Source organism: Propioniciclava flava (assembly GCF_004126535.1).
Lineage (GTDB): Bacteria > Actinomycetota > Actinomycetes > Propionibacteriales > Propionibacteriaceae > Propioniciclava > Propioniciclava flava.
The window spans coordinates 1-114,171 of the sequence record NZ_PPCV01000008.1; the positions used below are offsets into that span (position 1 = coordinate 1).

Consider the following 114,171-nt stretch of genomic DNA (forward strand, 5'->3'; position numbering starts at 1 on the left):
CATCAACGGGCTTATCGAGCTCCACCGCCGCATCGCCCGCGGCTTCCGGAACCGAGAGAACTACCGGCTACGCATGCTCCTCATCGGCGGCGGACTCACCGTGCCCCCACCGCAGGTATGAAGAGCCCCTTTACTCAGGAGGGACCGGCGGTCCGTCGAGCCGACTCCTGAAGGGGTGATGCCGGGGAGGAAACCGCTCGGGTCATCGGACTTTGGCTCTGTCACCAACTCGCGTGAAGGAGTTGACGAAGAGTCAGCTACTCAGCGAGCGCTCCTCGACTCCGCCTCCGCCTCCGCCGGGTCTGACAGGAAGACAATCCGTTTAGCGTCTTGCAAGCTGACGTAGGGGCTGCCCGCAGAGGTTTCCCCGAACTTACCTTCGACGAGAAAGTACCAGCCAATGAGATCGTCAATGTCCTGGACGCCCGCAGACTCAAGTGCATCTGGCGCCGCGTCCTTCCACACACGCACTGACGGCAGCTTTTCGTGTCGGAAGCCCGCGTTGATCCAGTCCGCCTTCGTGGTCTTGATCTTGCCCCACACGATGCAGGTTTCTCCAGATAACTCAAAGTCATTTACATGATGACAACCGTCAGCGACGGTCGTACGAGTACCGTCGCTGAGCACTAACGGCATGCGATCCTCTCGAAACGTTGGCGAGTTGATGAGCTTCCGTAAGAGCGGACGTAGCCCGGTCGATCCCGCCCGTGTCGAGCGGTCATTTCCGTTGTGCTGATGTGTCCTTCCTGGGCTGCCTCCTGATCCCGGTTCATCTTTCGTCTTCGGCCGTTGCCTGCTGGGCGTGTCGAGGCGGATCTTCATCTCCTCGCAGGTGTTGATGACCGCATCGACTTCCTCCAACTCCCGTTCAGCGACTTGTTCTTCAGACTCGGTCTTGAACTTGCAGCCGTCGAGATGATTGCCATAGAAGGTCGGGGCCTTACCGTCCTTGGAACGCTTCCGCCAATTCAACCCCACACCGCAAGCGGGATCAGGACACGAGACGCGCCCGCGATAGGTCTGCCGGTCAGGCTCCCGAATCACCCAAGCATCAATATCTGCCACACCGTCAAGCTTCGCCCACCGCATAAGAGCCCCCTGTTCAGCCTTCAGTTACGCCCTGCGGGTGCCTAGCAAACGTGGGAGCGTCCGCCAACGCTGACTGAATCTCGCGGATCGTCACCGCCAGTACTCCCGAAGCCAAAAGACCGGTCCCCAGCGGCCCGGATGAGTTCTCCCCAAGCAGGGGCAGGCTCGACAGTGCCGCACGAACGTCGGGCATCATGTGGTCGATCTGCCAACGAACCTCCTCACGACGCGCGGCCTCCTGGTCGTCCGCCGCAAGCGAGGCGGCCTTCGCTGCGTACGCAGCAGCACCGAGAGCATGAGCTCCCATATGGGCCACGCCCGAAGCCTGTCCGGCAGCTCGAGCGGCGGCTACCGATACGGGTGATTTCGCCGATTGAGCAGCACGACCAGCGTCGAATCGCCGTTTGATCTCGCCGGCGGCATCAAGCTCACCGTGACCGTAAGCACGGGTACGTTCGATCCCACCCCTCGCGCGATCATCTTCTGGAGCCTCGGCCTCGAACAACGGCAGAACGCGCTCCGCGCAGTCCGCTGCCCACAACGCGACGAGTCGCCGATTGGCGTCGTCGAGTGTCTGCGGGGAGGCCATGGTTCGATTATCTCAGCACGCGCGGAATCCTCCATTGCAAGACGCGTGGCAGCTCAAAAGCGTTTGATCGTAGTAGGAGCGGAAGCCCGTCGTGGCTGTGGTCTTCGCCTCGTCAGCGTTGATCGAGATCCTCGCGTGGCAGTCGACGACGAGTTGTTCGACGACCGCAACCGGGATTGCGCGGCGCGTGCACTTGGTCATGCGGGTGCGCCGGCCGCTGCACGAAGCCCAGTACGTCGGCCTCGCCAAGAAAGTCGAGCAAGCATTCGACGAGCGCTTCGCGGCTCGCTCCGACGAACTGGCAGAACTCGCTGCCAACCGCCGGCGGCTCGAAGATGAGTCCGACAAGCTCCTCGCCACACACTTCGCTGACGCCATCGACCTCACCACCCTGAAACGTCACCAGGACCGCATCCGCGCAGGCCTGGCCGATATCGACCGCCGCATCGAGAATGAACACGACCAAGATCAAGGCCCCCGCCGCCAGATCGCGAAGGCACTGCGGCTCTTGATCGACTGCCAACGCCTCTACAAGAGCGCCGACGCCCACGGGAAACGCCTCGCGAACCAGACCTTCACCACCAGCATCGACATCAACGAAGACGAGGAGGCAACGATCCGCCTCGTGGAGCCGTTCGCCGTCACAACAGGCGAAAGCACCCATGTCAGGTGTTTGAGTATGTCTGAAACTGTGGACCCAAGGGGACTCGAACCCCTAACCCCCTGCTTGCAAAGCAGGTGCGCTACCAATTGCGCCATGGGCCCCGGCGAGGGACGACTATACGCGATTGTGCCGGGCCCGGGCCACACGGGCGGCGCCTATGCTCAGCGGACGACTACAGGCGATCGGTGGCGGCGGACCAGGCTGCCGCCTCTGAGGCGCGGCGGGTCCGGTGAACGCGCCACGCGACTGCGAGGCCAGCCAGGGTCAGGACGCCGATCCATCGCACGATGCGCATGCCGCGAGTTTAGGCGACCCCGCGGTCAGGACTGGGGTCGCTCGTGGGGGTGTTCCGCTACGACTCTCGTCTTCGCGGCGCCCGGGAAGGGGTGTGAGGGGGCTACGAGCTTCTAGGCTGGGAGCGATGAGCACGAACGAGGTTTTGTTTCCCCCGGGAGCGACCCAGCGCGACTGGGTGGCCGACGGGATCCTCGCCGTGACGGTCACCCTGCTCAGCATCGTCCCGTACTACGTGCAGGTCGGCTATGTGGAACTGTTCTCGCCGCTCACCATGTTCTCGGCGGCGATCACGCTACCGCTGGTGTTGCGCCGCCACTCCCCCCTGCTGACGCTCGCCTTGGTGTCCCTGGGCGGGACGATGCAGTTGTTCTTCTTGCCGATCCCCACCATTTCGCTGGTCTCGATCCCGATCGTGTCCTACAGCGTCGCCCGCTGGATCCCCGGACGCATGTCGCGCTCGGTCATTGTCGTCGGCGCGATCGCGTCCGTACTGGGCCCCCTGGCTTGGTTTGGCGCGTATGCGAGCAACCCGAACGCCGACATCCTGTTTTGGGGCGCCTGCCTGGGCGCCGTCCTGACCCCGTACGCGATCGGGCGCCGCTCCCGCGAAGTCGCAGAATCCCGGACGCGTCAGGTGCACGCCGCCGAAGAGCGCTACCGGCTGCTGCTGGCCGAACGAGAACAGCAAACCCGCCTGGCCGAGGCGTCCACCCGCGCCATGATCGCGCGCGAGTTGCATGACATCGTCGCCCACTCGCTGTCGGTGATGATCGTCCAAGCCGAAGGGGGACGCGCCGTCGCCACCCGCAAGCCCGACGTCGCCGTCGAAGCCCTCGACACTATCGCCGAAACCGGACGCGAAGCCCTCCACGAGATGCGGCGCATCGTCGGCGTCCTGCGCGCCGGCCCCACCGACGAACCACCCTCCTACGCGCCCGCCCCGACCCTGGAAGAGATCCCCGACATGGTGGCCCGCACCAGCGACCGGATCACCCTCGTCGTCGACGGCAACCCCCAACCCGTCTCCCAAGCCCTCGCGCTCACCGCCTACCGGGTCACGCAAGAGGCCCTCACCAACTTCCTTAAGCACGCCGGGTCCGAAGCGACCGCCGTCGCGACCCTCACCTACTCGGCGCGCTCCATCACCGTCGACGTGGTGGACAATGGGGACGGCGTGGACGACCCCACCGACGGCGGCGGGAACGGCCTGCGCGGCATGTACGAACGCGTCTCCTCCATGGGCGGTTCGCTGTCCGCCGGGCCGCGCGACGACGGGCCGGGCTTCCGCGTCCATGCGGTGATCCCCATTGGGGACGCCGCCCGCACTGCCGCCAGAGAGGGAATGCAACGATGAGCTCCGACACAATCCGGGTGTTCCTGGCCGACGATCAGGCGCTCGTGCGCAGCGGCTTTCGCATGCTGATCGACTCCGAGGATGACCTTGCCGTCACTGGCGAAGCGCAGAACGGCGCCGACGCCGTCACGGCCCTCCTCGCCTCCCCCGCCGACGTCGTCCTCATGGACATCCGGATGCCCGTCATGGACGGCGTCGAAGCGACCCGCCGCATCGTCGAGGCCGGGATCGAAACCCGAGTGCTGGTGCTGACCACCTTCGACCTGGACGAGTACGCCTTCGCCGCGCTCAAAGCGGGGGCGTCCGGCTTCATGCTCAAGGACGCCCGCCCTGCCGACCTGCTCAACGCCATTCGCAATGTGGCCGCCGGGGACGCCGTCGTCGCGCCCTCCACGACCCGGCGGCTGCTGGATCACGTCGTCCCGACGCTGACGCCTACGCCAGGTGAGCATGATCCGCGCCTCGCGCTCCTCACCGAACGCGAGCGTGAAGTGTTGCTGGAGGTAGCGGGCGGGTCAACGAACGCTGAGATCGCCAAGACGCTGTACATGGCCGAAGGAACCGTCAAGACCCATATCGGGCGCCTGCTCACCAAGCTGCAGGCCCGCGACCGGGTCGGCCTGGTCCTCTTCGCCTACGAGAACGGCCTGGCGGGGCGCTAACGCATCGGCGAGGCTGTCGCGGGACACCCGACACGGCCCTCACCCCGCCAGTTCGTCGAGCAGTTCGGGGGCGATCGCGCGCAACGCCCGCACCCCCTGGGAGCAGCGCTGCCGTACCGCTGCGGCGGATGCCCCCAAGTGCACCCCGGCAGCCGTGCTGCTGCGACCTTCCACGTACACGCTGTGCAGGGCTGCCCGGGTGCGCGGGGTGATTGCCCCCAGGGCGACGCCGACACTCAGCACGCGCTCCGCGTCACCCCACGGTTCGACCTGCCCCTGACGCCACGGGGTGAAGTCAGCCTCCCACCCGGGCAACTCTGCGCCCTGTTGCCGCCCCAGGGATTTCACCGTTTTGAGAGTGTCGAGAACGAGGTTGGCGGCCACCCGTTGACGCCTGCGCGCCACGGGGTAGGAAACCACACGTTCCCACATCGCCCCGAGGTAGTCCGGCAGCGAGGCGACAGAATCGGCCGCAGCCATGCGGACCAGTTTCCCCAGGAACGCCTGGATCACCACCCGGCCAGCCAGGGACTCACCCGCGCGCTGCAAGCTCAGGAGGCCGACCAGCACGGCGTCGGGATCGGCGGTGATCGCATCGAGGACGCCTGCAAGGCCGTCCGTGACGGCGTGCCGGCCGCACGCGAGGCGCCAGCGTGCGGGGAGGGCGGAGTGCTCAGCGCACAGAGCGACCCACTCGCGGTTCAGTGCGGTGAGGGTGGGGGTGAGATGGTGACGGGTCATGACCCGACCCTGTCAACGAGGTGTTGTCCGACGTGTTGACCGCCCACGCTGCGGTGTTGTCCGCTGCTGTCCTGGGCCTGGAAATTCACCACGTGGGGGGCGCAGGACACCGACCAAGGTTGCGAAATGAACACGACCAACCCCACATGATTGCAGCTAACGAGACGCTGACATAATCTCGCTTCTAGCCCGGGGGGCTGCTGGTTGGGGTGCCGCAGTCCCTCGGCGCCGTACTGTTCGGGCCACATCGCTGAGAGCCCACCGCGTCCCCACCAACACCACCGGCGAGGCGCCCTGAATGACGCCGACTAGGTGCCCGCGCCGCGCTCCAGCATCCGTTGCAGGAAATCGGTGAGATCGCCCGATTCGCCATCGCGACCACCACGCCCCACCACGAGCTCAGGCAGCGACGGCTGCAGCTTGACCCCACGCAACCACCCCCACGTGGAGGACGGCACCGTGAGGACGTACCACTGGCCCGCCTCCCCGATCGCCACCGACTTCTTGGCGTTCACGTACCAGCCCACCTTGTCGGTGCGGACGCGGCGCCCATCGAGTTGGGTCGCCATCAGCGGCTCCGGCGCGAGCCCGCGCTCCCGCGCGGACGCGACGAACCCGTCGATCAGCACCTGGGCCGCCTGCGCCTCGCCGCGCTTGCCCGCCTCGGCCATGGCGGCCATGCGCAAGGCGTCCGCACGGCGCTGCTCGGGTGTCGATGAGGTCACAGGCGCAGCCTACGCGAGCTCACGACGCGACCTGGGCTTACAAGGACCCCGGATCCAGCAAGGACGCGAAATCGGGCACGTCGGCGAACTCGTCGGCGTAGTCCGTGGCCGGACGCGCCTGCACCAACTCCGCGAACGCGCGCCCCGCGGCGGCGATCCGTCGGGCCAGGCCCGATTCGCCCGAACCCCAGTCGTCGGTCGCGGCGAAGACGGGAAGCGGCGCCACCGTCGCCTTCAGGTAGAAGAACAGCGGCAGCATCGCGTTGTCGATCGCCAGGCTGTGCCGCGCCGAGCCCCCCGTCGCAGCCAGCAGCACCGGACGCCCGGCCATCACGCCCTCATCCAGCAGGTCGAAGAACAGCTTGAACAGCCCGTTGACGCCCGCATTGAGCACCGGCGACACCGCAATGACGCCGGACGCCTTCCCGACCAGATCGAACGCGTCCTGCAACGCCCGGCTGGGCACATGCGAGGTGTAGAAGTGCGCCAAATCCACCGCCACGTCCCGCAACTCGAGGACCTTGATCTCGCTACGGACGCTTTGCGCCTCGACCGTCGCTGCGGCGAGCCGATCGCCCAGCATCCGCGAGGAGGACGGCGTCCCCATGCCTGCGCTGATCACCAGCAGGTAACTCATCACGCCTCCTGCACCAGGCTCGACGCCTCGGCTTGCTCGTAGGGCGATTGCCCGGTCACGTCGTCGGCGCCGACCGGCACATGGGCCTCAGCCAGCGTCCCGGCCGCGCGGGCCGCCGCCACCCTCGACGCGTGGGTGGGCGCCTCGGGAATGTGCGCCGGACGGCCCTCGTCGAAGCCCTTGCGCAGGTCGGGCAGGATCTCGCCGAGCAGGTCGAGTTGCTCCAAGACGGTCTTCAGCGGAAGCCCGGCATGGTCGATGAGGAACAACTGACGCTGGTAATGGCCGACCGCATCCCGGAAGGACAGCGTCCGCTCCAGAACCTGCTGCGGGGAGCCGACGGTCAGCGGTGTTTGGGCCGTGAAGTCTTCCAGGGATGGGCCGTAGCCGTAGACCGGAGCGACATCGAAGTAGGGCCGGAACTCGTTGACAGCGTCTTGGCTGTTGCGACGCATGAAGAACTGGCCGCCCAGCCCGACGATCGCAGTATCGGCGGCGCCGTGCCCGTAGTGCTCGTAGCGGCGGCGGTACAACTCGACCATCCGCTTGGTGTGATCCATCGTCCAGAAGATGTTGTTGTGGAAGAAACCATCCCCGTAGTAGGCGGCCTGTTCGGCGATCTCGGGGGTGCGAATCGAGCCGTGCCACACGAACGGCGGGATCGCATCGAGGGGGCGCGGCGTGGAAGTGAACCCCTGCAAGGGCGTGCGGAACTTGCCCTGCCAGTCGACGACGTCCTCGGTCCACAGGCGGCGCAGCAGCGCGTAGTTCTCCACGGCCAGCGCGACGCCCTGGCGGATGTCCTTGCCGAACCAGGGGTACACGGGGCCGGTGTTCCCGCGTCCCATCATCAGGTCGACGCGTCCGTCGGAGAGATGCTGCAGCATCGCGTAGTCCTCGGCGATCTTGACCGGGTCGTTGGTCGTGATCAGCGTGGTGGCCGTCGACAGCAGCAAACGGCTGGTCTGGGCGGCGATGTAGCCCAGGGTTGTCGTCGGGGAGGACGAGAAGAAGGGCTCGTTGTGGTGCTCGCCGAGGGCGTAGACGTCCAGGCCGACATCCTCGGCCTTCTTGGCGATCGCGACGGCGGCCTTGATCCGCTCATGCTCCGACGGGGTCCGCCCCGTGGTCGGGTCGGTCGTGACGTCACTGACCGAGAAGATGCCGATCTGCATAACCCACTCCTGTAGTTGAAAGCTCAACTACCCTACGACGCGTTGCCCGGATCCATTCCCGCCGGGCCCGCACGCAGCGAGCCCGACACATCACCTCAACAGGTAAACGGACCGTCGGCCGTGGCCGGACCATCGATCCGGCACAACTCCAGGCCGCGCGCCTCCAGACCCTTCTTCATCTCGGCGATCGCCTGAACGTTGAACGCGTGCCACTGCATGTGCATCAAGACGGTCTCCCCCGCCTGCGCGTACTGGACGACCTCCTGCACGACCTGATCCTGCGGCTTACCGCGCCAATCCTCCGTGTCGAAATCCCACAGCCAGATCTGCATCCCCATCAACTCGATGACCTGCTGGACGTGCTTGTTGGTCGCGCCATACGGCGGCCGCACCCACGCACCCTGCACCGACGGCGGGCTCAACTGCTTGCGGATCGCGGCGTCCGAGATCTTCGTGAACTGCGGGTGATTGACGCTGTGCGAATAGACGAACATGCCGTGTTGGCGGGCGAAATCGACATTGATCTTTCCCTGCTGCACGCAGTTACCCAGCGCAAAGAGAACAACCCTGACCCCGAGCGCCTCAACCCCGGTCACCGTCTCCTTGAACTCATCCAACGAGCGAGGGCAGTCATCGAAGGTCAAAACGATGCGGTCGGTCGTGTTCGGGCTGTGCGTACGCCCCTCCTCGGGGCCGGGGAGGCGTTGCTCGATCGGCTTTCCGGTGACGTAGTCCGACGGCCATGGTGTCGGCAACCCCGTGACCAGCGGTACCGACGATGGCGTTGGGACCGGCTCAGGGGAAGGCGACTGGTCCGGTGAGGCCGAGGGCTCCGGCTCGGTCGCTGATGGGGAGGTGAGAGGAGCAGTCGGACTCGACGGCTGCACCTGCGCGCACGCGGTCAGCGCGAGCAGCAACGAGGCAACAAGGGCGGTCGCGCGGGACGTGGCCTGGGGAAGAAGCATGAAATATCCTCGGATCGACTCAGCCCTTCCATCTTCGCCCGCCTGGCAGCAGAACCCAAGTCCGTGCACCCCTTAAGCGACTTTCGACCATGAGAGAGGGCCTCGGATCCCGCTTTTCGGCCACGCCGTGTCGCGGTCGGCGCACGCCTGGGGCGGCTCAAGGGCGAAATACCCGCCCCTCGCGAGGCAGGATGGAGCCATGGCTGATTCCCTGGACCTTGCTCGCACCCTGGTGGCCGATTCCTCCCGCATCCTGGCACTGACAGGCGCCGGGCTGTCGACCGCCTCCGGCATCCCCGACTTCCGAGGGCCACAGGGACGCTGGACCCACGACCCTGAGGCCGAGAAGATTTCCACACTCTCGTACTACCTTCACGACGACACTGTGCGGCGCGCAGCATGGCAAACCCGGCTGACCTCCCCCGCGCGCACGGCACAGCCCAATCCCGGCCATCGGGCGCTCGTGGACCTGGAACGCTCCGGACGCTTGGCGGGCATCGTGACCCAGAACACCGACGGCCTCCACCTGGCCGCCGGGTCGGATCCCTCGCTCGTGTTCGAGGTGCACGGAAACGCTCGTCGCTGGCGCTGTGAGGAATGCGGCGCCGGAGGGCCGATGGACGAGATGCTGGCGCGCGTCGAGGCAGGCGATCCCGATCCGCGATGCCCCGCGTGCGGCGGCATCACGCGCGCCACCGTCATCTTGTTCGAGGAGCAACTCCCCGGCGATGTGCTGGACGCCGCCATCGACCTCGCCGAACGGTGCGACCTCGTCCTTGCCCTGGGGACATCACTCACGGTCCACCCCGTCGCCGGGCTCGTCCCGTACGCCGTGGGTCACGGCGCACCCCTCATCATCGTGAACGCCGAAGAGACGCCCTACGACCACCTCGCCACCGCGATCGTGCGCGATCCGCTGGAAGAGGTGCTGCCGGCCCTGGTCTCGGGCCTGACACCGGCAGCCGACGCCTAAGGCACCAGGTTCAGCGGTTCCACCCCGACAGCCACACCCGCGAGGAGTGGTCCAGCCCGAGGTTGTCGCGTAGCTCGCCCTCGCCGATGCCGGGGATAGCGACGCTCAACGTGTCACCCTGCCCACCACCCTGCCACGACAAGACCGCCTGGGCGGAGGATCGCCCCGGCAGAAGCAACGGGGTGAGGTGCGTGTCGGCGGGGTCCAGACTCAGGAAGTCCGTCATGCCTTTGCGGCCACCGAGCCACAGCGTCGGCTCGCCCACCTCCACGGGGGAATCCGAGCAGTTGAAGACCGTGAGCAGCACGCGAGTGTTGTTCGAGCCACGGTCGATCGGCGAGAAGTCGATCAGGGGTTGCCCCGATTGCTGGCAGGTAGGCGACCACTCACCCTTACGTTGGGTCAGGACGGGAGGCCCGTTCTCCGCGGGCGGCACGTACGCGTGCGGCTCCGGTGGGGGCGGTGGCGATTCAGGATGGGGCCCCAGGATAAAGACCGCGCCCGCGGCAGCCACGAGCGTCGCAGTCGCCACCGTGATCCGGGTGAGAACGTGCATGGTTCATTCGACCATGTGAGCCGACCCCGGCGCGTCACCCTACGGTGCCGACAACGCTCGCCTCACTGCGACCCAGGTGAGCGACGGGCGCCTCAGGCGTCCAACCAGGCGCCCCGCCACAAGACGCGCTGCACCGACCAGGACGCGTCCAGCACGACCGCGTCCGCGCGGCTGCCGGGCGCGAAGCTCCCCACCGACGACAAGCCCACATACTGGGCCGGGCGACTGGTCGCCGCGCTCAGGGCGACCTCGGGGGCCACTCCCGCGGCGATGACGTTGGCCACCGCACGATCCAGCGTGAGCGTCGAACCGGCGATGGTGTCGGTTCCGGCGATGTGGGCGACGCCGCCGCTGACATCCACCGGCAGGTCACCCAGCACGTAGGCGCCGTCGGCGCAGCCGGTGGCCGCCATCGCGTCGGTGATCAGCACGACCCGGTCGTTGATGTGCATGACCCAGGCGACCAGTTCGGGGCGCACATGGACGCCGTCCGCGATGAGTTCTGGCCACACCCGCGCGTCCTCCAGCAGCGCCAAGACGGGCCCGGGCGCGCGATGTTTGAGCCCCGGCATCGCATTGAAGAGGTGCGTGGCGCCGGTCGCTCCGGCGTCGATGGCGGCGAGTGTTTGCTCATAGGTGGCCGCCGTGTGCCCGATGGCAGCGACCGCCCCCCGCTGAACGATCGCGGCGATTGCCGCCAGGGCACCCTCGCGCTCGGGAGCGATCGTGACCATGCGGACCGTCCCCCGGCCCGCATCCAGCAGACGCTCGACGTCGGCTTTGAGCGGATCGCGCAGCTTGTCGACCGGGTGAGCCCCCTTGTAGTCGGGGCTCAGCCACGGCCCTTCCAGGTGGATGCCCGCCAGGTCACCCGCCTCCACGAGGGGGGCCAGGCGGCGGATCTGCCCGTCGAGTTCGTCCAGCGATTGGGTCACCAAAGAGGCCACGACGGACGTCGTCCCATGCGAGCGATGCAAGGCCGCCGCTGTCGCCGGGTCCTGTGCGAACGCGGCGCCTCCCCCACCGTGGTTGTGGACGTCGACGTAGCCGGGCGCCAGCGTCACGTCACCCAACTCGATGACCTCGCCGGGGCTCTCCTCGGGGGCGCCGACCGCGACGACCGCCTCGCCCTCCACCACAAGCTCGCCCGGGGTGAGCATCTGGGTTCCGGTGAACACTCGGGCGGCGCGCACTCGCAACATGGGACGGTTCCTTACTCCTGGCCGACGGGCTGCGGGAGGCGCAGGCCGTCCCACCCTTGTCAGCCTAGTCCGCAGGCACCTCCCCTGCCCGGCCACCCCAGCCGAGACCGGGGGTCGATGGGGGTCGGCTGGGCCCCGACCTACGCTGGAGGCATGAGCGCCCAGGTCGTCTTCGTTCACGGAATCCGGACCTCGAGGACGATGTGGCGTCGCCAAGTCGCCCACCTGGAGGAGGCGGGCATCGGCGCCCGCAGCCTGGACCTGCCCGGGCACGGCACCCGCCTCGACGAGGCCTTCACGCTGGACGCAGCCCTCGACACCATCGACTCCGCCGTCCGCGAGGCCGCCCAGGACGGCCCTGTCCTGCTGGTGGGCCACTCGATGGGCGGGATCTTGTCGACCGCCTACGCAGGCATGACGCCATCAGCGCCGCTGGGCGCCCTCATGGCCGTGTCGTGCACGTCGGTGCCGCGCGGCGTCGGGCTGGCCGCCTACCGCGGGGTGCTCCGCGCGGTCGACCGGCTGCCCTCACGCGGGTTGGGCCTGACCCGGCTGATCCTGGCCGCGACCCTGCCCGCCGATACGCGCGGCGACTTCGCCGCAGGCGGCTACGCCCTCGACGCCCAAGACGCCGCCCTCGCCAGCCTCGCCCACCTCGATCTGCGCTCCGCCGTGCGCCAACTCACCGTGCCCGCCTGGTTCGTGAACGGGCAGTTCGACCAGTTGCGCGCCCACGAATGGGCGTTCCGACGCTGGGCGCCGCAAGCGAGGTTCACCATCGTGCCGCGCGCCTCGCACCTGGTGACGGCGATGCGCCCCGACACGTTCAACGCCTTGCTGGACGAGGCCCTGGCGGCGCTGACGCCCGCCGAGGTCTCCCCGGCGTCCTAGTAGCCCAGGTCGGCGGCCACCGTCCGCATCTGCAAGGCGGACGCCTCGAACGAGGCCCATTCCTCCTCGTCGAAGCGGGTTTGCTTGATCGGGACGGCACCCGAGGCGTCCACGATGGAGGGCACCGACAAAGCGACCCCGGAGACCCCACGGAAGTCGTCGAGCACGCAACTGACCGGCAGTACCGCCCGCTGATCGCCGACGATGGCCTCCACGACGCGCGTGGTCGACAGGCCGACTGCGTAGTTCGTTGCCCCCTTGCCCTTGATGACCCGGTAGGCGGCGTTGCGCACGTTGAAGGCGATCTGATCGAGCTCGTCGCGGGTCAGCGCGGGGCGCTCGGGGTCGCGCCAGTCCAGCAACGGCACGTTCCCGATCGTCGCACTCGACCACAGCGGGAACTCGCTGTCCCCGTGCTCGCCCACGATGGAGGCGTGCACCGACGACGTCGAGACCCCGACGCGCTGCCCCAACGCCCAGCGCAGGCGAGAGGTGTCCAGCATCGTCCCGGACGCGAACACGCGCTCCAGCGGCAGGCCGCTGACCTCTTGCGCGATGACGGTCAGCACGTCACACGGGTTCGTGACGATCACGAAGATCGCGTCCGGCGCCGCCTGCACCAGCTTGGGCATCAGGTCGCTGATGATGCGCGCGTTCGTGGCAGCCAGGTCGAGTCGCGACTGGCCCGGACGCTGCTTGGCGCCCGCCGTGATGACGACAACCTGCGACCCCTCCGCCACACTCAGATCGCTGCCACCCGACAGGTCCGTGTCGCCCACGAACTGGGTTCCGTGGGCGAGGTCGAGCACCTCAGCCTCCACCTTCTCGGCGGCAATGTCGTACAGCGCGATGCGCCGTGCGGCACCGCGAATCAGACTCGCATAGGCGATGGACGTGCCGACGCTGCCGGCGCCGACGACGGTCAGCTTGGAGTTCTCGATCGCGGTCATGGGGCACCTTTCCGGGGCGGTCGAAGGACCAGAGTGGACGTCAGAGGCGTCACCCCCCACACGATCCGGCGTGAGGTGGCACCGCTTCCATCCTCCCGCGTCCCTCGGGTACCAGGTGGGCCGTCCCGAAAGCGGGCGCGTGCCGCGTCGGCCACAATGGGGACATGACGCCCCTCATCACCGCGACCTGGCCCGAGACGGCTATCGAGATCGGCGTCGTGCTGCTGGTCGCGATCGTGGGGCGCTTCATCCTGCGTCGCGCGATCCGCACGGGAGTGCGCGCCTCCATCAAGGCGGGCGACCATCCAGAACCCACCTCGTCGGCGGCAACCAACCGGTTCCTCGGGAAGCTGTCGGGCGCCCTCAACGGACGCCACGAGGCCCGCGTCAAGACGGTCGGGTCGGTCCTCAGCAACGCGGTCGACGTCGTGCTCGTGGTTCTGGTGATCTTGACGGTCCTGCGCATCCTCGGCGTCCCCCTGGAGCCGGTGCTCGCGGCGTCCGGGATCGGCGGCGTCGCGCTCGCCTTCGGCGCGCAATCCTTAGTCAAGGACTACATCTCCGGTATCTTGATGATCTTCGAGGACCAGTTCGGCGTCGGTGACCTGATCGACACCGGCGAGGTCGTCGGCACCGTGCAAGAGGTCGGTCTGCGGATCACCAAACTGGTGGACTCCTCCGGGGAGGTGTGGTTCGTCCGCAACGGTGAGATCACGCGCGTCGGGAACCGCAGCCAAGGCTGGTCCACGGCCACGATCGACATCCCCATCGCGCCCAACCAGAACACCACCAAGGCCATCGAGGTGCTCGGCACGGTGGTGGACAAGGTGTTCTCCGACGAGCAGTACGCCGACGTGCTGTTGGAGAAGCCGTCGGTGCTGGGCGTCAACAAGGTGACCCCGGGGGTCATCACGTTGACGATCCTGGCTAAAACGGCCCCCGATCAGCAGTGGGCCGTCCGCCGTGACCTGCTCGCGACGTCGTTGTCGGAGTTGCAGCGGGCCGGGATCCGTGCCGCCCCGCCGGAGATGATCGCCGCCTCCCAGCCGACGCCGCCCGCGTCCTAAGCCACCGAACCGGGCCCGTGTCCGTGCGGGGTGGGCAATCTAGGAAACCCCAAGCCAACACGCCTTCGCTGGACTAGCGTGCCGTCGTCGGTCGCATCACCCACGATGCAAGGGAACCCGGTGAGAATCCGGGCCTGACACGCAGCGGTATGGGCGAGGACGGCAGCACGACGCCACTGGAGACATCTGGGAAGGCGCTGCCGCACCACTGACCCCGAGGCCGAAGACCTGCCGACGACGATCATGGCCTTTGCCACGTGTGACCTGGCTGCCGGTTCCCTCGTGGCCGGTCCGCGCGCGGCGAGGCCCGAACACGAAGGGCACCACCATGCCGACAGACCGGACGCGACTCTCCGGGCTCAGAGGCCGCATTACGACCTTCCTCCTCGCCGCCGTCCTCCTGGGCACGACGGCCTGCAGCCAGGCCCCCGGCGCGACCCCGGGACCCGCCGATGCGCCCGCCAGCTTGCGGATCGCGACAGGGTTCGCCATCGACAACGTCGACCCGATCGACAATGGCTTTTGGGGCAACGAGTTCGGCTTCAGCGAACTCCTCATGCACGCCACCTCCAACGGTGATCCCGAGCCGTGGCTGCTGAAGTCCCTCGACAACGTGGACGCACTCACCTGGAAGCTGACCCTCAAGGATGGCATCCGCTTCCAGAACGGACGCACGCTGGACGCCGGCGCCCTGGCCGACGTCATGAACTACCAACTGCAGAACACGGCGTCGTTGGCTCCGCTCAAGGCATCGACGCTGACCGTCACGGGGCCGCTAGAGGTGACGTTCACCACGCCCACCCCCGCCCCGAACCTGCCGTTCACCCTCGCGGAGAAGTCCAAGTTCGTCATCTTCGACCGGGCCGCCTACGAACCCGCCAAGGGCAACCCGTCCGCGATCATCGCCGCCCAGATGTACACCGGCCCCTACCGCGTCGAATCCCTGGACGCCCAGCACCTCGTCCTGCCCGCCAACCCCGACTATTGGGGCGGCAAACCTCCCCTGGAGAAGGTGACGGTCTCCTTCATCACCGATGAGCAGTCCCGCATCCTCGCCGTCCAAAACGGTGAAGCCGACCTCGCTCTCTACCCGCCCACCCAGGCCGCGAAGAACCTGACGGGACGCAACGACTCGTTCTGGCGGAGCGGCACCCCCAAGGGACCGACCTTCCAACTCCAACTCAACGAGAAGCGCGCAAAGATGGCCGACCGCAACCTGCGTCAGGCAGTGCTGTCAGGCATCGACTACACCGCCCTGGCCGACGACGTGATGGGGGGCCTCTATGAGCCCTCGACGGGCATGTACGCCCCCGAGGCGTCCTACGCCCTCGAGACGCAGCACACCGATCTCACCGCAGCCAAGGGTGCGCTCGCCGCGTCCGGCTACCAGGCTGACGCGTCCGGCCTGGCGACCAAGGACGGACAGCCGCTCGAACTGACCGTGCTCACCTACCCCACCCAGCCCGACTCGAACACGCTGGCCCTGGCGATCCAGGCGCAACTGAAGACGATCGGGATCACGGTGAAGATCAGCCAGGTCCCGGAGATGATCACCGCGACCCGCGACCCCAACACCGAGTGGGACATGGCGATCGCCGGGAACGGGACCACGTCGCTGGCTGGGGATCCGATCGCCCCGCTGCAGAGTTACTTCATCACCAAGGGCTCCCGCAACGTGTACGGCCTGGCCGATCCGGAACTTGATGCGCTGGTCGCCAAGGTCGCGGTCGCGATGAACACGACCGAGCGCGACGACCTGCTGCGCCAGATTCAGCGCAAGGTCGCCGACGGCGCCTACATGGGCTTCCTCGGCATGCGCTCCCCCAGCGTCGTCGCCGCCCCGGCGTGGCGTGACTACCAGGTTTCCAACACCAACCAGTGGGTCGACGCGCACACTGCCCCCACGCGCTGATCCATGGCAGGACGTGTCCTTCGGCGGTTCGGTGCCGCACTGGCGACCCTCCTGGCCGCCAGCATTCTGGTGTGGGTCATGCTGATGGCCGCACCGACCGACCCCGTCGAAGGCATCCTGCGCGCCCGCGGAATCCTCGAACCGGATCCCTATCAGGTCGCCGCCATGCGCACCGAACTCGGGCTGGACGACCCGCCCGTCCTGCGCTATCTGCGCTGGTTGGCGGCCTGGTTCCACGGCGACTTCGGTGTGTCGTGGAAGTCGGGGCGCCCGGTGGCCGAGGAGATCGCTCAACGTCTCCCGGCTACCGCGCTCCTCACCGGCGTCAGCATGCTGATGGCCGTGGTGGCGTCCGTTCTGCTGGGCGTCACCGCGGCCTCGTGCCATCGCCGCGCATGGGACACGGTGGTGCGTGTCATCACGCTGGCCCTGGTCATTGTCCCCAGCTTCTTGTTTGGGCTGCTCGTCCTCAACACCGTCGTGCTGCGCCTCAAGTGGGGACGCGTCGTCGCCGACGGGACGTGGCTGACCGTCTGGTGGCCCGCGCTCACCCTCGCCTGTGGCGCCATCGGCTACTGGTCGCGGGTGCTGCGGGCCTCCGTCTTGGAGGCCCTGTCGGCCCCGTACCTTCTCGTGAGCCGGGCGCGGGGGGCGTCCCTCACGCGCCAGGTGTTCGTCCACGCCCTCCCCAACGCGCTTCCCCCGTGGCTCACGATCGTCGCGCTCGGCGCGGCAGGTCTGCTGGGTGGGGCCCCCATCGTGGAGGCCGTGTTCACCTGGCCGGGGGTGGGCGCCTACACGGTGCAGGCGATCAGCGCGGGCGACGCCCCGGTCGTGCTGTTCTACACGATGGTCGCCATCACGACCTTCATCGTGGTGAGCCTCCTCACCGACGTGCTGGTGACCGTGCTGGATCCCCGCCTCCGCACCCCGACGGCGGTGGCGTCATGAGCGCCATGACGACGGACGCCGCCCCCGCAGAACGCGGCAGCCACGCCGGGCTGGTTCACCGGTTGCTGCACCACCGCGGGTTCGTCACCGGACTGGTCGGCGTCCTCATCCTCCTGACCGTGGCCCTCGTCGGACCGCTCCTGGTCGGCGACCCCGACCTCACCCGGTTCACCCAACAACTCACCCCTCCCTCGGCGGCGTTCCCGCTCGGCACCGACTCGGCCGGGCGCGACGTCATGGCGCGGACCGTCTACGGCGCCCGCGTCTCCCTACTGGCAGCGCTCGTCGTGTTCGCCATCACCACCACCCTCGGGATCGGGGTGGGCGTCACCGCAGCCCTGGCGGGCGGACGCATCGACGCCTTCCTGTGCCGCTGCTGCGACGTCATGCTCGGCCTACCGTCGCTGGTGATGGCGCTGGCCATCGTCGGGGCGTTGGGGCCGGGGCTCATCAATCTCGTCGTGGCCATGTCGATCACCGGGTGGGCGGGCCTCGCCAAACTGTGCCGCACCCTCGCCCTGGACTGCCGCCACCGTGGCGACGTCATCGCCGCCCGCATGGCGGGGGTGAGCCCGGCCCGGATCGCGGTCGGCCACATCCTCCCCTCCGTGCTCATCTACGGGCTCATCTCGGCCACCTTGGGGCTCGGTGAGACGGTCCTGGGCCTGGCGGGGATGTCATTTCTCGGGTTGGGCGTCCAACCCCCCACCGCCGAATGGGGAAGCATGCTCAACGCCAGCCGCATCGACCTCGCCGTGGCGCCGTGGCTGCTGATCGGTCCAGGGCTGGGGCTGGTCCTCGTCGTCACCAGCGTCACGTTGATCAGCGACGCCTTGCGCGACTGCGCCGACCTGAAGGAACTGTCGTGACACCCCCCGCCGTGCAGGTCGAGGATCTCTGCGTCACCTACCCGAACGGGCACCGGGGCGCGATCGGCGTCACGTTCGCCGTCGACGAGGGCGAAAGCGTGGCTCTCGTCGGCGAATCGGGGTGCGGGAAGACCACGACCCTGCGCAGCATCCAGGGCCTGCTGGGCGCGCGGACGCGGATCACCGGCACCATCCGGATCGCCGACGTCGACGTCGACGTGCTCACGCTCCGACCACGGGAACGGCACCTGCTGACCGCCCGCCGCCTCGGCTACGTCTCCCAAGACCCCTACGGCGCTTATGATCCGCTGCGGACCGTCGGCCATCACGTCCGCGAACCGCTCCTCATTCAGGGACGCCGCCCCGACGCCGCCGACCTGACCGCCCAGTTGACGGCCGTCGGGATCCCGGAGGCGGCCACGCGCCTAGGCCAGCACCCCCACCAATGGTCCGGCGGGATGCTGCAACGCGCCACCATCGTGGCGGGCACCCAACTCTCCCCGCTGGTGACCCTCGCCGACGAGCCCACCAGCGCGTTGGACGCCGACCTGGCCGACAACGTCCTCAGCACGCTGCGTGCGCGCAGCCGGGCCGTGCTGTTCGTCACCCACGACCTCGCCTTGGCCGCCGCGCATGCCGACCGGATCCTCGTCATGCATGAGGGCCGCATCGTCGAGGAGGGCACCGCCGCGACGGTGCTGCGGCAGCCACGCCACGACCAAACCCGCCTGCTCCTGGCTGCCAGCATCCGGGCACCGCGGCTCGTCCGGACGCCTCCCCGGACGCCGACCGTCGCGTCCGCGTCGGGGGTCACGAAGCGCTACCGCAGCGGGACGGGCACCCTCACGGCGGTCCAGCCCGCCGACCTCAGCATTCACGCAGGTGAGATCGTGGGCGTCGTCGGGCCGTCCGGCTCAGGCAAATCGACCCTCCTGCGGATGGTCTCCGGCATGGAGCCCCCCGACAGCGGGACGCTCACCTGGAACGGTCAGGCGTCCGCCGGGCCCACGCCCGGCTCGGTGATGCCGATCTCGCAGGATCCGCTCAGTTCCTTGGATCCGCGCTGGCCGCTGTGGCGCAGCATCACCGAACCGCTCACCGTCACGCGGCGTCTGGGCAAAGCTGAACGGATCCGTCTGGCCCGCGAGGCACTCACCCAGGTCGGGATCGGGCACCTCGACCCCCTCGCCCGCCCTCGGCAACTGTCGGTCGGGCAGGCGCAGCGCGTCGCGATCGCGCGGGCGCTCATCGCGCGTCCGGCCCTCATCGTGGCCGACGAGCCGACCGCCAGCCTGGACGTGCGCACCGCCCAAGCCATGATGGCGCTGCTGCGCGACCTCGCCGATCGCCACGGCGTCGCCCAGTTCATCGTCAGCCACGACGTCGCCTTGCTGGGCACCATCGCCGACCGCCTGCTCACCATGACCGACGGCCACCTCGACGCCGCGGCCGACCCGCGCGCACACGCCGACGCACCACGACAGGAGCCCTCATGATGCCCGCAGCATCCCCGGCGGCAGCGACGACGCTGCACACGATCCTGGATCGCCTCTCGGACGCCGAACGCCCGTTCTTCCTCCTCGGTGAGGACGCCTCGCCGGTGAACGCTGAGGCCATCATGGACGGCGACGGCGTCGAGGAACTCGGGGCCACCCTGGACGCGGTGATCGGCGTGTTGGCGTCCCGGCTGGGACGCGGTGAGCGTCGCCTGTGGGCGCTGGCCGTCGACTCCCTCACCAATCGGCTGCTGTGGCTAGGTGCCGCGACCGGCCAACTGGGGCGGGCTCAGGCCATGGCGGTCGACCTGGTGGCGGCGCTGGATCGCCCGGGCGTCCCCGCGCCCCGGTTCACCACGTTGCGCGACCTGCCCGAAGGGGTCCGTGATGTCTGGGTCCGGCGCGGTTCCTGCTGCCTGGTCTCGCGCGTGCCCGGTCACGGAAGCTGCGCCGACTGCCCGCGCCAGACGCCCGCCGAACGTGAGGCTCGCCTGCGGGAAAGGGCCCTGACAGGCGGGGATCACTGACCGTGCCTGGCGTCACGGGGCAGGATGGAGCCATGACCGTAACGCCCTTCCACGACCTTGACGCCTTCATCGCCCTGCCACGCCAAGGGGGTCTCGCGCTGAGCCCCGACGGGACGCGCCTGGCGGCGGTCGTCGCCACGCTCGACCCGACGGCGACGCGCTACGTCAACGCCGTGTGGGAACTCGATCCGGCAGGCGAACGCCCCGCACACCGGGTGACGCGCAGCGCCAAGGGCGAATCCGGCATCGTGTACGCACCCAACAACGACCTGTACTTCCTCAGCGCCCGCCCCGACCCGGAAGCAACCGAGTCCGACGACGCCGCCGCCCTGTGGGTGGTGCCCGGGGTCGGTGGCGAAGCGCGCCGCGTCCTGGCGCGTCCGGGCGGCGTGGACGCCGTCGCGGTCGCCTCAGCGTCGGGGGCGGTGGTCGTGACGGCTGGCGTCCTGCCGGGTGCCGATCAGGCGTCCGACGCCGAAGCGCGCGACGCCGAACTGCGCAGCCTGCGCAAGGACAAGAAGGTCGCCGCGATCCTGCACACCTCCAGCCCGGTGCGATTCTGGGATCACGATCTGGGCCCCGCCACCCCGCACCTGTTCGCCCTCACCCTCGGCGAAGGCGCCGACACCAGCGCCAGCCTGCGCGACCTGACACCGGGCATCGGCGCCGACCTGGTCACCGCCAGCACGTTCGTCGCCCCCGACGGCTCCTTCGTCCTGACCACCCGGACGCTGAGCGGAGCCCGCGGCTCACACCGGGAAGCGCTCACTCGCGTGGACGCCGACGGCACGCGCCGCGACCTGCTCGTCCCCGACGAGACGACCTCCTACAGCGCGGGCCCGGTCAGCCCTGACGGGCGCCGCGCCGTCGTCCAGGTCGAACGCGTCGGGACGCCGCAGCGTCCGCCGTCGTGGACGGTGCACACCCTCGACCTCAGCACCGGGGAACTGGCGCCGCTGGCGTCCGGCTGGGATCACTGGTGCACCCCGCTGGCCTGGCTTCCCGACGGCAGCGGCGTCCTGGTGCACGCGGACGCCGAGGGGCGCTCCCCGCTGTTCATCCTGGAGGCCTCCGGTGCGGCCCCGCGCCAGCTCACCACCGATGACGCGGCCTACTCCGACGCCGCGATCAGCCCCGACGGCGCCACCGTGTACGCGGTCCGTTCCAGCTACGCGTTCCCCGCCGAAGTCGTGCGCATCGACGTCGCCACGGGCGCGACGACCCGCCTGCCCAACCCCGTCGGGCGTCCGGAACTACCTGGGCGCCTCACCGAGATCGCCACCACCGCCGACGACGGCCAACGCATCCGCGCCTGGCTGGCTCTCCCGTCCGACGCGGACGCGGCGCATCCGGCACCGCTGGCGTTGTGGATCCACGGCGGTCCGCTCAGCTCATGGAACTCGTGGAGCTGGCGCTGGAACCCCTGGAATCTGGTCGCCCGCGGCTACGCCGTCCTGCTGCCCGACCCGGCCCTGAGCACCGGATACGGCGAGGAGTTCATTCAGCGCGGCTGGGGTGCCTGGGGTCAGGCCCCGTTCACCGACCTGATGGCGATCACGGACGCCGCCGAGGGGCGCGGCGACATTGCCGGCGACAAGACCGTCGCCATGGGTGGCTCGTTCGGTGGCTACATGGCCAACTGGATCGCCGGACACACCGACCGGTTCGCGGCCATCGTCACCCACGCGTCCTTGTGGGCGCTGGACCAATTCGGCCCCACCACGGACGCGCCGTTCTTCTGGGAGCAAGAGATGACCCCGGAGATGATGGCCGCCAACTCTCCGCATCGCAGCGTGGGCGCCATCACGACGCCGATGCTCGTCATCCACGGCGACCGCGACTATCGCGTCCCCATCGGGGAGGGGTTGCGGTTGTGGTGGGAGCTTCTCAGCGCGTCCGGGCTGCCCGCCGGCGAGGACGGCACGAGCCCGCACCGGTTCTTGTACTTCCCCAACGAGAACCATTGGGTCTTGTCGCCGCAGCATGCGAAGGTCTGGTACGAGGTGGTGCTCGGGTTCCTCGACGAGCACGTTCGCGGCATCCCGGCGACCCCACCCGAGACGCTCGGCTAGCCCCAGCCCCGGCGTCGGTCTGTCTGCGGATGACGGGCAGACCGGCGCGCGGCAGGGTCGTGGGCGGGCATGGTAGCGGCCCGGCCTGTGCTCGCGCGGAGATGGGCAGTGCGTCGGATCTCAGGACGCGCTACTAGGCTGACGGGCATGCCTGATTCTGTGCAGAACGCCTCCGCGCTCACGGCCGACGAGTCCCCGACGACCGACCATCGTGTCTTCGGGCCGTCGCAGACCCCGACCCACCCCCTCGCTACCGCGCCGGTGGGGACGCCGCCCTTTTCCGTCGACGGCTTCGTCCGCGAGTTCCTTCACGAGCTGAACACCAATCAGGGCGTGGCATTGTCGCGTTCCAGCATCAACGACCAGTACTTGGCGCTCGCCTCCACCGTGCGCAACTACCTGATGGCACGGTGGCTGGAGACCGGCGGCAAGCCGCAGGAGAACCAGCCGAAGGTCGTCGGCTACCTGTCCGCGGAGTACCTGCTGGGCCGCCAGCTCGGCAACGCGCTGCTGGCCACCGACCTGGCCGACATCGCCGAGAAGGGGCTCGCGCTGTGCGGGATCGACCTGGCGACGCTGCGCAACCAGGAGGTCGAGCCGGGTCTCGGTAACGGCGGCCTGGGTCGCCTGGCCGCATGCTTCATCGACTCACTGGCCACCATGAACGTTCTCTGTATCGGCTACGGCATCCGCTACGAGTACGGCATCTTCCGCCAGACGTTCGTCGATGGCCGCCAGGTCGAGCAGCCCGATACGTGGCTTCAGTTGGGTTCCCCGTGGGAGTTCCCGCACCCCGAGGCGTCGGTGAAGGTCAACTTCGGCGGCCACACCGAAACGTTCACCGATGCGGACGGCGTCGAGAAGTCCCGCTGGGTTCCGGGCTGGAACGTGCTCGCGATGCCGTACAACTACATGGTCCCCGGCTACCTCAACGGCCGCGTCAACACGCTGCGGCTGTGGAGCGCGCAAGCCACCAACGCGTTCGACCTGCAGATCTTCAACTCCGGCGACTACGCCCAGGCCGTCCGCGCGCAAACGTTCGCCGAGAACATCTCCAAGGTGCTCTACCCCGAGGATTCGACGCCGCAAGGTAAGGAACTGCGGCTGCAGCAGCAGTACTTCTTCGTCGCCGCCTCGCTGCACGACTTCATCAACAAGGAACTCGAAGAGGGCTTCGACCTGCACCGGCTGTCCGAGCGGATCGCCTTCCAGCTCAACGACACCCACCCGGTGATCGCCGTCCCCGAACTCATGCGCATCCTCGTCGACGAGAAGGGCTACGACTGGGACGAGGCGTGGGACATCACCAGCCGCTGCTTCGGCTACACCTGCCACACCCTGCTGCCCGAAGCCCTCGAAGTGTGGCCGACCGAACTGCTGGGACGCCTCCTGCCCCGCCATCTGGAGATCATTTACCGGATCAACGAGGAGTTCCTCGCCCAGGTCCGCAAGCAGTTCCCCGACGATGAACTGCGGGCCCGCCGCATGTCGATCATCGCCGAACTGCCCGAGCGCGGCGTCCGGATGGCCTACCTGGCCACGGTCGCGGCGACGAAGGTCAACGGCGTGGCCGAACTGCACAGCCAACTGCTGCGCGACAAGGTGCTGCCGGACTTCTCCGAGATGTACCCCGACAAGTTCACCAACGTCACCAACGGCGTGACGCCGCGCCGGTTCGTCCGGCTGGCCAACCCGAAGCTGTCGACGCTGATCACCGACACCATCGGGTCCGGCTGGGTGACGCAGTTGGAGCGCCTCAAGGAACTGGAGCCCTACGCCGACGACGCTGACTTCCGTGCAGCGTTCCGCGAGGCCAAGCAGTGGAACAAGACGCGTTTGACGACGCTGCTGAAGGCCCGCGACGGCATCGAACTGCCTGAGGGGCACCTGCTCGACGTCATGGTGAAGCGCCTGCACGAGTACAAGCGCCAGTCGTTGAAGCTGCTGCACATCGTCTCCCTGTACGAGCAGGTCATCTCCGGCAAGATCGCCGCGTCCGACGTCACACCGCGCACGGTGGTGTTCGGCGCGAAGGCCGCCCCGGGCTACAAGTTGGCCAAGGAGACCATCCACCTGATCAACAAGGTGGCCGAAAAGGTCAACGCCGACGAGCGCCTGGAGGGACGCCTCAAGGTGGCCTTCCCCGCCAACTACAACGTCACGTTGGCCGAGAAGCTGATCCCGGCCGCCGACCTGTCCGAGCAGATCTCGCTGGCGGGCATGGAGGCGTCCGGCACCGGCAACATGAAGTTCGCCCTCAACGGCGCGCTGACCATCGGCACCGATGACGGCGCGAACGTCGAAATCCGCAAACTGGTCGGTGACAAGCACTTCTTCCTGTTCGGCATGAACGAGCCGCAGGTCGCCGAACTGGGCGCGCAGGGCTATATCCCCGGCGACTACTACGAGAAGAACCCCAACCTGAAGGCCGCCATCGACCTGATCTTGTCGGGCTACTTCTCTCCCAGTGATCAGCACATGTTCGACCAGGTCATCTACTCCCTGTTGAACACGGACCGTTTCATGGCTCTGGCCGACTTCGACTCCTACATCGCGGCCCAGGCCAAGGTGGAGCAGCACTACGCCGACCAGGACGCCTGGACGCGTTCGGCGATCCTGAACGTCGCCCGCAGCGGCTACTTCAGCTCGGACCGCTCGATGCGCGATTACATCCAGCGGATCTGGCACACCTCGCCGGTGCTGTGAACTGACGCTACCCACCGGCGTCCGGGCTCACGCGCCCAGCATGCCGACACTCTGAGGCCAGGGGCCGCCCGGATCATTCTCCGGGCGGCCCCTGGCCTCAGTTCAGACGCATCTCACGGCTGTCTCTTCGCTATCTCAGCGGCGTCTCAATTGGGTTGACCCCTCACGCGTCGTCGTCGGCTCCGGCCTCCGGGTCGGCCACTGGTTGCCGCCGCGCGCTGCGCACCACTCCGATGGAGGCCGCCACCACGCATCCCATGGCCACCAGCTCGACCGGGCGGAGAGTCTCCCCCAGCAGGATCAGCGCTGCCAGCGCTGCCACGGCGGGTTCTAGGCTCATCAAGATGCCGAAGATCCGCGGCTCGATCCGGCGCATGACCCCCATTTCGATGCCATAAGGGACGACCGAGCTGAACAAACCGACCGCAGCGCCGACGAGCCACACGTGGGGGGAGGGTGCCGGGAAAGCACCGGCAACCAGCATCAGGGGGGTGACCCCGGCGAACCCGATGCCGAACGCGACGGCGACACCGTCCACCCCTGCCCAGCGGCGTCCGGTCGGGCCCGCGAGCAGGATGTACCCCGCCCACAGGGCTCCCGCTGCGAGGGCCCAGGCGACGCCGACCGGGTCCAGCACGCCGGGAGAGAATCCCAGCAACGCCACGCCCAGCGCGGCCAATCCCACCCACAGCAGGTCACGGAAGCGGCGTGAGAGCGCGACGGAAACCCCTAGCGGGCCCAGGAACTCCAAGGTCACCGCCATCCCCACAGGAATCCGCTCGATGGCGAAGTAGAAGGTGACGTTCATGGCGGCCATACATGCGCCGTATCCGGCAACCCAGCCCCAATCGGACGCTGAGCGTCCGGTGAGCCGGGGACGCGTCACAGCCCCAAGAATGAGCGCGGCCGCACCCAGGCGCAGCCAGGCAACCGTGAGGGGTTGCGCAGCGCTATAGAGATCCTTCGCGATCGAGGAGCCAATCTGCACGGTCGCAATGGAGATGAGGAGCATCACGATCGGCGCCCCAGATAGCCGGGCTGCCCCTGCCCGCACCCACTGCTTCACGCGCTAATCACTTCCCTTGGTGTCGCACTCTGCCCCGACCAGGGTCGCAGTTCCCGCGGCAGCGAACCAGTGGCCCGGCACCCGTCTCACCTGGCGTCCACATGGACGCGACGAACGGCAAGAGCTTAGGCTAACCTAAGCAGCGAATACAGCAAGGCGACCGTTGTGTAATTCGAGGCGAGCCCGACGACGGTCCCACCGAACTCGAAGGGGGTACGGCATGTCGATGTCGTACGACACGTGGACGATGCCGACCTGCGACGCTCGCGTCCGCTCACTCGTGATGCGGATGCTGTCCGGTGCGGCTGCGGCGTCGCTGTACGCCTACCGTATGGAGGAAGCCCTGGAGACGGTGACCCACGGGCTCATGCCCGACGGCAGCCTCGTCGTGGCAGCAGCACCCACTGAACTCCTCAGTACCGTCCCGGCGGGCTTCGCCGTCGATGTGCGGGTCGATCTCCTCAAGCAGTCCCCCGACCCGATGGTGTCCCTGGTGGCGGCGTCCACGCACCTACTCGGAAGCCTGACGTGGGCTTCGCGAGCCGAGACCATCGCGCACATCGAGGCTGGCGCCTTACCCCCCATGGTCGAAGCCATGCTGACCGCACCCGGCGCACGCCTGGGCTTCGTCGACATGGAGAAGGTCGTCCTGCATGACCTGACCGGCGCGACACCCATCCCGCTCGAAGCACTCGAGGGGGCAGTGACGCTCATCGAGGACCCCTACGCCGCCTTCGATCTCGTCGCCCGCCACGACAACACCACGCTGAAGGATCTGTGCTGGGCGGTGATGGTCGGCACGGTTCCCGGTTTCGCGATCCAGAAGGCCCCGCTGCCCCACGTGTGTTCCCCTACTGCGGACCAGGTGTTCTGCGTCGACGTGGACCCGACGGGCATCACGGTGATGCTGGTGGGCCGCCACGAGACGCTGATCGCCTACGCCCGCTTCGCCACGCCCGCCACCTCTCACATCGAATTGACCGCGCAGGTCGACCGCCTCATGGCCGACGCCACCCCGCGCGACGCCCTGGCCTGCTGACACTCACCGCCAGCAGACGCACGTGGGCCCCGCCATCAGGCGGGGCCCACGTGCGTGTTGCAGGTCGGATGGAACCGACGTTCGAGGCGTCAGGCGACCTCGTAGGACTGGCACTGCGCGGCGTCAGCGATCGTGATGGACGCGTTGGTGCACATCAGGTCGGCGTTGTGGACGCACTCAAGGCGCTGGCAGGCCCCGACATGGCCGTCGGCCTTCGGCAGGCCGCCGCGTGCATCGAGGGTCACAAACGTGACGCAGGTCGGCTTGTCGGTGCCGGCGATGGTGACGCCGAAGGCCGAACAGCCGTCGTGGTTGTAGGCGCAGGAGGTGGTGGCGCAGGACGTGACGCTGGTGATGGTGCTCATGATCGGTTCCTCTCGTGGACTCACCATGAGCCTAAGTGACCCGCCCCGGGAATACCAGGATTTAAATGCCGAGACTTTCCTTGACTTAATCCAAAGTAATTCGACATCCACCTTTTGCCAAATAGGGTGTTTGCTAAAGGCGCTCGGGCTAGCCACGCCCCGCCCACACCCAGCGGCCGCGTCGGCGGCCACGCGCATCCGCGCCGACGGCTCAGCCGTCGATCCGCGCGGTCTTGGTGTAGCGGTCCTTGCCGACGTCCACCTCCGTGAATGACAGCTTCCACGAGGGCTGTCATCCCGGAACCGGCAGTTCCTCCACGACCTGATCGCCACGGACGCCCAAGATCGTCCCGTGCCGACCATCGGCAACGAGGACGTGGCGCGTGCTGACGGCATCCGCAATGTCCATGGTCGTGTCGAGCGCCCCACCGGAGACGATCTCATCGACAAGCGCCACCAGGATGGAGCGTCGCTTCTTGCGCGTCAGAGAATAGACAACGACACCTTCTGGGCGGCGGCTCGAAATGACCTCGAGAATCGGATCAGCCTTCACGGTCTTCCTTTCGTCGGGATTCGAGAATGACCCTACCGGTTCATCCCGACGAATTTCGCCGATCAGGAATGTGGCGGTGTCGATTCTGGGCGGGCAGCCCACCAGGCGAGTAGTTCTTCCCGGGCGCGTTCGGGGCCCAACGGGCCCTCGTCCATGCGGCGCTCCAGCAAGAATGCGTAGGCCTGTCCAACGACGCGTCCAGGCTTGATGCCGAGAATCTCCATGATCTGCGTGCCGTCGAGGTCGGGACGCATGGCGTCCAGCTCTTCCTGGGCCGCCAACTGGTCGATACGCCATTCGAGTTGTTCGTAGGCCGTGCGCAATCGGTTCGCCTTGCGCTGATTGCGGGTGGTGCAATCGGCGCGGGTGAGAATGTGAAGGCGCTCCAGCTGATCCCCCGCATCGCGGACGTAGCGGCGCACCGCCGCGTCCGTCCAGTCGGCGTCGGCGTAACCGTGGAAGCGCAGGTGAAGCTCCACGAGCTTCGCCACTGCTTTGATGTCGTCGGTCGGATACCGCAGCGCGGTGAGTCGCTTCTTGGCCATTTTCGCGCCCACCACGTCGTGGTGGTGGAACGAGACTTTGCCGCCGCCCTCGAACCGTTTCGTGGCCGGTTTGCCCACATCGTGCAGAACGGCCGCGAGCCGCCCCACCAGGTCGGGCGCATGGCCGCGAGCCTTCTCCAAGGCAATCGACTGCTCCAGCACCGTCAACGTGTGCTGATAGATGTCCTTGTGGCGACCGTGCTCGTCGACCTCACGCACGAGAGCAGAAAGTTCCGGCACAACATGGTCGGCCAAGCCAGTGCGCACCAGAAGGTCGAGGCCCTCCCGTGGCGCGTCCGACAGCAGCAGCCGCGACAACTCGTCGCGAACCCGCTCTGCGGAGATGATCTGGATGCGATCGGCCATCTCCGTCATCGCGGCCACGACCTCAGGAACAGGGATGAACCGCAGTTGGCTCGTGAACCGGGCTGCCCGCATCATCCGCAACGGATCGTCCCCAAAGGACACCTCCGGCGGGGACGGCGTCCGCAGCACGTGATCGGCCAAGTCCTCCAGGCCGCCGTGCGGGTCGGCGAAGGCGCCCGTGACGACGGAGAGCGCCATCGCGTTCACGGTGAAGTCGCGACGCACCAGGTCGGCGGTCAGATCGTCGCCGAACTCCACCGTCGGCTTCCGCGATGACGGATCGTAGGAATCGGCACGGTAGGTGGTCACCTCGACCACGTCGTCGTGGAAGGAAGCGCCGATCGTCCCGAATGCGCGACCGATGTCCCACGTCGCCGGAGTCAGCGACGACAGGATTGACTCGATAGCGTCAGGGCGAGCGTTCGTCGTGAAGTCCAGATCGTGCACCCCGCGCCCCATGAGCGCGTCGCGCACCGGCCCCCCGACGAGGTGCAGGTCGTAGCCGGACGCCGCGAAAGCGTCCGCAACACGCCGGATGGTCGGGGTCGCCGCCACGGCATCCTCAAGCGCCTGGCGCTGGTCTACGGAGAGGGAAGCCACGGGGATTGAGCTTAGCGGCCTACGATGGGGCGGTGACTGCGAACCGGCCCGGGCCACCCCGCCGCCGATTCTTCGGGGCGTTGATGGGCCTGGTGCTTGTGGTGGCGACGGTGATCCTCGGACCGACCGCCCAGGCCGCCGACCCCCTGGCCACCGTGAGCCTCACTCAAGCCGAGTTGATCGACGGAAAGCTCCGCCTCGCCGGGAACCTCACCAACACCGGCACCGTGTCGCTGCGGTCCTTGTCGGTACAACTATGGCGCTCCCGCGCCCCCCTCGCCTCCCGTGACGCCGTCACGAAAGCCCTCACGGAAAAGACCACCACCGACGGGCAACTCAGCCGCGTCCCGTCCGCCACCCTTGCGCTGACGACCGGCAACGCGACCCTCGACCCCGGTCAGTCGAGCACCTTCGCCGTCGAGGCCACCCCCGCCGAACTCGGGCTCGCCCCGGCCGCCTCCTATTGGGTGGGCGTCGACGTCACCGCCCGCCTGGTGAACGAGCCCGCCCTGCGCACCCTCGCTACACCCCGCACGCTGGCCACGGTGCCCTCCGGGACCATCCCCATCGCCTCCGTGGTGGAACTGTCGAGCCGCCCCCACCAGATCAAGCAGAACCTCTTCCCTGACGAGAGCCTCGCCGAGGAACTGTCGACCGGACGCCTGCACACGTTGCTGACCGCAGCACTCACCCGCGCCACCGACTGGTACATCGACCCCAGCCTGCTCGTCGAAGTACGCGACATGGCCGACGGCTATCGGGTCGGCCCTGACCGCGTCGAAGGGACGGGTGCCGCCGCCGCGCAGGCGTGGCTGGACCAGTTCGCGACGCTCGACCCGGCGCGCGGCATCAGCGGGCTCTTCGGCACCCCCGACCTCTCCTCCGCCGACGCCTCCCCCTTCCCCGAACTGCAGGCGGACGCGGTGACCGCTGGGAATGACGTGGACGCGCGCGCCTCCGACTCGGGCCTGCTGCTGGTCTCCCCCGACGAGACCACGCTGCGCGACGTTGCCGGTCTGGGACGCACCGTGTTCGCTCTCGGCATCCGCCCTCCGCAAACCGTCAACGCCACGTCTGGTGTCACGGTCGCGGAGGTCGACCAGCCCACCCTCGCGCCGAGCGCGCTACTGCCCGACACCCCCCTGAATCGACGCAACACGTTGGCTGCCGTCGCACAGGCGACTGGGGGGCAGATCCGCTGGATCCGCACCGAGGCCGATCTGGGAGCCGACGTGGACCCGCCACGAGCCTTCCCCCGGGCGCCCGTCTCGTCCGTTCTGTCCGCAGCCCCTGGCGCATGGACGCCGTCCAATCAGGCCCGCACCGGCGTGGTGACGCCCGACGTCCGCGCGACGCTCACCCGCCTGGGACAGGAGCTACGGGCGTACGGGGCGATGTCCCCCACCTCGAAGATCGGCGACATCGCAGATGCGCAGGTCGCCCGTGGGGCGTCCTTGTGGTGGAGCGACGACGCCGCCCGGCAAGAAGCCTGGTTCGCCGCGATTGAGGAGCGCATCGCCAGCACGGGCGGCGCCCCCGTCAGCCTCGACGCCATCCCTCGGTTCTCGATGACGGGCGCCACCAGCGACTTCCCCGTCACCGTCACCAACCACCTCACCGACCCCGCCACCGTGCGCGTGGTGGTGTCGACCGACAACCCTCAGCGGATCCGGTTCGCTGAACCCGACCCGGTGACGGTGAACCCGGGGGCGTCCAACACGGTCACGCTGGCCGCGTCAGCATCCGGCGCCGGAGTGGTGACCGCTCGCGTGCACCTGGAGTCCCTGACCGGTGAGCAGTTGACCCCCGACACCACCATCACCGTGGACACCAGCGACGTCGGCACCATCGGGTGGGTGCTGGTCATCGTGTCCGGGGTCGTGCTCGTGTTGACCACAGCCCTGCGCATCCGCCAGGTCCGCGCGCGGCAAAAGGCCCTCAGCGATGGCTGATCCGGCCGCCCCGTCGGCGTCACGACGGCTCCTCAACGCCACCGCGGTGATGGCGTCCGGCACCATGGTCAGCCGGGTGCTGGGGTTCCTGCGCGCCGGCCTGCTCGTGATCGCGCTCGGGTCCGCATCGCCCCAAGCGGACGCCTTCTCGCTGGCGACACTCGTCCCGAACTCGTTGTACATGCTGTTCGCGGGCGGCGCCCTCAACACCGTGCTCGTGCCCCAGATCGTGCGTCACACGCACCAAGACGACGACGGCGGCGAGGCCTTCATCAATCGCATCATCACCGCGTTCGTCGTGCTGCTGGCCGCCGTAACCATCCTGGCAACGATCTTCACCCCCCAGGTGCTGAGCCTGTGGAGCAACAGCCTGTGGCGCTCGGAGCCGATGGCACCGCTGTGGCACCAACTCGTCTTCATGGCGACCCTGACGATGCCGCAGTTGTTCTTCTTCGGAGTGTTCTTCCTTCTGGGGCAGGTGCTCAACGCCCGCGACCGCTTCGGCCCGATGATGTGGGCGCCCATCGTCAACAACGTGGTCGCCATCATCGTCCTCGGGCTCTACCTGAGCTTGTGGGGCACCAGCACCAACCCCAGCCAGGCTTTCACCGACCAGCAGGTGCTCCTGCTCGGCCTCGGATCGACGCTCGGCATCGTCGTGCAGACCGCCGTCCTGATCCCCAGCCTGCGCGCCACCGGGCTGACGTTCCGGCCCCGGTTCGACCTGCGCGGGCAAGGGCTGGGCGAAACGTTCCACCTGGCCAAGTGGATGCTCGGCTACGTCTTGCTCACCACGCTGGGGCAGGTGGTCGTCACGAACCTGCTCAGCACCGCCACGGCCCAACAGGCCGGTCCGGGCGCAGGCCTGACCTCCTACAGCACCGCCTACCTCGTGTGGATCCTCCCCCACTCCCTCCTGACGGTGGCGCTCGCGACCGCGATGCTGCCCTCGGCGTCCCGTCTGGCGGCGGCGCACGACCTGGGCGGCGTCGCCGCGGAAACCATGCGGACGATGCGCCTAGCGCTCACCTTCCTCGTCCCCGCTGCCGTCGCTTTCCTCGTCTTGGGTCTGCCGTTCATGCGGATCGCGTTCGGCCACGGCGCCAACGCCGATACCTGGCCTTTCCTCGGGTGGACGCTGATGGCCTTCGCGCTCGGCCTGGTCCCCTACACGATCCAGTACGTGTACCTGCGGGGCTTCTACGCACTGGAGAACACCCGCACGCCGTTCCTCCTCCAGGCCGCCATCACGGCAGCCAACATCGTGGCCGCGTTCATCGCCGCGAATGTGTCGGATGACCCCACCACCGTCGCGCCCCGCCTGGCGCTGGCCTATGCGTTCTCCTACCTCGTCGGCGCCTGGTTGACCCATGTGACGCTGCGCAAGCAACTCCCCATGTTGTCGGCTGCCCCCCTCGTCCGGCTCCTGACGCAACTGTTCCTGGCCGTCTTACCGGGTGCCATCGTGGGCGGCGCGGTCTCATGGTGGACCCGCGACGCCTCCCTGCTGGTCACCCTGGCCGGGCTCGCCGGATCGGTGGTGGTGGCCGGTGCCGCCTTCTTCGGGATGGCCCGGCTCATGCACATTCCCGAGGCCACCCAGTTGCTCGCCATCCTGAGCCGCCGCTCCGGCGTTGCACCGGACGCGACGGGCGACGCCCACCCTGGGGACGCCGAGCCGAGCGGCGAGCGCGACGGCGTCATGCTCGCCTACCCGGATCCCTCCCTCCCCGCGACCGGGGTTCCCGATTTCGATCCGCGCAACACACCCGGGGAGTTGCTGGATGGCCGCTATCGGCTCGATGAGCCGCTCAGCCGCCGCGGCTCGACCGTCACCTGGCGTGCGTTCGACCTGAAGCTGGGGCGGCCGGTGCTGCTCCACATTCTCGACGCGAACGACCCGCGAGCCCTCGACGTTCTCGACCAGGCACGCCGGGCCGCCCCCGCCATCGACAACCGGTTCCTGCGCGTCTGGGATGCCGTCTTGGACGAGACGGGCGAGGGCAGCTATGTGGTGTGCGAGTACGCCCCTGGCCGCTCGCTGGAGTTGCTGTTGCGTGACGGGCCGCTGTCGGACCTGGAGGCGGCCTGGCTGGTGCGGGAGTTGGCTTCTGGTCTGGCGGGCATGCACGACCAGGGCCTCTACCACCGGGCGCTGAACCCCGACACCGTCATCATCACCGCCACGGGGAACCCGAAGATCGTCGGCTTCCTCGTCGAGCACGCCCTGCATCCCGACACCGAGGACGGGATCGATCCCGAGAGCCGCGATGTGACCGGGCTGGGTGAACTCCTGTACGCCACCTTGACCGGACGCTGGCCGGGCCCCGCCCACTACGGGTTACGCGCGGCAGCGACCGACAGGTTCGGCCGTCCCGTCTCTGCTGCAGCCTCCTCGACCCGGGTTTCGGTGGAGGTGTCCGATATTGCCGATCGGATCCTGGCTCGCTCCTCCCTCGGCAGCGCCACCCCCCTCACGACCGCCATGGACGTCGCCGAAGCCCTGTCGGCGATCCTGGGCGGCGCGGACGCGGCCTATCTGCTGGAGCAGCGCCTCCAGGGCCCGATCGAACTGGTGCGGCTCCCGCCCAGCACCCCTGCGCCGCTTGCTCCCCCGGCGGCCCCCAATGCACCGGCGAGCGCGACGCGGCTGAGCGTGAGCCAGGATGTCCCGGCGCAGCCCGGTGTCGCGTCGCGTCCCCCGGTGTACGGGTCACGCCCGTCGGCGGGCGATGAGCCGGTCGAGGACGATCTCGGCGAGCCCACCGGTGCGCTGCACCACCGCGAGGACGCGGTGCCCGCCTCCCCCTGGGCACAGCCGAGTGACGAAGCCACCAACGCCTTGTGGGCCGACGTAGAGGAGAGCGCCAGCGTCCCTGGGCAGGCGTTCACGCCGATCCCCCCGCCAGCCCCGCAGTTCAAGGTCTCCGAGCAGGCCCCATCGGAGGACCCGTCACGCCGCTGGGTCGTCGTTCTGGCGTGCCTGTTCGTGCTGTCGCTGATCGTCGGCCTGGTCGGGGTCTTCGTCAATCAGTACAACCGCCAGTCGGCCCTGCCACCCGCACCGCAGGCGGCCTACGTCCTCGTCGGAGCCCGCGATTTCGACCCCCAGGCGGACGGGGGCGACGGGCGCGAGAACCCCGATCTGGCCCCGTTGACCGTGGACGGGAACACGGCGACCGTCTGGACGACCGAACGCTATGGCCGCTCCGCCACCTTCAACGGTCGCAAACCGGGTGCTGGAATTATCGTCGACCTCGGCGAGCCCAAGCCAGTGTCGTGGGTGGTCCTGACGTTGGGGGACGCCCCCACCGGCGGAGAGATCCGTGTCCCCAACCAAGCCGACGCGGCAGAACCGCCGATGGACTCCCTCTCGTCGTGGCGCCAGGTGACCACGTTCCAGCCGTCCACCGGGCACGTTCAACTGCACCTGCCGCGCACGGTGACCACCCGCTACGTGCTGGTGTATCTGACGACCCTGCCCCGTTCGGGAACGAACTACCAGGGGACGATCGCGGAGATCAGCGTCACCCCGTGACCCTTAGGCGACGGCGTCCGCGAGCGCTTCGCTGAACTGGGCCAGTCCCTCCAGGTTGGAGTTGTCCAGCGTGGCCGCCTCCAAGAGCCCGTAGCGAGGCGTGTCGATGAAGCACTGAACCATGACACCCAGCGACATCGTGCCGCACACCACGGTGCCTTGGCGGCGCTCCGTGGCATCCTTCAAGCTCCCCCTCGCTGTCGCCATGTCTGGCTCGCTGGAGGTCGAGGCCAGGATCATTTGCAGACGGCTCCCGGTGGCGGCCTGATAGACCACGCCGTCCTTGTCTGAGGCCGATGGGAGCACGGTCCACCCGTTGACCTTGGCCGGCGCGACCTGGCCGTCGAAGGGCGTCGCTACCTTGCCGGCTCCGCTGGTGGGCAGCGGGCCCACGGTGGGCTCGTCGGTGGGTGGCGGCGTGCGCGGCACGCTGGGGATCCGTGTCGTCGCAGTGGGCGTCGGAAGGGAACCTCCCCGAGGTGCCATGACGATGAAGAAGATTCCGAGGGCCGCGACGAGCACACCGACGACGACGATGATCACGAGCGCGGCGTTTCCTCCGCCCCGGCGCGGGGGTGGAGGCGGAGGCCATGAGCCGCCCGGCACGGGCCCCGTGGCGGGCGCGCCCGGCCCCGACCACGCCTGGCCTCCTGGCGTCCACCCCTGGCTGGCCTGCGGTTGACCGCCGGGCGGCTGCTGGCCCCACGGCTGACCGCCCTGGGGCCGCCCCTGGCCTGATTCGGGTTGCCCCCAGGCGGGAGGTTGCTGGCCAGGCCAGCCTCCGGATGCACCATTGCCCTGCTGCGGGGAGGGCTGCTGCGGGGCAGGCGGCTGCTGCGGCGGCTGCCCACCCTTGGGGGGACGGCGTGGGGCGTTGCCAGTACTGCTGGTCGCTCATCGGTGCTCTCCTGACCGCCGGACGGGGAGCGCGAGGCGTGCGCTCATCAACGGGCTGACGTGGGGTGGCGGGACGCGGGCGTCCAGACGGGCTGACTGTATCGGCTCGGCTCCCTCAGCGGGGAGTGCCCAACCACCCCGCGTGGTCGCAGGGAATGCCCCCAGGCCTCGCGTGGTTGTAGGGGTGAGGCCGCTAATCTGGCCGCACCACCCAGTTTGAGGAACACAGTCATGAGCGACGTCCGCGAAGTCATCATCATCGGCTCCGGCCCTACCGGCTACACCGCAGCGGTCTACACCGCGCGCGCCAACCTGGCCCCACTGCTGTTCACCGGGGCCGTCGAGGCTGGCGGTGCGCTGATGAACACGACCGAGGTCGAGAACTTCCCCGGCTTCCCCGAGGGCATCATGGGCCCCGACCTGATGATGAACATGCGCGCACAGGCGGAGCGCTTCGGCGCCGAACTCGTCGAAGAGGATGTCGTCGAGGTGGATCTGACCGGCCCGATCAAGGTCGTCAAGGACGCCAATGGCGATGAGTACCGCGCGAAGGCCGTCATCTTGGCGATGGGGTCGGGGTACCGCCGCCTCGGCGTCCCGGGTGAGGACCGGCTGTCTGGCAAGGGCGTCTCGTGGTGCGCGACCTGCGACGGTTTCTTCTTCCGCAACAAGGGCATCGCGGTGATCGGTGGCGGCGACTCCGCCGTCGAGGAGGCCACGTTCCTGAGCCGGTTCGGTGAGACGGTCACCATGATCGTCCGCCGCGACGCGTTGCGCGCCAGCAAGATCATGGCCGCCCGCGCCGAAGCCGACCCGAAGATCTCGATCGTGTGGGATTCCGTGGTGGAGACCATCAACGGCGACAACACGGTCAGCTCGATCACCGTGCGCAACGTGAAGACCGACGAGACGACCGAACTCCCCGTGCAGGGCGTGTTCGTCGCCATCGGGCACGATCCGCGCTCGGCGCTGGTTCGTGGCCAGGTCGATCTGGACGACGCCGGCTACGTGCTCGTCAAGCCGGGTTCGCAGGAGACCAACTTGCCGGGCGTGTTCGCCGCGGGTGACCTGGTCGATCACACGTACCGGCAGGCGATCACTGCGGCGGGCACCGGCTGCGCCGCCGCTTTGGACGCCGAGCGTTACCTGGCCTCGTTGGGCGACGTCACCGCCGCCGAGGGCCTGGCCGCCGCGCTGGCGAACCTCTGATCCCCCGCATCTGCGGCCGCGGACGCCCCCACCGGAGATTCCGGCGGGGGCGTCTCCGCGTCCCACCCATCGGCTGGGGCATCTCCGCGTCCGAGGAGTCGGCACCCACGCAGGCCAACGCCGCTCCGACAAGGCCATTTGACCTTGACGTCGCGTCAATCCTTATGGTTCAGGCTTAGGAGGTCACATCATCATGACGAACACCATTGATCAACTCATCACCCAGCTCTCCGACATCGACGGCACCAACCGTCGGCATGCGGCGCTCGCGCTGGGCCGCGAGCAGGATCCCAGCGGCACCACCGCGTCCGCGCTGGTGGAGCGCCTGGCGACCGAAGCCGACTCCTGCGTCCGCGAGGACCTCACCTGGGCGACCGTGCAGCACATCGTCACGGCGCTGCCGCAGGTGCTGGGGATGCTGACCGCTGACGAGGCGGACACGCGCCGCACCGGCGCCCACGTCCTGAGCAAGGTCGGCGATCCCGCGCACTTCGAGGCGCTGGCCCCGCTGGTCGCCGACGAGCACGCCGATGTCGCGATCAAGGCCTACCGGGCCGTCGCGAACACCGGCCGCCCCGAGGCCCTCACGGTGCTGGCGAGCAGGCTCGGCGACGGTGACGCCCTCCAGCGTGACGCGCTGACCGGCGCGTTCGCGCGCTTCGGTGAGGCGGCCGTCCCCGCCCTGATCGAGGCGCTGGGCTCCCCGGAGCGCGACGTGCGCGAGCACGCCGCCGACGCCCTGGGCCACCTCGGCGCCGACGCGATCACCGCGACGGACGCCCTGGCTGGGCTGGCGTCCGACCCGGATGCCGATGTGCGCCTGGCCGCCGTCGCCGCCTTGGGTCAGTTCGGCCCCGACGCCGCACCCGCCCTGGAGGGGTTCCGCTCGGATGCCGACCCGCGCATCACGGTTACCGTGACGAGGCTGGTCCGGGCCTGATTCACGAGCCCGCCATCGCGACCGACGGTCCCGCGTCCTGAGCTAGGACGCGGGGCCGTCGCCGTGCGGTCACCTCTACTCGCGAGGACCAGAGCCCTCGGCCCTCGGTGCGGTCCGTGCCAGGAGCGTGGTGGCCACAGCACCGCTACGTCCCCCCAGAAGCGTTGCCGCACCGAACGCATCCATGATCGGGGTGGTGGCGGGCAGGGACGCCAGTGCCATGAGCGCTGCGACGCGCACCTCTTCGTCGTCGTCACGGGTGGCCGCGATCAGGGCGTCGGCCGCGCGCGGGTCTTCCAGCAGGCCCAGCGCTTCGGCGGCGTCCGCGCGGGTGGCGGATCCGGGGGCGCCAAGGGCCGCAACGACGGGCGAGAATGCGTCCGCACCGAGCCCGCCCACGGCTGTTACCGTCGCGCCCCGCTGAGAAGCCGAGCCACGCCCGAGCACCGCCGCCAGCGCCGCGGACGCCCTCGCACCACCGAGTTGCCCCAGCGCGTGGGCCGCCTTCGCGGCGACCTCCGGCACGGGATCCTCCAGCAGGGACGCCAGCGCGTCCACGGCCCGCGGGTCGCGCAACTTGCCCAGGGCGTGCGTCATCTGCGTCCGGACGCCGGGGTCCGGGTCCGCCAGGTGCGCCACGAGTGCAGACAAGGCCGTTTCGCCGCGCCGCACCAAGGCCCACGTGGCCGCTTCGCGGACGCCGGGCTCGGGGTCACCGCGCAACAGGTCGATGAGGTCGTCGGTGGTGATCGCGTCGGGGAACTCCAGTGCCGCTCGGAACCGCACGACTCCGTCGGGGTGCCGGACGCGTTCGCTCAGTTCGACGGCGGCCAGCACGTCGTCCCAGTCGTCGTGCGAGGCCGCCTGCAAGGCATGAAGGCGCTGCAGGAGCGCCTGCTCGGCGGCGATCCGCTCTTCCACGGCCTCGATGTGCTCCCGCAGCGTGGTCTGGGGGTCGAGGCCGTCCGTCAGCGCTGCAGCGATCTCGGTGAGCCCGAGGCCCAGCGACTTGAGGTGCTGGATGGCCAGGAGGCGGCGCACATCGTCGAGGGTGTATTGCCGGTAGTCACCGCCGCTGCGTCCGCTGGGGATCAGCAGGCCGAGCGCGTCATAGTGCCGCAGCGTCCGCGTCGTGAGCCCCGTCCGGCGGGCGACCTCGCCGATCTGCATCCACTCCATGCCAGGAGCCTAATCGCGGCGCCCCGCCACGCCACCCCCTGCGACGCCGAGATCACGCCCGCTCGGCACCGCTCGCCCGGGAAGAACGGCGTCAGTGCGGGCGTTTAGGATGTGACCGAACCGATCGATCAGAGCGCGCGCTCCCCGTGGGGGCGCGGCACCACACAAGGAGTGAGAATCATGGGCGCTGTCCCCGCCGTCACCGACGCCTCGTTCGATCAGGACGTGCTGAAGTCCTCCAAGCCCGTCCTGGTGGACTACTGGGCCGACTGGTGCACCCCCTGCAAGCAGATCGCGCCGATCATCGAAGAGTTGGCCGCCGAGCACGGCGACAAGATCACCTTCGTGAAGCTCGACACCAACGACAACACTGCCGTCCCCACGCAGTACGGGATCATGAGCATCCCGACGCTGCAGTTGTTCGTCGACGGCCAGGTCGCCACGCAGATCGTGGGGGCGCGTTCCAAGGGCGCCATCCTCAAGGCGCTGGACGCCTACCTCTGAGCGCTCCGCCCATCACAGTTCGCGATGGCCGCCCCTATAGGGGGCGGCCATCGTCCTTCCCACCGAAAGACGCGCGGGTCTGCATCCTGATCCGCGCCCCCGCATCATGCGGCTGGCGGGACGCTGCGGAAGGCTGGCGTGCTCCGCACCTCGCCGCCCACACCGCACCCGAGCACATCGACGTGCTGCTGGGTTGCGGGCAACTGCAAGGTGTCGACACCGCCCGCAAGAATGGCCGTCGCCCACATTCCGGCCGTCACCGTGTCGGGGGCCAGGACGCTGAACTGGCGCAGCGTCCCGGCCGAACCGTCCACTGTGGGGCGCAGGGAGAGGGTCGCACCCTGCCCGTGCCACGGCGCCCTCACCGTGACGAGCGCTCGCATCCCGCCACGGTGGCCCAGAGGCGCCTCACCGTTGCCTTCTCCGGGTGAGGAGTCCGCTTGCTTCCTCGAACGCCAGAAACCGTGCCAGCCCCGCCAGATCGAGACGACCGTCCCGACGCCGGGGCGTCCACGCGTTGCGCGTCCGGAAGCGCCAGGCGGTGGCCAGGTCGTAGACGGCTCGAAACTCCGGTGAGGCGTCCCGGGCCGACAGTGCCCCACAAGCCACCCGCTGCGCCTCCCCGCCACGGCGCCACGGGCTGAAGCGCTGGTCGGCGTCCTGAAAGACGCCCCTGATCGCGGCCTCCACCGTCGGCGCGACAGCGGCGGGAGTGGTGAGCGTCACCACGGCGCCCAGGGCAGGAAACCGGAGCCGCGCGAGGTGGTCCTCCCGGGCGGGTCGAAGGACCGCAGCGGTGCTGGTCGGCGTCATGGGGCCAGATTCCGCCCGTTTCCTATGGGCACGCTGTGTGTCACCCCAGCTTCCGCTCTGACTGGGCCTGCCCGGGATGAGACGATAGGAGGGTGGTGCCCGATATCTGGGGCGCGCTGGTCGCGTCATGGCAATTGGTCGGTGACGTGCTGTGGCGCGAAGCCGACATCACCGACCGGCTCGGCAGCATCGACTTGTTCTGGTCGTCGGTGGGCGTGGCCGCGCTGGCCTTGCTCTCCATCGGGCTCGGACAAAGCGGCGTGCTCTTCCTCAACCGGGTGCGCGGCCTACGCGCCGTCATCTCCGGCAGCCTCGCCTTAGCCTTGCTCATCGGTTTTCGCCTTCTGGACGCGGTCGTGACGTGGGGCGTCGCCCTCGCGGTCACTCGGCGCCCCCTGCCGTTGGTGACGATCCTCACGGTGTTCCTGCTCTCCTTAGCGCCCCACGTGTTCAACGCCCTCACCTTCGTGCCGTTCGTCGGGCTCGGCTTGGCTCGCGTCCTCGAACTGTGGTCGTTCCTGGTGCTCTTCGTCCTCCTCGCGGCCGCGTACACCCTGCCCGGCTGGTTGGCGCTGCTGATCACAGGCTCGGGCTGGTTGCTGATGCAGGTACTCGCCCGCGTCCTGGCGGCCCCCCTCGGCTGGGTGTCCTCACGGCTGTGGACGCTGGCAACCGGCGAACCCATGATCGTGACGGGCGCCAACATCTTGACCAGCGGCCCGTTCGTTCCGGTGTCGGCCTCCGAACACCCCCTCCCGGGAGCCTCCGCCCCCGCAACAGGAGAGCGCGCATGATCGGGTGGCTCCTCGGCGGCCTGGTCGCCCTGCTGGTGGCGTTCGCTCTCCTCGCACCGCTGGAATCGCTGCGCTGGTGGTCCTCGCAGGGATCCGTCCAAACCCGCCGCACTCTGGCCCTCACCACCAAGCAGCCCTCCACGCCACCCGCCACCACCGACGCCCCAGGCGCCAGCCCCCAGCCGGAGCGCTACGTGGTGTATCTGTCCGGGATCGGCGTCGTCGACGGCGAAGGCATCTCGCTGCGGGAGCAGGCCGTGTGGCATCGCGTGCAGAAAGACCTGCCGCAGGTGCGCGTCATCGCCGAAGTGTTCCCCTACGCGGCCAACGACCGCAGCCTCCTGCAACGAGCCACCTCAGGGATGTGGACGTGGCTCGACAAGCGCCGCTACCGCCACCGCGAAAGCGTCGCGCCCTACCTCATCAACCTGCGCAACGTGCTCCAGGTACTCGTCTCCGCCGATCCTCGCTACGGGCCGACGTTCAACGCGGGCTTGTCCTTGGCGATCTGGGACGCCCTGCGCGAGCACGGCTACGTTCCGGGCAGCGGCGTCCCGGTGACGTTGGTCGGTTTCAGTGGCGGCGGTCAGATGGCCGTCGGGGCGGCATCCTTGCTGTCGCTGCTGGGCGTCCCGGTCAGCGCCGTCTCCATCGGGGGCGTGTTCGGGGCCGACCCCGGCTTCGATCACCTGCAGCACTTCTGGGACATTCGCGGCGGCCGGGATCGCCTTCGGCTGTTGGGGCCGCTCGTGTTCCCCGGACGCTGGCCGTTCACGCCAAGCTCGCCGTGGCATCGCGCCATGAAGGACGGCCGCGTCACCATTTATGACGGCGGGCCCGTCGTCCATGAGGGGCGCAACAGCTATTTCGAAGGACGCCGCGTCGGCAGCGACGGCGTCATGCCAGCGGACCGCCTCGTCGGGATCCTCGACACGATCCTCGGCTCTCCCGTCCCGCAGACACCGTTACCGCCTCCCTGCGATCGGACGCCCCCGCGTCACGCCACCCGCCGCTAGGCCGCACGGCCCGGCCCTCCCGCAGACGCGGGCCTGGATGCACAATCCGTCATGCGCGACGCGGACTCGCCCGCTCCGTCGGGACGGACGGCGTCAGGGTTGGAGCGGGTGCAACGGCAGTACCGTGCGCGGTGCCGGGCTGGGGATCAGCGGCTCTCGCTTGGGCACGTGCGCGCAGAACGGCTCTTCGGCGAGGTAGTCCCCCGTCATGGCGTAGGCGCGCGCCCGGGAACCGCCGCAGGCGTCCCGGTAGCCGCACACCCCGCACTTGCCCTTGAGTTGCGTGCGATCGCGTAGCGCCTGGAACACCGGCGAGTTGCGGTAGATCTCGATGATGTCGTCGTCGCGGATGTTGCCCGCCGCCACCGGAAGGAAGCCGGAGGGGTAGACGTCCCCGACGTGGGAGATGAACACGAACCCGTCGCCGTCGTTGACGTTGCGGGCACGCCCGATGCCATCGGATTGCGAGTAGTGCATGCCCCGCGTCATGACCTCGCTGACGTCCTCGTCGGCGCCCTCGCGGACCTCGGCGCGCTTGCGCTGCATGACGACACGGGAGTACTGCGGCGCCGCCGTGGCCTTGATGTCGAAGGGGGCCGTCTTGGACAGGTCGTAGAGCTGGTGGAACACCGACTCGAACTCGTCAGCCGACGCCACATCCTCGGCTTTCGCCCGGCCCATCGGCACCAGGAAGAACACCTCCCAGAACACGACACCGAGCGTGGTCATCAGTTCGGTCATGGCGTGCATGTCGTCGATGTTGGCCTTGCGGATCACCGTGTTGACCTGAGTGGACAGGCCAACCTCCTGGGCTTCGCGCAGGATCCGCAGCCCATGATCGAAAGAGCCCTTGACTTGGCGGAACTCGTCGTGGATCGCGGCATTCGAGCCGTCCAGGGAAATCGCCACACGGGTCAGGCCGACGTCACGCAACTGGATCAGCAGTTCTTTGGTGGCCAACGATGTGGTGGCCGGCGTGATGCCCATCCGCATGCCCAGGTTGGCGCCGTACTCGACGAGTTCGACGATGTCGGGACGCTTGAAGCAGTCACCGCCGGAGAACACGAACACGATGGGGCCGAACTCGCGCAGCCGCTTCATCATCGCCTTGGCTTCAGCGGTGGTCAGTTCGCGGTCGTCACGCAGCGGCTGAGCGCTGGCACGGCAGTGCTTGCAGGCCAGGTCGCAGGCTTGCGTGGTCTCCCAGATGGCGATGAAGGGGGCCGAGTCGAAGTCGAGGTGGCGCCGCGACGGCGCCGAATGGGGGTGGCCGCCCGGATGCCCGCCGGGGTGACCACCGCGAGCCCCGGGGTGACCCCCCGGGTGGCCTGGTCGAGCGGCGTCCGCGGGGCGATCAACGAGGTCGGTCATAACCATGACATTACTACGACGCTCGGTAGTAAACGGGGCGCCCATAGACTTGCCCGGTGAAACGGCGAGCATTCCTGGCGGCCGGGGGTGTGATGCTGCTCACGGGCTGTAGCAGCACCCTCCACCCCGCCAGCACCCCCGATGCGACGGCCACCGATCCCGTCGACAGCCCCTCCGATCCGCCCGCGTCCCCCACGCCCACCCCCGCAGCGCCACCCCCCGACGAACGCACCGGGGACGGCCTCGACACGCCGTACGCCGTGGACGGGATCGTCGTCGTCAGCCCCGCCCACCGAGTCTCCGCGGCCTACGTACCTCCCTGGGCGCAGCGCCCCGACGGCATCCATCCGGACGCGGCAGCCGGCTTCGCCGCGTTGGTTGCTGCCGCCCAGGCGGACGGGCTCGCGCTCAGTCTCCGCTCCGGCTATCGCACCTACGCCGACCAGCGGGCCAGCTTCGAGCGGGCACTGCGCACCTACCCCGAGGAGACCGCGCGACGTTACTACGCCGAACCGGGTGCCTCCGAACACCAAACAGGGCTGGCGCTCGACGCCTGGGACGGCACCAATCGGGGCTCCGCCTTCGCTCAAACACCCCAAGCAGCGTGGCTGGCCACGCACGCCACGACGCACGGCTTCATCGTCCGCTATCCCCTCGGCAAGACCGCGATCACGGGCTACGCCTGGGAGTCCTGGCATCTGCGGTGGGTGGGCACCGAGGTAAGCGCGGCGTTCACGTCCGACCCGTCGTTGACGTTGGAAGAGTTCCTCGGGTTAGCCTGAGGCATGGACGTCGACCGCCTCCTCAGCGACACCTCCCAGCGTCTTCGCGCCCGCAACGAACGCATGACGCCCGTGCGGCGGGCGGTGGTGCTGTGCCTGGCCGAGAGCGCTGAACCGCTCCCGCTGTCCGTCATCGTCGCCGACGCGACCGCCGCAGATCCGGGGCTGTCAGCCGAGGGGGTCGCGCATGCCGTGTCCATGTTCGTCGACATGGGGATCGTGAGCCGCCACGGCGACGGCGACGCCGCCCAGTACACCCTTCACCCGGCCGCCTGCGCCGGGGCCGGGAGCCCGCAGCAGCTACTCGACGTCCCCCTGGTGACGATCTTCGAGGAGTACGGGGCCGGCGCGGAGGCCATCGGCCAGCAGGTCGCAGACCGCCTCGGTATCCCGTTCATCGGCCAGTCGATCAGTTCGGAGACGTTCGAGGCGGCTGCTCAGCGCGATGCCGTGGAGGCGAACTTCTTCGAACGGTTCCTTCGTTCGTTCACCCCGATGCCGACCGATGCCGACCTGGTGTGGGATCTGGCCTCCCGAACCGATCACGAGATCGTCACCGAGAACACCGAGTCGCTGCTGTGGCTGGCCGCCGAGGGTGCCGTCATCGTCGGGCGCAACGCCACGAAGATCCTGCAGCGCGAGCCGCAGGCCCTGCACGTGAAACTCACCGGTCCGGTGGAGTCGCGGGTCGCCTACGCGTCCGCCACCACAGGGATCTCGCTGGAGCAGGCCCGCCGACGCCAGGAGCGCGAGGATCGCGTCCGCGCGGATCTGGCACGGCGCCTGTACCGCTGGGATCCCACGCAATCAGGGCTGTTCGACCTCACCGTCAACACAGCCTCCTTCACCGACGCCCACGCCGCCGACCTGATCGTGGCCGCCTTCCGCAACGCCGTCGAGGATTTCCCCCACGCGCCAAGGACCCCGCAGGCCTGAAGCCCGCGGGGTCCCTGTGCGTGCGGTGGTTCAGTCCTTCAGGACAGCCGCGATCGACTCGCTCACATAAGCGATGTTGCCCTCGTTCAGGGCGGCGACACAGATCCGGCCCGTGTCGGTGCCGTACACCGCGTACTCGGAGCGCAACCGCTGCATCTGTTCCTTGGTCAGGCCAGAGAAGCTGAACATGCCGACCTGATCGGTGATGTACTCCCGCCCCTGCACACCCGCAGCGACCAGGCCCTCCACCAGTGCGGTGCGCATCTGCTTGATGCGATCCCGCATCTGACCAAGTTCCTCGACCCACTGGGCACGCAGTTCGGGATCCCCCAGCACCGTCTCCACGATGGCGGCACCGTGCGTGGGCGGGTTGGAGTAGTTGGTGCGGATCACGATCTTGAGTTGCGACAGGACGCGGGCGGCCTCGGCGGCGTCCGCACACACCACCGACAGCGCCCCGACCCGCTCCCCGTACAGCGAGAAGCTCTTGCTGAACGAGGTGGACACCAGGAACGAGCCGACGCGCTCGGCGAAGGCGCGCACGACGGCGCCGTCCTCCTCGATGCCTTGCGCGAACCCCTGATAGGCCATGTCGAGGAATGCGGTCAGGTGGCCGTCGACGACAGCGTCGATGACGCGCTGCCAGTCGGCCGGGGCGAGGTCGTAGCCCGTCGGGTTATGGCAGCAGGCGTGCAGCACGACGATGGTGCCCGGCGCCGCCGCCCGCAGATCGGCAATCATGCCGTCCACGTCGACGCCCTTGGTTTGCGCGTCGTAGTAGCGGTACTTCTCCACGGTGAACCCGGCGCGGGTGAACAGCGCCTGATGGTTCTCCCAACTCGGGTTCGAGATGAGCACCTTCGCCTCCGGGGAGACCTGGCGCAGCAGATCGGCGCCCAGCTTCAGCGCACCCGTCCCGCCGAGGGCCTGCGCGGTGATGACCCGCCCGGCCGCCAGCAGCGGCGAACCCGCCCCGAACACCAGTTCCTTGACCTCGGTGTCGTAGGTGGGCAGACCATCAATGGCCTGGTAGCCCTTCGCCGTCGGCGTGGCCACCATCCGCTGCTCGGCCGCCTCCACGCAGCGCAGGAGGGGGAGCTTGCCGTTGGCGTCCTGGTAGACCCCCACGCCCAAGTTCACCTTGCGCGGGTTGGTATCGGCCTTGAACTGCTCGGTCAGCCCGAGGATGGCATCCGGCGGGGCCTGCTCCACCCCAGAGAACAGCGACATGGGAAATCCACCTTTCCGTTTGACCCAGACTATCGGCCACCTCCACCGTGACCCCAGCAGTAACCACGCGCAAGGGGTGAGCGGGCTAGTGTGGACCGAGCCAGCCCCCGTTCACAGCAAGGACGCCATGGACCGCCCACCGACCTCGAACGTCTCGGTCGACGCCTTGACCCTGCGCTTCAACCCCGCGACGCGCGACGTCGAGTTCGCCGTCGTCCGTCGCGTGACGCAGCCCTATGCCGGACGCCTCGCCCTCCCCGGCGTGACGCTGTGGGAAGGCGAACGCCTCGCCGACGCCGCGGTGCGCGCCGTCACACGCAAGCTGGGGTTGTCGTTGCGCGATCAAGGCCAGCTCACCGTGTTCGACGAACCGGCGCGCGACCCGCGCGGGGCGACCCTGTCGGCGCTGCTGTGGGCCGTCGCCGAGGACGGTGACGCCACCCCCGGCGTCGAGTGGCACTCCTTCGACGATGTGCCCCCGCTCGCGTTCGACCACAATCAGATGATCACCGTTGGCCGCCCCCTGCTGGTGGACCGACTGTGGCGCAATGAGGCGTTCACGCGTGCCCTCACCGGCCCGGCGTTCCCGGTGTCGACGGCCGTCGCGATCACCCAGTCCCTCGTCGGGTCGGCGCCCGACCGCGGGAATCTCAACCGCCGCCTTGCCGCGATCACCGGTTTGCGGGTCAGCGATCGCAAAGTCGTGCTCGGGCGCGGACGCCCCGGTTCGCTGTGGGAATGGCACGACGCCCTCCCCACACCCGGCACGCCTTCACTACCCTCCCAGGAGTGACCCTCGGATCGTCCGCGCCCACCGCAGAGTCAGGCGCGGAAGAACCGCACCCAGTTGGGCCCCTCGCCCGTGGCGAGTTCCTGGCCCACCTGGAGTGAACCGTCCGCCCCAACAGCAACCACGGCGACGCCGTCTGCGGCCTCACCGGCGATGACCGCCAGGTCGCCGTCGGGCGATACGGCAAAACCGCGAGGCTGCTTCGGGGTGGGGGCATAGGCCAGCACCTGCCCCAGGACGCCGTCCGCGCCCAGTTCGACGCTGGCCACGGTGCTGGCGGTGCGCTCGGTCGCCACCAGCAGCGATCCCCCGCGGGCGACGTGGAGGTCAGCTCCCCAGATGAGGTGCTCGGCGGCCGGATCGGCCCCGAACCGGCTGTGGGCCAGGCCCGCGGCCGGGTCGGCGATCACGACGGACTCGCGGGCGCTGAGCGTCCCGTCCTCAGCGCGCGCATAGCGCATCACCTCGCCGGAGAACTCGGTGACGAGGTACGCCGACGTCGCATCGTCGGACACGACGAGGTGCCGTGGCCCCGAGCCCTGCGGAGCAGCCGCCGTGGACGGCGTGAGCGCACGCAGGCCAGCGTCGGCGTCCAGGGCGTACTGAGCGATCAGGTCCGCCCCCAGGGAGACGAAGTAGGCGTTCAGCCCGGCCGGATCCGTGACGACGCAGTGCACGTTGGGGAACTCGACGCGTCCGGTCGCAGCGCCCAGCGTCCCCTCGCTGATCGGCCACACCGCACCCCAGCCGCCGTGATAGGACGCCCCCAACAAGGCGGTTCCGCCCCTGGTGAGGCTCAGGTAGGCGAGCTTGTCGGGCAGGTCGGTGCGGGCGATCTCGTTGAGAGCACCGGTCGCCGGTTCGAGCGTGAGCGTCAGAATCGCCGGACGGGGCGCGCTGGTGGCGGCGTACACCAGGCGGCGCTCCTGGTCGACGGCGAAGGTGCCGCACCCCTGGCCCACGAACGTGGTCTGCACCGGGGTGAGCTCGCCCTCGGCCAGCCGCAGCACGCTGATGGTGCCGCCTTGAGAGTTGCCGACCAGGACCAGGGACGCGTTCGTCATGGTCCCCATCGTAGGAGGAGGCGCGCCCCGCTCAGGCGCGGTGGATCACGGGGCGTTGAACAGGGCGCTGACCGACTCGCCGGTGTGGATGTGGTGGATCGCCTTGGCGAAGGCGGGGGCCACCGTCAAGACGGTCAGCTTCGGATCCCGCTTCTCGTCGGCGATCGGCACCGTGTTCGTGCACACGATCTCGGTGACCGCCGGGATGGCCGCGATCCGCTGCACGGCGCCGTTGGACAGAATGCCGTGCGTGCAGGCGACCTTGACCGACCCGACGCCCTCATCGGCGAGCAGTCGCAGCACCTCCAAGATGGTGGAGCCGTTGGCGATCTCGTCGTCCAGCACGATGACGTCCTTGCCCTTGACGTCGCCGATCATGCTGGTGATGCGCACCTGATCGTTCTCGAATCGCTGCTTGGCGCCCGCCGCGACGGGCGTGCCCAGCATGCGCGAGAACGTGGTGGCCGTCTTGGCGTTACCCAGATCGGGGGACACGACGATCGTGTTGGACAGGTCATCTTGACGGAAGTGCTCGGCCAACTCGTTGAGCGCGTGCAACTGATCGACCGGGACACGGAAGAACGCCTGCACCTGCGGCGAGTGCAGCGTCATCGTCAAGACACGGTCGGCGCCCGAGGACTTCAACAGATCCGCCACCAGACGTCCGCCGATGGAGATGCGCGGGGCGTCCTTCTTGTCGGAACGCGCGTAGGAGTAGTGCGGCATCACCGCCGTGATGCGTCCGGCGGATGCCCCCCGCGCGGCGTCGATCATGAGCAGGAGTTCCATCAGGTTCTCCTGCACCGGCGCGACCAGCGGCTGGACGATGAACACGTCGCGCTGGCGACAGTTCGTGAGCAACTGCGCTTCGAGGCAGTCGTTGGCGAACCGCTGAATCCTCGACGGCTTGAGTTCGACACCAAGTTCGGCACACATCTCAGTGGCGAACTCCACACCGGCGGTACCGGCGAAAACCGCAATCTCGTTCATCGTGTGCGCAATGCTCCCGTGGTCGGAGAAGGTGACTCGCTGACTATAAACCGTGCGCGCTCAGTAGCGCTTCTCGCGGCGCTCGCGGCCACCACGTTCGCGGTCGCCTCGGCCACCACGATCAGACCAGTCGCCGCGCCCCTTGCCCTTGCCGCCCTTGTCATGGCGAGGTCCACCCCGATCCGGACGCAACTCGATGAGCTGACCTGAGATCCGGGTGCGCGCCAGCTTGCGCTGCACTTCATCAGACAAATGCGCCGGAAGGTCGACCAGCGAATGATCCGCGCGAATGTCGATCCGCCCGAAATCTTCCCGCCCCAGCCCGCCTTCGTTCGCGAGCGCACCCACGATCTGCCGCGGCGTGACGTGCTGACGACGCCCGACCGAGATCCGGTAGGTCGCCAGGTTGCTGTCGCCGCCGGAGCGGCGCGGACGGTCACCACCGCGTGCGGGGCGGTCGTCGCGTTCCTCACGCTCCTTGCGCCCGCCGCGGAACTGCTCGGGAGCGAAGTCGGCCTTCGCGTCCAGCAGCAGGGGCTCCTCGCCCTGCATGACGGCGGCCAGCGCCGCGGCCACGTCCACCTCGGGAACGTCGAACTCGTTGACGTAGTGGTTCACCACGTCGCGGAAGAAGTCGATCCGCGTGTCGTTGCCCAGCGCCGCCGTGATCGCCTCGTCGAAGCGGGACAGGCGGGTGGCGTTGATGTCTTCCACGCTGGGCAGCGGCATGGCGGTGAGCGTCTGGCCGGTGACGCGCTCGATGGCGCGCAACTGGTGGCGCTCGCGGGGGGTGACGAACGAGATGGCGTCGCCGCTGCGTCCCGCACGGCCGGTGCGCCCGACGCGGTGCACATAGCTTTCGGTGTCGGTGGGGATGTCGAAGTTCACCACATGGCTGATGCGGTCGACGTCGAGGCCGCGGGCGGCCACATCGGTCGCGACGAGGATGTCGAGCTTGCCGCTCTTGAGCTGCCCGATGGTGCGCTCGCGAGCGGCCTGGGGCAGGTCGCCGTTGATGGCGGCCGCGGACCAGCCGCGTGCCCGCAGCTTCTCGGCGAGCGTTTCCGTCTCGTTCTTGGTGCGGACGAACACGATCATCCCGTCGAAGTCCTCGACCTCAAGGATGCGCGTGAGGGCGTCCATCTTGCGCGGGTAGGAGACGACCGCGTAGCGGTGGGAGACGTTGGTGGCGGTCGCCGTCTTGCCCTTGACCATCACTTCGAGCGGGTCGACCAGGTAGGTGCTGGCCAGCGACCGGATCTGACGGGGCATGGTGGCGGAGAACAACGCCACCTGCTTGTCCGAGGGGGTGTCGGCCAGGATCTTCTCGACGTCCTCAGCGAAGCCCATGTTGAGCATCTCGTCGGCCTCATCGAGCACGAGGAACCGCAACTCCGACAAGTCGAGGGTGCCGCGCTCCAGGTGGTCGATGACGCGTCCAGGGGTGCCCACCACCACGTCGACGCCGCGGGCCAGCGCAGCCAATTGGACGCCGTAGCCCTGGCCGCCGTACACGGGCAGCAGACGCACCTTCAGGTGCGCGGCGTACGTTTCGAACGCCTCACTGACCTGAAGCGCGAGTTCGCGGGTGGGAGCCAGCACGAGCGCCTGCGGGTGCTTGTGCTTGCGTTCGAGCCGCTGCAGGATCGGCAGCGCGAAGGCGGCGGTCTTGCCGGTACCGGTCTGGGCGAGGCCGACGACGTCACGGCCAGCCAGCAGTGCGGGGATCGTTTCGGCCTGGATCGGGGAGGGCTTCTCGTAGCCCAACTCCTTCAGCGCCTTGAGGATCTTCGGCTCTAGGCCGAGAGCAGCGAACCCGTCGTCGGGTACCTCAGGGGCCTCCGCGTCGTGATCGGGCTCCGGCTCCGGCTCCGGCTCGGGAGTGTGCTGCGGCTCCGGTTCGGGAGCGGGTGGCGTCGCAGCATCCGCCTCACCCGCGATGCCGGGATGATCGATCTCGGGCAGGTCGGCAGAGGGCTCGTTCGGCAAGGCGGCATCGGGCGCAGGCTGGTCAGTCACGTGAGAACGGTAGTCGCTGAGGGGTGCTCAGCACGACCCTGCCCCGCCGAAGTGGCTCAGGTTCGCCTAGATGCGTCCGCCCAGAGCCCGCACGACCTCGAGAAACTCGGCGGTCGCGAGCCGCTCGCGAGGGTCCGCCCCCGTGGCCCTGCCCAAGCGGTCGATGTAGTCGTAGCTGAGGACGCCGTGCAGGTCGCCGGTCTCCGGCGTCCACAGCCACAGCGCCCCGCCCGCACCACCCTCCAGCGGCCGAGCGTGCACCTCACTGGCGTGGACGGTGAAGGGGGCGCCTCCCGCATCGTCTGGCCGGAATGTGAGAAGGTCACCGACCACCGTGAGCCGCCCGAAGCCCGCCTGGACGGCCCGCGTCCCCGGACGCCAGAACTGGGCGTCGAAGCTCTGCGGACCCGCCGCAGCAATCTGCTGAGGATGGAGACGGTTGACGCGCGGGAGCCCGCGCCGCGACACAACGATCGCGATCACCGCCGCCAGCGTCACCGCCATGACGACGGCCATCAAGAAGACCAAAGACATCACCGTCAGGCTACGGTACGGGCGCCGTCTGCTGCCCGACGCTTCATCTCCTCAATGTCGGCCATCTTGCGCTGCGTCCACGGCACCAGAGCGAACAGGCCCGCCGCGCACACCAGCGTGACCCCGCCCAGCACGTAGTAGAAGGTCGCATCGCTGAGGTTCGCGGTCGCCTTGATGGTGAGCGCTGCGACGCCCTGACCGGCCGCAGTAGCCAGGAACCACAACGCCATCGCCTGACTGGCGAAGGCCTTCGGCGCCAGCATCGTGGTCGCCGAGAGACCGACCGGGGACAGGAAGAGTTCAGCGATGGTCTGCAGCACGAAGACGAGCGCCAACACGTAGAACGGGGCCAAGGACGTGCCGCCCGGCCAGGTGGCGAACGCGCCGCCCATGGCGAGCGCCGAGATGCCGATGAGCAGCACGGCGAAAGCGAACTTGGCCGCAGTGTTGGGGAAGCGGCCCGCTCGAGCGGTGAAGAACGCACCGATGAGCGGCGCCAAGAGCACGATGCCCAGCGGGTTGATCGACTGGTACAGCGAGGGATCGATGCTGACGGACCCCAGGTCGAGTTGCGTGTTGCTGGCGGCGAAGGTCGCCATCTTCCCGGCGGCCTGTTCGAAGATCATGAAGAACAACATGGCGCCGAACCACAGCGGAATGTACGCCTTGACGTGGCTGCGCTCGTTGGCGGTCACGCGGGGGCTGCGGAGCATGGCCGTGAAGTAGCCCACCGACGCCAGAATCGAGATGGTGGCGACGGTGTCCACGATGGCTGCGGGGAAGTCCCCCTCCAGCATGAGGAACAGGCCGAACAGCAACCCGGCGCCGGCCAGGATGCCCAGGCTGACCCACCCCAGGCGACGCCGCCCCTGCGCCGAGAGCGGAGCGGGAACCTGCGAACCGATCCCGTGCAGTGCCTTGCGGCCGATGAGGAAGGCCGTCAACGCTGCGGCCATGCCGACCGCGGCAGCGGCGAAGCCCGCGTGATAACCCCACTGCGAGCGCAGGAACGCCACCACCAGCGGGGAGAAGAAACTACCCAGGTTGATCGACATGTAGAAGATCTGGAACCCGGCATCGCGTCGGGGATCCTCCTCGTCGTACAGCTCACCCACCATCGTGGACAGGTTGGGCTTGATGAAGCCGGTACCGAGGGCGACCAGGCAAATCCCCAGCCACGCCGTCGGGACGGTCGGCAGCGACAAGCAGATGTGCCCGCTCATGATGATGACGCCGCCCCACAGCGTCGCCCGCCACGGCCCGGTGACCCGGTCGGCAATGAACCCGCCCGGGATGGCCAGCAGGTAGACCGCCGCACCGTAGGTGGCCACGACGGCCTGCCCGGTCGACTCGGGCAACCCGAGCCCACCACGCGAGAAGGTATCGACGAGGAAATACAGGAGAATGGCCCGCATGCCGTAGTAGGAGAACCGCTCCCACATTTCCACCTGGAATAGCCAGCCGAGCCCGGCGGGATGGCCGAAGAACCCTCGATCCTTGGCTGAGTGGGCTGACGAAGGGGTGTCCTGACTGGGCACTGACATGCTGCAATCTCCTAGAGTTCCGACCGTTCCCACCCCGGGGTAGGGGGCGCCTCGACGCGAGGGGAATGGGTCCAACTCCCCCACATTAGACCCGTGGAGTCAGATTCTCGGTCATTTCCTCAGGAGTGCGACGACGGGGCCCGGGCTCCTCGCCCAGACCCCGCCCTCTGCGACGCCGTGGCGTCTGGATCGTGCTCTAGCGGGTCAGCGACACCGACGCCTCATCGGTGTTACTGCGGAACGCGAAGGACTCCTGGAAGTACAACTGCACCGACTCCGCGTCATGGGAGAGGTAGCCGATCGAGAGGTCTTGGCCCAGTTGCAGGTCGAAGTCGCCACCACGGGTCGTCACCACGACGGCGCCCCGGATCGCGGGCGCCCAGATGATCTCCCCGTCGACGAGGCGATTGAGGTGGTCCAGGATCGGCACACCATGATCGGACGTTTCGCTGACGAGCGTGTACAACTCCGCACCCAGCAGGACCGAGTAGGGCCCCTCGACCCCGGCAAGGCGCAGTTGCGACAGGGCCGAGGAGATGGCCTCAGGCACATCAACGGCATCCTGGGGAACCGGCACCACGGTGTTGGAGGAGGAGGGCCGGATCCCGCGGATCCCCGCAGCGGAGTAGCCATCGAGGATGGCGCGGTCTTCGGCGTAGGCGATGCGCTGCGCGGCCTCCTTCAGCGGTTCCCAATCGGCGTCCTGGCTGCCTCGCTCGACGCTGTCGATCTCGACGCGCGACAGGGTGAACGGGACGCGCAACTGGACGACCGGAGCGACCCGGTACAGCCGCGACTCGACGCCGTCCGTCGGCGCTGCCACGTCTTCCAGGCGCCCCAGGGCCACGGCGGAGAAGTCACTGCCGTGGGGACCGGACACGTCGACGACGCGGCGCGCGGCAATGTTGCGCTGGAAGGTGCGCTTGGCTTCCTCCTCGATGTCGCGCCAGGCGGCGTCCGAGATCGGGGCGAGCGAACGGTGCAGGTTATTCATCAGTGGTTCCTTCCAAGATCGCCGATGCCCAGCGAACCGCTGGCATCGACCGGTGCGGATGAGGTGAGAGCGGGAGCATCCGCGTCCCCGGCCAGGTGCGGCGCGGGCGGCGGCGACTCCAAAAAGTCGATCGAGGGGCAGAAGAAGGTGGTGCCGGTCACGGCGGTCGAGAAGTCGAGGATCCGGTCGTAGGTGCCCGGCGGGTTCCCGATGAACATGTTGCGCAGCATCTCCAGCGTGATGTCCGGGTCGGCCGCATAGGCGATGTAGTAGGTGCCGAACTCGCCCGAACCGAGTTCCCCAAACGGCATGTTCGCTCGGAGGATCTCCCGGGGCGTGCCGTCGGGGGCGTCGTCGAGCGAGTTGAGGGCCACGTGGGAGTTCGCGGGCTTCACGTCGTCGGGCATCTCGATGTCGTCGAGCTTGGTACGCCCGATGACCCGCTCCTGCTGGCCGGTGCTCAGCGCGTTCCAGGCCGCCATGTCGTGGAGGTACTTCTGCACCATCACGTAACTGCCGCCCGCCACCTGCGGGTCGGTGTCGTCGATGATGGCGGCCCGCACCGCGTCCTCATCTTCGGGATTCTCGGTGCCGTCCACGAAACCGAGGAGATCGCGCTGCTCGTAGAACCGGAAGCCGTGCGTCTCGTCGACCACCTCCACGGCATCGCCGAGGCGGGCCAGGATCTGGGCGCCCAACTCGAAGCACACCCCCATGGCCTCGCTGCGCACGTGGAACAGCAGGTCACCGGGCGTCGCGGGTGCCGCATGCCGCTCCCCGACAGGAGGGTCGAAGGGGGTCAGTTTGGCGGGGCGTGGACCGCTGTAAAGCCGATCCCAGGCGTCTGAACCGATGCCGACGACGACATCGAGGCGATTCTCCGGCGTCCGGAAGCCGACGGATCGGCGGACCGCTTGGAGATCTTGGAGCGCGTCACGCACGGCATCCTCGCCACCTTCACGGAGGGTCACAACGAGGAAGAGCGCCGCGCCGGTCAGCGGATGAACGATTCCTTGAGGGCGTGTCACAAACCCCACCGTAGTCGAGACGCGACACGAATCGATGCATCGCGCACGAGTCATCCCAGAGGGAGAGCCGCGCCCCTTGTGGGCCTGCGCAAGGCCCACGCCCTGGCCGGGAGTGGGTCGGGCATGGTCCCCGCGTGGGCCTGGAGGCCCTGGGGCGGGCAGGCGGGGGTGCGGGAGGGTCGTCCCATGAGTAGGCGTGTGGAATCACCGGCTGGGCGTCGGCAGCGAGAACGTGGCAATGCGGGTTTGGGCTACATCGCCATTGCCCTGATCGCCGCACTCGTCTGCTCGTCCGTCGTCACCACCGTTCCGATGGCCCGCGTGACCGCCACGGTGCGCTGCGCGGTCGACTCCATCGTGAACCTGAAGTGGATGATGGACGGCTGCGTCGATGCTGCGCGCACCGGCAATCCCGGGCAGCCCACCACCCCGGGGAATCCGACCACCCCACCCGGGGGAACTCCGTCCACGCCTCCCGATCCCAACGGAGGCCATCCACCCACATCGTGCGACGACCCCGTGTACGGCCCCTACAACGCCCTCCCCGACCGCATCGTCGGCCAGAGCAAAAGCGTCAACCATGTGACGACGGACGCGAATCCGCGGATGGTTCGCTTCGACTGCGTCTGGTACTACATCCCGACCGATTGCGGCGCGCCACCGTCGGGCTGGAGTGAGGGGCTCACGCCCAACGCGGGAGTGGACATCGCCCCCTTCCGCTCATGCGTCACCTCGGGGCGCGGCGAGGCGACACCGAAGGAATCCGACAACCCTGAGTGCAGCAACACGATGCCAGCCGGTATGCAGCCGGGCCAGGCGGATGGCGCACGCGTCCAGATCGGGTGCGCCATCTACGTGGTGCCCCAGGAATGCTCCGCGCAGTGGAGTTCCTACGTGGACGCCGACAGCGGCGCAGGTCACCTCTCGGGGGCCGCGCCCACCGTCACCGCCGGCGTTGACCTGGCCAAGTGCATTCTGAATACCTACAACAAGCTGGAAGCCGACTGCGCCGTTTGGTCGCAAGGGAATACGGCAACCAAGACAACGCAGATCCTGTTCTGGAAGTGGAGCAAGAGCGACGGCATGGTGGTAGAGAAGCTCGGCGACGGCCGCTACAAGGTGACGCTGGCTCATGGCAAGGGAAAGGGCGCGGGGATCGAGTTCAACCTCTCGGCAGGCAACGCTACGGCGTCTGCGGGCCTGTGGGGAATGAGCGGCGTAGACCAGACCGACGTGTACGAGTTCGCCAACGAAACCGATGCCCAGGCCTGGCTTGACTGGTACAAGGAGTACGACGCCGCTGACAAAACGGTCGCCGACCTAGACCGGAAGTACGGCTGCTACAGCAAGAAAACCTGTACCTCCAAGCGTGACAGCGGTCCCACCTGCATGCGCTATGGCATGTGTGACAACGGCCACATCAACTACCCGGAATCGGCACGGACGCTGCGCGACCTCCAGCAGCGCGAGCCCGATCACAAACGCGCCTCGCAAGGGTGGGCCGACACGACCGAGGTCACCGTCGATCTGTCGGTGGGCGCGAAGAGCGGCAAAGGCAAGGGTGAAGGCGAGAAGAGCGGTGCGACCCCTAGCCTCGAAGCCAGCCTCTCCTACTCACACTCCAGCAAGAGCGCGGTCTCCCAGGTGACCCGTCCCGACGGCAGCCATTCGGCGAGCTGGTCCACCTCGTCGATGAACGGTATCGCCGCACTGGTGAGCTTCGGGCTGGCGAGCCCGACTGCACTGGAGGGCGTCGGCAAACTGCAGGGGAACTTCGCCAAGGAGTGGAAGGGCGGGACGACCATCACCGCCACGTGGGACAAGGACGGGACGCTGACGGCCTTGTCGTATCGGCTCGACAAAGAGGCACTGACCAGCGTGAAGAAAGGTATCTCCCTGGGGGCGAACTACGGGTTGCTTGGCGCATCCGTGTCGCTGACTCAGACCGATTCGGACGGGACTGCGACCGTCCTTGAGAACCGAATCGATTTCACCTTGCACCCTGAGCTCCGGGAGCAATACCAGACGATCGCGGATGAGTCGTTCCCAGGTGGCAGCCGAGGAGCCCTCGACGGCAATCACGTCCGCTTCAGCGTCCAGGAATCCGAGGAGCAACTCGAGAGCCTGCAGGAGGCCGCCAAGCAGGGGGCAACCCGGAGCCTGGAATACGAGGTCGACAAGAGCGAGACCACCAAGGAGGTCGGAGTGACGTTCGGGGGGCTTGTGCTCGCCAAGGCGAACTGGACGACGACTTCTGATGAGCGCAACCTCAGCTCATCCAGCCTGGAAGTCACGGACGTCAACGGGACCAGGCAGACCGTCGACCCGGCCCCGAAGTGTTATCTCCCCACCTTCGACAAGCCCGAGGACTACTACCCCGGATCCAGCTCGAACGTCTCGACGAGTAGCCACCCCTACGACCAAGGTTACGACTTCAGCCACTCCACCACGCCGATCGACTGACCGGCTTCAGGGGGCGATCAGCGAGGCGACCATCACCAGCGGCAGCGAGATGAGCGAGGCCATGGACGTCACAGTGGTCATCGTCTTGAGCGAGCCTTGGGTGGACAGGCCGAGCAGCGATTTGAACATCCAGAAGAAGTTGCTGTTGACCTGGAGGGCGAACAGCGAACCGGACGCGATGGCGAGCCCGAGCACCACCGGGGAGACGACGATCTGGTCGAGGATCGGAGCGATGATGCCCGCGGCGGTGATCGCCGCCACCGACACCGAACCGATCGCCAGGTGCAGCAGGGCCGCGATGAACCAGGCCAGCAGGATGGACGCGATGATCGGGGTGCCCGCCCCGACGCTGAACAGGCCACCCAGCAGTTTGGCCAGCCCCGTCGCCTTGATGACGGCGCCCAGCGAGCCGCCCACGCCGGTGACGAGCAGGATCTCACCGGTGGTTTGCAGGCCTTCGCTGAAGGCGGTCGCTGTGCGGTCGGTCCCGACGAAGCGACGGGCCATGACGTAAGCACCGACGAGGCCGAGGAACAGCGCGATGTTGGCGTCGCCGAGGAACGCGATCACCGGGTTGTCGATCCCGGCCAGCTCGCACAGTGCCCCGGTGGCGATCATGAGCAGCGGCACCACGATGGGGGCCAGGCACAGCGCCAGGGAGGGGCGGCGCTGCGGGCTGACCTCGTCACCGGCTTCCTCGATCTCTTCGGCATTGGAGACCTCTTCGTCCTTGGCGGGCTTCCACCAGCCGTGGTTCAGCATGCGTCGGAACAGCCACGTCGTGACCACTGCGGTCACGGGGCCGATCACGATGCCGTAGATCAGGTAGGTCCCCAGTTGGACGTGCAGCAGTCCCGCGATCGATATGGCGGACAGCCCTGGCACGACGAACACGTAGCCGCAGAAGATGCCGGTCCCCAAAGCTCCGGCCAGCCAGGCGAGCCCGTTCTTGCCGAGGAACTTCGCCGACGAACGGGCCACGGGGGCGGCGAGGACGACCTGCACGTCCACGTAGATGGAGGGGGCGATGGTGCTCAGCGCGACGGTGAGCGCGTACGGCAGCCGGTTGGGCGGGACGACCTTGACCAGCGCCTCGACCATGACCTTGAACGCGCCGACCGCATGGAGGAGCGCCCCCATCAACACGCCAAAACCGATCAGTAGCCCGATCTTCGTCATGATGTCGCCGAAGCCCGCCGTGATCGCGTCGACGGTCTCGGCAAAGCCGATCCCCGAAGCCAGGCCCAGGTAGAGACAGCCGATCACCAGGGCGATAATCGGATCGACCTTGGCTTTGATGATGAGCAGGATGATCGCGACGATCGCGATGCCGGTATGCAGAGCAATCATGGTTCCACTCCGTTGAGGTGTGAGCCACGCCGGTGTGGCCCGGGGCTCAGCCTCCCCCTCGGCGCCGGGACCGGGCATCCTTATGTTCATAGTGTTCACGGCCCCCCGCAGTGTCGCCTCGCACGTGATGACCGTGCTGGGCGTCGTCGCCGTGCTCGTGGTGGGGGTATCGGTCGCGTTGGCGACCTGGCAGGCGTCCTCCCAGGTCGAAGCCGCCGCTGCGGATCAGGTGACCCATGTGGCGCGCACAGTGGCAGCATCCGATGAGGTTCGCAACGCGCTCACGGCGGGCGCGCCGACCCCGGCGCTCACGGATTTCGCTGAGCGGACGCGGGCCGCGACCGAAACCGATTTCGTGGTCGTGATGACACCGGCAGGCGTCCGCTTCACCCATCCCAACCCCGACCTGGTGGGCGGACGCTTCCTCGGGACGACGGACGCAGCCCGCACGGGCGGGGTGGTGGTGGAGGACTACACCGGCTCGCTGGGGCCCTCGACGCGCGCGGTCGTCCCCGTCCTGGAGGATGGCCGCGTCATCGGGCTGGTTTCGGTGGGAATCGCGCGCGCCAAGGTCTCGCAGGCGTTGGCGGACTTGTGGCCGCAGATCGTCCTGCCGGGGCTGATGGCCGCGCTCGTCGCCGGGACGGGCGCCTGGCTCACGGCCCGGCAAGTGCGCCGGGAGACGCTAGGCCTGAATGCGAGTGAGGTGGCTCGGTTGCACGACCACCACGACGCGTTGCTGCACGCGATCCGGGAGGGGCTGGTCATCACCGACAACGAAGGGCGCATCCAGGTCGTCAACGACGAGGCGATTCGGCTGCTGAATCTCCCCTCGGACGCCGTCGGCGTCCACGTGAGCGACCTGGGGCTGTCGCGCGACCTCGCCGACCTGCTGACGTCCGCACGCCAAGAAGTGGACGTGCCGTATGCGACCGGGGCGAGGCTGCTGCTCGTGTCCAGTGATGCTGTCGTGCGGCAGGGACGCCGCACCGCGACGTTGACGACGCTGCGCGACCGGACCGAACTCGAGTCGCTCACAGGACGCCTCAGCGCAACCCAGGGGCTCGCGGACGCCCTGCACGCCCGCAGCCATGAAGCCGCCAACCGGATGCACACCGTGGTCACGCTCATCGAACTCGGCAAACCCGAGGAAGCTCTCTCGTTCGCCACAGGGCAGTTGACGGGGGAACGGCTGGCGGATGCGGCGGTCCTTGCGGCGATCGACCCGCCCGTCATCGCCGCGCTGCTGTTGGGGAAGACAGCCGAGGCGGCGGAGCGGGGCGTCCGGCTCACCCTCGACCCCGACGCCCACCTGCCCGTCATTCCCGGCGTGGAGTCGGCCCTGGTGACGATTCTGGGAAACCTGATCGACAACGCGGTAGAAGCGTTGAGCGGACGCAGCGGAGCAGCGATCGTGGTGGACGCGCTCGCGTCCGAGGAGGAGTTACTCGTGACGGTCAGCGACAATGGCCCCGGCGTCCCCGTGGCGGACGCGGAAGCGATCTTTTCCCGGGGGTTCACCACCAAACCGGGAACCGAGCCGGGTGGTCGGGGTATCGGATTGACGCTGGTCCGCCAAACTGTCACCGCGCTGGGTGGTCAGATCGCCGTGTCCGAGCCGCCGGGCGCGACGTTTGTGGTGACGCTGCCCACCACCCCCCAGGGTGCGGGCTTGAGGGAGGGAGACGCTCGTGACTGAGGTGCGTGTCCTCATCGTCGAAGACGAGGCTCTGGTGGCCGACGCCCACCGCGACTACGTGGAACGCGTCGAAGGCTTCGTCGTCGTCGGCGTGGCCGAAACGGTCCAGGAGGCGGTGCGGGCGCTGGCCCACCAGCCAGTCGATCTGGTGCTGCTCGATCTGAACCTGCCCGACGGCAGCGGCCTGGAGGTGCTGCAGGGCGTCCGGGCGGCCGGGCGTCCCGTCGACATCATGACCATCACTGCCGCCCGCGAGGTCGAGCCGGTGCGGACTGCGGTGACGCTGGGCGTCGTGGGGTACCTGCTCAAGCCCTTCACCTTCGCGGACCTGCGCGACCGCCTGGAGGCCTATCGCCGCTACCGGGACGGGCTCGCGGGCGCACCCTCCGCCAGCCAGGCCGCCGTCGACGCCATGTTTGGTGAACTGCGGCGTCCCACCGATCCGGGCAACGCCCCTAAAGGGCTGGATCGGGGCGTCTTGGAAGAGGTCATCGCGCTGCTCCGCGACGCCGGCGCGACGGGACGTTCGGCGTCCGAGGTGGGCGTCGCGGTCGGGTTGTCGCGCGTCACCGCCCGCCGCTATCTGCAGTACCTGACCGAACAGGGCCGCGCGCTGCGCTCGCAGCGCCTCGGTGGTTCCGGACGCCCGGAAGTCCTGTTTACCTGGCGGGTGTGAGGCTGCCCCCTCCTTCACCCGTGAAATGCGGCGATCTATCGACGAAGGAATGCGGCGATGCCATGAGGAAGGCCCATCGTCGGGAGAATCACAGGCACACACCCGAAGGGACGTCCCATGAGCTTCAACACCGCCGAAAACCCTCTTCTGCTCACCATGCTCGGTTTGTGGGCGCTGGGAATCATTGCGGCCGTGGTGATGGCTGGCCGCGTTTCGACGGCGAAAGCGATCAGCCTCACTTTGGTGGCCCTTTTTGCTCCCCTTGTGGGGTCGATCATCGTCGTCGGGTTCTGGTGCGTGGACGCTGTGCGGCGGCGGCTGCCTCCCGCCCCCTCACGAGTCTGATCCTCAGCGCGACCGCCTCATCGTCAGCGCGCCGCTCGGCCTCACGACCGCGCGGCGCGTCGGCGGGCCCTCAGTCGGCGAATCGCTGCCAGGCGGGCTTGTGAGCGTAGGTGTGCGCGTAGTAGTCACGCAGGGTCAGCGTGGAGGCGGCGGCCTCGTCGATCACGACGGTCACGGTGCGGTGGAGTTGCAGCACCGATCCGGGGCACATCGCGCTGACCGGGCCTTCAATGAGGCCCGCGACGGCGTCCGCCTTGCCTTCGCCCTGGGCGACCAGCACGACGGCGCGGGCGTCCATGATGGTGCCGAGGCCTTGGGTGAGGCAGTGGCGCGGCACATCGTCCAGCGTCGGGAAGAACCGGGCGTTGTCGCGGCGGGTCTGCTCGTTGAGGGTCTTGATCCGGGTGCGGGAGGCCAGTGAGCTGGTGGGCTCGTTGAAGCCGATGTGGCCGTTCGATCCGATCCCGAGGATTTGCACGTCGACGCCGCCCGCCGCCTTGATGGCCGCTTCGTAGTCCTCACAGGCCTGACGCAGATCCTGAGCGCTGCCCTGGGGGACGTGGACGCGGGCCGGGTCGAGGCCCAGGGGCACGGTGACGGTCTCGTTGATGATGGACGCGTAGCTTTGCGGGTCGGACGCCGGAAGGCCGACGTATTCGTCCAGCGCGAAGGCGGAGGCGCCACTCAGGTCGAGGTCGCCGCGCTGCACGCGGGCGGCCAGGTGCCGGTAGAGCGCCAGCGGCGAGGAGCCGGTGGCGACACCAAGGACGGCCGGGCCTTCCTTCTGGCTCGCCACCTGGGCGACACGGGCGGCAGCAACCTCGCCAGCCTCGTCGGCGGTGGAGCAGATCACGATTTCCATGGGTTGTCCTTTCGGCGGGTGCTGACACCCGCGTGCTGATCGGCCTGATTCACGAGTGGAAGCGGCGGCCGTCGAGATCCATGTGGATCCGGTAGCGGTCGCCGCGGTAGTAGGAGGTGACGTGCTCCACGGGCACGCCCTGGGCGGTGGAGCGGCGCTGGAACACCAGCGTCGGCGTCGTGTCGGGGAGGGCCAGCAGTTCGACGAGTCGCGGCGTGGGGGTTTGGGCCCACAGGGTCTGCGCGGCGGCGTCGATGACGCGGCCGTACTGGTCGGCCAGCAGCCGGTACAAGGAATCGGTGAGGTCGTGGGCGTCGAGGTCGGGGAAGAGCGCCTCGGGGTACCAGCCAGTCTCCAGCGCCATGGGTTCGTCGTCGGCTAGGCGCAGGCGTTCGACCTGCCAGGCGCGTTCGCGCGCCCCCAGGACGAGCGCGGAGGCGACTTCCGGCGGGGGAACGTGGGCTGCCAGCGTGAGGACGCGGGTGCTCGGGGTTGCCCCGCGGCGCCGCATGTCGTCGGTGAAGGACGCCAGGTGCAGGTGGGATTCGAGTCGAGGGCGCACGGCAAACGTGCCGAGCCCTTGGACGCGTTCCAGCATCCCGTCCGCGACCAGACCGCCCACGGCGGCGCGCACGGTGGCCCGCGAAACCCCGTAGTCGGCTGACAGTTGACGTTCGGAGGGGATCGCCTGGCCGGGCGTCGCCATACCCAGGATGAGCGCCCGGAGCTGCTGATGCTTCGGGGTGGCCCCGGTCAGCGTTGCGACCACGACACCCCCTCCACAGCGGTCCTTACTGGTACGTACCAGTGTGCTCACTGCGGCCCCCGCGGGCAACCCGCTCGCTCACCACAGGTCGACGTTGTACTGATCGAAGATGACCACGCCGGGGTAGGCCTCAAGGACGAACTCGCCCAGGTGGATGATGTCGTCGCTGTGGAGCCGCTCGGGATCGTCGCCGAAGCCGAGGACGATCTCGGTGTCGTAGTCGGCGACGTCCGCGGGCAGCACCGTCCCGGGGCGAAGCGCCTAGGCCGAGCAGCGGACTTTGAATCCGCGGGTGACGCGGACTCTGAATGCAGGCCGCCCTCGGGCACTCCATCGCAGCACGGCCCGTGGGAAGATCGACCCGTGGCAGGACTCCTTGTGGCAGGCACGTCGTCGGATGCGGGTAAGTCGCTGATCGTGGCGGGGCTATGCCGGGCGTGGGCCCGGCAAGGCGTGAAGGTGGCCCCGTTCAAGGCGCAGAACATGTCGAACAACTCGATGGTGTGCCCCGACGGTTCTGAGATCGGGCGTGCCCAGTACCTGCAGGCGATCGCGGCGGGCGTCGAGCCGTCGGCGCGCCTCAACCCGGTGTTGCTGAAACCCGCGACTGACCGGCGCTCCTTCATCGTGGTCGACGGACGCCAGCGCGGCACCCTGGAGGCGGGTGAGTACGCCACCGGGCGCGCCGCGCTGGCCCAGGCGGCGTTCGCAGCGTACGAGGAACTGGCGTCGGAGTTCGACGTGATCGTCGCGGAGGGGGCGGGCTCCCCCGCCGAGATCAATCTGCGTGCCGGGGATTACGTGAACCTCGGTTTGGCGAGGCGTTTCGATATGCCTATGGTGCTGGTGGGCGACATTGATCGCGGCGGCGTCCTGGCGTCGATCTTCGGGCACTGGGCGATCCTGGACGACGCCGACCGAGCACAACTAGCCGGCTATCTGATCAACAAGTTCCGCGGGGATCAGTCCGTACTCGCCCCTGGCCTGGACGAACTGAGCGCCCGGACGGGGCTGCGCAACTTCGGCGTCGTTCCCTGGTTGGATCAGGTCTGGCTCGATTCTGAGGACGCGCTCGCGTTCGCACGCTGGCCCCGGACGCCGGGGGCGGGCGGCGTGCTCCGGGTGGCTGCGATCCGGTTCCCGCGCATCTCGAACGCGACCGATCTGGACGCGCTGGCCGCCGAGCCGGGCGTCGACGTGTTCGTCGCCGACCGTCCCGACGACCTGGCCCGCGCCGACGTGGTCGTGTTGCCCGGCAGTCGCTCGACCTTGGCGGACCTGGAATGGCTACGGGCCCGCGGCCTGGCCGAGCCACTCGCCGAACGCGCCCGCACAGGGGCCCCCACCCTGGGGATCTGCGGCGGCTATCAAATGCTGGCCCGCCTCATCGAGGACCCGATCGAGTCCACCACCGGGTCCGTGACAGGGCTTGCCCTGCTCCCCACCCGCGTCGACTTCCACGCCGAGAAGACACTGGGCCGCCCGGTGGGGGCATGGCGCGGCGAGACCGTCCAGGGTTACGAGATTCACCATGGGGTCGTCGCGGTCGAGGGCGAGGCGGAGCCGTTCCTGGACGGGGTCCGCGTCGGCAACACGTTCGGCACTATCTGGCATGGCGCCTTCGAGAACGACGGCTTCCGTCGGGCCTGGCTCACCGAGGTAGCCGAGGCCGTCGGGTCGGATTGGCGTCCCACACCGGGCGCACCCCGATTCGCGCAGCGCCGCGAACAGATGCTCGACGAACTGGCGGACACGCTGGCCACTCACACCGATCTCGATGGGCTACTCGATCTCGCCACGGCATAGTTGAATGCGATCACAAACCTGAGATCTCTCAACCATTGATTCAGGGTTCTCAGGATAACCATGTTTTCTGAGAATGCGTTGATAATCTCCCAGCAACTCCGGGCGATGGACCCGGTTCGGTGGTGGAGGATCATCAATGAAAACAGTGGAAAGACGAGGCGCGGCGACCGCCGTAGCACTATTGGTCGCGACCGCAGGGCTCACCGGCCTGACGTCGGGGAACGCCGACGCGGCCACCTGCAGCGAGCTCAGCATGCCCGTCTATCAAGCCCTCAATCCGACCTCGGGAGCACAGTTGCTCAGCCCGTGGCCGAACGAGGTCGCCGGCGCGAAGAACTACGGGTTCACTGAGAACCGCGGCCTCGTGGGTTACGGGGCGTGGGCGTCCGGCAGCGGCTATAACCCCGTCACCCGGATGTACAACGCGTCCACCACGGACTTCGTCTGGCTCGCCAACCCCGCCGACATCAGCGCAGCTCAGTCAGCGGGCTATGCCCGGCAAGACGTCATCGGTTTCGCGGCCGCCACCACCCCGACCGCCTGCACCACCCCCATCTACCGCGTGACCCGCGGCAAGGCCACCCGTAACGCCTGGTCCGACAGCGAACTCGCCACCCTCACCTCCACCGGGTGGACGAATCGAGGTGTCGCCTTCTACCTCAAGGTTCCCGGCGCTCAACCCAGCGCCACCCCCACACCCACCCCCAACACCCCCACACCAACGCCGACGCCGACGCCGACGCCGACGCCGACCGCAGCCGAGCCGACGTCCACCCCCACGGCTCCCGGCACGTCACCTGACGGCCAGCCCGGCACCGACGACCCCACCACCTTCAGCATCGCGATCATCGGCGACACGCAAACCGAGGTCCTCACCGACTCCGACCGGCGATTCACCAACCGGACGCAGTGGCTGGCCAAGAACAAGGACGCCTTGGACCTGCGCTACGTCCTCCAGACCGGCGACCTGTCCAACTGGGGCTGGCTCGTCCCCGAGCAGTACGCCCGCGCCAAGGCCGCGACGAGCGTCCTCACGAACGCTGGCATTCCCTTCACAGGTGCGATCGGTAACCACGACACCCGGGCCGTCGGCTGGGATGGCGTACAGGGCTCGTCGGGCTACGGGGGTTCCGCCTACGCCAACAACCCCGAGTGCGCGACCCGGCTCGGGGCCAACCAATGCCACTCCTGGACGCTCGTCCAGGACACCGAAGAGTTCCGCAAGGCCTACCCGGTCTCGTCACTGAAGAACGTGGGTGGCACCTATGAGAGCGGCAAGCCCGACAACGTCTGGACGACCTTCTCCGCCAACGACACCGACTGGCTGGTTCTCACGCTGGAACTGTGGCCGCGTCAAGGCGTCGTTGATTGGGCCAAGCAGGTCGTGGCCTCGCACCCGAACCACAACGTCATCATCCAGACCCACCACTATCTGGAGGGCAACGGCACGATCGCGACCTACAACGGCGGCTACGGGGCGACGAGCCCGAAGTACCTCTACGACCAGGTCGTTTCGGCGTACCCGAACGTGAAGATCGTGGCTTCGGGCCACACCGGCTCCTTCACCAGCCGCAAGGACACCGTCAACGGCAACACCGTCGTCTCCTACCTCGGCAACGATCTGGGCGATGCGGCCAACCCGGTGCGCATCGTCACGATCAACACAGCGACCGGACAGGTGACCAGCAAGGTCGACAACCCGATCGACGGGACCGTCAAGGGCACCACCAGCGACACCATCACGCTCACCCGCAAGGCGTGATGCTCTCTTGAGAGTTTCGAAGGCGACGCGCCGACACACCTCCTCGGCGCGCCGCCTTCGGGGCTCCTTGAACCGCTTCGCATCGATGTAGGGCATCGGGTTGCCGTCAACAGCTAGCCACCACGACGGAACTACCTTGCGAATATTTCGTTTATACGGAACACTCGGGGTATGAACACCGCCGTGCAGGACGCCGCAACCTTCAGCCCCGAAGACCAGCCTGCGGCCGATGTCATCAACTTCGTCGAGGCCCTGCGGAGCCGAGGTCTCGACGTGCCGGAATCGAAGGCTCGCCTCGTCTCCCGCGACGGCGAACACTCCATTGATCTGCCCGACGAGCTTTACCGTGTACTCGTGTTCGCGGCGACCAACATCGCCGAAGGGCGAGCCGTCACCGTCGCCCCCATCGAGAAGCAACTCACCACCCAAGAGGCCGCCGAGTTCCTTGGCATCTCACGGCCCACGCTGATCAAGTTCATCGATCAAGGCGAGATCCCCTGCACCAAGGTGGGCCGCCATCGCAAGGTCCGCCTGGGTGATCTACTCGACTATCAGCGTCGGCGAGCCGCCATTCGTCGCCAGGCATTGGCGGAGATGGTCGACATTGCGCTGGAACACGACCTGTACGAGGCCACCAGCGGTTCAGCGGAGGGGATTCGCTAGATCCAGGTCTCGATGACCTGAGCCGATCCCGGCAGGCCCGCTGCACGAAGCCGCTCCGCAAGGGCGCCGACATCGTGTGGTGGGAGTCGGTTCTTGCGCAGCATCGCCTCAACGGCGGCCCGCGACCACAGCGGGTGAAGGTCCAATTGGTCGAGCACGAAGGCATCAGGGTGTTTGGCCTCGATGTCGTAGGGGCTCAGGGCCGCCGCCGGGAAGTCTTTGAGGTTGAACGTAACGAGGGTGTGGGCTGAACTCCGTACGCACGCGGCCTGGCTATGTCAACCCCACTTGGCCCCGGGGTGACGGCCAGGAATGGACCCACCTTGCGCGAGACCAGCGGCATGAGCGGTTATCGGCTGGCGGTCGAAGCGAGCAGCGGGCAAGGATGGGTCTCTGGACCCGAGAACCACCCAGGAGGGGTTCACCATGAGCGAGCAAGGCACCGGCCCATGGGCCACACAGCGTTTGGTCATCCGCAAGGGCCGAGCCAGTGATGCCGAGGAGATCTGGCCCTGGCGCGAAGACGATGAGCTCAATCGGTGGCTGACCGCCATCCCCACCTCGCCAGAGCAGAACAAGGAACGGTGGGTCGCCGGGCTCGACAGCAACTACGTCGCCGAGATGGCCGGCACGATCGTGGCGACGGGCAAGATCGCACCGGAACAGGCATGGGCGCAGTCCGAGGTTGCCGACCAGGTCGACGGCGCACAGGTTGAGATCGGGTGGGTCGTGGCACCGGGCCATCAGGGCCAAGGGATCGGCACCGAGTTCGCCAGGGCCCTGCTGGACATCTCGTTCGCCTCGGGAGCTCGTCGGGTGACGGCCTACTGCTTCGCCGACAACGCCGCCTCAGCGCGCATCATGGAGAAGATCGGCATGCGCCGCGAGGCCCACTTCCGCACCGATTCCCTGCATCGTTCAGGACGGTGGCTCGACTCCTATGTATACGCAATCCTGGACACCGATCCCCGCTGATCGCGTCAGAAGTGCGCGTTCAATTGGAAGCGGCGTCCCAGCAGGCCAGCGCACCTTGCCCGCCCGAGAAGGTGACGCCCGGAATTGCGAAGTCGCGGGTGATTTCGCCAAAGCCAAGGTGTGCGTGGAGCGCCAGGGAGGCTTGGTTGAGGGCGTTGGCGAAGTACCAGACCTGTCGAACGCCTCGCCTTCGTAGCTAGATGAGTCGAGCGCGAGTCAGCAGCCGTCCCACGCCTCGACGACGTACGGCTGGGTCCACCACAACACCGGTGAGGTACCAGCCCGAGGGGGCATTGCAGTCGGCTGGCAGCTGCAGCCAACTCGCCTTCCCATAGCCCACGAGGTCCGAGCCAGAACGAGCCACAAGGACGAGCTGGCGATCATCCTCGAGCGCTCGTTGGAAGGCACCGATCCAGCGATCCATTGGCTCATCCTCGCGGGCTGCCGCCAATGTCGCGCATGCGCGGACGTCCTCGTTGGCCAAGGTGCTGACCAGCACGGGCAGCGGATCGAGGTCTCCGCTGTCGTCAGTGAACTCCGCGAACTCGGGCATGGGCACCACCGTATGCGGCATGAGAGTGAGTGCGCGAAGCGTGCCGATAGAGGGCCAGACCAGTGCGCCGGCCGCGCGCAGGCCCTGCGGATAATCAATATGTGTCAGTGGTCCCTGCCATCATGCTGGGCATGGGAACTCCAACATGGGCCGACCAACTCGTCGCTTGGTCCGCGCTGTTCTCGGCCCCACTGACGCTTGGCCTATTGGTCTTCGCGGTGTTCGCTTGGCGAACGGCACACAGCACGTTGGAGGAGTCGCGCAAAGCCAGTCTCGCAGCGCAGAGGGCGGCGGAGGCCGCGGAGGCGGCCAACGAACAGCTACGGCGCGATAGCGTCGAGCAGACGAGGCCGTTCGTGTTCGCCGAGGTTATCCCAGGGTTGGCCGGTGTGACATCGTGGGATCTCCGAATCACCAACGCCGGCAAGTCGTCCGCCCGTGAGTTGACGTTGACTCCGTCGAAGTGGTCAGACCGCGAAGACACGGTGACGCAGTCGCTACGGGAACTGCTGGAAACGCCACGCACGCTTCCACCCGGATGCTCAATCCGCACCCTGTGGCGGATCGGTCCTCCTGAGCCGGGCCACCACACCGACGGACCCCACGAGATGGGCATGGACGAGCGCGGGCAAGTCCGGGTCGAGTACCGAAGCGACGACCCGCAGCATGCGCCTTACGTAGATGTCTTCGACGTAAATACTCATGGTGCCGGGCTTTGGCCCGTCCCCGAGGCAGGTCCAGCGCCCGACGGCCTCAACGGGGATTTGCGCAAGTTCTACAGGCTGGGTCAGACACTCGTTCGCCGAGTCGGCGAACTAGGCCGTTGATCTGGTAGCCGGCAGTAGGCGGCCGACTACGCGACTGACGGGAGTATGCGGGCGGACGCGCCACGAGCGTCGCGCAGCGGCATTTGCGGATGTTGTCAGGCGACGGGGTCGAGCCTGCGGACGGTGGGTATTCCGGCGGCACGCTCGGCCGCGAGGTCATAAGCCGACTGCAGGGCCAGCCAAACGCGGGCGGTACCAACGCCTGCTCCCTCCAGTCGAACAGCAAGGTTGGGGCTCACGCGGGCATGGCCGTGCAGGACTCGGCTCAACGTCACCCGGGAGATCCCGAGCCTGGACGCGGCCTCCCCGACACTCAGCCCGAGGTCGGCCAGCACGTCCTCGCGAAGGATCTCGCCGGGATGGACCGGGGTCCTCATCACCATGTTGTCCACCTCCTGGTCAGTGGTAGTCCTGATAGTCGACGAGTTCGACGTCGCTCTCAACGAAGCGGAACGTCACTCGCCAGTTGCCGTTCACCCAGATCGACCAGTGCCCGGCCAGGTCCCCTTTGAGGGGGTGGGTCCGAAACGACGGGATCGCGAGGTCGTCGGGGGTCTGTGCCACGTCCAGCAGCGACAAGATGCGAAGCAACTTGGGGATGTGAGTCGCTTGAACACCCTTCTTCGAACCGTCGCGATACAGCCGCTCCAGACCCTTGTGCCGGAAGCTGACGATCACAAAGACCATCGTATCGCGTAGCGCTACACGATACAAGCCTCGCCCACGCCCTCAACGACCACCAGCGGCAGAGTAGGGCGTTTGCGGACCACTCTTTCCCATAGCTCTGGATGCTATAGTCCGGGCATGGGTGGTCGGGAGGTCCTGCGCGAGGTGATGACTGAGAGCAAGGTGTCTCAGTCGGAGTTGTCGCGGATGAGTGGGGTGCGGCAGCCGAGTATCAGTCAGTTCTTGTCGGGCCGGATCGAGATGAGCGACGAGATGCTGGATCGGCTGCTGTCGTGCTTGGGGTATCGGCTTGAGGTGGTGCGTCGCCCGGTCCGGGTGGAGTTGGACCAGTCGCACCTGCGGAGTTGGCGCCTGCACCGCCAGTTGGCCACTCATCTGGACACCGGCGTGTTGGACGACTGGGTGCCGACGATCCGGCGGAACGTGGAGCGGTTGCGGCACCGCGTTCAGGGTGAACCTCATGTGTCAAACCTGGGCCGGTGGGAGGTGTTGGTGGAGCAGCGCGACGTTCCCGGGCTGCGCCGTGTGATGACCGGCCTAGACACCGACTCGGTGCAGATGCGGGAGGTGTCGCCGTTGGGTGGATTGTTGCCGCAGTCGGAGCGGGCGAAGGTGCTGGCGGTGGTCGGCCGATGAGACGCGACCAGTTGGAGCATGCGATCCGGACGGCGTGCCAGATCATCGGGCATCCGGCGGTGATCATCGTGGGGTCCCAGGCGATCTTGGGCAGCTTCGGCGAGGACGAACTACCGGTCGAGGCGACCATGTCGGTGGAGGTCGACGTGCTGCCCATCTCCGACAACAACACGGTGACCGCCGAGTTGGCGGACCTGATCGAGGGGGTCGCTGGGGAGTGGTCACCGTTTGAGGAGCAGCACGGGTTCAGCATCGATGGCGTCGACCTCGACACGGCGGTCCTGCCGGCCGGGTGGCGGGACCGGTTGGTGCGGGTCCAGAACACGAATACGGCGGCGCCGTCGGGGCGGCCGCAGTTCATCGGCTGGTGCCTGGAGCCGGAAGACCTGTGCGTGGCGAAGTTGTGCGCCCACCGGGAGAAGGACCTCAACTTCGTGCGTGCCCTCCACGCGGCCGGATTGGTGAGCGCCATCGTGATCGCGGACCGTCTGGGTCAGGTGGACGCGCGGCACCAGCAGGCGGCAGCGGTCGCCCTCCGCTGGATGGCGTCCCTGCCCGCTGCTGTCGGTACCACCAGCCCCGACAAGCCGGCTCCCGGCATGGATGCCGCGGGTCCATCGTGGGAGCGGGTCACGGGTCGGATCGACGGCTCAGCGCAGGAACGCCGGACACCGCCACGGTCGCAGCCCCCGCCCGGGCGCTACCCGGGTCGCTGAGCACCATCACATCTGGTGGGCCTGCCCATCCGGTGCCGTCGAGCGCTGTCAGGTGCCGGAGGCCATGTAGGCGGCGAGGATGTAGTTCGGGTGACGGTCGAGGTTCTTGCGGGCTCGGTCGTAGCGCATCGTGGTTCGCGGGTCGGCGTGCCGGGCCGCGATCTGCACGTCGCGGAGGTCGACGCCGGCATCCAGCATGGTCGTCACGAACGTGTGACGCAGCATGTGGGGGTGCATCCTGGGTAGCCGCACGCCGGCCTGGTCGGCGAGCTGCTTCAGCCGACGGGTCGCGGCATGCCGGTCCATGCGGGTCCCGCGGATGGTGCGCAGGACGGGGCCGTCCGCGCGTCCGCCAACCGCGCGTTCGATCGCCCGCTGGACGGCGGGTGGGAGGGGGGTGAGGACGACCTTGCCGCCCTTGCCCCGGACCTTCAGGACGCGGTGGCCGTGTTCCTCGCCGAGGTCGGTGATGTTGGCGCCGCACGCTTCGAAGATCCGCAAGCCGAGCAGCCCCAGCATGGTCACCAAGGCGAAGTCGTTGGTGTTCGTCGACGTGCGGGCCGCGCTGAGCAGGGCTTCGAACTGCAGGTGCGACAGGCCGAGCGTGGGTGACTCAGGTGGCACGTTCGGTCGTCGCACGTAGTCAGCTGGGGACTGCGGCAGGACCTGGTCGATGACGCACGTGCGGTAGAAGCCGACCACGACCGACACACGCCGGCTGACCGTGGACGGTTGGAAATGGCGCACTTCCTGCATCCACCGGGCATACAACTCGATCTGGGCGCGCTGCGCCTTCAACGGGTCGACACCCCGTTCCCGGCACCACACCAGGAACGCGCGCAGGTCCGACTCAGTGTGCACCAGGGTCTGCCCCCGATACCGGGCCAGATAGGCAGCGACCGCCTTCACCAAAGGATCAGTGGCAGCGTCAATGAGAACGGGAAACAGGACAGGCTCGAGACTGGTCATACCCGATGCTGCAACCGACCAGGCAGCCACGCGCCAGCGGCACGAACGACGCCCCAGGAGCGGCATGACCGGCCGAGGCATGATGGCCGTGTGACTGGGCCGAGGCAGACGCGACAGGGTGCTGAGCACCAGCGACGCTCCGTGGAGCGTGGAGCAGTGGCCGTGGGGCTGGCAGGGCTGGCCGCCTTCCAAGCAGCCCTTGCGATCGGGACCCCTTGGGGCCGAGCCAGCTACGGCGGCGCTCACATCGGCGTGCTTCCCAGCCGCCTCAGGGTCGTGAGCGCAGGAGCCGCGCTCCTCTACAGCGGACTCTCTGTCGCGATCGTGAGTCGTCGCACCCCGCTGAGGGTGCGCCGCCATGTCCTGACCGGAATCACCGCACTGATGGGTGTGGGTGCCGTCCTGAACGGCATCTCGCCTTCCTGGCCCGAGCGAGCGACGTGGACTCCCACAACCGCCCTGCTGGCAGCACTGGCTTGGCGAGCTCGCCGGGACGGCTGAGACGTTCCTCCGAGCGGCATGACCGGACGTGGACAGCGTCCCAGTCACAGGCTGGCCAAGGAGAGCCGGACTGCCTCCGTCACGTCGCGGGCCCCAGGCGCGGCGATAAGGTCGGCGAAGACTCGGACACGGCTGGCGGCAACCCACTCAGATCGTCTTGCTATATCCATCACCGATTGCCGAGGCACCTCGATGGCTTGACTGATTTCATAGTTGCGTCCGTCAAATAGCACAAAAACACATGCGTCAAATTCGTAACTGCGGAACGGCGAAAATACCTGGGACTTATGGGCGCCAGGGAAGATCACGCGGCTCTTCACCTGCAACAGCCGACCATCGTTCGCTCGCACGTCCCAACTCTTCTCTGAATTGGGCGCGAGTTCCCCACTGTACGCAAGGGCCACAACACGCTCCGCCAGATCTCCGGCGGGCGCGTTGCGAGTTCGGATAACTCCGCGCCGCAACAGCTCCTCCAGGATCGCAAGGTAGAACCGCAGGAGGCGGCTGGTGCTCCACTGGGTCAAGTCCTTGAAGTCTGTCACCCTCTCACCGTGGCACAAGTCGGAACCGAACCGAGAGTTGTACGCCCACCCGCCATATTCGGGCAGCGGCACGCTGGGGGCCGCCCCGCCGCAGGCCGTCGGGCCGCGCCGCGGCTTGAGCGCGGTGGGCCCTTGGGCGGCGGCGACATGAAGTGGCGGTTGCGTGGCTCTACAGCGTCCACTGCCTCGATTGCCCGCGTCATCGAGTTCAAGCTCGGCCCGGTAGGTTCACCCCATGGGGTCCGACCTTCCGAAGCCATTCACGCTCACTCTGGGTGACGTGCTGCATGCGGCCGGCATAGAGGCTACCGACGTGCTCGTGATCCGCCACACGTACAAACCGGACGGGCTGACCTCCCCAGCCGACGCGACCCCAGAAGCGGTGTTGGCCTACACCCGAGTCCAGCACCTGAAGCCCGGCAAGATCCCAGCAGTGCCGCCCCGGTGGTGGCTTATCTTCATGGCCGAAGCCGGCCGACGCTGCCGGCTGCTGACGGTGTACGACAACTCTGGTGAGGCACTCGAGGAACGGACCGACACCCGCCGGTCGTTCAACCTGCACGAGTCGGACGCGCTGGCGTCGCTGCACGGCCGCTTGTTGATCGAGTGGTCGAAGGATCCGGTGAACTGGGCCAAGCGCGGCCCGGCCGGAGCGAAGTTCCCCGTCGTCGAGATCGCCGACCCACAGGTGGTCGAGTTCCCCGGGTACGACAAAGTGCTGCTGTCGTACGCGCAGCTCCGCCAGATGGTAGGCGACTCCCGCTACACGAAGTGGCATGCCGCGTTGGGCGCGGTGCAGGGCGTCTACCTGATCGCCGACACGGCGACCGGGAAGCTGTACGTCGGGAAGGCCGATGGAGGGGAGCGGATCTGGGGCCGCTGGACGACATACGCCCGGGACGGTCATGGCGGCAACGTGGAGATGCGCGAGCTAGTCGAACGCGACCCCAATCAGCCGGGTCGGTACCTGCTCAGCATTTTGCGGGTGTTCGGGCCCCAGGTTCCCCAGTCGGAGGTCGACGCGGCAGAGGCCCACTTCAAGTCGGCCCTGCTGTCCCGCAAGCACGGACTGAACCGGAACTAGCCTAACCGGCGGCCGCAGACGGCGCCTTGCTGTTACCCGGTGCAACTTGACATTCAGGCACCACGGCGGCGTGATCGGATGTGCCCTGGGGCGAGCGCAAGCCCGATGTAGGGTCGAGCATGGTCGACCATGCGACGCCCAATCTCCCGTCACGCCACTTCGAAGCAACGATCAACTTCAACGCAGCGCTCGGATTCACAGTCGTCTTCCGTGACGTAGGCTGGCTGATCCTCAGCCGCGGCGACCTCATCCTCGAGTTCTTCCCCGACGCCAACCTCAACCCCGCCTCGTCTTCCTTCGGCTCGTGCCTTCGCCTCGACGACCTCGACGCCTTCTACAGCGAATGCCGGAAGGCAGGCATTCCAGAGACCACCGTCGGCTGGCCACGTATCGAGCCGCCCAGGCATGAGGCCTCCGGACTGCGAATCGGCGCTCTGCTCGACCCTGACGCCAGCCTGTTACGACTCATCCAGAACCGCGATACGTAACTCGTGACGCCCGGGGCGTCGGGTCGAGCGATTGAGCCGTGTCACACACACCTGGCGGCAGATGAGTGAAAGCGCAGCCGGCTCAATCCTGCAAGTCAGGAAGCTCAAATCTGCAAGTTGAGTGCCTCAGTTCTGCAAGGAACGTGACAGACTGTGGTCATGGACGCCACCGAACCCTACCCGCGGTCCCTGGAGGTAGCGGTACGCGATGCCCTCGCGGACACACCGGTGGTGGTCATCCAAGGTGCCCGCCAAGTGGGCAAGAGCACCCTCGCCCAATTGGTGGCCGCAGGTTCGCTGAACGTACGCCAGGTCACGCTCGACGACCCGGCCGCCTTGGCGGTCGCGGAGTCCGATCCCGCGTTCTTCGTCGAACAGGCCGGCCGCGGACTGCTCGTGATCGATGAGGCCCAACGCGCCCCCGGGTTGATCCTGCCGTTGAAGGCGTCGGTGGATCGTGACCGTCGCCCGGGCCGGTTCCTGCTGACCGGGTCCGCGGACCTGCTACAGGTCAAAGGGGTCGGCGACTCCCTGGCCGGACGCGCCGAAACCGTCGAACTCAAACCCCTGAGCCAAGGCGAACTCACACGCCGCAGCGACAGCGAAGACTTCGTGTCCTGGCTGCTGTCCGGAGCTGATACCGGAACCGGCCGCTTCCAGGCGCTGAACCCGGCCGTCGTGGTGACCGGCGGCTTTCCCGAAGTCGTGCGCCGCACCCCCCAACGAGCGGGCCGTTGGTTCGACTCCTACGTCGAACGACTCGCCGACCACGACGCCCGCGACCTGCACCGCGGCGGCTACCCCGACCACCTGCGTCACCTCTTGACGCTCCTCGCTGCCGGCGGCATCCAGGAGCTGGTCAAAGCCAAGACAGCCCGCACCCTGGGTGTCGCCGAGAACACCATCGACACCTACCTGCGCCTGGCCGCCACCATGCGGCTCGTCGCGTCCCTGCCCTCGTGGGGTCGCAGCCAACGAGGACGCGTCGCCCGTCGCCCCAAGATCTGCCTCCACGACACCGGGCTCAGCGCAGCCCTCGCCACCTTCACCACCGCGCACGCCCTGACCATCGGAGGCCGCGAATACTACGGGGCACTGGTGGAACAGTTCGTGGCCCTCGAACTGGCCAAGCAACAGGCCTGGAGCAGCACCCCGTACTCCCTCTACCACTTTCGCGACCTCGACGGCCTCGAGGTCGACCTCATCATCGAATTGGCCGACGGACGCCTCCTCGCCATCGAAGTCAAGAGCAGCACCTCCATCACCGAGAAAGCCTGGACCAACCTCATCCGCTTCAAAGACCGCTTCCCCGACCGACACATCACCGGAGCCTGCCTCCACGCAGGAACCCAGACCGCCGTCATGGGCGGCTGGCTCCACATCCTCCCCATAACCGCCCTCTGGCAGCACTAATCTGGAAGCCCGGAGGGCGGCATGACAGTGCGTTGCGCAAGTCCGCACCTGCAGCGATTCTGACCCAGTGAACAAGATCGATGAACTTCAGAGGATGATCGACGCTCTGCGACGACAACGGGAGGACTGCGAGCCTAAGTCGAACGGGAACCCGCGATATCTGCGCTACTCCAACGCTGTCTCCGCCCCCAGTGGATCATCGAGGACCTTCGCCACGAACATGCCCGCTAGCGCTTGGCCAGCGTCTTCTGGGCGTCGGCCCGACGCCGCTTGGCGATGGCCCTTGCGTTCACCGGCAACTCGGCGTTGATGCCCAACTCGCGTGCGATATGACGTAGTTCGTTGCGGCGCGATCGCGTCTCGTCGTAGTAGTTCGCCACCATCCCCGACCACACCAAGCAGTACGCCACCAAGGACGACCAAGCAGTCCCGCCCATGGGCTCCGGCCGCGCGATGAACCGAAAGCTGGCTTCCGAGTGGTTGGAGTCGATCTCCTCGACGTACTCGTCGACGGTCATGATCGATACGTGGCTGAGGTTGCTTAGTACGCGGAAGTACGCGTAGGCGCCATCGAGCGCCACCTCGCCGGCCAACTGCTCGAAGTTCCGGGCCTGAGTGGCGCTCGGAGTTTCCACGTCGGCCCACTCGGTGTACGGGATGGTCCCGCCGTCCTTGAACGACTCGATGCCCTCCCAGGCCCTCTGTAGGGCCCGCCGCTGACGCCCGTCCTCCTTCATGATCGCCTCGGCGCCATCGGCCACCTCGTCGGCCCAGACCGCCGTCAAGGTGCTCTCGTAGATGCTGCGTACCAAGGGCATGTGCACGATGGTGAGCCCAGCGGGCATCGCCGGCCTCAGCAGGCGGGCCGTCTCGTGGACATGGGTCACCAAGCCCACCACGATCGCCGTTTGCGCCGGGCTGCGGTCACGACCCTTGCGGGCTCCACTGGCCCGCCACGAGATGTGACTCGTCTCGACGAACTCGTCCCAGCCGGCCAGTAACTCGTCGAATGCCTTGGCCAGTTGCGCGTACTCGTCCATGGTCCTCCTCTGGGCTGCTACCCCCGGCCCGAGGCGAGCGTACCGAAGCCCCGGATTCTCCGACCCCGCCGTCGACCATCGGCGCGAACTTCGTCTGTCGAACGGCCGCGTGCGGCAGAAGGGGTTGTGCGACGACGAAGATCGCCTGGCGAACCTGGTGCTCGAGCGAGAGGGTGGCATGAACCCGCAACCGGTCGTCGACATCAGATGGTTCGACCGGATCAGACCGGAATGTCGGCACCACCAGCCACAATGTCGCTGTGACATCTGCTGACGTGAGATCGCTTCTCGATGAGGCGCTTGACGAGTTCGACAAGCCAGGCATGAGCCTGAGCGCCAACGTGCGCCGAGCGCACCGCATCGCGTCGCTGCGACAGGACCTCATCAATCTCTACTGGCTGCAACTCGAACTGACGGACATGGCTGTTGGCAAGCCGGGAGACAGGATGCGGGATCCCCACACCAAGAAGATCAGGGACCGGATAGATGCCCTACTCGGTGCCGAAGCTGGGTATGAGGCGGGCCAAGGCGGGTACCACCAATGGGAGCGCAACCGGACGGCGATTATCGACGACGCGAACATGCTGTACGCCGTCTCGATCGGCCAGCTTGAGCAAGACCTTGCCTCGCAGCAGGCGTTGTATAACGAGCAGTTGCCCGGGAATCTCTCCGCCGACGCCGCGTTCTACACGATGAGGCAGATGGAGTCGGGCAAAGCAAGCCTGCTTATGAACATCCAGCGGATCCAGACGATCATCGAACGAGTGCGATCGGCCGTGCATACCTTCTTGGTGAATACAGAGGCCGAACTTGACGCCGGCCAGCAGGTTGCGTCCGTGTTCACCCGCGCCCAGGAGTACGTGAACTCGGCCCTCCAGAAGGTCGCGCCAGAAGCCCTGAACAAGTTCGTAAGCGCCCAAGACCGGCTCTACAGCGAAGACCCGGAGGGACCGTCCCACGCGCTCACTTCGTGTCGCCGGATGATCAAGGCATTGGCCGACGCTCTCTACCCCGCCACCGATCAGACAGTCACGGGCGACGACGGCATCGACCGGGTGATGTCGGATGACCTCTACCGAAACCGCTTGGTTCAGTGGATACGAGAAACGATCGGCAGGCACGCTCATACGGACGTCATCAAGGACACGATTGCGTCCTTTGGCAGCCGCTTGAAGTCGCTCGACTCACTAGCGAGCAAGGGTGTGCACGACAAGGTGACCGTGGCGGAGGCCGAGACCTGCGTCGTATGGACGTACATGTTGGCCGCGGATCTGCTGCGCGTCGCAGATGGGACATCTACAGTCCTCGCGCCCGCGAGTGAGTCTGCACCCGAATCCGCGGATGCGGCGATGCGCGCCACCCAGTGGTTATGACGACGCCAGCGTCAGCACCGACCGGCACGATGGACTTGTGACCGCGCCTCAGAAGTCCGCCACCCTCAACGCCAGCCTCGAACACAGCCGGTTCAAGGACTTGGCAGAGCTCCGCCGCTTCATGCAGCGCTACATCGACCTGTGAGATCGGGATCGCGATCGAGGCGCTGAGATCAAGCTGGAGTATGCCCAGGGCTCCGGACCTGTGATCTGGGCGCTTGCCAATCGCTCCGGTGAACTCAGCGCACGATTCGGCTGCTGTCCGAACAGAACCGCCTGGCAGTCGCGGTACCACTCATCCGCTTGCTGCTGGAGAACATGATCACCCGAATCTGGCTCTACCTGTCTCCCGACAGTGCGCGCTCCCTAGTCCAGGAAGGCCTGCGCAACCGGGTGGCGGCGATCCGAGAGATCACCGGTCACGGTGCGGCCGGCTTCATCACGGTGCGGCCGGCTTCACCCGGGAGACCTTGGACGACTGGACGAGCCACCTTGATGAGTTCGGGCCAGATGCAAGCGAAGATGGACGCAAGTTCGAGAAGCGATGCCAATCCATCTTGGATGGGCCGGGCGTATACACCACTTGGCGCATGGCGAACGCGCTCAGCCACGCTGACCTAGCGATAGGCGACCTCTACCTCGTAGACACAGAAAGGAACTCCGAGAACCCACTTGGCGTTGACCTGGACCCCGGTGCGTTGCTGCCATCTCACGAGGGCCTGGCTCAGCACGGCCGCCTGCACGCTCCTCGGATCGATGAAGACGTTCGACCTGATCAGCGCGAAGGGTCGGTTCAAGAACCAGATAGCCGATGGCGCGAAGAAGATCGGGATTAGGTTGGAGTTCAGGCTGGTCGACCAGTAGTACGCGCACACAGGCCCAGCCAACGACGGGACTGCTGCACGAATAGGTGACAGGTTGTAGTCACGCCGCCAGTGCGACGGTCGTGTTCATGATGGTCTCGAACTCGATGGGCGTCAAACGGCCCAGGCGGGCCTGGCGTCGGCGGCGGTGGTAGGTCCGTTCGATCCAGGTGACGATGGCGATGCGCAGTTGCTCGCGAGTGGTCCAGGAGCGGCGGTCGAGGACGTTCTTCTGCAGCAGCGCAAAGAAGCTTTCCATGGCGGCGTTGTCTCCGCTCGACCCGACTCTGCCCATACTTCCGACCATGTGATGACGGGTGAGCGCGCGCCGGAATTTTCGGCTTCGGAACTGAGATCCTCGGTCCGAATGAACCACGCAACCGGCGACATCACCGCGCATCGCGACCGCGTTCTCGAGCGCCTGGACGGCCAGCCGGGACTTCATCCTCGAGTCGATGGAGTACCCGACGATCCGACCGGAGAAGACGTCCTTGATCGCGCAGAGATAGAGCTTGCCCTCACTCGTTTTGTGCTCCGTGATGTCCGTGAGCCACAGCTCGTTCGGTGCCTCGGCGGCGAACACATGCCGAGTCCTGCCGTCCTCGTAGACCACCGCGCAAAGGTCGTCGTGCACCGGAGGACCGGGCTGGCGGCCCTTACCCCGCTTGGGTTTCCCGAACGCGCTGAACCAGCCGTTGCTCGACGCGATCCGCCACGCGGTGCGATCCGACATCGCCTCACCGGCATCGCGGGCCTCGTCCGCGAGCAGCCGGTGTCCGAACTCGGGGTCGTCTCGGTGGGCGTCGAACAACGCGTTCGCACGATACGCCTCCACCACCTCACCCGGCGTGATGGGGGTCGCCAGCCACCGGTAGTAGGGCTGGCGGGAGAGCTTGAGCACCCGACACGTCACCGTCACAGGGATCCCTGCATCGGCGAGCTCCGTTACGAGCGGGTACATCATTTTCCCGGCAGGTTCGCCTGCGACAGATACGCCGCCGCGCGGCGGAGCACCTCGTTCTCCTGCTCGAGCAGCCGGTTCCGCTTCCGCAGCTCACGGATCTCGGCAGCCTCGGTGCCGGTCTGGCCGGGCTTGGCGCCCTCGTCGACGTCGGCGCGGCGCAGCCACTTCTGCAGCGTCATCGGGTGGACACCGAAGTCCTTCGCGATCTGCTCGATGGTTACGCCGGGCTCGCGACCCCGGGCAACGCGAACCACGTCGTCACGGAACTCGCTCGGGTAGGGCTTGGGCACAGCAACATCCTTCCAGGCCCACCCCCACGGGCAAGCCAGATCAGATGTCACCTATTCGTGCAGCAGTCCCGACCGCCATTTGGCACTTGAGCGAGACTGGCCGCGTGTCTTCTGGCCTCTTGGGCGACTGGTACGCCACCTGCCTGCCTTGGCGGGCACGGCAGGTGGCGCTGCTGTCAACGACCGAATTTGTTGCCCTACTGGTGCCGGTCGCCCCAACCGCCACATTGCTGGACCTCTTGGCCCCGAGTTCGCCGCCCTTCTAGCAAACCCACCACCTCCCGGCGTCCGTAATGGTGGTCCCATCTGTCGAAATTGTCGCACGCAAGAGCGAAGTGTCGCGCGGTGAGCTTGCGTGTGGCCAAACTGGTGCCGTGGAAAACGAGCTGCGACCAGGGACCTTGCGAGTGGGATGGATTCACACCGAACGAAACCGCGAGAGCGTCATTGAGGGTTGGACGCTACAGGCTGACGGCGAGCTGTTCCGCCTAATTCACGCGTCCAGGGGCTTCTTCGGTCTTCGCGACCAGGTCACACGCTGGGCCTCCGATGGGTCGACGGGATGGGGCGACGACCCTGATCGGACCAAATACCAGTACGGGCCACCCGAGATTCTTTGGTTCGTGGATTCGTCGGGCTGCGTGACCCTTACCAAGCCAGCAGGCTTCGGCCACCGCAGATCGGGGTACGGAGATCGCGTCGAACTCCGTTACAGGCGCGCTGTTCTCGGAGGGCCAACCCTCACGGACTACCGACGAATCAATGGTCTCCGCTCCGAGTTGCCCGGACTGCGCGGGTGGATGGCGGTGGCGACCACCCAGCCGGTCAGCACCCTCGATAACGAGGGGAAGGTGGTATCTGTGTCGTTCAGCGTGACGGCTCCCGCTGCTGTCCGGCTGACGCGGAACCTGAACCTCGAGGCGCGCCCGTCCTTCTCGACGCGCAGAGACGGCGACACCTTTGCGGTGGACGAACTGCTCTACATCCAGTCGCAGGTTAGGGGGCCGGCCCGCCCTTGGGACGAGCACCTCGTCCTCCACAGAGCCGTTCGGGACCTCCTGCGAGTGTCGTCTTGGATGCCGATGTCCTTCGGAAAGCAGTTCGCATCACACACCGACGACCGGCAACGAACCGCTGACGGCAAATCCTTCGGGCCAAGATGGTCGGGCGTAGAGACTCCGAAGTCATCGCCGCCCCCGGTGCCCGACAGGCACGATTTCTTGTTTAGGTTCGGTGACATCAACGGTGGGCCGGGAGTGCGGCGCTGGCTACGTCTACGGAGCGATTTCTGGCGTGGACTCGCACCCCTTCTAGACCTCGTGGAAGACCGTAGAGCTCCAGTTGACATTCGCGTTGCTCAGGCCGCGATCGGCCTTGACGCAATCGGTTATCAACTCGTCCTCGAGTCGGGACGCACCCCTAGCGAAGCGAGGCGTATGAGCCATGAGAGTCTGCTCAGGCGTGTCTGGCGCGACATGTCCGTTCACCCTGACGTGAAGCAGAGCTACTGGGTGGACCTCGGGAACCGTTGCTACCAAGGCACCAAGCACGCGGACCGAGAAAGCGCTTCGCTCGATGAGCTGTTGGAGGTTGAAAAGCTCCACCAACTCGTCTTCCGGCTATGGGTTGCGCAACGGTTGGGCATGGAACGGGGAGTTCTGGCTGACCGGCTGAGCACCGACTCGATGTCCCTTTCACTGAGCCAGAATCGATAGCAAGCCCATACGTCAACCGTTATGGCTCGGAACGCCCAGTCTCCAATTCGAGTTCACACTGGCCCCGACCCAGAACACGTCCAAGTGGCGTGTCCGTTACTCCCCGTTGAGCGAGCCCACAACCTCGACGCCCACGTCCGCCCATGGGCAGTTGAGTAACCACACGCACGTCGGCAGAGTCGAGCACACCCGATGGGCGCCCAAGGGGATGAGGGCCGCTTGGCCGCTTGCTCGGACGTCCAACAGGGTGTACCTGAACACTTACTCGATCGACCACGTCTTCTGGAGTTGGACGCGGTTCTTCATGACGATGATGTCCGCGGCGACCATGACTGTCGTCATGTTGACCTTCATGCTGGGGATGTACCGCAACCGGATGGTGAACGCGGTGATCGTGGTGGGAGCTGTCGTGGTGTTCGGTGCGGGCCTTGCCCTGGTCCGCACCCAGGCCACCGTCGGCGACGTCGCGTGGATGCGGGCGATGATCCCGCACCACTCGATCGCGATCCTCACCAGCGAGCGCGCCCACCTCGAGGATCCGCGGGTCCGTGAGTTGGCGGACTCGATCATTGAGGCGCAGCGCAAGGAAATCGAGGAGATGAAGGCCTACATCAAGGAGTTGGAGTAGGGGAACGGGCTCCCGGTGCAGGCGGCCGAGGCGACGCGCGATGCTCGGCGACGTCCCGTGCACCAGCCCGCGTGGTGATCGTGGAGGGCGATTCCGTGCACGGGCCGCAACCCGAACGCGTGGTCAGCGAGGCCGATCTGCTGGTGGGGGCGCGAGTGGAGGGCTTGGAGGCCGCCAGTTGACCAGCTCTGTGAGGTGCGATCGGTGGCGGCATGGAGGGAGCTGAGGAACGCCGACAGATAGTTGGCGTGGGTCTTGCCGCTGACCGGAGCGCGCGTCGGCGATTTGTGCGTTGGACCGGCCTCTCGGCGACGGGGCCGAGCACCTCCGCCGTGATCGAAGGCATCATGATATTGGTCGCTGTGGCGTTCATCCTGTGGACCTCGGTGGTGCTTTCCTCAACCCGCTCCAGTTGGAGAACGTGGGCGTCGGGCTGGCATTCGGTGGTCGCGTCCGCCGTCAACGGCGCCGTCGCCGTCGCCGTGGTCCTCATGCGAGCCGCATGCGCCGCTTGATCAGGCTGACTGCTGACGGAAATACCTGATGACCGACCTGTGGACCTCGGCCCGGAGTCGTGCCGGGTGTCATATGGAAGCGGACGTTCTGCCTACTGTCTCCTGGACGACGCGGACGGCTTGGCGTCAGCTCGCAGGCCACCCGGACGAGGGCGTGACGCCGGCGCACTGAGCGGCTGTCCGGTCAGCGTCCACAGCGGAGGAGCGGGTGTCACGGTCTTGCCCTCACCGCCCCGATTGGTGCGTTTCCCTGGGGAGGGTGAGTCGCAGGGTGGCGCCGGTGCCCTCCCCGTCGCTGGTGGCGGTGAGGCTGCCCCCGTGGGCTTCGGCGAGTGCTTTGGCGATGGTGAGCCCGATGCCGGATCCGCCCTTGTCGGCCTCCCTGGCGGCGTCGCCGCGGTAGAAGCGCTCGAAGATGTGCGCGAGTTGTTCGGCGGTCATGCCTTGGCCTGTGTCGGCGACGCTGATGGTCACGGCGTCCGGGGTCGAGGTTGACGTCACGTCGACTCGTCTCCCCTGGGGGGTGTGTCGGAGGGCGTTGGTGAGCAGGTTGCCGAGGATCTGGGCGACGCGCTGGGGGTCGGCTCGGACCGGCACGTCGTCGACTCGGACGGTGAGGGTGACGCCTTTGGTGTCGTAGGCGTGCCTGGCCTGACGGATCGCCGGCTCGACCAGATCGGTGAGCGGTTGCACGCTGGTCTGGAGTTCGATGCGTCCTTCTTCGGCTCGGGACACCTCGTCGAGGTCGCGGGCGAGCCGAGTGAGGCGTTGGGCTTGTTGCTCGACGACGGCTTGGGTGTTGTCGTCCCAGGTGAGGACACCGTCGGCGATCCCTTCGAGGTGGGCGTTGAGGGTGGCGATGGGGGTACGCATTTCGTGGGCCAGGTCGGACAGGAGGCGCCGGCGGGTGTTCTCGACGTCGCCGAGGCGGTCGGCCATGGTGTTGAACGTGTCGCCCAGGGTGCTCAACTCGGGGCCGCCGCCCGTGACGGTGACCCGGGCGTCGTGGTCGCCACGGCTGAGCCGGCCGGCCGCCTGGGTCAGGAGCTCGACGGGATGGCCGATGCGGCGGGTCAGGTACCACGAGATCCCGAGGGAGGCGGCGAGCGCGACCAGCAGCCCGACGGTGAGGGAGATCATGCTGGCGTCGGCGAAGGCGCGTTCGATGTGGACGATCTCGGGAGAGTCGGGCGGGTGGCCCGTGTCCAGGAGGTGGGCGTGGAACAGCGGTGGCCCGATGATCGCGGCGGTCAGGCCGGCGCTGGCCACGATGGCGAACAGGACGATGGCTTGGGCGACGAACAGCTTGGTGCCGAGCCGCCACGCTGCGATCGCCTCAAGCAGGCGGGTCACCCTCGTCCCATCCGGTAGCCGACGCCGCGGATGGTGGTGATGTAGCGCGGTTCGGTCGGGTCGTCGTCGAGTTTCTTGCGGAGGTTGGCGACGTGGACGTCCACGACGTGTTCGTCGCCGACCCACGCGGTGTCCCACACGGCGTCGATCAGTTGGCGGCGGCTGAGCGCCAAGCGGGGTTGGGCGGACAGGACGTCGAGGATGTCGAACTCGGTGCGGGTGAGGGCGACGGGGTGGTCGCCGATCCACACTTCGTGGCCGGCGGCGTCGATGCGCAGGTCGCCGAACACACGCTGATCCTCCACCGCGGGGGCGGCGGCGGGTGGGCGGCGGGGGCGCCGCAGTACGGTCTGGACGCGGGCGACGAGTTCGCGGTTGCTGAACGGCTTGGTGAGGTAGTCGTCGGCCCCCACGGACAATCCGATGAGCCGGTCGACCTCGTCGCCGCGAGCAGTCAGGATCAGGATGTAGCAGTCGGAAAAGGTGCGGATCTGGCGGCACACCTCGATGCCGTCGAGGCCGGGCAGCCCGAGGTCGAGCACGATGACGTCGGGGTCCTCGGCCCTGGCCTGGTCGAGGGCCTCGGGGCCGGTGTGGGCCTGGCTGACCTGGTGGCCCGCGCGGGTGAGGTAGGACGCGATGACGGCGGCGAGTGCGCGTTCGTCATCGACGACCAGCACCTTGGTCGGCAGTGCACCTTCGCTGTTCATGTCAGCCAGTATGGCCGCGGCCGGCGCGCCGGCGGTCGGCGGGGCCGGGCTCTCGCGCGGGTCTTGATGCGATCTTGAGAAGGTCCCGGTCGGACGATGTGGCAGCGCCGGGCGCTGTGTCCAGCCGGTGTTCGAGCCAGCGCTGGAGGGACGCCGTTCTCTCGACCGCGCCGTGGAACCGTACGGCGCCTCCTATCGGGGAGGGACTTCGAGGCGGGATTGCGACCCCTTCGATTTGCGATTGGGTGCCGAGCGCGGCTGGGGTGTCAGGCGGGACCTGCATGGACGAGTGAGGTGAACGCCGTGCAGCTGGTTGATGGCCGCATCGGTAGGCGGGTGGGCTCGACGAGCTTGTCGACGGCCGACAAGGCCGTCGCAGCCTCGCCCAGCCGGCGTTGGCAGGGTTCGCTGGGCGACATCACCAGGTGGTCCGATCTTGACCGAACCTGAACCTGCGCCACACGGCGACTCCACAGCAGGCGGCCACAGTGGCAGGAGGCCAGGAGAGGGGAGCGCTATGGGCTGGGAGATGTGGGTCCTCATGCTCGTCGGCATGGCCGGCTTCTGGGCAGTGGTCCTGTTGGGCATCCGCGCGCTGTTCCTGGCGGGCGGGAACACGCCTGAGCCGCGATTCCGCGATGCACCCGAGAACGACGCCACCGCCGGGCGCTCGCAGCCTCGGGCTTCGGCCGAGCCGCCGGCCCGGACCGACTCCTCCTCAACGTCTCGAATAGCACCCATCGAAAGGCACCCATGACTGGCATGTCCCGACGCACGCTCCTGCTCGGCGGACTCGGCCTCGGCGCCGCCGCCCTGACGGGCTGCACCTCCGCGCCGGCCGCCGGCCCCGTCCCCTCCGCGTCTGGCCCGATGCCGACGCTCCCGCCGGCCACCCCGAGACCCGGGCAACGGATCGTCGAGCAGGTCTTGACCGCCAAGCCTGTGACCCTCGACCTCGGCGGACCCACCGTCCCTACCTGGGCCTACGGCGACACCGCGCCCGGTCCGCTCGTGAGGGCTACCGCGGGTGACTTCCTCCGGATACGTCTTGACAACCAGTTGCCCGCGGACACGACCATCCACTGGCACGGGATCCGGCTGCACAACAAGGCGGACGGGGTGCCCGGCATGACGCAGGACCCGGTCCCGGCCGGCGGGTCGTTCACCTACGAGTTCACCGCGCCGGATCCCGGCACGTACTTCTTCCACCCGCACGTCGGCGTCCAACTCGACCGTGGCCTGTACGCCCCCCTGATCGTCGACGACCCGAACGAGCCGGGCGCCTACGACGCCGAGTGGGTGGTCGTGCTGGACGACTGGGTCGACGGCACCGGCCGCACCCCCGACGACGTCCTCGCGAAGCTGATCGCCGACGGGGGCCCTGCCCCCAGCGGCGGCATGGGTGGGATGGGGGGCATGGACCACGGCGGTCACGGTGGCGGCAACGCTCCGCAACCGTGGGGCGACGCCGGCGACGTCACCTACCCCTACTTCCTGATCAACGGACGCGTCCCCACCGCACCCGCCACGTTCGAGGCCAAGCCGGGCCAGCGCGTCAGGATCCGGCTCATCAATGCGGCGTCCGACACGATCTTCACGGTCGCGCTCGGCGGCCACCGCCTGACGGTCACCCACAGCGACGGCTTCCCCGTGGAACCGCGGGAGGTCGACGCCCTCTACCTCGGCATGGGCGAGCGCTACGACGCCCTCGTCACCCTCGACGACGGCGTGTTCCCCCTGGTGGCTCGTCCGTTCGGCAAGACCGAGGGCGGCCAGGGCTTGGCCCTGGTCAGGACCGGTTCGGGTCAGGCCCCCGGCCCCGACGTGTCGCCCGCCGAACTGGCCGGGCGCATCCTGCTGGCCACCGACCTGCGTCCCCACGAGTCGGTGAGGCTGCCTTCACGATCGCCGGACGCCACCGCGCACATGTCGTTGGAGGGGTCGATGAGCCCGTACCGGTGGGGCATCAACGGGGCCCCGTTCGGGCAGAACCAGCCGCTCACCGTGCGTGAGGGGCAACGGCTGCGGCTCAACGTGATGAACATGACGATGATGACCCACCCCCTGCATCTGCACGGGCACACGTTCGCGCTGCCGACAGGGCTACGGAAGGACACGGTGCTTCTGGCGCCGATGCAGTCGATGGCGCTCGAGCTGGACGCCGACAACGTCGGTGACTGGATGGTCCACTGCCACAACATCTATCACGCCGAGGCCGGGATGATGATCGGCCTGCTCTACCGCGGCTGAGCGGGAACGTTGACGCGACCTTGACGGTTTCCACAACCAGACCCGACCTTCGTCGACCAGCCTCGTTGGTGTAACGATCCGACCGACGCCAAGGAGTCCCTGCCATGAATCACGACCACACCGACCATCGCGCCATCCCGCCGGCCGGCAGCGACCCGTACGACCGGTTCGCCGCCGACCCGTTCGCGCCGACCACCCCGGCACCGCCCGTTGGGCAGCAGGCCCCTACGGCCCAGCCCGTGCGGCACCGGTGGTGGATGCACCTGCTGATGTGCGCCCCGATGCTGGCTGTCGTCGGATTCCTCGTCGCCACCGGGGCGGCGGGCGGCGGCGTCATCGGCTACGCCCTGCTGTGCATGGCGATGATGGGCGCGATGATGCTGTTCATGAACCAGGGCTCCGCTGGCGGCCACAAGCATTGACCCCGACACCCCCACGAACCCCATCGCCGAGCCACCCCGATCCCCCGAGTGGCTCGGCGATGGCCCGTCCGCCCTGACAGGAGAATGTGATGAACCTGAACTCCACCGCCGAGTCGGTCGTGCTGCACGTGGGTGGCCTGCACTGGGCCACCACCGCCCACGGCGTCGAACAGACCCTCCTGACCCGGCCAGGCGTGCTGGCGGTCGACGCGAACGCGATCTCGCAGACGGCGACCGTCACGTTCGACCCGACGCGGACCGACGTCGCCGAACTTCAGGGCTGGGTGCGCGAGTGTGGCTACCACTGTGCCGGCGAGTCACAGCCCACCCACGTGTGCGTTCCCCGCATCGAACCGGCAGGTCATCCCGGCGGGCACGCAGCCCCGGACGCCCACGCGCGGCACGGCGGCCCCGGAACCACGGTGCCGCACGGTCATGGGGGGCACGACCAGGCGGCGAGCCACGCCGCGGGGGTGGTGATCTCGCCGCATGACGCGATGGGTCATGGCGGTCATGGGGGGATGTCGATGGACGCCATGGTCGCCGACATGCGCAACCGGTTCCTGGTCGCGGCGGTGCTGTCGGTGCCGATCACGTTGTTCTCCCCGATGGGACGCGACATGCTCGGCTTCGGGCTGCCGGCGCCGTTCGGGTTGCGGGACGAGGTGTTCGCCCTGGTGTTGTCGCTGCCGGTGGTGTTCTACGCGGGCTGGATCTTCTTCGACGGGGCTTTCCGCGCCCTGCGGAACCGGACGCTGGACATGATGGTGCTGGTCGCGATCGCGATCGGCGCCGGGTGGCTGTACAGCCTGTACGTCACGCTCACCGGTGGTGGCGAGGTGTTCTTCGAGGCGGCCGCGGTGCTGACCACGTTCGTCTTGTTGGGGCACTGGTTCGAGATGCGGGCCCGCGGCGGCGCGAACGACGCCATCCGGGCGTTGCTGGACCTGGCGCCGCCGATGGCGACGGTGATTCGTGACGGGGTCGAGGCCGACGTGCCCACCAGCGAGGTGCTGGTCGGCGACCTGGTGCTGGTCCGTCCCGGCGCGAAGGTGCCCGTCGACGGCGTCGTCCGGGAGGGCCGTTCCGAGGTGGACGAGTCGATGGTGACCGGGGAGTCCTTGCCGGTCGACAAGACGGTCGGTTCAGCGGTGGTGGGGGCGTCGATCAACACCACGGGGACGCTGCGGGTGGAGGCCACCAAGGTGGGCGCGGACAGCGCCCTGGCGCAGATCGTCGCGCTGGTGCAGCAGGCGCAGAACTCGAAGGCCCCCGGCCAGCGGCTCGCGGACCGGGCGGCGTTCTGGCTGGTGCTGGTGGCCATCATCGGAGGAGGGCTCACGTTCGGGGCCTGGCTGCTGGCCGGCGCGTCGGTCCAGACGGCGATGCTGTTCGCGATCACGGTGGTGGTCATCACCTGCCCCGACGCCCTCGGACTGGCGACGCCGACCGCGATCATGGTCGGCACCGGTCTGGGCGCCAAGCGAGGAGTGTTGTTCAAGAACGCCACCGCCCTGGAGACCTCCGCGAAGGTCAACACGGTGGTGATGGACAAGACCGGCACGCTCACCCGCGGCGAACCCGAGGTGACCCAGGTCATCGCCGTCGGGGGCGACCCCCACCTCGACCTGGTCGCGGCGGTGGAGCGCGAATCCGAACACCCGCTCGCGGCCGCCGTGGTCACCCATGCCGACGCCCTCGGCGTCGCGACCCGTAAGGCTGCCGAGTTTCGCAACGTGCCCGGCCACGGGGCCACCGCCGTCGTCGACGGACTGGACGTTGCGGTCGGAAACCGGCGGCTCATGGAGTCCCTCGGTGTCGACCTGTCGGCGGCGGGGCCGATCCGCGAGCGGGTCGCCGCCCAGGGCCAGACCGCCGTGTTCGCCGCGGTGGACGGCCGCATCGTGGCGGTCATCGGGTTGGCGGACGCCCCCCGCGAGACCTCCGCCCGGGCGGTCGCGGCGTTGCACGACCAGGGAGTGCAGGTCGTGATGCTGACCGGGGACAATCAGGCGACCGCACAGCGGATCGCCGCCCAGCTGGGGATCGACACGGTGATCGCGGACGTGCTGCCCGGCGACAAGGCCGCCCATGTGGCCGATCTACAACGCCAGGGGCGGGTGGTGGCGATGGTCGGTGATGGTGTCAACGACGCCCCTGCTCTGGCCCAGGCTGACGTGGGGGTCGCGATCGGGGCGGGCACCGATGTGGCGATCGAGACGGCCGACCTGGTCCTCATGCGGTCGGACCCCCTCGACGTGCCGACCGCCCTGACCATCGGCCGTGGCACGCTGCGGAAGATGCGGCAGAACCTGGGCTGGGCGGTCGGTTACAACGTGGTCGCCCTGCCGATCGCGGCCGGCGTGTTTGCCGGCGTCGGGCTGACCCTACGGCCAGAGATCGCTGCGCTGTCGATGTCCGGTTCCAGCCTGATCGTCGCTGTCAACGCCCTGCTGCTGAAGCGGTTGCGGCTCCCCGACGAGCACCACCGCCGACCAGGCACCCCGGCCGCGCAGGCTGCGTCGGGATCTTGACGCGACCTTGATCCGATCCTGCCGATCCGGACACGAGACCCACCTAACCTGACACCAGAAGCGGTACCCCTGGGGGGTATCAGGACAAGGTGAGGTGGTTGTGATGAGTTGGCTCGTCATCGGCGGCGCGGTGGTCGTCACCGGGTTGTTGTGGTGGTTCTTCTTCGGTCCGAAGCAGGCCGGACAGGTGAGCCTGGAGGACGGCGTCCAGGTGGTGCGGGTCACCGTCGACGGTGGCTACAGCCCGGACGTGATCGAGGGCGTCCGCCCGGGCATACCGGTCAGGCTCCTGTTCGACCGGCAGGAGAGCGGTGAGTGCACCTCGCGGGTGGTCATGCCCGACTTCAAGGTCAACGCAGCGCTGCCGGCGTTCCGGACCACGGCGGTCGAGTTCCTTCCCACCGAAACGGGGGAGTACCGGTTCGCGTGCGGGATGAACATGGTGTCCGGGGTGATCCGTGTCAGCGGGAACCCCCCGGCCGATACCCAAGGCGGCGGCACCGTGGTGGAGCAGGCCTCCCGGCCGGTGGACGGAACGACCGCGGCCGGCGGCACCGCCCCCGACGCGGAGGCGGAGGAGGCTGAGCGTGCCGCCGAAATCCGCGACTTGACCCGCCGCCTGCTGGTGGGTGCGGTGCTGTCGGCGCCGGTGCTGGTCGCGGTGATGGCGGTGGAGTTGTTCCAGGCGATGTGGGTTCCCGAGTTCCTGATGAACCCGTGGCTACAGCTGGCGTTGATCGCTCCGGTGATGTTCTACACCGGCTGGCCGATCCACCGCACCGGCTGGAAGGCGCTGTCGCACCGGACCGCCGACATGAACTCGCTGATCACCTTGGGCACGTTTGCCGCCTTCGGCTACAGCCTGGTGGTCACGTTCCTGCCCTGGCTGCTGCCCGACGCGCTGCGGCACGTCTACTACGAGGCCGTCGGGGTGATCATCACCCTCATCCTGCTCGGGCGGCTGCTCGAGACGAAAGCGAAGGCCGGCACCGGTGAGGCAATCCGCGCCCTGATCGGGCTGCAGCCCCGCACCGCCCGGGTTGAGCGCGACGGTGCCGAACTCGAGGTCGGCGTTGACGAGGTGCGGGTCGGAGACATCGTGCTGATCCGGCCCGGGGAGAAGCTCCCGGTCGACGGCGAGGTGACCAGCGGCTCCTCCTCGATCGATGAGTCCATGGTGACCGGCGAATCCATGCCGGTGACCAAGTCCGTCGGGGACACCGTGATCGGCGCCACCATCAACACCACCGGCGCCCTGCGCTACCGCGCCACCAAGGTCGGCGCCGACACGATGCTGGCCCAGATCATCAAGCTGGTCCGCGAAGCCCAAGGCTCCAAGGCGCCCATCCAGCGGCTCGCCGACCAGGTGTCCAGCTACTTCGTGCCCGCGGTGATCGTGATCGCGGTGTGGACCTTCGTCGCCTGGGTGCTCGTCGGCCCGCCGCCGGTGTTCATCTTCGCGCTCGTCGCCGCCGTGTCGGTGCTGATCATCGCCTGCCCCTGCGCCCTAGGGCTCGCCACTCCCATGTCGATCACCGTCGGCACCGGCAAAGGGGCCGCGCACGGCATCCTGATCCGCTCCGCCGAGGCGCTCGAGACCGCCCACAAGTTGCAGACGATCATCCTCGACAAGACCGGCACCCTGACCCGCGGCGTCCCGGCCCTCACCGACGTCATCCCCGTGACCGACGGGGGTGAGGACCGCCTCCTGGCCGCTGTCGCCGGGGTCGAGCGGGCCTCCGAGCACCCGCTGGCGGCCGCGATCGTGGCCGGGGCGACCGAGCGTGGGCTCGCTGTGCCCGAGGTCGACGGGTTCGAGTCCGTCACCGGCCAAGGGGTGATGGCGCGGGTCGACGGGCGGCGCGTGCTGGTCGGCAATCGCCGGCTGCTGGACGCGTTCGGGGTGGACGCGGCCGTCCTGCTCGCCGCCCACGACCGGCTGGCCGCCGAAGGCAAGACCGCGATGCTGGTCGCGGTCGACGGACGCCCCGCCGGCGTGGTGGCCGTGGCCGACACCCTCAAGGAAGGCGCCCCGGCGGCGGTCGCCGCCCTCCAGGCCCGCGGCATCGAGGTCGTGATGATGACCGGTGACAACCGGCACACCGCCGCCGCGATCGCCCGCCAGGTCGGCATCACCCGCGTCGTCGCCGAGGTCATGCCCGACCACAAGGCCGCCGAGGTCCGGCGCCTGCAGGCCGACGGCAAGGTGGTCGGCATGGTCGGCGACGGCATCAACGACGCCCCCGCCCTCGCCCAGGCCGACGTCGGGTCGGCGATCGGGACCGGCACCGACGTCGCGATCGAGTCCTCCGACATCACGTTGGTCTCGGGGGCACTGGTGGGCATAGTGACCGCCGTCGACCTGTCCCGGGCCACCATGCGCAACATCAAGCAGAACCTGGTGTTCGCGTTCCTGTACAACATCCTGGGCATCCCGATCGCCGCCGGCGTGCTCTATCCGGCGTTCGGGATCACCCTCAGCCCGATCATCGCCGCCGCCGCGATGGCACTGTCGTCGCTGTCGGTGGTCGCCAACGCGAACCGGCTCCGCCGGTTCACCCCCCGTCCACTGGCTGCCACCACCCAGGTGGCCGGCGTCGACCCGCTCGTCGAGGTGGGCGGCAGCGTCGAAGCCTCACACCACACCCAACGAAAGGAAACCACCATGTTCGGCCTGTTCGGCAAGAAGAAGGACACCACCACCGCCAAGGTCGTCGACCCCGTGTGCGGTATGAAGATCAACCCCGCTGACGCTGCCGCCACCCGCGACCACGACGGCACCACGATCTACTTCTGCTCCAAGGGCTGCGCCGAAACCTTCGACGCGGACCCGCACCGTTACGCGCATGGACCCTCCGGCGCCGGCCACCACTGACCCGGGCGCTTCCGCCCCTGCAGCCCACGGGAGTGCGTCGGCCTCACGGACCCGACGTGCCCTGCTGGGCCGGCTGCGGCGCATCGAGGGGCAGGTCCGCGGGATCGCCCGGATGGTCGACGGCGACGCCGACTGCATCGAGATCCTCACCCAGGTGGCCGCAGTCACCCACGCCCTCGAAGCCGCAGCCCTGATGCTGGTCGACCAACACCTCCGCGACTGCCTGCAGCGGGGGGCAGCCACCACCGTGGCCGACGAGCAGACCGAACAGGTGGAGCAGGCCCTCCGGGCCGTCGAACGGCTGCTCCGCACTTGAAGCTGGTCCTGCGTGTGAAAAGGGCGGGTGGGTCGCGAACGCGACCCCCCGCCCTTGCGCGTCACGCCTCCGTCGGGCCGCCCGCGGGGGCAGGGCCTCGATCAGGCTGTGCCGACCGGTCGGCCGCCCGGCAGGTCATACCACTCCTGCAGCCAGTCCTGCATCTGCGCGATCTCTGCCAGTTGGGCGTCTCGGATGTCGCTGCACAGGGTCAGCAGTTCGTCGTGCTCGGCGTTCGCCAGGCACTTCTCGGCCTCCCGGATCGCCCCCCAGTGGTGGCGGATCATCGACCGCAGGAACGCCACCTCGAACTCCTCGCCGTCCAGGTCGTGGAACCGGTGCATCGACTGCATCCCAGTCATGTCCGGCTCGTGGGAGATGCCGTACCAGTCCTCCAGCCACTGCTGCATGGTCGCGATCTCGGCCGACTGGGTGGCCACGATCGACTCACACGTCGCTGCGAGCTCGTCGTGGACCGCCTTCTCGACGCACATCTCGGCCATCATCACGGCCATGTGGTGGTGGTCGATCATCCCGGTCAGGAAGTCGACCTCGAACCGGGCCGCCTGATCGGACGCCGCCGGTGCGCTCGCCTGTGCCGGTGGTGCGGCCGCCACCGCCACCCCGGTCAGGGCGCCGGTCGCCAGCAGGGCCGCAGTCAAGCCGGACGCCACCCGTCGGGTCAGGTTCGTGTGTTCCATCATGCCTCCCTTGGTTGTTCGCCTCAGGTGTGAGGATGGGCATCGACGCTACCCACCGGGGTTTCGCGGCGTCGAGCCCCGGATCGGGGTTCTTGGCCGAATCTTGAGGTTTTCGCCAGGCACCCCCGCCCAGTTTCATCGGCTTCTTGACGTGATCTTGGCTGCCGCTCAGGGGGCCCTTGACCCCGGCCCGCGACAGTGGGAGCCGGCGTGCCACGCGGGTGCGTCGCTTGATGGAGGAGTCTCGCCGTGTGGCCGGTGTTGTTCTCAGTGTTCGGAATCCAGATCCAGTCGTACGGGGTGAGCAAGGCCCTCGCGGCGCTGGTCGCCGCGTGGCTGCTCGGCCGGGCCTTCCGCCGGCTCGGCTTCCCGGTGGAGCAGGCGCACTCGCTGGTTCTGTGGGCGGCGGTGTGGGGGTTCGTGGCCGCCAAGGTGTACTTCCTGATCGACAACCGCGCCCAGTTCAGCTGGCACCTGCTCGGTAGCTCGGGGTTCGTCTGGTACGGCGGGCTGATCGGCGGCATCCTCACCGTCGTCGTCCTGACCCGCCGCTACCGGCTGCCTCTGGCCAGCGTGGCCGGCGCGACCGCGATCCCCCTGTCGGTGGCGTACGGGATCGGCAGGATCGGCTGCTTCCTGGCGGGCGATGGCACCTACGGCACGCCGACCGACCTGCCCTGGGGGATGGCCTTCCCGAACGGCGTCGTGCCGGTGACCGTCCCGGTTCACCCCGCCCAGTTGTACGAGGCTGCCGGCGCGTTCGCGATCGCCGCCGTGCTCTGGCTGCTGGCCCGCCGCTGGCTGCCGCTGTCAGTGTTCGGCGGCTACCTCGCCCTCAGCGGGGCCGCGCGACTGCTGGTCGAGATCGTCCGGGTCAACGACCGCGTCCTGCTCGGCCTCACCGAAGCGCAACTGTTCGGCGTGCTCAGCATCATCGCCGGCGTCATGCTGATCGCGGTCGACCGCCGGCAGCGGACCCCCGAGCCCGCCGCCGCACTCCCGGTCGAGCCGGCACGCGTGTGATCCACTCGGTGAGACGGCCACGCCCGCGATGACGACCCTGCGGACCGCACGGGACGCGGCGTGGGCCCGGCAGCGGTGGCCGCGTCACTGGGCACCGCTGGTCGCGGCGGGGGCGGCGGGTGCGGCGGGGTTGATGACGGGCACGGGTGTCGCACCGCTGGGCTGGTGGCTCGCCCCACCGCTTGGCGTCATGGTGCTCACCGTCGCCGTGCACCGGAGCACGTCGCTCCGGGCTGCGGCTGCCTTGGGGCTGGCCTACGGCCTTGGCCTGTCCGGACCAACCCTGGGCTGGATGGCCGCCATCCACCCGGCCGCCCTGGTAGGGCTGCTGTTGCTCTCCTCCAGCTGGTCTGCGGTCACGGCCGTGCTGGTCCGCGCCGCCGGCCGGAGCCGCGGCTGGCCCGTACTGGCAGCCCTGGCCTGGTTGGGCGTGGAGTTCCTCGCCGCCCGCGTCCCGTTCGGCGGCTTCGGCTGGCTGCGGCTCGGCTACACCCAGATCGACTCGCCCCTGGCCGGGCTGTACCCCTTCATCGGGGTGGCCGGCGTCAGCTTCTCCGTGGTCCTCACGGGACAGCTGGGCGCCTGGATCCTGCTGGGGCCCTCCAGGCGGCGCCTGGCCTGGTCCGCGGCGTGGCTGGTCGTCGTCACCGGCGCCGCCACCGCCGGTACCGTGACCCCGACCCCGCCCCCTGACGGCGTCGTCACCGCGGGCTGGGTCCAGGGTGGCGCACCCGGCGGCGGCGTCTACGGCCTCGGCCCGCCTCGCACCATCACCACCAACCAAGCACGGGCCACCCGCGAACTGGCCGCCGCGATCGACGCCGGCCGCCTGCCGGCCCCCGACTTCGTCGTGTGGCCCGAGAACGCCACCGACCTCGACCCCGACACCGACCAGCGCACCGGCCAGCTCGTCGAGCAGTCCGTCGCGGCCGTGGGGCGTCCCGTGCTGGTCGGCGCCATCCTCGACGGTCCCGGACCCCGCCAGCGGCGAACCGCCGCCCAATGGCGCGAACCCGACGGCCGGATCGGGCCCACCTATCAGAAACGCTCGATCGTCCCGTTCGGCGAATGGATCCCGTTCCGAGACGTGCTGCTGCCGCTGATCCCTGCCCTGCGCTACGTCGGCGCCCAGTCCGTGGCCGGCACTGATCCGGGTCTTCTCGACGTACAGCTCCCCGACGGACGCTCGATCACCCTTGGCGTGCTGGCCTGCTTCGACGTCGCCTTCGACCCCGTCGTGCACGACCTCGCCACCGCGCAGGCCGTCATCGTGCAAAGCAACAACGCCATGTACCAGGGCACCGCCCAGATCGAGCAACAGTTCGCCATCACCCGGGCCCGGGCAGCGGAACTGCGCCGCGACACCCTCGTCGTCACCACCAGCGGCATCACCGGACTCATCGATCCCACCGGTCGGGTCACCATGAAGGTCACCGAACCGGGTCCCGCCGTTGGAGTGGTGCAGCTCGGCCTGCGCACCGGGACCACCACCGCCAGCTGGCTCGCCACCCCCCTGGAGGTCACCGCGACCGTGGCCGCCGCGCTCTGGATCACGGCGCTCACGCTGACGCCTTCGCCGCGCAGGCGCTTTCATCCCTTGGTCGGATCTTGACCAGAGCCGGGCCGACACCACACCGACGTCACGCACCCTCGACGGTATGGACACCAGCCTGACCGACCCCCCGGCATCTACTCTGGCCGCCGACAGCGTCACCGCGGCCACCCCGTGGCGGGCCCGCGCCGCCGGGGCGTGGGCGGCCACCCGAGCCACGTTCGGGGCCCTGCTCGGGCTCGCACCGCATGTCCTGCACCACGTCGGGTTCCTCGCCGGCGCCGCCCTCCTGACCGGCGTCGTGGGCAACACGGTGCTCTACGCAGCCGGGATGCTGCTCAGCATCCCGATGCTCAACCGCCTCCGGAAACGGTTCGGCACCTGGAAGGCGCCAGCGCTGGGGGCGATCGCCTTCACCAGCCTGTTCACACTGTCCGCGTTCGTGATCGGGCCCGCCCTCAACCCGACACCCGTCGCACCCCAGCCCGCGGCGACCACTGGCCCCACCGGCCAGCCGCTGGAGGAACACGACGGGCACCACCCAGACACGAACCAGACCAGATCTTGACCCGGCCTTGACCTCCGGCTCATGCGCTGGCTGCCACGCTGGACGATCGTGACCACACCTCGCCTCGTCCCTCCGGTGGCCACCCCATGAGCGGGGGTCACCATCACCACCACGGGCATGATGGGGTGGACGCCGACGTGCGCGTCTCCCGGACGGCCCGCTCGCGACACTAGTGCTGTTGGCCGTCGTGGCGGCGATCACCATGGCGGGCTTGGTGTGGTTGTGGCCCACGGAACGGGTGTTGCCGGAGGGTTCGGTGCTGACGACCGAGGGGATCGTGCCCGTGCGCGGGCAGATCACCGCGATCGAGCCGTGCCCGGCGGCCCCGGACGCCCCGCCGACCGGGCCGGACGCCGGCGTCCAACACGCCTGCCTCGTCGCCCAGGTCGAACTCGACCGCCGGGCGGGCGAACTCGTGGGCGTGGAGCTGGTGGGAGTGACCGCGTGGAGCGGCCTGCAGCCCGGCGACGGCGTCCACGTGGCCGAGGTCGGCGCCACCGAGGGGGTGCCCGGGGGATGGTCGTTGATCACGGTTGACCGGATCCCGGTCCTGGCGATCTTCACGATCTTGTTCGTGGTGGCGGTGCTGGTCGTCGCCGGCCGCAAGGGCTTCTTCGGGCTGCTGGGGCTGGTGGTGTCCGGGGTGGTGCTGTTCGGGTTCATGATCCCGGCCCTCACGTCGGGACAGCCGGCTGTGTGGGTTGCGATCGTGGGGTCGACCGCCATCATGTTCGTGGTGCTCTATCTGGCCCATGGGGTGTCGTGGCGGACCACGTCAGCGTTCGTCGGCACCTGGTTGAGCCTGTTGGTGACCACCGGCCTCGGCGCGCTGGGCGTCTCGATGGCCCGGCTGAGCGGCATCTCCAGTGAGGAGACCCTCGCGCTGACCAACCTGCTCGGTGACCTCGACTTCCCTGACATCCTCACCTGTGGTCTGGTGATCGCGGACCTGGGCGTGCTGAACGACGTGACGATCACGCAGGCGTCGTCGGTGTGGGAGGTCCGGGCCGCCGGGCCGCACCTGAGCCGGGGGCAGTTGTTCGCCTCGGGCATGCGGATCGGGCGTGACCACATCGCTTCGACGATCTACACCATCGTGTTCGCGTACGCCGGCGCCGCGTTGTCGCTGTTGCTCCTGCTGTCGTTGTACGAGCAGCCGCTGAACCTGCTGCTGTCGACCGAGCAGTTCTCCGAGGAGATCATCCGCACCCTGGGCAGCGGCATCGGGCTGGTGTTGAGCGTGCCCCTGACCACCGGGGTGGCCGCTCTCACCGTCGCCGGCGCGGCTGGGGCGGCTCGCCGATCGGGTAGAGGAGCCGACGACCCCGAGCGGGCCGCCCCGGGCCCCCGGCGAGCGATCTAGGTCAAGGTATGGCCAAGCTTCGTTGCGCAGCCTTGAAAGACGGCGGGTGCCCCGCTTCCCTCGGGGGTGCGGCCGATTGTCTGCGAGAAACAGGAGAACCATGAGCGCAACACCGAAGTGGGTCACGATCGTGATGGGCGCCGCGGTAGCGGCGACCATGCTGGGGGCGTGCTCGGCCACGCCGGCGGCCACTCCCAGCCCAGCCTTGACGACAGCAGGGTCAGCGAACCCGAGCAATGCGGCCGCCCACAACGAGGCAGACACGGCGTTCGCGCAGATGATGATCGTGCACCACCAGGGTGCGATCGAGATGGCCGACCTCGCCGCCCAGCAGGCCCAGAGCGCGGACGTCCAGGCCCTGGCCGAACGCATCTCGGCGGCTCAGGGCCCCGAGATCGAGACCATGAGCGGCTGGCTTTCGGCGTGGGGCGAGGATCCGATGCCGGCCGACAGCGACATGGCCGGGATGGACCACTCGGGCATGGACATGGACGGCAGAAGCCAGGAAGAGGTGATGGCCGAGCTGCGAGGCTTATCGGGCGCCGACTTCGACCGGCAGTTTCTCACCTCGATGATCGCCCACCATCAAGGAGCGATCGAGATGGCCCAGACCCAACTCGCCGACGGCCGGGACCCGCAAGCCATCGAGCTGGCGCAGAAGATCATCGCCGACCAGGAAGCAGAGATCGAGGAGATGCAGGGATTGCTCGCATCAGCGTAGGAACCCGACCGTGGCGAGGGGCCGGCAGGTGCTGCCGGCCCCTCGCCCTCGGACGACCGCACATGCTGTTCTCAGGCCAGACGAGATCTTGAGGCTGCCTTGACCGGTCCCCCCGGTGAGGGGAACCACCATGGTCGTCGTGAACACGACGAACAACACTTGGGCCCGGGTCGGCCACCAGACCGACCGGGCTGCGTCGCCCATGGTCACCGTGGTAACCGCAGAGGCCTGCCACCTCTGTGAGGACGCCCACACGGAACTCCTGAACCGCGCGACCCAAGGGCAGCTACTGCTCGACCAGGTGGACGCCGAATCACCGCAGGGCCAGAAGCTCCTCCATCAACACCGCCCGGCCATGTTCCCCCTCGTGCTGCTCGACGGCGCGTTCCTCAGCGCCGGACGCCTCCCGCGCCGCAAGCTCGACCGCGCCCTCGCGGCACGGAAGGCCTCGTGATGGGCTCGGAACTCCTGGCAACTGGCAGCATCCTGGCCGCCTTCTTCGCGGGCACGGTGGCACTGTTCGCACCCTGCTGCATCGTCTTCCTCGCCCCGTCGTACCTGGCTGCTGCGGTCAAGAACAACCGGTGGCGCCTCCTCCCGCTGACCTTCGTCTTCGCGGCAGGCCTGGCGCTCGTCCTGGTCCCGATCACGCTCGGGGTGAGTCTGCTGGCCGGTGCGATCGCCAAGTACCACGTGATCCTGTACTGGGCCGGTGGCCTGCTCATGATCGGCCTCGGCCTGCTGGCCCTCAGCGGCCGGATGTGGTCGATGCCGTCGATGCTGCGCGCCCCCGACACCACCCGCGGCGACACTGCGACCTTCTTCAGCCTCGGCGTGTTCTCCGGGATCGCGTCCAGCTGCTGCGCCCCCGTCCTGGCAGGCGTGATGACCCTGTCCGCTCTCTCCGGCAACCCGCTCGGCGGCCTGGTCCTCGGGCTGGCGTTCGTGTTCGGCATGGTCATCCCGCTGCTCGTCATGGCACTCGTGTGGGACGCCGCCCGCCTCAACGAACGACGCTGGGGCCGGGCGAAGCCCATCAGGGTGACCGTCGCCGGCCGCACGCTGCACACCAACAGCGTGAACCTGCTCGTCGCGGTCGCCTTCGTCATCATGGGCGTCTGGGTCATCACCCTCGCTGGCACGGCGACGATGACCGGGTCGGGCACCTGGGTGCAGCTCGCCGCCGGCGACTGGGTCACCCAAGCCGCGCAGGCCGTCCTCGGCTGGCTTGCCCCGGTCCCTGAGCCCGTCCTCGGCCTCGCCTTGTTGGGGCTGGCCGGGGTGTTCGTGTGGACCACGCTCCGCGACCGCCGCCGCGACGCGCGCCAGGGAGCCGAAGAGCACGCCGACGCCGACCCCACCCTGCCGCACTGCCACAGCACGACCGACGCCGACCACCCGATCGCCGACCACGACACCGCGAGGAACTGACGACCATGCCCAGCAACCAGCGCACCACCATCAGCCGCCGGCAACAGCTCCGAGACCAACGGGCACGAGAATCAGCCAAGGAGACCAAGCGTCGCCGCCTGTTCAGAATCGCGACCGGGCTGCTGACCACGCTCATCGTCGCCCTCGTGGGGTTCGGCCTGTGGAGCGCCCGCCCCGTCGAGGGTGGCCCGTCCGGCCAGGCGCCCGCGTTCACCCTGCCGACGACCGCGGGCACCACCGTGTCCCTGGCCGACTACCGCGGCCAGCCCGTGATCCTCTACTTCAACGAGGGCGCCGGCTGCGGCTCCTGCACCCAGCAGATGGCCCTCATCGAGCAGGAGCCGGGCTTCGCCGCAGCCGGCATCACCGTGCTCCCCATCGTGATGAACACCGCCGCCCAGATCCAACCCGACCTGGACCGCTTCGGCGTCACCACCCCCTACCTGCTCGACGACGGCACGGTCTCGAAGGCCTACGACACCCTCGACAAGGGCATGCACCCAGGCCTGCCCGGGCACGGCTTCGTCCTGATCGACGCCGACGGCAACCAGGTCTGGGAGGGAAACTACCCCTCCATGTGGCTCGACCCCGCCGAACTCCTGCACGAAGCCACCAGCCGCCTGTGAACGGGCGCGAACGCTGCGCCGCCGACCTTGTAGCGATCTTGACCGACCGCAGACGGGCCGCACGCCGTTCACGCACCACCCTGGCCCTAAGGCCAGCTCAAGAAGGGAACCAATAATGATGTGGGGAGACAACAGCGGCTGGGGGATGTGGTTGGGAATGGGGATCAGCACGCTCATCCTCGTCGTCCTGATCGCTCTGTTGGTGTGGTCCATCAGCAGGATCGGCCGCGTCGAGGCGCCCAGGCCCCAGCGCGAGCGGCCGACCGCGTTGGAGCTGCTGGACGAACGCCTCGCTCGCGGGGAGATCGAACCCGACGACTACCAGCAGCGCCGACGGATCCTCGACGACCAACGCTGAACCCTGCCGGGGGGGGCGCCGACCCGCCCCCCTGCATGCCACGAACTACCCAAGGAGCGCACCGTGACGAGGACTACGATCAGGAGAGTCAGCACCTTCGGGGTGAGCGGTCTGACCTGCCCGGACTGCCTCGTCCTGCTCATGGAGCGCGTCCGACAACAGCCCGGGGTTCGGGAGGTGACCGTCGACCTTGAGCCTGCGGGTGAATCGTCCCTCACGATCGCCCCCGCGGAAGCCGTGAGCGCCGAGGAAATCCGAGCCCTGGTCGACGAGATCGGCTTCGACTACATCGCCCGCCGCAGTCACCGCCGGCCCCCCGTGGACAGGACGCTCGCTCGTGATCTCCCCTGATCCACAGCAAAGCTGGCGGACCCGAGTTCACGCACCTGCCCTGACGCCCGCCCTGGACAGAGCACCAGCATGAGCGCCGACCACGCCCACGCGTCGCAGGGCACCCATCGCAGCAAGCTCACGATCGTGGTCGGGATCACTGCCCCGTCGGCGTGAGGAATTGCATGGTCAACACCTACCGGATCGCGCGAGCTCTGGCTGCCATGCCGCCCCCGCGGCGGCAGATCCGGTTGTTCGGCACACGCTCAGAGCGATCCCGGTGACGGCGGCGGACTCCCCAGTCGACTCAGCACCACACGGTCTGCAGGGCCGTCGTGAACGTATCCTGCCCCGCGCAGGGGCCCTCCGGAACGGTTCCGTACAAAGATCCACGTTCAAGCCAGCGAGCGTCTCGGATGGCCCGCGCGTCGATCTGCGACGTGCGCACAGGCCGAGAGTTCGGCTAGCGCATGCGCGTGCCGAGGACTTTCCCGAGCGTGACGGCCACATCAAAGTCCCGATCCCACTTGAGTGCGACGAGGTCGTCGAACTCCATCTCAGGGCGGAGCAGATCGAGGACGTCGGCTTCGAACACTGAGCCCCGTTCGGCGAGGCCGAGTGCTTCTTCGCTGAAGCGGCGGTACGTGTTGCTTGAGGGAAACATGACCGAGTAGTCACCATCTACGAGCTGCCCAACGGAGACGTCCCACTTCGCTTCTAGCGTCTGCAGTGTCTCGGCAACCTTTTCGGCGTTGAACGGATTGGCTAACAAATCAACTCCCACCGCTTCTCGAGTCGAATCCAGTGGAAGTGTCTCGTTCCAAAGCACCGAGATGTGACGCTCGAAATTGATGTCTTCGCGAACTGCTTTGCTGAACTCCAGGTAGTCGGTGTTCAGATTCAAACGCATCCAGCGCGTGATCCAGAGGATCGGGGCGTTGACCAGATTTGCATGCAACGAGTCCCTACCTTCACCGTAGACAGATTCGCGGATGTGCGTCAGTAGCTCTTCGCAGTGGTAGTCCTTACAGAAGCGGAATAGGTGCGCGGATCGCTGGGGCAGACCGTTCCAGGGTGAAGAGTGATGGAGAGGGAACTCTCCTAGAATCGTTTCGAGCTCGCGTTGGAGCCTCGGCTTGGCTGCCGACAACACGAGAGCGTCGTCGGTCTCGTCCCACCGTCCGGCGCCCTCGTAGTCGAACTTCGCCTTGCAGGAAGCATATATAGCGACTTGAGCACACGTATTGAATAGCTCCGTGCTCACCCGGTAAGCGACCTCGCAATGGGGGTAATTCGGGTTGAATCTGCTGAGCTCCCCATCGCCGACCTGTTCGAAGATCTGCTTTGCCGACAGCACGTCTCTCGCGGCACGGCTGAGAATCCGATCGACCTCGTCGGATGAACTGTCGATGGGCACTTCGTTAGGGCGCAGATCATCGGAGAGCTCCGCGATTGTCTCGTCGATCCGCTGAAGGATCACCCGAAGCATGCCGCGAACGCTGTCGATGCGGAGTCGCTGCGCCTCGTCTTGGAGAAGCATCTGTTCAATGATCAGGTCGAGGTCGCCGAGGAACGGGTATAGATCACGCACAAGCACGTGTCGCCGCCCTCGCGCATTCTGCTTCGTGAACATCTCGGTTACAACAAGGCCGAGCGCGAAGACGTCCGCCGGTTTGCCGATACCGAGGGCGTTGTTCCTCATCATTTGCTCAGGAGCGAGGTAGTTGCGGTTCGCCAGGAGCTCCCCGCGATTCGTGAGCAAGGAGTCCTTGAAATGCGCGATACCAAAGTCGGCCAGGACGAGCCGACGCTTATCCGGGTTGACGAGGACATTCTCAGGTTTGATGTCGCGATGCACTATGCCATCGCGATGCACGTATGCGAGAGCATCGCAGAGCTGGCATGTGTAGTCGAGAAGCAAATCAGCATCTGTTTCGTCGCTGATCACGCTTCGCAGTGTCATCGGATAGAAGTCCATGACGTAATAGAAGGAGGTCGCGTCCTCTGAGGACGCGTGGACCTTCACGACGTTCGGGTGGTTCGATGTCCGTCCGTACCCCATCTCTTGCATGAAACGCTTGTTGCGAGCGGAGTCCGCGTTGCCATCCTTCTCGATTCGTTTGATTGCGAACACCTGACCATCGGGCATGCGCCGGACCTTCCAAACCACGGCTGATCCGCCCTGTCCCAGAGTTGAATCGAGCTCGTAGGTGTCGCCATTGATGATGAAGGGTCCATGCTTCGGCATGAGCCCACGCTACTGACGTCCTCGGGTCATGATGTCGGCCCGCCTGGCGCGAGTGGGGTCCGATCGCCCTGACGGGCCGGGAGATGCCTGGAAGTTGCCAAGGCGAGCGAGCCATGTGCCGGATCACCGATAGGCGCGAACCGCGCGTAGACCTCGCAGTATTCGGCCCACACGACAGCTGTTCTCAGATCTCAGGCACGTCTTCGTCTGGTGGACTCGGCCTGGCTTCGGTGACTTCCTCTGGGCTGCGGCAATCCGACACTCGGCAGATGATCGATGTCACGCGCCTGTGGTGGGGGTGTGGTGGCGGGCTCGGGTGTGGGCGAGGCGGTAGGAGTTGGTGCCGGTTTCGATGATGGTGGCGTTGTAGGTGAGTCGGTCGACGATCGCTGCGCACAGGCGGGGGTCGGTGAAGGTGTCGGTCCAGGCGGAGAAGGACTGGTTGGACGCGATCGCGATGGCGTTCTTCTCCTCACGTTCGGTGAGGACCTGGAACAGCAGCTCGGCCCCGCGCCGGTCGAGTTCCATGTAGCCGAGTTCATCAATCACGAGGAGGTCGACGCGGCCGTAGCGGTTGATGGTCTTGGTGAGTTGCTTCTCGTCGGCGGCTTCGACTAGCTCGTTCACGAGCCGGGTGGCGAGGGTGTAGCGGACGCGGTAGCCCTGTTCTGCGGTGGCGGTGCCGAGCGCGATGAGCAGGTGGGATTTGCCGGTGCCGGAGTCCCCGATCAGGCACAGGGGGTCGCCGCGGCGGATCCAGTCGCCGGTGGCGAGCTCGTTGATGGTGGCGGGGTTGATGTTGGGGTTCGCGGTGAAGTCGAAGTCGGCGAGCCACTTCTCGCGGGGGAAGCCGGCGCTCTTGATGCGGCGCAGGGTGGAGCGGCGGTCGCGGTCGTCGACCTCGGCCAGGAGAAGTTCGGCGAGGAAGCCTTGGTAGGTGAGTTGTTCCTTGGTGGCGGCCGCGACGGCGTCGTCGACCACGGCGCGGATCGTGGGCAGCCGGAGCCGGCGGCAGGCTTGGTCGATCGCGGCTTGGGCGGCTTGCTCGGTGAGGCTGTGACGGCGGCGAAGACCGCCCTGGCGGTGGCTGGTGCTGATGGTCATGGGGTTCCTGTCGGGGTGTGATGGTGGGCCTCGGCGCTGGCCGGGGTGGGGGCGGGTTGGCGGCGGCGGAGGAGTTCGTCGTAGGCGGTGACGGTGGGCAGGGGGCGGGTGTCCTCGGGCAGGTGCGCGATGACCTGGTGCGGGTCGGTGGGGCGTCGTGGTGGCAGGTTCACGACCGTCCCGCCCCTGGTCGGGGTGGCTGGGGCGGGTGTGTGGCCGGTGGCGTGGCGGCGGGCTTCGACGGCGACGACGTCGGGGCTGGTCGCGCCAACGGACAGGGCTGAGGTGATGCCGGCGATCACCGCGTCGGACGGGAGGGATCGGTGGAGCAGGAGCACGTCGATCAACGCTCGGGTGCCGGCGACGTCGCCGCTGGTCTTGCGGGCCGCAGCCCAGAACGCGTCGTGGGCTGCGGTGAATGCCCCGGCGGCGCGGGCCTGCGCGAGGGCGGTGGAGCCGGGGAACGCGCCGGGCTTGTGGCGCAGCACTTCGAGGTAGTGGTCCAACTCGACCCGGGTCACGCCACGGGTGCCGAGGCGAGGGTGGGTGGCGACGACGGTGCGGCCCTCGAACACGACCACGCACGAGGCCCGCAGGGACACGCGGACGCGTTGCCCGATCAGGTGCGCGGGGACGGAGTACTTGACCATGCGGACGGTGATCAGGGCGGAGCGATCGACCCGGGGGTGGAGAATCAAGCCGGGGTCGAAGTCGTCGGCCGGCAACGGTGCCAGGTGGGGCAGCTCGGCGTGGTAGTCCTGCCCGATCGTGTTGGCGTGGCCGGTGATGCGGCGGGTGTTGTCGTCGACTTCCCAGGCGCGGATCTTGTCGTTGAGTTCGTCCAAGGTGGCGACCTCGGGCATGGGGGTGAGATGGTTGCGGCGGAACCATCCGACCTCGCCCTTCTCGTGGGCGCCGTCGATGCCGGGCTGGCAGTAGAACGCGTCGAAGCCGTAGTGGGAGCGGAACAGCACCCAGCGTTCGTTCTCGTCGCGTAGCCGGTCGCCGCCGTGGATGACCTGGACGACGGCGGAGGTGAGGTTGTCGTAGCGGATGTGGCGGGTGGGGATGCCGCCCAGGGCGTGGAAGGCCTCGATGTGTCCTTCGAGGAAGGCCTCCTGTCCGCCGGTCGGGTAGACGCGGTGGATGGCCTTGCCGGAGTGGGACAGGCGGTAGACGAACATGTGGCACTTGGTCTTGACGCCGTCGAGGATGACGTAGACCTCGCCGAAGTCGACCTCGGCCTCGGCGCCGGGGGCGTGGTCCTGCGGCACCATCGCCTCCACCCGGCGCATCACCGGTCAGGCCAATGGCTCCAGGGTGCCGAGCACCTCGTTGAAGGCCTCGGTGCTGGACGGGTGGGTCCAGATCCCGTCGCGCAGGTCGGAGACCTTGGCGCCCAGCCGGATGGCCAGGGCGACCATGTTGACCAGCTCCTGGGAGTCGATGGAGAAGATCGTCGCGCCGAGGATCTCTTGGCTGTCGGCGTCGACGAACAGCTTGAACAGGCCGTGGGTCTCGCCGACGATCTTCGGCCGGGGCATGGCGGCGATCTTCGCCACCTCCTTCTTCGCCATCAGGACGTTGCGGCCGGACTTGCGGGCCTGGGTCTCGTCCATGCCCACCATCGACAGCGGCGGGGTGATGAAGGTGGTGTTCGGCACCGCCACGCGGTCGCTGCGGCGGCGCGTGCCCTGGCCCATCACCGCGTCCCACACGATGCGGTTGTCGTCCAGCGAGATGTAGGTGAACTGCGGGCCGCCGTTGACGTCGCCCACCGCGTACACACCGGGGACGCTGGTCTGCAGCTGGTCGTCCACGACGACGAAGCCCCGCTCGTCCACCTCGATGCCGGCGGCCTCCAGGCCCAGCTCGCCGGTGACCGGCACGCGTCCGGCGGCCACCAGCACGGCCTCGGCCGCGAAATCGCCCTTGGTGGTGTGCACCACGGCGTGTGTGCCGTCGTCGTCCAGCGACGTGGGCCGGACGCCCTGCTCGATGGTGACGCCCATGTCGAGCAGGGTCTGCCTCACGGCCTCGGCCACGTCCCGGTCGCCGCGGGGAAGGAACTCCTCGCCGCGGTCGAGGATGGTGACCTTGGAGCCGAAGTGGGTGAACATGCTAGCGAACTCCAGCCCAACGAAGCCGCCGCCCACGATCACCAGCCGTTCGGGCAGCGGGTCGATGTGCTGGATGGTGGTCGAGTCGAACACCCGCGGTGAGTCGAAGCCGGGCAGGTCGACGCGGCGCGAGGTCGCACCGGTGCCGATCACCACGGTCTCGCCGGTGAGCTCCACCTGGCCCTCGGCGGTGTCGACGACGACCGTCCGCGGGCCGGTGAACCGGGCGGTGCCGTCCACCAGGGTGACGCCCGGCTTCTCCAGCATCTGGTGGTTCGCGGCGTTGAGCGTGCCGATCAGCGCGTCGCGGCCGGCGACGGCGGTGCGGAAGAACTCCTGCGGGTCGTCGGAGTCGCGACGCTCCTCGGCCGAGACGACGAGGTCCTTGGTCGGCACGCAGCCGATGTTGATGCAGGTGCCGCCGTACATCTCGGGCGAGCGCTCCACCAGCGCCACGGTCTTGCCGGCGGCCGCGAAGCGCCCCGCCAGGGTCTTGCCTGCCTTGCCCCAGCCGATCACCAGCAGGTCAACGTCCATCACAATTCTCCTTCGCGTAGGCACGCTCTCGCTCGCAACGCTCGCAATCCACGAGGTGCGGGATTTGCCGGTGGGCATCCTTCCAGCGGCACCGCTGAGATGGAAAGCCAACTGCTGACATCGCTCTGCTGGTCGGAGCCACGGCAGGTTCAACCGGTCGTCGCAACACCGGCTTCTTCCAAGGATTGTAGTTGCTCTTCGAAGACCTCGGCCGGTGTTCTCCAGCCGAGGGTCTTGCGGGGGCGGCTGTTTAGGGTGTGGGCCACGGCTTCCAGATCTTCTGCTGTCCAGCGGGACAGGTCGGTGCCCTTGGGGAAGTACTGACGCAGCAGCCCGTTGGTGTTCTCGTTGCTGGGCCGCTGCCATGGGCTGTGGGGGTCAGCGAAGTAGACCTTCGTGCCGGTCTCCAGGGCGAAGGTGGCGTGAGCGGATAGTTCCTTGCCGCGGTCCCAGGTGATGGTCTTGCGCAGCTGCTGCGGCAGAGCGGTGATCGACGCGGCGAGCGCGGTGTTCATCGCGACCGCACCGTAACCGCCCAGCGAGGGGCCGTTCTTGACCGGCGGAGTCTGGCCCCAGCCCTCCAAGCGAGGCAGATGGACCAGGATCGTGGCGCGGCTGTGGCGTTCGACCAAGGTGCCGATCGCGGAGCGGCCGGTGCCGATGATCAGGTCGCCTTCCCAGTGGCCGGGAACAGCCCGATCCGCGGCCTCCGCGGGCCGTTCGCTGATCACGACATCGGCGGTGACATGGCCATGGGGCTTGTTCCGCGAACGCTCACGCGGCGAGCGCAGAGCCCTGCCGGTGCGCAGGCAGGTCACCAGGTCCCGTATCAGCGCCCCGCGGCCCTCGATGAACAGTGACTGGTAGATCGCCTCGTGACTGATCCGCATGGACTCATCATCACCGAACTCGATGCGCAGGCGGTGGCTGATCTGCTCCGGGCTCCAGGCCTTCGACCAGCGACGGTCGGCCCGGTGGGGCTTGTTCAACCCTTTCCAGACTGGCGTGTCTGGGCCGTTGACGGTGCGGCCGTCAGGGTGGGTGACCTTGCCGGCGAGCCGGTCCTGGACGTAGTCACGCAGCCGCGGGTTGGTCACCATCTTCGCTTCTTTGGGCCTCTTGGCGGCCTCGTGGGCTTTCCACTGGGCGACCATGGCTCGGTATTCGAGTTTCCCGCCTCGGGTAGCGGCGTTGCGGCGCAGCTCACGACTGATCGTGCCTGGATCACGGCCCAGAGCCCGGGCGATGGTGCGAACCCCCTTGCCCTGGGCCTTCAGGATGGCGATCTCCTCACGCTCGGCGAAGCTGAGATATCGCCCACTGGGTTCGACCAGACTGATCGGTGGCATGCCGCCAGCGTGGCGGAACCACCGCGAGGCCACCGGGATCGACACACCCACCACGAGCGCGGCCTCCGCCGTTGAGATCCCCGTCGCAATGAGACGCCAGAAGTCACGCTGCACCGTCCGAGACGGTTGCGGCCTGCCCGGAGAGAACATCGCCGGCCGCAAGGCCCTGTCCGCTCGCCACTGACGCCGCAACCCCTCGGGGACATCGCCAGTCCTCATGCTCCAATGCTTGGTAGCCATCCTCCACACCTCTCACATCAAGGTGTTGCGACGACCAGTTGAATGCGCCCACAGAACGACACTCAGAGTGTGCTGAGGCCGTGCGCAGCAACGCGCGCACATCGGCAGATGATCGATGTGACGCGCCTGTGGTGGGGGTGTGGTGGCGGGCTCGGGTGTGGGCGAGGCGGTAGGAGTTGGGGGGTTATCAGGCATCTGCGTTGGATTGATCTGGCGCGATGGAGATGGTTCTGGGGATGCCAGATCGTCTGGCCTCAGACCATAAGGAGTCGACATGAAGACGTCCCTGGCCAGCCTCGTCCTGGTTGCCGCCCTCGGCCTCGCTGCCTGCACCTCGGTGCCAGCCCGTCCGGTGGAAAGTGCGCCCGCCGGATCGAACCAACCCGCTCAGAGCGGTACCGCGACACCGTCAGCCAACACACCCAAGGAGGGCGTCGCCACCTTTGGGTCGTCCTACACGTGGGAGGACGGCCTGTCGCTCACCCTGGGACAACCAGCGGCGTACACCCCGAGCAAGCACGCCTACACCGGTAGCCAGTTCACTCACTACATCGTCATCGACGTGCGCCTGGTCAACAACACCGGCTCCCCCTGGGACCCCGGAATCGCGCATGCCACTCTGCAATCGGCCAATCAAGAGGGCGACCAGATTTTCGACTCCGGCAAGCTTCCAGATCAACCGCACACAACCCTGCTCAATGGGCGCGAAGCCAGCTACAAGATGGCGTTCGCTGTGGCGGACCCCAGCGACCTCGTATTGGAGTTCACTCCAGACTGGACTCACACATCGGTGCTCTTCCACCATTGATCACGTCTCATCCGAACCGTCATCAGGGTGGGCCCTTGACGCCGTCCAGGCCCCGAAGCTCAGCGGTGGGCGCCGATGGCATCCACCAGGGCGTCCACTCCGGTGACGGACGCGCTGGGCAGGCCGAGGCGTCCGGCGACCTGCAACACGACCGGCTGCCGCAAGCGGGCACGGGCGACCAGGTCAGCGTCCCCCAGCATGGTGGCGGGCTCCCCCAGATGGAGGCGTCCGTCGACGAGAATCGCGACGGCGTCGGCCCAGCCGAGCGCGAAGTCGACCTCGTGGGTGGAGATCACCACCGTGGTGTGATCGGCTTGGAGTTGAGCCAGGGCGTCCACCATCTCGTTGACGCCCTGGGGATCCAGCCCTGCGGTCGGCTCGTCCATCAACAGCACGCACGGCTGCATGGCCATGGCACCCGCCATGGCGACGCGTTTGCGCTGGCCATAGCTCAGTTCGTGGATGGGACGGTCGGCCAGATCCGTGATGGAGAGCACCTCCAGCGCGTGCGCGACCCGCTCGCGGACCTGCTCATCGGGCAACCCCAGGTTGATGGGGCCAAACGACACGTCACGGAACACGTCCGCGGCGAAGAGTTGATCGTCGGGGTCCTGCGCGACGAACTGGACGGCCTCGCGGTGCGCCCGCAGCCCCGCCCTGTTGTGGACGAGCTTCACCCCGTCCACCGCAACCTGGCCTGCACCCGGCTCGATAGCCCCCGACAGGACGCGCAACAGCGTCGTCTTGCCCGACCCGTTGGCGCCCAGCAAGGCCAGACGGCGCCCCTTCGGCACCACCAGATCGACGCCGTGCAGCACCTCCCGGTCGCCGTAGCCGACGACCAGACCGGACCCCGACAGTTCACGATGGCTCATCGGAGCACCCCCCACATCACGCTTGTTCCGATCAGGACGGCCAGCAACACGAGGCTGCCGACCAGAAAAGCTGTCGAGCGGATCCGCGGCGGCTCCAGCGTCCGCAACGAATCCTCATATCCGCGTCCGGCGAGGCCTACGTCGAGGCGCCGGGCCCGCTCCCACACCCGCAGGAACAACACGCTCATCGCCATGGACGTCGACCGCATGGCCGCCCGCCGATCGACGTAGCCCAGACGTCCTTCCTGGGCACGCCGGATCTCGCCCACGTTCTCGATCAGCCCGAACGCAAACCGGTAGATCAAGGAGGCGATCTCGATCAGCGGATCCGGGACGCGCAGCTTGCGCAGCCCCGTGAGCAGGTCGATCATCGGCGTCGAACACGCCAAGGTGAACAGCGCCAGGGTTGCGGCCAGCGAGCGCACCGCCAGGTCCCGGGCGGTGCGCAGGCCCTCCGGCGTGATCGCGAACGTCGGACCAGACGACCATCCGACGCTGACGGCCACCGTCGCCACGCCGATAGCGATGGACACCACCGGCAGCCACACGACGCGCACCAGCCGCCCCCACCCGACCTTGATCGGCCCCACAAGCAACACGACGCTGATCAGCGCCACCGCCGCCCCGCCAGGGATCGGCGGCAACGCTAACGCGGAGCCGAGCAAGCCCAGCGAGAGGACCCCCTTGTCACGCAGGGATCGCTCTCGCCACGGGCTCGCCCAGGCCGCATGGTCGAGCGCCAACCCGTGCGCCATTAGGCGGTGGCGTCAGCGACTCGCGAGGACGTGGCCGCTGGCTCGCTTCCCGGCTCGGGCGCGGCGTCCGAATCGGCGTCCGGAGTGCCGGAGACGTGCCCCG

The 114,171-nt window shown here is 68.0% G+C and carries 109 protein-coding genes, 1 tRNA gene, 1 pseudogene and 1 riboswitch (1 of these 112 only partly in view); of the genes and pseudogenes, 58 read left to right on the top strand and 53 right to left on the bottom strand.

What is annotated here, in order from left to right:
* Positions 1–261 precede the first annotated feature (261 nt).
* From C1706_RS11245 to C1706_RS14800, 5 genes are all read right to left on the bottom strand, one after another.
* Entirely contained in the window at positions 262–1,065 is an 804-nt protein-coding gene (locus C1706_RS11245) for a hypothetical protein (protein ID WP_129459345.1), read from the bottom strand.
* Positions 1,066–1,102: 37 nt separating this feature from the next.
* Positions 1,103–1,678, bottom strand: coding sequence for a putative immunity protein (locus tag C1706_RS11250; protein WP_129459346.1), 576 nt, complete (start codon positions 1,676–1,678; stop codon positions 1,103–1,105).
* A gap of 112 nt (positions 1,679–1,790) precedes the next feature.
* Entirely contained in the window at positions 1,791–2,342 is a 552-nt protein-coding gene (locus C1706_RS11255; protein ID WP_129459347.1) for a hypothetical protein, read from the bottom strand.
* A gap of 28 nt (positions 2,343–2,370) precedes the next feature.
* Positions 2,371–2,443, bottom strand: a tRNA-Ala gene (locus C1706_RS11260).
* Between the two features lie 71 nt (positions 2,444–2,514).
* Entirely contained in the window at positions 2,515–2,637 is a 123-nt protein-coding gene (locus tag C1706_RS14800) for a hypothetical protein (protein WP_284690567.1), read from the bottom strand.
* A gap of 126 nt (positions 2,638–2,763) precedes the next feature.
* Between C1706_RS14800 and C1706_RS11265 the strand changes: the two genes are divergently transcribed.
* A complete protein-coding gene (locus tag C1706_RS11265; protein ID WP_129459348.1) occupies positions 2,764–3,993 on the top strand; it encodes a sensor histidine kinase in 1,230 nt (409 codons plus the stop codon).
* On the top strand, positions 3,990–4,655 hold the full coding sequence (locus C1706_RS11270; RefSeq protein ID WP_129459349.1) for a response regulator: 666 nt from the start codon (positions 3,990–3,992) through the stop codon (positions 4,653–4,655). The genes C1706_RS11265 and C1706_RS11270 overlap by 4 nt, the downstream gene beginning before the upstream one ends.
* Positions 4,656–4,694: 39 nt before the next feature.
* Here the strand turns inward: C1706_RS11270 and C1706_RS11275 are convergent, their stop codons facing one another.
* The 5 genes from C1706_RS11275 to C1706_RS11295 all read right to left on the bottom strand — a co-directional run bounded on the left by C1706_RS11275 (position 4,695) and on the right by C1706_RS11295 (position 8,898).
* Positions 4,695–5,396 (bottom strand): RNA polymerase sigma factor, encoded by a 702-nt coding sequence (locus C1706_RS11275; RefSeq protein ID WP_129459350.1) that lies wholly within the window; start codon positions 5,394–5,396, stop codon positions 4,695–4,697.
* 308 nt (positions 5,397–5,704) lie between these two features.
* Positions 5,705–6,121, bottom strand: coding sequence for a hypothetical protein (locus C1706_RS11280; protein ID WP_241653550.1), 417 nt, complete (start codon positions 6,119–6,121; stop codon positions 5,705–5,707).
* Positions 6,122–6,158: 37 nt separating this feature from the next.
* On the bottom strand, positions 6,159–6,758 hold the full coding sequence (locus C1706_RS11285) for a CE1759 family FMN reductase (protein WP_129459351.1): 600 nt from the start codon (positions 6,756–6,758) through the stop codon (positions 6,159–6,161).
* Positions 6,758–7,933, bottom strand: a complete 1,176-nt coding sequence (locus C1706_RS11290) for an LLM class flavin-dependent oxidoreductase (RefSeq protein WP_129459352.1) — start codon at positions 7,931–7,933, stop codon at positions 6,758–6,760. The genes C1706_RS11285 and C1706_RS11290 overlap by 1 nt, the downstream gene beginning before the upstream one ends.
* 95 nt (positions 7,934–8,028) lie before the next feature.
* A complete protein-coding gene (locus C1706_RS11295; protein WP_129459353.1) occupies positions 8,029–8,898 on the bottom strand; it encodes a polysaccharide deacetylase family protein in 870 nt (289 codons plus the stop codon).
* A gap of 199 nt (positions 8,899–9,097) precedes the next feature.
* Between C1706_RS11295 and C1706_RS11300 the strand changes: the two genes are divergently transcribed.
* Positions 9,098–9,871 (top strand): SIR2 family NAD-dependent protein deacylase, encoded by a 774-nt coding sequence (locus tag C1706_RS11300; protein ID WP_129459354.1) that lies wholly within the window; start codon positions 9,098–9,100, stop codon positions 9,869–9,871.
* 10 nt (positions 9,872–9,881) lie between these two features.
* On the opposite strand, the gene C1706_RS11305 is transcribed toward C1706_RS11300, so the two are convergent.
* Together C1706_RS11305 and C1706_RS11310 are read right to left on the bottom strand one after the other, a co-directional pair.
* Positions 9,882–10,427: a hypothetical protein gene (locus C1706_RS11305; RefSeq protein WP_129459355.1), complete on the bottom strand. Its 546-nt coding sequence runs from the start codon at positions 10,425–10,427 to the stop codon at positions 9,882–9,884.
* 92 nt (positions 10,428–10,519) lie between these two features.
* Positions 10,520–11,629 carry an N-acetylglucosamine-6-phosphate deacetylase gene (locus tag C1706_RS11310; protein ID WP_129459356.1) on the bottom strand — a complete coding sequence of 370 codons (1,110 nt, stop codon included), beginning with the start codon at positions 11,627–11,629 and terminating at the stop codon, positions 10,520–10,522.
* Between the two features lie 153 nt (positions 11,630–11,782).
* Here C1706_RS11310 and C1706_RS11315 point away from each other — a divergent pair, with 153 nt between their 5' ends.
* Positions 11,783–12,520 carry an alpha/beta fold hydrolase gene (locus tag C1706_RS11315; RefSeq protein ID WP_129459357.1) on the top strand — a complete coding sequence of 246 codons (738 nt, stop codon included), beginning with the start codon at positions 11,783–11,785 and terminating at the stop codon, positions 12,518–12,520.
* Here C1706_RS11315 and C1706_RS11320 read toward each other — a convergent pair.
* Positions 12,517–13,470: an L-lactate dehydrogenase gene (locus C1706_RS11320; RefSeq protein WP_129459358.1), complete on the bottom strand. Its 954-nt coding sequence runs from the start codon at positions 13,468–13,470 to the stop codon at positions 12,517–12,519. The genes C1706_RS11315 and C1706_RS11320 overlap by 4 nt on opposite strands.
* 164 nt (positions 13,471–13,634) lie before the next feature.
* Here C1706_RS11320 and C1706_RS11325 point away from each other — a divergent pair, with 164 nt between their 5' ends.
* The 8 genes from C1706_RS11325 (at position 13,635) to C1706_RS11360 (ending at position 25,070) form a co-directional block, all read left to right on the top strand.
* Positions 13,635–14,537 carry a mechanosensitive ion channel family protein gene (locus C1706_RS11325; RefSeq protein ID WP_129459359.1) on the top strand — a complete coding sequence of 301 codons (903 nt, stop codon included), beginning with the start codon at positions 13,635–13,637 and terminating at the stop codon, positions 14,535–14,537.
* 71 nt (positions 14,538–14,608) lie between these two features.
* Positions 14,609–14,787, top strand: a riboswitch (cobalamin riboswitch).
* Between the two features lie 78 nt (positions 14,788–14,865).
* Positions 14,866–16,449: an ABC transporter substrate-binding protein gene (locus C1706_RS11330; protein WP_129459360.1), complete on the top strand. Its 1,584-nt coding sequence runs from the start codon at positions 14,866–14,868 to the stop codon at positions 16,447–16,449.
* 3 nt (positions 16,450–16,452) lie between these two features.
* Entirely contained in the window at positions 16,453–17,400 is a 948-nt protein-coding gene (locus C1706_RS11335) for an ABC transporter permease (RefSeq protein ID WP_129459361.1), read from the top strand.
* The gene (locus tag C1706_RS11340) at positions 17,397–18,269 is read left to right on the top strand and encodes an ABC transporter permease (RefSeq protein WP_241653551.1); all 873 of its coding nucleotides are present in this window, start codon (positions 17,397–17,399) and stop codon (positions 18,267–18,269) included. The genes C1706_RS11335 and C1706_RS11340 overlap by 4 nt, the downstream gene beginning before the upstream one ends.
* Complete coding sequence (locus tag C1706_RS11345; RefSeq protein WP_129459362.1) at positions 18,266–19,765, top strand: ABC transporter ATP-binding protein; 1,500 nt, start codon at positions 18,266–18,268, stop codon at positions 19,763–19,765. Before C1706_RS11340 ends, C1706_RS11345 begins: the two co-directional genes overlap by 4 nt.
* Positions 19,762–20,292 carry a (2Fe-2S)-binding protein gene (locus tag C1706_RS11350; protein WP_129459363.1) on the top strand — a complete coding sequence of 177 codons (531 nt, stop codon included), beginning with the start codon at positions 19,762–19,764 and terminating at the stop codon, positions 20,290–20,292. Before C1706_RS11345 ends, C1706_RS11350 begins: the two co-directional genes overlap by 4 nt.
* A gap of 32 nt (positions 20,293–20,324) precedes the next feature.
* Positions 20,325–22,364, top strand: coding sequence for a prolyl oligopeptidase family serine peptidase (locus tag C1706_RS11355; RefSeq protein WP_129459364.1), 2,040 nt, complete (start codon positions 20,325–20,327; stop codon positions 22,362–22,364).
* 147 nt (positions 22,365–22,511) lie between these two features.
* Positions 22,512–25,070, top strand: a complete 2,559-nt coding sequence (locus C1706_RS11360) for a glycogen/starch/alpha-glucan phosphorylase (RefSeq protein ID WP_129459365.1) — start codon at positions 22,512–22,514, stop codon at positions 25,068–25,070.
* A 163-nt stretch (positions 25,071–25,233) separates the two neighbouring features.
* Here C1706_RS11360 and C1706_RS11365 read toward each other — a convergent pair whose 3' ends face one another.
* Positions 25,234–26,136 (bottom strand): EamA family transporter, encoded by a 903-nt coding sequence (locus tag C1706_RS11365; protein ID WP_241653552.1) that lies wholly within the window; start codon positions 26,134–26,136, stop codon positions 25,234–25,236.
* A gap of 220 nt (positions 26,137–26,356) precedes the next feature.
* On the opposite strand from C1706_RS11365, the gene C1706_RS11370 reads away from it, so the two are divergent.
* Positions 26,357–27,175: a hypothetical protein gene (locus C1706_RS11370; protein ID WP_129459366.1), complete on the top strand. Its 819-nt coding sequence runs from the start codon at positions 26,357–26,359 to the stop codon at positions 27,173–27,175.
* A gap of 89 nt (positions 27,176–27,264) precedes the next feature.
* Here the strand turns inward: C1706_RS11370 and C1706_RS11375 are convergent, their stop codons facing one another.
* The 3 genes from C1706_RS11375 to C1706_RS11385 all read right to left on the bottom strand — a co-directional run bounded on the left by C1706_RS11375 (position 27,265) and on the right by C1706_RS11385 (position 29,604).
* Positions 27,265–27,540 (bottom strand): DUF1540 domain-containing protein, encoded by a 276-nt coding sequence (locus C1706_RS11375; protein ID WP_129459367.1) that lies wholly within the window; start codon positions 27,538–27,540, stop codon positions 27,265–27,267.
* A 292-nt stretch (positions 27,541–27,832) separates the two neighbouring features.
* Positions 27,833–28,093: a hypothetical protein gene (locus C1706_RS11380; protein ID WP_129459368.1), complete on the bottom strand. Its 261-nt coding sequence runs from the start codon at positions 28,091–28,093 to the stop codon at positions 27,833–27,835.
* A 62-nt stretch (positions 28,094–28,155) separates the two neighbouring features.
* On the bottom strand, positions 28,156–29,604 hold the full coding sequence (locus C1706_RS11385; RefSeq protein WP_129459369.1) for a CCA tRNA nucleotidyltransferase: 1,449 nt from the start codon (positions 29,602–29,604) through the stop codon (positions 28,156–28,158).
* 32 nt (positions 29,605–29,636) lie between these two features.
* Between C1706_RS11385 and C1706_RS11390 the strand changes: the two genes are divergently transcribed.
* Positions 29,637–31,556, top strand: a complete 1,920-nt coding sequence (locus C1706_RS11390) for a DUF6049 family protein (RefSeq protein ID WP_129459370.1) — start codon at positions 29,637–29,639, stop codon at positions 31,554–31,556.
* Positions 31,549–35,094 (top strand): murein biosynthesis integral membrane protein MurJ, encoded by a 3,546-nt coding sequence (gene murJ, locus C1706_RS11395; protein ID WP_129459371.1) that lies wholly within the window; start codon positions 31,549–31,551, stop codon positions 35,092–35,094. The genes C1706_RS11390 and murJ overlap by 8 nt, the downstream gene beginning before the upstream one ends.
* Positions 35,095–35,097: 3 nt before the next feature.
* Here murJ and C1706_RS11400 read toward each other — a convergent pair whose 3' ends face one another.
* Positions 35,098–35,637: a hypothetical protein gene (locus C1706_RS11400; protein WP_129459372.1), complete on the bottom strand. Its 540-nt coding sequence runs from the start codon at positions 35,635–35,637 to the stop codon at positions 35,098–35,100.
* 585 nt (positions 35,638–36,222) lie between these two features.
* On the opposite strand from C1706_RS11400, the gene trxB reads away from it, so the two are divergent.
* Positions 36,223–37,200, top strand: a complete 978-nt coding sequence (gene trxB / locus C1706_RS11405) for a thioredoxin-disulfide reductase (RefSeq protein ID WP_129459373.1) — start codon at positions 36,223–36,225, stop codon at positions 37,198–37,200.
* A 193-nt stretch (positions 37,201–37,393) separates the two neighbouring features.
* Positions 37,394–38,140: a HEAT repeat domain-containing protein gene (locus tag C1706_RS11410; protein WP_129459374.1), complete on the top strand. Its 747-nt coding sequence runs from the start codon at positions 37,394–37,396 to the stop codon at positions 38,138–38,140.
* Between the two features lie 75 nt (positions 38,141–38,215).
* Here C1706_RS11410 and C1706_RS11415 read toward each other — a convergent pair whose 3' ends face one another.
* The gene (locus tag C1706_RS11415) at positions 38,216–39,319 is read right to left on the bottom strand and encodes a MerR family transcriptional regulator (RefSeq protein ID WP_129459375.1); all 1,104 of its coding nucleotides are present in this window, start codon (positions 39,317–39,319) and stop codon (positions 38,216–38,218) included.
* A gap of 180 nt (positions 39,320–39,499) precedes the next feature.
* Here C1706_RS11415 and trxA point away from each other — a divergent pair, with 180 nt between their 5' ends.
* Positions 39,500–39,823, top strand: a complete 324-nt coding sequence (trxA, locus tag C1706_RS11420) for a thioredoxin (RefSeq protein ID WP_180316864.1) — start codon at positions 39,500–39,502, stop codon at positions 39,821–39,823.
* A 104-nt stretch (positions 39,824–39,927) separates the two neighbouring features.
* Here the strand turns inward: trxA and C1706_RS11425 are convergent, their stop codons facing one another.
* Positions 39,928–40,206, bottom strand: coding sequence for a hypothetical protein (locus tag C1706_RS11425; RefSeq protein ID WP_129459376.1), 279 nt, complete (start codon positions 40,204–40,206; stop codon positions 39,928–39,930).
* Between the two features lie 25 nt (positions 40,207–40,231).
* Positions 40,232–40,636 (bottom strand): hypothetical protein, encoded by a 405-nt coding sequence (locus tag C1706_RS11430; RefSeq protein WP_129459377.1) that lies wholly within the window; start codon positions 40,634–40,636, stop codon positions 40,232–40,234.
* 92 nt (positions 40,637–40,728) lie between these two features.
* Between C1706_RS11430 and C1706_RS11435 the strand changes: the two genes are divergently transcribed.
* Together C1706_RS11435 and C1706_RS11440 are read left to right on the top strand one after the other, a co-directional pair.
* Entirely contained in the window at positions 40,729–41,430 is a 702-nt protein-coding gene (locus C1706_RS11435; RefSeq protein ID WP_164987535.1) for a hypothetical protein, read from the top strand.
* On the top strand, positions 41,427–42,446 hold the full coding sequence (locus C1706_RS11440; RefSeq protein WP_129459379.1) for a hypothetical protein: 1,020 nt from the start codon (positions 41,427–41,429) through the stop codon (positions 42,444–42,446). The genes C1706_RS11435 and C1706_RS11440 overlap by 4 nt, the downstream gene beginning before the upstream one ends.
* 93 nt (positions 42,447–42,539) lie before the next feature.
* On the opposite strand, the gene C1706_RS11445 is transcribed toward C1706_RS11440, so the two are convergent.
* Positions 42,540–43,817 (bottom strand): TIGR04053 family radical SAM/SPASM domain-containing protein, encoded by a 1,278-nt coding sequence (locus C1706_RS11445; RefSeq protein WP_129459380.1) that lies wholly within the window; start codon positions 43,815–43,817, stop codon positions 42,540–42,542.
* Between the two features lie 56 nt (positions 43,818–43,873).
* On the opposite strand from C1706_RS11445, the gene C1706_RS11450 reads away from it, so the two are divergent.
* Entirely contained in the window at positions 43,874–44,599 is a 726-nt protein-coding gene (locus C1706_RS11450; RefSeq protein ID WP_129459381.1) for a M15 family metallopeptidase, read from the top strand.
* Between the two features lie 3 nt (positions 44,600–44,602).
* Complete coding sequence (locus C1706_RS11455) at positions 44,603–45,535, top strand: cytidylate kinase family protein (protein WP_129459382.1); 933 nt, start codon at positions 44,603–44,605, stop codon at positions 45,533–45,535.
* A 30-nt stretch (positions 45,536–45,565) separates the two neighbouring features.
* Here C1706_RS11455 and C1706_RS11460 read toward each other — a convergent pair whose 3' ends face one another.
* Positions 45,566–46,765: an amino acid aminotransferase gene (locus C1706_RS11460; RefSeq protein ID WP_129459383.1), complete on the bottom strand. Its 1,200-nt coding sequence runs from the start codon at positions 46,763–46,765 to the stop codon at positions 45,566–45,568.
* 127 nt (positions 46,766–46,892) lie between these two features.
* On the opposite strand from C1706_RS11460, the gene C1706_RS11465 reads away from it, so the two are divergent.
* Complete coding sequence (locus tag C1706_RS11465; protein WP_129459384.1) at positions 46,893–47,558, top strand: NUDIX hydrolase; 666 nt, start codon at positions 46,893–46,895, stop codon at positions 47,556–47,558.
* Between the two features lie 29 nt (positions 47,559–47,587).
* Here C1706_RS11465 and C1706_RS11470 read toward each other — a convergent pair whose 3' ends face one another.
* From C1706_RS11470 to C1706_RS11500, 7 genes are all read right to left on the bottom strand, one after another.
* Entirely contained in the window at positions 47,588–48,619 is a 1,032-nt protein-coding gene (locus C1706_RS11470) for a lactonase family protein (protein WP_164987536.1), read from the bottom strand.
* A gap of 45 nt (positions 48,620–48,664) precedes the next feature.
* Positions 48,665–49,609 (bottom strand): ribose-phosphate diphosphokinase, encoded by a 945-nt coding sequence (locus tag C1706_RS11475; protein WP_129459386.1) that lies wholly within the window; start codon positions 49,607–49,609, stop codon positions 48,665–48,667.
* Between the two features lie 60 nt (positions 49,610–49,669).
* Entirely contained in the window at positions 49,670–51,628 is a 1,959-nt protein-coding gene (locus tag C1706_RS11480) for a DEAD/DEAH box helicase (protein ID WP_241653553.1), read from the bottom strand.
* Between the two features lie 66 nt (positions 51,629–51,694).
* The gene (locus tag C1706_RS11485; RefSeq protein ID WP_129459387.1) at positions 51,695–52,162 is read right to left on the bottom strand and encodes a hypothetical protein; all 468 of its coding nucleotides are present in this window, start codon (positions 52,160–52,162) and stop codon (positions 51,695–51,697) included.
* A gap of 5 nt (positions 52,163–52,167) precedes the next feature.
* Positions 52,168–53,706 (bottom strand): peptide MFS transporter, encoded by a 1,539-nt coding sequence (locus tag C1706_RS11490; protein WP_129459388.1) that lies wholly within the window; start codon positions 53,704–53,706, stop codon positions 52,168–52,170.
* 196 nt (positions 53,707–53,902) lie between these two features.
* Entirely contained in the window at positions 53,903–54,700 is a 798-nt protein-coding gene (locus C1706_RS11495) for a family 1 encapsulin nanocompartment shell protein (protein WP_129459389.1), read from the bottom strand.
* Positions 54,700–55,728, bottom strand: a complete 1,029-nt coding sequence (locus tag C1706_RS11500) for a Dyp-type peroxidase (protein WP_241653554.1) — start codon at positions 55,726–55,728, stop codon at positions 54,700–54,702. The genes C1706_RS11495 and C1706_RS11500 overlap by 1 nt, the downstream gene beginning before the upstream one ends.
* A 186-nt stretch (positions 55,729–55,914) precedes the next feature.
* Between C1706_RS11500 and C1706_RS11505 the strand changes: the two genes are divergently transcribed.
* The gene (locus C1706_RS11505; protein ID WP_129459391.1) at positions 55,915–58,191 is read left to right on the top strand and encodes a hypothetical protein; all 2,277 of its coding nucleotides are present in this window, start codon (positions 55,915–55,917) and stop codon (positions 58,189–58,191) included.
* 6 nt (positions 58,192–58,197) lie between these two features.
* On the opposite strand, the gene C1706_RS11510 is transcribed toward C1706_RS11505, so the two are convergent.
* A complete protein-coding gene (locus tag C1706_RS11510) occupies positions 58,198–59,541 on the bottom strand; it encodes a GntP family permease (protein ID WP_129459392.1) in 1,344 nt (447 codons plus the stop codon).
* A 127-nt stretch (positions 59,542–59,668) separates the two neighbouring features.
* Between C1706_RS11510 and C1706_RS11515 the strand changes: the two genes are divergently transcribed.
* From C1706_RS11515 to C1706_RS11525, 3 genes are all read left to right on the top strand, one after another.
* On the top strand, positions 59,669–61,240 hold the full coding sequence (locus tag C1706_RS11515) for an ATP-binding protein (RefSeq protein WP_164987537.1): 1,572 nt from the start codon (positions 59,669–59,671) through the stop codon (positions 61,238–61,240).
* A complete protein-coding gene (locus tag C1706_RS11520; protein WP_129459394.1) occupies positions 61,233–61,916 on the top strand; it encodes a response regulator in 684 nt (227 codons plus the stop codon). The genes C1706_RS11515 and C1706_RS11520 overlap by 8 nt, the downstream gene beginning before the upstream one ends.
* Before the next feature lie 117 nt (positions 61,917–62,033).
* Positions 62,034–62,261 carry a hypothetical protein gene (locus C1706_RS11525; RefSeq protein WP_129459395.1) on the top strand — a complete coding sequence of 76 codons (228 nt, stop codon included), beginning with the start codon at positions 62,034–62,036 and terminating at the stop codon, positions 62,259–62,261.
* A gap of 70 nt (positions 62,262–62,331) precedes the next feature.
* On the opposite strand, the gene nagB is transcribed toward C1706_RS11525, so the two are convergent.
* The 3 genes from nagB to C1706_RS14650 form a co-directional block, all read right to left on the bottom strand.
* The gene (nagB, locus tag C1706_RS11530; RefSeq protein ID WP_129459396.1) at positions 62,332–63,123 is read right to left on the bottom strand and encodes a glucosamine-6-phosphate deaminase; all 792 of its coding nucleotides are present in this window, start codon (positions 63,121–63,123) and stop codon (positions 62,332–62,334) included.
* A 49-nt stretch (positions 63,124–63,172) separates the two neighbouring features.
* Positions 63,173–63,892 carry a GntR family transcriptional regulator gene (locus C1706_RS11535; RefSeq protein WP_206661104.1) on the bottom strand — a complete coding sequence of 240 codons (720 nt, stop codon included), beginning with the start codon at positions 63,890–63,892 and terminating at the stop codon, positions 63,173–63,175.
* 75 nt (positions 63,893–63,967) lie between these two features.
* Positions 63,968–64,132: a hypothetical protein gene (locus tag C1706_RS14650; RefSeq protein ID WP_164987538.1), complete on the bottom strand. Its 165-nt coding sequence runs from the start codon at positions 64,130–64,132 to the stop codon at positions 63,968–63,970.
* A 120-nt stretch (positions 64,133–64,252) separates the two neighbouring features.
* Between C1706_RS14650 and C1706_RS11540 the strand changes: the two genes are divergently transcribed.
* From C1706_RS11540 to C1706_RS11550, 3 genes are all read left to right on the top strand, one after another.
* Complete coding sequence (locus C1706_RS11540; RefSeq protein ID WP_129459397.1) at positions 64,253–65,695, top strand: cobyric acid synthase; 1,443 nt, start codon at positions 64,253–64,255, stop codon at positions 65,693–65,695.
* Between the two features lie 136 nt (positions 65,696–65,831).
* A complete protein-coding gene (locus C1706_RS14805; protein ID WP_129459398.1) occupies positions 65,832–67,457 on the top strand; it encodes a metallophosphoesterase in 1,626 nt (541 codons plus the stop codon).
* Positions 67,458–67,628: 171 nt separating this feature from the next.
* The gene (locus tag C1706_RS11550; protein WP_129459399.1) at positions 67,629–68,120 is read left to right on the top strand and encodes a helix-turn-helix domain-containing protein; all 492 of its coding nucleotides are present in this window, start codon (positions 67,629–67,631) and stop codon (positions 68,118–68,120) included.
* Here C1706_RS11550 and C1706_RS14045 read toward each other — a convergent pair.
* Positions 68,117–68,278 carry a VapC50 family PIN domain-containing toxin gene (locus tag C1706_RS14045; RefSeq protein ID WP_164987539.1) on the bottom strand — a complete coding sequence of 54 codons (162 nt, stop codon included), beginning with the start codon at positions 68,276–68,278 and terminating at the stop codon, positions 68,117–68,119. The genes C1706_RS11550 and C1706_RS14045 overlap by 4 nt on opposite strands.
* A 268-nt stretch (positions 68,279–68,546) precedes the next feature.
* Between C1706_RS14045 and C1706_RS11555 the strand changes: the two genes are divergently transcribed.
* Complete coding sequence (locus tag C1706_RS11555) at positions 68,547–69,095, top strand: GNAT family N-acetyltransferase (RefSeq protein ID WP_129459400.1); 549 nt, start codon at positions 68,547–68,549, stop codon at positions 69,093–69,095.
* A 196-nt stretch (positions 69,096–69,291) separates the two neighbouring features.
* Here the strand turns inward: C1706_RS11555 and C1706_RS11560 are convergent, their stop codons facing one another.
* Entirely contained in the window at positions 69,292–69,648 is a 357-nt protein-coding gene (locus tag C1706_RS11560; protein WP_206661106.1) for a GNAT family N-acetyltransferase, read from the bottom strand.
* A gap of 131 nt (positions 69,649–69,779) precedes the next feature.
* Here C1706_RS11560 and C1706_RS11565 point away from each other — a divergent pair, with 131 nt between their 5' ends.
* Positions 69,780–70,475, top strand: a complete 696-nt coding sequence (locus C1706_RS11565; RefSeq protein WP_129459401.1) for a DUF8453 domain-containing protein — start codon at positions 69,780–69,782, stop codon at positions 70,473–70,475.
* A gap of 95 nt (positions 70,476–70,570) precedes the next feature.
* On the opposite strand, the gene C1706_RS11570 is transcribed toward C1706_RS11565, so the two are convergent.
* Together C1706_RS11570 and C1706_RS11575 are read right to left on the bottom strand one after the other, a co-directional pair.
* Positions 70,571–70,858 carry a HigA family addiction module antitoxin gene (locus C1706_RS11570; RefSeq protein WP_206661107.1) on the bottom strand — a complete coding sequence of 96 codons (288 nt, stop codon included), beginning with the start codon at positions 70,856–70,858 and terminating at the stop codon, positions 70,571–70,573.
* A gap of 16 nt (positions 70,859–70,874) precedes the next feature.
* Positions 70,875–71,153, bottom strand: coding sequence for a type II toxin-antitoxin system RelE/ParE family toxin (locus tag C1706_RS11575; RefSeq protein ID WP_129459402.1), 279 nt, complete (start codon positions 71,151–71,153; stop codon positions 70,875–70,877).
* Between the two features lie 126 nt (positions 71,154–71,279).
* On the opposite strand from C1706_RS11575, the gene C1706_RS11580 reads away from it, so the two are divergent.
* Both C1706_RS11580 and C1706_RS11585 read left to right on the top strand, forming a co-directional pair.
* The gene (locus tag C1706_RS11580) at positions 71,280–71,798 is read left to right on the top strand and encodes a helix-turn-helix domain-containing protein (RefSeq protein WP_206661108.1); all 519 of its coding nucleotides are present in this window, start codon (positions 71,280–71,282) and stop codon (positions 71,796–71,798) included.
* Positions 71,795–72,514, top strand: coding sequence for a DUF6036 family nucleotidyltransferase (locus C1706_RS11585; protein WP_206661109.1), 720 nt, complete (start codon positions 71,795–71,797; stop codon positions 72,512–72,514). The genes C1706_RS11580 and C1706_RS11585 overlap by 4 nt, the downstream gene beginning before the upstream one ends.
* Positions 72,515–72,562: 48 nt before the next feature.
* Here C1706_RS11585 and C1706_RS11590 read toward each other — a convergent pair whose 3' ends face one another.
* Positions 72,563–73,483, bottom strand: coding sequence for a tyrosine-type recombinase/integrase (locus C1706_RS11590; RefSeq protein WP_129459403.1), 921 nt, complete (start codon positions 73,481–73,483; stop codon positions 72,563–72,565).
* Between the two features lie 141 nt (positions 73,484–73,624).
* Between C1706_RS11590 and C1706_RS11595 the strand changes: the two genes are divergently transcribed.
* A complete protein-coding gene (locus C1706_RS11595; protein ID WP_129459404.1) occupies positions 73,625–73,984 on the top strand; it encodes a hypothetical protein in 360 nt (119 codons plus the stop codon).
* 44 nt (positions 73,985–74,028) lie between these two features.
* Here C1706_RS11595 and C1706_RS11600 read toward each other — a convergent pair whose 3' ends face one another.
* The gene (locus C1706_RS11600; protein ID WP_129459405.1) at positions 74,029–74,526 is read right to left on the bottom strand and encodes a hypothetical protein; all 498 of its coding nucleotides are present in this window, start codon (positions 74,524–74,526) and stop codon (positions 74,029–74,031) included.
* A 235-nt stretch (positions 74,527–74,761) separates the two neighbouring features.
* On the opposite strand from C1706_RS11600, the gene C1706_RS11605 reads away from it, so the two are divergent.
* From C1706_RS11605 to C1706_RS11615, 3 genes are all read left to right on the top strand, one after another.
* Entirely contained in the window at positions 74,762–75,610 is an 849-nt protein-coding gene (locus C1706_RS11605; RefSeq protein WP_129459406.1) for a GIY-YIG nuclease family protein, read from the top strand.
* Positions 75,611–75,729: 119 nt separating this feature from the next.
* A complete protein-coding gene (locus C1706_RS11610; RefSeq protein WP_129459407.1) occupies positions 75,730–76,098 on the top strand; it encodes a bleomycin resistance protein in 369 nt (122 codons plus the stop codon).
* Positions 76,099–76,257: 159 nt separating this feature from the next.
* A complete protein-coding gene (locus C1706_RS11615) occupies positions 76,258–77,511 on the top strand; it encodes an ATP-binding protein (protein ID WP_129459408.1) in 1,254 nt (417 codons plus the stop codon).
* Between the two features lie 227 nt (positions 77,512–77,738).
* Here the strand turns inward: C1706_RS11615 and C1706_RS11620 are convergent, their stop codons facing one another.
* Positions 77,739–78,551 carry a DUF5677 domain-containing protein gene (locus C1706_RS11620; RefSeq protein WP_129459409.1) on the bottom strand — a complete coding sequence of 271 codons (813 nt, stop codon included), beginning with the start codon at positions 78,549–78,551 and terminating at the stop codon, positions 77,739–77,741.
* A gap of 260 nt (positions 78,552–78,811) precedes the next feature.
* Between C1706_RS11620 and C1706_RS11625 the strand changes: the two genes are divergently transcribed.
* Positions 78,812–79,924 (top strand): hypothetical protein, encoded by a 1,113-nt coding sequence (locus C1706_RS11625; protein WP_129459410.1) that lies wholly within the window; start codon positions 78,812–78,814, stop codon positions 79,922–79,924.
* Between the two features lie 924 nt (positions 79,925–80,848).
* On the opposite strand, the gene C1706_RS11635 is transcribed toward C1706_RS11625, so the two are convergent.
* Positions 80,849–82,041 (bottom strand): IS3 family transposase gene (locus tag C1706_RS11635; protein WP_129459412.1). Its coding sequence is split into 2 segments (ribosomal slippage): positions 80,849–81,754 and positions 81,757–82,041, totalling 1,191 coding nucleotides; the frame shifts between segments, so codons are not numbered across the junction.
* A gap of 374 nt (positions 82,042–82,415) precedes the next feature.
* Between C1706_RS11635 and C1706_RS11640 the strand changes: the two genes are divergently transcribed.
* From C1706_RS11640 to C1706_RS14050, 3 genes are all read left to right on the top strand, one after another.
* The gene (locus C1706_RS11640) at positions 82,416–83,756 is read left to right on the top strand and encodes an ApeA N-terminal domain 1-containing protein (protein ID WP_129459413.1); all 1,341 of its coding nucleotides are present in this window, start codon (positions 82,416–82,418) and stop codon (positions 83,754–83,756) included.
* Positions 83,757–84,003: 247 nt separating this feature from the next.
* On the top strand, positions 84,004–84,384 hold the full coding sequence (locus tag C1706_RS11645; RefSeq protein ID WP_206080018.1) for a DUF305 domain-containing protein: 381 nt from the start codon (positions 84,004–84,006) through the stop codon (positions 84,382–84,384).
* 332 nt (positions 84,385–84,716) lie between these two features.
* A complete protein-coding gene (locus tag C1706_RS14050; RefSeq protein ID WP_164987540.1) occupies positions 84,717–84,899 on the top strand; it encodes a hypothetical protein in 183 nt (60 codons plus the stop codon).
* A 225-nt stretch (positions 84,900–85,124) separates the two neighbouring features.
* On the opposite strand, the gene C1706_RS11650 is transcribed toward C1706_RS14050, so the two are convergent.
* Both C1706_RS11650 and C1706_RS11655 read right to left on the bottom strand, forming a co-directional pair.
* Positions 85,125–86,252, bottom strand: a complete 1,128-nt coding sequence (locus C1706_RS11650) for a sensor histidine kinase (protein ID WP_241653555.1) — start codon at positions 86,250–86,252, stop codon at positions 85,125–85,127.
* The gene (locus C1706_RS11655) at positions 86,249–86,962 is read right to left on the bottom strand and encodes a response regulator transcription factor (protein WP_028707578.1); all 714 of its coding nucleotides are present in this window, start codon (positions 86,960–86,962) and stop codon (positions 86,249–86,251) included. Before C1706_RS11655 ends, C1706_RS11650 begins: the two co-directional genes overlap by 4 nt.
* Positions 86,963–87,715: 753 nt before the next feature.
* Between C1706_RS11655 and C1706_RS11660 the strand changes: the two genes are divergently transcribed.
* The 5 genes from C1706_RS11660 to C1706_RS11680 all read left to right on the top strand — a co-directional run bounded on the left by C1706_RS11660 (position 87,716) and on the right by C1706_RS11680 (position 95,359).
* Entirely contained in the window at positions 87,716–89,212 is a 1,497-nt protein-coding gene (locus C1706_RS11660) for a multicopper oxidase family protein (protein WP_129459415.1), read from the top strand.
* A 104-nt stretch (positions 89,213–89,316) separates the two neighbouring features.
* Positions 89,317–89,634 (top strand): hypothetical protein, encoded by a 318-nt coding sequence (locus tag C1706_RS11665; RefSeq protein WP_129459416.1) that lies wholly within the window; start codon positions 89,317–89,319, stop codon positions 89,632–89,634.
* Positions 89,635–89,723: 89 nt separating this feature from the next.
* Positions 89,724–92,168, top strand: a complete 2,445-nt coding sequence (locus tag C1706_RS11670; protein ID WP_129459417.1) for a heavy metal translocating P-type ATPase — start codon at positions 89,724–89,726, stop codon at positions 92,166–92,168.
* Positions 92,169–92,271: 103 nt separating this feature from the next.
* Positions 92,272–95,043, top strand: coding sequence for a heavy metal translocating P-type ATPase (locus tag C1706_RS11675; protein ID WP_129459418.1), 2,772 nt, complete (start codon positions 92,272–92,274; stop codon positions 95,041–95,043).
* Positions 95,015–95,359 carry a metal-sensitive transcriptional regulator gene (locus C1706_RS11680; protein ID WP_129459419.1) on the top strand — a complete coding sequence of 115 codons (345 nt, stop codon included), beginning with the start codon at positions 95,015–95,017 and terminating at the stop codon, positions 95,357–95,359. Before C1706_RS11675 ends, C1706_RS11680 begins: the two co-directional genes overlap by 29 nt.
* A gap of 101 nt (positions 95,360–95,460) precedes the next feature.
* On the opposite strand, the gene C1706_RS11685 is transcribed toward C1706_RS11680, so the two are convergent.
* Entirely contained in the window at positions 95,461–96,060 is a 600-nt protein-coding gene (locus tag C1706_RS11685) for a DUF305 domain-containing protein (RefSeq protein WP_164987541.1), read from the bottom strand.
* Between the two features lie 249 nt (positions 96,061–96,309).
* On the opposite strand from C1706_RS11685, the gene C1706_RS11690 reads away from it, so the two are divergent.
* The 10 genes from C1706_RS11690 to C1706_RS11735 all read left to right on the top strand — a co-directional run bounded on the left by C1706_RS11690 (position 96,310) and on the right by C1706_RS11735 (position 104,053).
* Entirely contained in the window at positions 96,310–97,083 is a 774-nt protein-coding gene (locus C1706_RS11690; RefSeq protein WP_129459421.1) for a prolipoprotein diacylglyceryl transferase, read from the top strand.
* Between the two features lie 28 nt (positions 97,084–97,111).
* A complete protein-coding gene (gene lnt, locus C1706_RS11695) occupies positions 97,112–98,695 on the top strand; it encodes an apolipoprotein N-acyltransferase (RefSeq protein ID WP_129459422.1) in 1,584 nt (527 codons plus the stop codon).
* A gap of 46 nt (positions 98,696–98,741) precedes the next feature.
* Positions 98,742–99,203, top strand: a complete 462-nt coding sequence (locus C1706_RS14175; RefSeq protein ID WP_051208216.1) for a hypothetical protein — start codon at positions 98,742–98,744, stop codon at positions 99,201–99,203.
* Positions 99,204–99,390: 187 nt separating this feature from the next.
* Positions 99,391–100,566, top strand: coding sequence for a YibE/F family protein (locus C1706_RS11705; RefSeq protein WP_241653559.1), 1,176 nt, complete (start codon positions 99,391–99,393; stop codon positions 100,564–100,566).
* A gap of 100 nt (positions 100,567–100,666) precedes the next feature.
* Entirely contained in the window at positions 100,667–101,287 is a 621-nt protein-coding gene (locus C1706_RS11710) for a DUF305 domain-containing protein (RefSeq protein ID WP_129459424.1), read from the top strand.
* Positions 101,288–101,426: 139 nt separating this feature from the next.
* The gene (locus C1706_RS11715; protein WP_241653556.1) at positions 101,427–101,741 is read left to right on the top strand and encodes a glutaredoxin; all 315 of its coding nucleotides are present in this window, start codon (positions 101,427–101,429) and stop codon (positions 101,739–101,741) included.
* Positions 101,741–102,718, top strand: a complete 978-nt coding sequence (locus C1706_RS11720) for a cytochrome c biogenesis CcdA family protein (protein WP_129459426.1) — start codon at positions 101,741–101,743, stop codon at positions 102,716–102,718. Before C1706_RS11715 ends, C1706_RS11720 begins: the two co-directional genes overlap by 1 nt.
* 5 nt (positions 102,719–102,723) lie before the next feature.
* Positions 102,724–103,344 (top strand): peroxiredoxin family protein, encoded by a 621-nt coding sequence (locus C1706_RS11725; protein WP_129459427.1) that lies wholly within the window; start codon positions 102,724–102,726, stop codon positions 103,342–103,344.
* A gap of 115 nt (positions 103,345–103,459) precedes the next feature.
* Positions 103,460–103,702 carry an SHOCT domain-containing protein gene (locus tag C1706_RS11730; protein WP_129459428.1) on the top strand — a complete coding sequence of 81 codons (243 nt, stop codon included), beginning with the start codon at positions 103,460–103,462 and terminating at the stop codon, positions 103,700–103,702.
* Between the two features lie 63 nt (positions 103,703–103,765).
* The gene (locus C1706_RS11735; protein WP_129459429.1) at positions 103,766–104,053 is read left to right on the top strand and encodes a heavy-metal-associated domain-containing protein; all 288 of its coding nucleotides are present in this window, start codon (positions 103,766–103,768) and stop codon (positions 104,051–104,053) included.
* Between the two features lie 442 nt (positions 104,054–104,495).
* Here C1706_RS11735 and C1706_RS11740 read toward each other — a convergent pair whose 3' ends face one another.
* The 5 genes and pseudogenes from C1706_RS11740 to C1706_RS11760 form a co-directional block, all read right to left on the bottom strand.
* Positions 104,496–106,280 carry a serine/threonine-protein kinase gene (locus C1706_RS11740; protein ID WP_129459430.1) on the bottom strand — a complete coding sequence of 595 codons (1,785 nt, stop codon included), beginning with the start codon at positions 106,278–106,280 and terminating at the stop codon, positions 104,496–104,498.
* 279 nt (positions 106,281–106,559) lie between these two features.
* Positions 106,560–107,384 (bottom strand): IS21-like element helper ATPase IstB, encoded by an 825-nt coding sequence (gene istB / locus C1706_RS11745; RefSeq protein ID WP_129459431.1) that lies wholly within the window; start codon positions 107,382–107,384, stop codon positions 106,560–106,562.
* Positions 107,381–108,676: pseudogene (locus C1706_RS11750) on the bottom strand (IS21/IS408/IS1162 family transposase); the annotation flags it as partial. The gene istB and the pseudogene C1706_RS11750, both read right to left, overlap by 4 nt.
* Before the next feature lie 9 nt (positions 108,677–108,685).
* Positions 108,686–110,041, bottom strand: a complete 1,356-nt coding sequence (locus C1706_RS11755; RefSeq protein ID WP_129459432.1) for an FAD-dependent oxidoreductase — start codon at positions 110,039–110,041, stop codon at positions 108,686–108,688.
* A gap of 149 nt (positions 110,042–110,190) precedes the next feature.
* Complete coding sequence (locus C1706_RS11760) at positions 110,191–111,609, bottom strand: IS30-like element ISPfr9 family transposase (RefSeq protein ID WP_129459433.1); 1,419 nt, start codon at positions 111,607–111,609, stop codon at positions 110,191–110,193.
* Between the two features lie 295 nt (positions 111,610–111,904).
* Between C1706_RS11760 and C1706_RS11765 the strand changes: the two genes are divergently transcribed.
* A complete protein-coding gene (locus C1706_RS11765) occupies positions 111,905–112,438 on the top strand; it encodes a hypothetical protein (protein ID WP_129459434.1) in 534 nt (177 codons plus the stop codon).
* 59 nt (positions 112,439–112,497) lie between these two features.
* Here the strand turns inward: C1706_RS11765 and C1706_RS11770 are convergent, their stop codons facing one another.
* The 3 genes in view from C1706_RS11770 to C1706_RS11780 are tightly spaced (each overlapping or abutting the next) and all read right to left on the bottom strand, a layout consistent with a single transcriptional unit that may run on beyond the window.
* Positions 112,498–113,313 (bottom strand): energy-coupling factor ABC transporter ATP-binding protein, encoded by an 816-nt coding sequence (locus tag C1706_RS11770; RefSeq protein WP_129459435.1) that lies wholly within the window; start codon positions 113,311–113,313, stop codon positions 112,498–112,500.
* Positions 113,310–114,068 (bottom strand): cobalt ECF transporter T component CbiQ, encoded by a 759-nt coding sequence (gene cbiQ, locus C1706_RS11775; protein WP_129459436.1) that lies wholly within the window; start codon positions 114,066–114,068, stop codon positions 113,310–113,312. Before cbiQ ends, C1706_RS11770 begins: the two co-directional genes overlap by 4 nt.
* A protein-coding gene (locus C1706_RS11780) for an energy-coupling factor ABC transporter substrate-binding protein (protein WP_129459437.1) crosses the window boundary here: on the bottom strand, positions 114,068–114,171 show its 3' end. It continues 298 nt past the right edge of the window; only the last 104 of its 402 coding nucleotides appear in the window; its start codon lies off the right edge, out of view; its stop codon occupies positions 114,068–114,070. Before C1706_RS11780 ends, cbiQ begins: the two co-directional genes overlap by 1 nt.

Bases quoted from the DNA above. Each gene is read 5' to 3' on its own strand.
- C1706_RS11755 (WP_129459432.1), bottom strand. From the start codon at position 110,041: ATGGACGTTGACCTGCTGGTGATCGGCTGGGGCAAGGCAGGCAAGACC.
- C1706_RS11425 (WP_129459376.1), bottom strand. From the start codon at position 40,206: ATGCGAGCGCTCGTCACGGTGAGGGCGCCGTGGCACGGGCAGGGTGCG.
- C1706_RS11615 (WP_129459408.1), top strand. From the start codon at position 76,258: ATGGACGCCACCGAACCCTACCCGCGGTCCCTGGAGGTAGCGGTACGC.
- C1706_RS11350 (WP_129459363.1), top strand. From the start codon at position 19,762: ATGATGCCCGCAGCATCCCCGGCGGCAGCGACGACGCTGCACACGATC.
- C1706_RS11580 (WP_206661108.1), top strand. From the start codon at position 71,280: ATGGGTGGTCGGGAGGTCCTGCGCGAGGTGATGACTGAGAGCAAGGTG.
- C1706_RS11470 (WP_164987536.1), bottom strand. From the start codon at position 48,619: ATGACGAACGCGTCCCTGGTCCTGGTCGGCAACTCTCAAGGCGGCACC.
- C1706_RS11585 (WP_206661109.1), top strand. From the start codon at position 71,795: ATGAGACGCGACCAGTTGGAGCATGCGATCCGGACGGCGTGCCAGATC.
- C1706_RS11410 (WP_129459374.1), top strand. From the start codon at position 37,394: ATGACGAACACCATTGATCAACTCATCACCCAGCTCTCCGACATCGAC.
- C1706_RS11465 (WP_129459384.1), top strand. From the start codon at position 46,893: ATGGACCGCCCACCGACCTCGAACGTCTCGGTCGACGCCTTGACCCTG.
- C1706_RS11370 (WP_129459366.1), top strand. From the start codon at position 26,357: ATGTCGATGTCGTACGACACGTGGACGATGCCGACCTGCGACGCTCGC.
- C1706_RS11670 (WP_129459417.1), top strand. From the start codon at position 89,724: ATGAACCTGAACTCCACCGCCGAGTCGGTCGTGCTGCACGTGGGTGGC.
- C1706_RS11730 (WP_129459428.1), top strand. From the start codon at position 103,460: ATGATGTGGGGAGACAACAGCGGCTGGGGGATGTGGTTGGGAATGGGG.
- C1706_RS11325 (WP_129459359.1), top strand. From the start codon at position 13,635: ATGACGCCCCTCATCACCGCGACCTGGCCCGAGACGGCTATCGAGATC.
- C1706_RS11720 (WP_129459426.1), top strand. From the start codon at position 101,741: ATGGGCTCGGAACTCCTGGCAACTGGCAGCATCCTGGCCGCCTTCTTC.
- C1706_RS11680 (WP_129459419.1), top strand. From the start codon at position 95,015: ATGGACCCTCCGGCGCCGGCCACCACTGACCCGGGCGCTTCCGCCCCT.
- murJ (WP_129459371.1), top strand. From the start codon at position 31,549: ATGGCTGATCCGGCCGCCCCGTCGGCGTCACGACGGCTCCTCAACGCC.
- C1706_RS11315 (WP_129459357.1), top strand. From the start codon at position 11,783: ATGAGCGCCCAGGTCGTCTTCGTTCACGGAATCCGGACCTCGAGGACG.
- C1706_RS11360 (WP_129459365.1), top strand. From the start codon at position 22,512: ATGCCTGATTCTGTGCAGAACGCCTCCGCGCTCACGGCCGACGAGTCC.
- C1706_RS11725 (WP_129459427.1), top strand. From the start codon at position 102,724: ATGCCCAGCAACCAGCGCACCACCATCAGCCGCCGGCAACAGCTCCGA.
- C1706_RS11305 (WP_129459355.1), bottom strand. From the start codon at position 10,427: ATGCACGTTCTCACCCGGATCACGGTGGCGACTGCGACGCTCGTGGCT.
- C1706_RS11740 (WP_129459430.1), bottom strand. From the start codon at position 106,280: ATGCCGAAGCATGGACCCTTCATCATCAATGGCGACACCTACGAGCTC.
- C1706_RS11505 (WP_129459391.1), top strand. From the start codon at position 55,915: ATGAGTAGGCGTGTGGAATCACCGGCTGGGCGTCGGCAGCGAGAACGT.
- C1706_RS11275 (WP_129459350.1), bottom strand. From the start codon at position 5,396: ATGACCCGTCACCATCTCACCCCCACCCTCACCGCACTGAACCGCGAG.
- C1706_RS11760 (WP_129459433.1), bottom strand. From the start codon at position 111,609: ATGAGGACTGGCGATGTCCCCGAGGGGTTGCGGCGTCAGTGGCGAGCG.
- C1706_RS11710 (WP_129459424.1), top strand. From the start codon at position 100,667: ATGAGCGCAACACCGAAGTGGGTCACGATCGTGATGGGCGCCGCGGTA.
- lnt (WP_129459422.1), top strand. From the start codon at position 97,112: ATGACGACCCTGCGGACCGCACGGGACGCGGCGTGGGCCCGGCAGCGG.
- C1706_RS11570 (WP_206661107.1), bottom strand. From the start codon at position 70,858: ATGGTGATGAGGACCCCGGTCCATCCCGGCGAGATCCTTCGCGAGGAC.
- C1706_RS11685 (WP_164987541.1), bottom strand. From the start codon at position 96,060: ATGGAACACACGAACCTGACCCGACGGGTGGCGTCCGGCTTGACTGCG.
- C1706_RS11355 (WP_129459364.1), top strand. From the start codon at position 20,325: ATGACCGTAACGCCCTTCCACGACCTTGACGCCTTCATCGCCCTGCCA.
- C1706_RS11335 (WP_129459361.1), top strand. From the start codon at position 16,453: ATGGCAGGACGTGTCCTTCGGCGGTTCGGTGCCGCACTGGCGACCCTC.
- nagB (WP_129459396.1), bottom strand. From the start codon at position 63,123: ATGGAAATCGTGATCTGCTCCACCGCCGACGAGGCTGGCGAGGTTGCT.
- C1706_RS11270 (WP_129459349.1), top strand. From the start codon at position 3,990: ATGAGCTCCGACACAATCCGGGTGTTCCTGGCCGACGATCAGGCGCTC.
- istB (WP_129459431.1), bottom strand. From the start codon at position 107,384: ATGACCATCAGCACCAGCCACCGCCAGGGCGGTCTTCGCCGCCGTCAC.
- C1706_RS11285 (WP_129459351.1), bottom strand. From the start codon at position 6,758: ATGAGTTACCTGCTGGTGATCAGCGCAGGCATGGGGACGCCGTCCTCC.
- trxA (WP_180316864.1), top strand. From the start codon at position 39,500: ATGGGCGCTGTCCCCGCCGTCACCGACGCCTCGTTCGATCAGGACGTG.
- C1706_RS11515 (WP_164987537.1), top strand. From the start codon at position 59,669: ATGACCGTGCTGGGCGTCGTCGCCGTGCTCGTGGTGGGGGTATCGGTC.
- C1706_RS11250 (WP_129459346.1), bottom strand. From the start codon at position 1,678: ATGGCCTCCCCGCAGACACTCGACGACGCCAATCGGCGACTCGTCGCG.
- C1706_RS11770 (WP_129459435.1), bottom strand. From the start codon at position 113,313: ATGAGCCATCGTGAACTGTCGGGGTCCGGTCTGGTCGTCGGCTACGGC.
- C1706_RS11555 (WP_129459400.1), top strand. From the start codon at position 68,547: ATGAGCGAGCAAGGCACCGGCCCATGGGCCACACAGCGTTTGGTCATC.
- trxB (WP_129459373.1), top strand. From the start codon at position 36,223: ATGAGCGACGTCCGCGAAGTCATCATCATCGGCTCCGGCCCTACCGGC.
- C1706_RS11620 (WP_129459409.1), bottom strand. From the start codon at position 78,551: ATGGACGAGTACGCGCAACTGGCCAAGGCATTCGACGAGTTACTGGCC.
- C1706_RS11485 (WP_129459387.1), bottom strand. From the start codon at position 52,162: ATGTCTTTGGTCTTCTTGATGGCCGTCGTCATGGCGGTGACGCTGGCG.
- C1706_RS11310 (WP_129459356.1), bottom strand. From the start codon at position 11,629: ATGTTGCGAGTGCGCGCCGCCCGAGTGTTCACCGGAACCCAGATGCTC.
- C1706_RS11455 (WP_129459382.1), top strand. From the start codon at position 44,603: ATGGACGTCGACCGCCTCCTCAGCGACACCTCCCAGCGTCTTCGCGCC.
- C1706_RS11445 (WP_129459380.1), bottom strand. From the start codon at position 43,817: ATGACCGACCTCGTTGATCGCCCCGCGGACGCCGCTCGACCAGGCCAC.
- C1706_RS11610 (WP_129459407.1), top strand. From the start codon at position 75,730: ATGGTCGACCATGCGACGCCCAATCTCCCGTCACGCCACTTCGAAGCA.
- C1706_RS11560 (WP_206661106.1), bottom strand. From the start codon at position 69,648: ATGCCCGAGTTCGCGGAGTTCACTGACGACAGCGGAGACCTCGATCCG.
- C1706_RS11605 (WP_129459406.1), top strand. From the start codon at position 74,762: ATGGGGTCCGACCTTCCGAAGCCATTCACGCTCACTCTGGGTGACGTG.
- C1706_RS11475 (WP_129459386.1), bottom strand. From the start codon at position 49,609: ATGAACGAGATTGCGGTTTTCGCCGGTACCGCCGGTGTGGAGTTCGCC.
- C1706_RS11550 (WP_129459399.1), top strand. From the start codon at position 67,629: ATGAACACCGCCGTGCAGGACGCCGCAACCTTCAGCCCCGAAGACCAG.
- C1706_RS11565 (WP_129459401.1), top strand. From the start codon at position 69,780: ATGGGAACTCCAACATGGGCCGACCAACTCGTCGCTTGGTCCGCGCTG.
- C1706_RS11460 (WP_129459383.1), bottom strand. From the start codon at position 46,765: ATGTCGCTGTTCTCTGGGGTGGAGCAGGCCCCGCCGGATGCCATCCTC.
- C1706_RS14800 (WP_284690567.1), bottom strand. From the start codon at position 2,637: ATGCGCATCGTGCGATGGATCGGCGTCCTGACCCTGGCTGGCCTCGCA.
- C1706_RS11375 (WP_129459367.1), bottom strand. From the start codon at position 27,540: ATGAGCACCATCACCAGCGTCACGTCCTGCGCCACCACCTCCTGCGCC.
- C1706_RS11300 (WP_129459354.1), top strand. From the start codon at position 9,098: ATGGCTGATTCCCTGGACCTTGCTCGCACCCTGGTGGCCGATTCCTCC.
- C1706_RS11440 (WP_129459379.1), top strand. From the start codon at position 41,427: ATGATCGGGTGGCTCCTCGGCGGCCTGGTCGCCCTGCTGGTGGCGTTC.
- C1706_RS11490 (WP_129459388.1), bottom strand. From the start codon at position 53,706: ATGTCAGTGCCCAGTCAGGACACCCCTTCGTCAGCCCACTCAGCCAAG.
- C1706_RS14175 (WP_051208216.1), top strand. From the start codon at position 98,742: ATGGACACCAGCCTGACCGACCCCCCGGCATCTACTCTGGCCGCCGAC.
- C1706_RS11295 (WP_129459353.1), bottom strand. From the start codon at position 8,898: ATGCTTCTTCCCCAGGCCACGTCCCGCGCGACCGCCCTTGTTGCCTCG.
- C1706_RS11255 (WP_129459347.1), bottom strand. From the start codon at position 2,342: ATGGGTGCTTTCGCCTGTTGTGACGGCGAACGGCTCCACGAGGCGGAT.
- C1706_RS11430 (WP_129459377.1), bottom strand. From the start codon at position 40,636: ATGACGCCGACCAGCACCGCTGCGGTCCTTCGACCCGCCCGGGAGGAC.
- C1706_RS11320 (WP_129459358.1), bottom strand. From the start codon at position 13,470: ATGACCGCGATCGAGAACTCCAAGCTGACCGTCGTCGGCGCCGGCAGC.
- cbiQ (WP_129459436.1), bottom strand. From the start codon at position 114,068: ATGGCGCACGGGTTGGCGCTCGACCATGCGGCCTGGGCGAGCCCGTGG.
- C1706_RS11665 (WP_129459416.1), top strand. From the start codon at position 89,317: ATGAATCACGACCACACCGACCATCGCGCCATCCCGCCGGCCGGCAGC.
- C1706_RS11660 (WP_129459415.1), top strand. From the start codon at position 87,716: ATGACTGGCATGTCCCGACGCACGCTCCTGCTCGGCGGACTCGGCCTC.
- C1706_RS11675 (WP_129459418.1), top strand. From the start codon at position 92,272: ATGAGTTGGCTCGTCATCGGCGGCGCGGTGGTCGTCACCGGGTTGTTG.
- C1706_RS11510 (WP_129459392.1), bottom strand. From the start codon at position 59,541: ATGATTGCTCTGCATACCGGCATCGCGATCGTCGCGATCATCCTGCTC.
- C1706_RS11495 (WP_129459389.1), bottom strand. From the start codon at position 54,700: ATGAATAACCTGCACCGTTCGCTCGCCCCGATCTCGGACGCCGCCTGG.
- C1706_RS11415 (WP_129459375.1), bottom strand. From the start codon at position 39,319: ATGGAGTGGATGCAGATCGGCGAGGTCGCCCGCCGGACGGGGCTCACG.
- C1706_RS11290 (WP_129459352.1), bottom strand. From the start codon at position 7,933: ATGCAGATCGGCATCTTCTCGGTCAGTGACGTCACGACCGACCCGACC.
- C1706_RS11525 (WP_129459395.1), top strand. From the start codon at position 62,034: ATGAGCTTCAACACCGCCGAAAACCCTCTTCTGCTCACCATGCTCGGT.
- C1706_RS11330 (WP_129459360.1), top strand. From the start codon at position 14,866: ATGCCGACAGACCGGACGCGACTCTCCGGGCTCAGAGGCCGCATTACG.
- C1706_RS11340 (WP_241653551.1), top strand. From the start codon at position 17,397: ATGAGCGCCATGACGACGGACGCCGCCCCCGCAGAACGCGGCAGCCAC.
- C1706_RS14805 (WP_129459398.1), top strand. From the start codon at position 65,832: ATGAAAACAGTGGAAAGACGAGGCGCGGCGACCGCCGTAGCACTATTG.
- C1706_RS11765 (WP_129459434.1), top strand. From the start codon at position 111,905: ATGAAGACGTCCCTGGCCAGCCTCGTCCTGGTTGCCGCCCTCGGCCTC.
- C1706_RS11590 (WP_129459403.1), bottom strand. From the start codon at position 73,483: ATGACCAGTCTCGAGCCTGTCCTGTTTCCCGTTCTCATTGACGCTGCC.
- C1706_RS11265 (WP_129459348.1), top strand. From the start codon at position 2,764: ATGAGCACGAACGAGGTTTTGTTTCCCCCGGGAGCGACCCAGCGCGAC.
- C1706_RS11655 (WP_028707578.1), bottom strand. From the start codon at position 86,962: ATGAACAGCGAAGGTGCACTGCCGACCAAGGTGCTGGTCGTCGATGAC.